The sequence below is a fragment of the Paraburkholderia oxyphila NBRC 105797 genome (assembly GCF_000685075.1).
In the GTDB taxonomy this organism is placed as follows: Bacteria; Pseudomonadota; Gammaproteobacteria; order Burkholderiales; family Burkholderiaceae; genus Paraburkholderia; species Paraburkholderia oxyphila.
The window spans coordinates 1-115,343 of the sequence record NZ_BAYD01000020.1 but is presented as its reverse complement, the minus strand read 5'-3'; the positions used below and the strand labels follow the sequence as shown (position 1 = coordinate 115,343).

Genomic DNA, 115,343 nt, shown 5'->3' with positions numbered 1-115,343 from the left:
TTTGATTTGCAACCGCAAAACACTGTGCTAACGTAGCAGCTGTTGTCGCGTCTCTGACGCATCGATCGAACGCCTCGGGCACGGCTCCCGTAGTCCGTCTGGCGAAAACATCTCCTTGGCTGCCACCCGCAGCACACACCACGAACAACACGCGGCTTAATCTGCGCGTTCCCCTGCTTGCGCTCGCAGCGAGCGCGGATCCGACGCCAACGTGCTATTTACCCGCACTTTGTCGTTCTTACGTCGGCACCGACAAGCTACACGCGGGCGGCGCTGAAAATCCATCGAAATGGCTCTTGTCGCAAGACGCGGGCAACGGATTTGGGCCACCTGGAAGAAGGCTTTCCAGGCTTCGGGCTGGACTACAGGTTCAGCAGCCCTGTGTTGATGGGCAACTAACCAGTCGCCGATCGCTTTTTGCTCTCTGGAAAGCCAAGCTCTCCCCGAAAGGTCGCGCGTCATTTCGCGCGCAATGCACTTCTTCGCGCGAGTACCGCACGCGCTACCCTTCCAAATGCAAAGGGCATTTCCCGAGGCGTGAGTTGCTTCCCGGCGTAGCCGAGATCCTCCGCATGCCTCGGTTGCCCGCCTGCGGACGGTAGCAGGCTTCCTTTGCGTCTTGAAACGGTCGAGCTCATCGATCGTTTCGGTCTGCGACACGCCGCTCTGGCGCACATCAATCCTTTCACCCTCCATCAAGCGCGATCTCGGTGTGACGTGTTCCCCGAGAATCCGCCCACCTCGTGCTCGCCCTCACGCGAGCCGCCACTGCCCACGTGCTGCATGCACGCGAATGCGGTTGAACATCGAATGCGCCGCCACACGACGCGCCGTGTTCAACCCGCCCCGGGCTCCCTCTTCCAAACGCGCAGACCTTTCCACCGGTGCCAACCGGGGACCCTCAGCTAAACCGCCTCTGCCCGTCTCTTTGTAGTCCCGCATGCCAGCAGATCAACGTCGCACCCGCGTTGAAACCTGCTCGTTCCAACCACGTGTCCTCATCGGACACGTCGCCATCGCAACCGATGGCAACAGGGTGCCCTCATTCGCGCTTCCGCCCGCGCATGAGGTCAGGTACAGGCGGAATAACCAGCCACAGGAAAGGAGTTCCATGGGTCGAAGATCAAAAGGTGTCAACCACGCCGCACAGATAAGCCGCGAAGCAGGCGGAAGCAAGGACTCGCAGAAACACCGTCGCTTGCACTGGAGCGAGTTCTCGCGTTTCGCAGCCCGGATCGGTCACACGCTGGAAGCAGTCGACGAAGCGGAAGACTGGATGCTCGAGTTTTTTGTCTGGTTCCTGGTCGCCGGGGCGATGAAGCCTGGCACGCTCGCAAATTATCGAGCGTCGCTCTCGGTGATCCAGGGCACGGCTGGCCAGGACATGTCCTGCTCAACCCGCAGTCGGCCCCTCCAGCTCGAGCGCCGGGAGCGGCATGGCAAGCACCGTGCTCGTACGCCGCAGGAGTTCAGTGACCTACTTGCCGCGGCAGAAAAGCTCGGTGATGACGGCGTCGTGCACGTTATTCGCTTGATGCGTTGGTTGGGACTTCGCATGCGCGAAGCACTCATGTGCGGCAAGTCGCTGGAAATCTGGCGAGACCTGATCCTGCAGGGAAATCGACGGCTGCCCATCGAACGCGGCGCGAAAAACGGGCGTCCGCGTCGTACCGAAGTGCTTGCGGATCACGTAGAGGAAACGCTCGACGCGATCAACGCAGCGCTGGCGTTCTGCCGCGACCGCGACTTTGAACTGATCACCGGCTGCCACGATGACCTCAAAAGCGCAAAGGCCCGCCTGAAGTCTCGCTTTGACCAACTGCCGATGCGCAGAGAGCTCGGAAGTCACAGCCTGAGGTTTACCTATGCCGTCGATTTTGGCAACGCCGCACTCGATCGCGGCGTGCCGCCGGTTGAGGTACTGACCCAACTATCGGACCGCCTCGGGCACGGTCCGTCACGCGTGAAGATGATTCTCGACGTTTACTGCTGGCAGATCCGCCACCGGTTTCCCGAGAAGATCCACTTACCCAGTGACTTCGTACCTTTAGAGAAAACAGTCGCGAGGAACCGCGAAATGCCCGTAATGGCCAGCGTTAACGATCGACCGCAGCATGGCAACCGCGCCAAACACAGGCGTCGACGACCGGCGCGCGGACGCCGCACCCAGGTGAATCACACGGGGTTTCAGCATGATCGCAAGAACAACTAATCAGCATGACGAATCACACGACCAACCACACGATTTGTCTAAATAAAGGAGGTAAAAAAGAAATGTCCGAATCCCAACTCTCAGAGGAAGCGCGCATTTCTCTATCCCGGTACAGCAGCGACAAAGCGGCCCGGATGCTCCTACCCTTATGGCTCGAGTTCGAGGGCTTTTTGCAATCGCGCGGCGTGTTGCCCTCTGCCATCCCGGACATTCCGGAGGAGTCACTACGCGCGTACGCGACATTTCTCGACTACCGGGATTGCCACATCGATGACGCCCTGGTTGCCCTGAGCGCCGTCCTTCTCGTGTGCCTGCACGCGGGCTACAACGCCAGGATTTTGCGGTCCATCGTCATCCCGCGCATCCGTCGCCCTATCCAGAATCGGCAATGGGATGCATTCCGCTTGCGAACGTACCGACCGCTCGAAGCCTCGCAGCTCGCGAGAAATCGCAAGCGCCGGGCCGAACAAGAAGCGTGTACCAGCGATCAAGCTCGCAACGAAGACCCCATTACTTAAGCAATCACGCTGTTCACGCAACCATCTCTCCATTAACAACCATAGCAGGAACGACAATGACTCATCTGATTGTGGCTCACTTCCAAAGCTCGAACACCGCAGCGCAAGCATCGGCAGCGCAAATCCTTCACGCACAGACGGGTGGAATGCTTCTGAAGCCAGGTCTGCTCGATGTGCGCGGTGACGACGTGAGCAGCACACGTCTGGCGGAAAGCGAAGACACGCTGCAGGATCACTACTGCACCATGATGACTTCGCCGCGCGGAGGCATCATCGACGTCTCGCCTGAGGATCAGAACGTCATGATCGCGTTTATCCAGGCCAGACGGCACGTTCTGACCGAACTGAAAACGATCATCGTGTCGGTGTCCCCGGATACTACGTCACAGCTGGCCGCCGTAGAAACGCTTACCGCGATTTGCGCGGCGGGTGTGAATCCTGCCAGCATCGGGATTCTGGGGACCGACCTGCCGGCAGACGCCCGGTTCGACGACGTCTACCCGGCAGTTGTTGAGTACGCCCGTGAAGCCCAAATCACGGTATCGCCTGAGGCTGTGCTCCCGGTGTCAACATCTCTCGCGAAGGCTCAGCAATTCAAGATGCCGATCGCCGCTGTCTTGAACCGCGCTGTCGATTTCGAAACGGAATTGACTGCGGCGCGACTCAATAGTGCACCAGAGAAAATCGTGCATGCGCTCGCTCACAAGGTGATTGCCCAGCGCGATCTGCTGGGCACTGCTGATACGTTCAAGCGCGTCGTCGACGCACTCGGACTACCGTGCATTTCGCAGGATGAGTGGCGTGCCGAATGCGCACCAACTACGAACCGTAAGCGCGCGCGGACCGTGGCGCTCGATTAAGGGCTTCGAATCGCGACCGGGTAACGAAGCCACTGCACGGGAGATCAACGGTCCACCTCCACTTGAGGTCCGTTGATCCACGCGCTCAATCGGCTTTCGGTCACCGAAAGCTCGGTATCCACGCCAATCGAGCGCGCCCGCGAGCACCAGCACCGCATCCCGTATCGCCATTGCGGCGTCGCAATGGCGTCCGTGTAACTGAATGAGCCGGGCTCCCTTACCGTTCCTCCAAATTATAGGAATATCGCAATGAATGAGTTCCACCAGATGACATCAGAGATTGATCGGAACGCCCTTGTAGATGCTGTCGCTCGCGCGCTCAGTCTTCGCAGCGAGCCGTTATCACCGCTCCTCACCGACGCGATCGCTCTGAACAGCACTCTGGCGCGCGTAGCACGGCGCATTAACTACGAAACGCATATGTATCGGTGGGCGACCACGGCCGACTCCCTGCGCACGTCGTCTGCATACATGCAGCGACACGCGAAGTTCAAAAGTTCCGCCGTCTGGCACCGGGATGCCTCGTGGGGAAGTTTGACCTTGAAGTTGCTGCAGCCTCTCGACCCTGACGAAGTTGACGACGAGAACTGCGACGGAATCGCGCTCGAGTTCTTGCTCAATGCCATCGCTGAGGATCCCCTTATCCTGAGCTATCGCCGCGGTCACGCACACCGATACCAGCCAATTGATATGCTGCTGACGGAGCTAATCGATGAACACTTTGACGAATACAGCGGCCCGGGCGTGGCGCATCCGTTTGAGGGCCACCACTTCGTCCAGGGATGCGTCGTCAATATATACTGCGACGCAAGCAATGCAGCGGTGCGCGCAGGCGTTGCCGCCGCGCTCTCACGAATTTTGAGCGCGGACCTCGATGCGGAAATCGTATCGGTGGTACAGGCGGCGCGCCGCACTCATGAAGAGACGCGGCCCCATTGACCCTTCATCGGGGAGCTCCGACGGCGCATCTGGTACCTAATACTCGTCGTCGAGGCCAGTCGCAAACCGGACGCAAATCGTCGCCAGGGTTCGGCCTTGATTCACCGGGCCACTTCTGGTGGCGGGCGTTCTCCAAGCGCGAAAGTTTTGTCCTTCCAAAATCAATAGATTAGATATTTTGGCGCGACAAGGTCGGACAAACGCCTGTCGTTGCTGACGCAACAATGGATTCTCCAAACTGCCAAAGCAGGAGGTGTCTGCCAGACAAATGGGGGGCAACAGACAAACCGAACAAACCCGTCCGCGGTGCTGTTTGTATTAACGCGTTTGAGTTGATCGCGCGACGCCGCATCAACGATGGGCAATTGCATCACATGTTCACCCAAGAACCTCTTCTCCGCGCGGATCTCGCCACAGGGTTCGCCGTCTCACCTCAAGTAGCACGGGATACTACCCCTCATTCTGCGCGCGACGTCACATTGGCAAAAAGCCGGATCAACTTTCGGTGCTCTAGTCGGGGCAAATTCGGAGAGCCGCAAGGCTTCCGAATAGCTTTCCATTCCTGCAGCGCTATCCAATGTCCAGCCTCGCCGGCCATGAAAACTCTGCCCGCCACCAGACATGGTGTGGGCCGCGGACGCATCCTTGCGGGGCCGCGGTCTCTCGCGGCGGCACCTATCAAAATAGCTGCGCAATCATCGCGATCGGCAGAAATAGGCTGCAGTCCTAATCGGGAAAAACGAGGAAATCGAAAGCTTGATAAAATGCGCGTGCGCGTTCGTCGATTGCGTCAACGATCACCGCCATCGACGCGATTTGTTGCAAAGCTTGCCAACTGCGATACGGAGCATCCATGAGCAGCCGCTTGCCGCGCCCGGCGCCTTGATGATTCGCATCGACGGCCAAGCGGCCGAGCTGTGTAACGGGCATTTGCGGATAGCGCGGCAGCCGTCTGGCGAGCGCAGGCGGCCATGCGTCATGATCGACACTGGTCAGCAGGTCCACCCCATTGGCGCGGACCTGCATGGTTCAACCGTCAGTCTGAATGGCGTCTACGCAGAAGCCCGCAACCTGTTGTATCGGCTGATGTCGACGATCTGGGTCTGTGTCGGTTCCGGTATACCAAGCAGTTGCGCAGCAACAGCAATTACGCGGCTTGCCGGCAGGCCGGTCAGGCAATCGCTCGTGCTTTCCTTATGCCGGTGGCACCCTTCCTGCCGGCACGGAACGCACTCTGTCTCCCCTTGCAGTTGGTACACGTTGCCGCGCAGGCCTGAGCCGCGTCGAGCCCATGGGTTTTCACCCGCCGGCCAGCTGCACGGCCACGGCCCCCAGCGAACCGGGTCGGATGGACCGAACAGCGCGATCGTCGACGTGCCGCATGCGGCAGCAATATGGGCGGTACCCGTATCGGGACCAATAAAGAGATTCGCATGCCGGATCATTTCCGCCGTTTCGCCCAGCGTCAGCTCACCGACAAGATTCAGGACCGACTCCCCAGCCGCGGCGACCACCTGTGCGGCATACTCGCGCTCGGCCTGCGCGGCTCCCCCGCTCAGCGCCACGGCAAAGCCCTGTGCGCGCAGCCAGCGAAGCGTTGTAGCCCAATTATCGACGGTCCATTGTTTGTATGTGTACATGGGGCACAGATGCAGCACGACTATTCGCTGCCCCGGCATCGAGGCGGGCGGCGCATTGAACCGAGCCTCGAACCGGGCTCTGCGCTCGGGATCGGGACCGATGCCCGGTGCGACCACCTCCCCACGCGGCGTCACGCCCACCAACCGCGCCAGTTCGAGTGTGCTCGACACCACGTGTTTGTGCAGTTGCCGGTCGAGCGCGATACGGTGAAGCATGACGGTGGCGAACCACTTCACTCGATCGGCATTGACGAGCCCGATTCGCTTGCGCCCGGCAAGGCACGTATAGATCAGTGCGCGATCTGAGTCGATGGCTGCGCAGGCAAGATCGTAACGCCGCCAGAGCCGCACGGCATCCGCCACTCGTTCACGGATCGGTGCCCGCTGAGTGACCGTAATAACGCGGCGCAAGTCCGGGTTGTTCTCAAGTACCCCCTCTGTGCCCTGAAACACGATCATGTCGATTTTAGCTTCGGGCCACTGCGTCTTCATCGATCGGACAAGCGGCGTCACCAGCAACACATCGCCTATGCGGCGGGTGCAGGCCACCAGAATTGTTCGCGGAGGCGGCTCCAGCTTCAGCGCAGACGGGCTTGTTCGCGGAGGCAGTTCCGGCTTCAGCGCAGACGGGCGTGCCATTTCGTCGATTTCCCGCTTTCGCGCCTCGATCCACGCGAGCAGTGTTGCTACATTCAGCGCGAAAAAGCATGCGCTCATCACGAGCGTCAATGCGTCGATGGTCAACCCGAAGATGATCGTGCTGCCAACTACGGCGAGTCCCAAATATGATGCGGTAGCGATTTCGCCGTCCGTGCTGAGCCGGTTTCGCCAGAACGGTGCGAAGGTTCCGACGTAGAGAAGCAGCAGTGCCACCACGCCGACAGTGCCCATTTGCGATAGCGTTGAAAAGAAATCGCTATGTGCGCCCGGGTTGACGATCGCTCGCGGCGCCTCGGCACGTTGGGCAAGCCCGTTAAGCGCATCCTCCAGACGGCCGCGCCCCACGCCAAACACCGGATAGCGCGAGTATAGAAGCGCGGATGCGCGCCACAATTCGAGGCGCAAGCCGACCGAAGTATCGATGTTGCCTTGGTGCAGTTCCTGTACGTCCGAGATGATCGCGTTGAACCGTTGGCCGACAAGGCTGCCGGAAGCGAATACCACGAAGGACGCCACGATCGTGCATCCCAATACCATGCGTGCCCGTCTGCCGGCCAGCCAGTGCCGGCCGCCGAAGGTTGTCCATAGAAGCAGCGGCACCGCGACCCATCCCCCGCGCGAGCCCGACAAATACGACGCGTATCCGCCGAGCAGAAACGCCGCGATCTTGATTGCTACCTCAGCTGAATGGGCGTGTCTGCCTCGCCTAATCGACACAATCGCAAGGAAACCGAGCAGCAATGCCGTGTCGCCGAGGGGGATCGGGTTGGTAAAAGAATTGCCGAGGCGACCAGGCTGCACCCACACGGCTGGATGATAGTGCGCGTAGACCGCCCAAACGCCAACACCTAGCGCACCCGCTACAAATCCCCATTGCACGAGGCGCAGTTGCCGGGACGCCAGCGACCCAAGATAGAAAAACCCGGGGACGACGAGCGCCAGCCGCAGGAATGGATCGAGTGCAGGGAATGTGCCGCTTCGAAGAACCGTGATCTGGAACAGGATGACAGCCGGCATGCCGATCAGACCCAGGACGAAGAGCCGGTGCTCGCGAAACAGCGCCGCCGCGCGACGGCGATGCTCTGCTTTGCCAAGGTAGGCCAGAGCTAGCGCGAAAATAACGAAAAAGCAGTAGCCAGTGCCCCCTCTTATCGACAGCATGACAGCCGGCGACAACACGACAGCCAAGGTGGCGGCACCGCTTGATAGTCGGTTGGTATGCGTCACGTTGAATCCTAAGTCTGGCGAGAAACGAGAGCCCTTGCCGATTGTGACATGCCTATGTGACAAGGCTCCTCATCCGCCAGAAATCACGGCACCAGCTAGTGTTTATTCCATAGATCGCACACGTGGCAGCAGATTATTCTCGTGATTGGCGGCAGATGTGTGAAACCCACTGCTTTGGATCTGGAGTTTCACTTATCGCCGTTATTTCCACAGCAAGTCTCCGCCGGTGAGGCATCGAAACGCGAACCGGAAGTCTGGCAGGCGGCTCAGTTCGCTCGCCTGCCGAGACAGGGGCCGACCGAACCTCGTCAAGTCAGGTTGGGCGATAGAAGCCCGTTATCCACGAGACACATGGGAACAAGAGTGATCAGCTCGGGTTGGCGATTGCCTTTGCGGTAACTATTTATCAGGTGATGGTTTCCAGATCAATGGAGAATGACCATAGGTTTCTGAATTGTCGCGAGGCTGGTCGCGCTGTAGCTATGCGGCGTTAGCATGATCAATGGATCGCAACGGCAGCAAAGCGGACCGCGAACGCCATCGGAACTCGCACGAGATTCATGCGGCACGGACGTTAGCCGGGCCACGTCAAATAAAGGGCCGCACCGCCGCGTGTAGCCCTTTATTCGTTCTGGACTCTCGCCGATCTCGAAGTGCTGGGCGTCAACCCCATGTTCACTGCATCGACGATACATCGCGCAGTCACATCGCGGAGCCCGCACCACCGAGCTTACGAGTACGACACGGCGAACGATTGAAATAGCCCACCATGTCGGCAAAAGACATGACGGTCATGTTGCGGCCGGCCATAATTATTCTTAATTTGCATATCTATTTAATTTCATTGACTGATGCCGATATAAGCCGTCGACACCCTCCCCTTCCGCCGCGGGTTCAGACTTGATCCGCTGTGCGTCGACTCGGATTCGACTGCGCCCAGTCCAGCCTCTCATGGGAGACCGGCCGGTATTTCCAGCCAGTCCCAGTCGCCGGACGACTTGTCATCGGTGCGGGTGTGCGAGCGAGCGCAAGGCAACCGCGACGTCCTCCTGCGTGACAGTACTTGAGCCGTCACGCAGATACCGAAGAGCAGCAAGTTCAAGGATCCGCTTCAATACGGTATCCGTATCCGAGAGAAAACGATCCTGCACTGCGTGTGCTGTAAAGTCAGCGGTGTGACGGGAGATAGGGAAGTCGTCGCCAGCCATCGTTCTGAGTCTTGTACGGACATAGGAAGCTATCCAGTTGTTCCGTTCGTCAACGCATCCCACCATGCAACGCCGACAATTGAAGCAACCCGCTTTCCCCTTGACCTCTTTCTCTTCGGTGGATTCCGCAGTCGTGTGTTTGAGGATGCATCGTTCTTCGAATGGTCCACGCGCAAGCATCTCGAAACTGCATTCGCATTCTGCGCACACGAGATCTTGGTCGCACTGGCATCGAGGCGTTTCATCAAACGTCATTTCAACTCTCCTGATTAGCGGGGTTAGCGATCGCCTCGTTCCGGAGGACGTTCGCCAACCCAGTATTTCCCCAAATTTGCAAAGTCAAGTTTTTGGCAAGAGAACATCATCAGGATATCTACAGGAATCAATCCAGAAGACTGCGAGCGGTGGTAACGCCAGTCAAGACGGCCCAGGCTCGACGAAGGACGGCGGCCCCCAAGTGTCGAATGGACTGGCAAAGGCGTATATCGAGGACCGGTTTCGCCTTGAAGCTCGACGCTTTTCATACTCCCCCATAGCCGCGATGGCACAACAAGCGCACGTCTGCGGGTGAAGTGCCAAGGCAGGCAACCTTCCTTCGCGCACCATCTACGCACGTCGCGCCCCCGTATCGTGCCGGTGACGCCGATCGGTGCGGCACCCGCCATGCCGGCCGCAGGAATCCATGCGTCCAGCGCATAAAAAGCAACGAGAAATAGGCAAAGCCGCACCCGAAGGCGCGGCCGTAATTGAAATAGACAGTTGAAGCTGGCGTGGCGGTCGTTGACTCGGTGCGAGCGTGAGGGCAGACCAGAGCGATGGGTGACGATAGTCCCTTCTGTTGCGTGCCACTTCTTTGTAGCTATCCGAATCGTCGGGAGCTACATAAACATGCGTCGGCACCGAAGAAGCAGGGAAAATGCCCCTCCTATGACATACCAGAATCCGATTGCCCAGCTAAATCCTATGCTGCCAACGGTAAAAAGGAACTTGCCGCTCTGTTGCATGCCTTCGGCGTAGAGCCACAAACCGAGCAATGCGAGCAGATAGCAGGCGATGGAAATCGCTGCACGGCGCGCGAGCCAGTGCCAGCTCATGAAACTTCTCATTGCTTTCTCGAACCTTTTCATCACTCGTCCCCCGAGCGATGGCGTGCGTCGAATAAAATGCCGCCGAGTTTCCAGCCGGCGATCGCTACTGCGGCCAAGGCCGCGAGATAGACCCAAGAGAGAGGCTCGTCGAGACGTTGTCCGTGGAGGATGGCGTAAAGGCGTTCATATTCCATGTCAGCTTTCCCTTTGACGGTGATGCCCCGCTGCACAGCGCGGCGCGCTGTGTCAATGAGGTCTCAGTTGATCCTTGCACGTCGTGCGGGAAGTCAAGTGTGCGTGGCTAGTCGAGGTAGCCCGCTAGTTGCCGGACTTGAGGAGGGCTGCCCGTGTGATCCAGTTCTTCGACCGCGGCGCATCAAAGAGGACGTCGTCGTAACTGGAGATATCGACGTGCGGGCCTTTCTGCGCACGGTCGCTGCGCAGAAACTTCGCGAACGTCATATCGGTGTTCTTCATTTCGAGCGTCTCATACGTCGTCTCGACACGGGCCAGGGTGAGGTCTGGCCGACCTCCCGTTTAGGCGCCTAAACGCCTAAACCCGGAATGATGCATTTTCTGTTGAGCTTTCGGCGATTGGTCGGTCGATAGAGGGGCAAAATCAGTGGGCTTTCTCGCTATCTGAGCCACTTCCCGCTCTTCACGCTCCAGAGAACAGCATGACGGCGCAAACCAGCCTTCGGATTTGCTGAGGTTGAGAAAGCGGGGCCAACGGTAGCGCACGTTGGCGCCGCGACAAACGTTGCCCTTACGGGCCTTGTGACGCTTCCCTCGACGATGTTGCGCAGCAGGTGTCAGCGATGAAGCGGAGGGGGACGATCCGTTTCGTGCTTGCCCGGTCGCTTGTCTGCAACCGCCCCTTCCAGAGCGGCGGACTGGGTGAAGCATCCGGCGGTGAGTCTGCCGTCTTCTGCGCAACGTAGCGCCTTGCGGCACGGGGTCGGGTCAGCCCGAGCTTGATTTCGGGCGTCAAGCTCTACGCTACAGGGTGTGGTAGTTGCCGGTTCGCCTTTTGTCTTCCTGGTTCATCTGGGACGTGCCGTCCCTGCACGTCGACGCGCTCTCCGCGCGCGTATCTTGAAGCGGCCTTTGCTCGCAGCCACGATCCCCATGTGGAACTTGCCGACGACGTCTGCGAGCGCGTCGAAGATAGCCTGGTATCGCTCGGGATTGCCTTCGGCGGTACACAGCAACTGCGCGCTGTGATATCGCTGCGCAAATTCACCGAAATCGACCCACAGCGCGTTCATTTGCGCGTCGACGCGGCTACGGGTTTCGAGCGCCGCTTTGCCCTCCCGCAGCTTCACCCCAATCGCGGCTTCTTCGGCCTTCAGCGCTTCGATCCTGTCGTCAAGTTGCTGCAACTCGGCCAACTTCCTGCCGAACTGCTCATTGATGCGGCGCAGCTGCGCCCTCGCCTCAGCGTCGTCCAACTTTGGCGGCCGCTTACGCATTTGCGCGACTTCCCAGCGGGCGGCGTCGCGCTCCTTCTCGGTCTTGCTGATCTCCAGATGAAGTGCACTGCATGAGCCTCTGACGAGCGCGAGTTCGTTGCTCAGGCACCCGTTCGCTTCCTGGGTCTTCAACTGCTCGACCTGCGTCTGTTCCATTTCACGCTGGAGGCGCAGCTCTTCCGCCTTGCTTACGTCGTACAGCGCGTTCAGCCTTGCCATCTCGTTGTTGACTGACTCGACCCGCTCCTTTGTTGCCGCGAGCTCATTCCGCATCTGTCGGTACGCCGCAATCAGCAACTTCGCCTCCCGCGTGGACATTTCGTGGTGTGCCTTGCGATTCTCGATGACGGCATTCAGGATGTCGTCGCTGAGGTCCTTGGCGAGGAGGGACTGCATGTCCGTTTCCGCCAGGAATTCAACGACCTCCTCGGGCACGGTCGGATCGAAATTCGGGTCAATCGGCGGCTTTTTCTTGTTGCTCATACTGGCTTCTCTATGTGGACTGTGCGACTCAGGAGCCTCTTAGCGGCAATGCGACGCGTGATCTTCTGACACTTACTGGCCGAGCGTATTCGCTCGGGTGGTTGTCAGCGCTTGGAAAGACGACGAAATTCGCCACGCTCTACAAGCGAGGGGACGGTGACCGCAAAAGATGGCATTGGTCAATTGGTATTCCATGTTTGTTTCGCAGTTGAGGTTCCTGCACCGGTGCATGGCGCAGGGCGCTGCGTCACCGCAGCGTGATTTAAGCATCGCATGCCCATTGCAAAGTCAAGGCACCTGTGTTCATTCAAAGCCGTCTGCGGACTGACCACAGAGGACTTCTCCAAACGCGCATGCAACGTCAGTGGCGTCCTCCACACGTCCTGTCTGACTCAGACGAGCGAGAGCAAGCAAAAGCCCCCCTGTTTCCGTGAGATTTCGCCGACTTTGCGTCTCTCCACGCTCGATAGACTGGATGCAGCGAAGTCGATGTTTCGCCGTCTATTTCGATGTACTGCGAATCAACCTCAGGAAATGAGTCGGAGGTTCGTGGAAAACGAAACGGATCTCCACACCCGTCTTCGACTTCTTCTCAACGCTGCCAATACCGCTTTGAAAGGACACCGAGCATGAAAACACCCGTCTTCGCAGTCGACGTCGGCTACGGCAATACGAAGTACTCGTACCGTACCGCGAGTGGGACGGTCGCGACTGGTATGTTTCCATCGCTTGCGCCGCTGGCCCCGACCCAAATATTTTGGGGCGACACTGAGAGCGTGCTCGCCGCGCGCAAGGTCGCAACAATCAACATCGGCCGCATTGAATATCAGGTTGGCCCCGACGTGCCGATCACCGCGGCTTATGGCAGGACTGGCCGCGCGCTCGCAGTCGACTACGTGCTGACCGACAACTACGCAGCGTTGCTTTTCGGCGCGATTCACTTTTCCGGTGTCACGCGTATCGAGCGTCTCGTTCTCGGCGTATCCGTTCACAATATGGAAAAAGATTCAGCGGTTCTGAAGGAACGATTCGTCGGCGAGCACGACTTCGGCCACGGCCGCGTCGTAGTCGAGAAGGTGGTGGTCATCCCGCAGCCCATTGGTTCGCTCGTGCATGTGGCGAGTGCCCGCGGCAGCAGCTTCCGACGCGACGATGCGCACCTGGTTATCGACGTGGGCTACTTTACGACGAACTGGGTCTATGCGAACGGCTTCAAGATGGATCACAACCTCAGTAGCGGCATATCCGGCGGCGCATCGCAGATCTCCCAGCACATCGCGAAGCTCATTTCACGCGAGGAAGACGAAGAGATCAACGAGATCGAGCTCATCGACAAGGCACTGCGCGAGAAGACACCCTTCTTCATTTATGGCAAAAACATCGATCTCGCACCGTATGTCGAGCTGGCCGCGCCGATCATCGCCAGCGTTGCGATGGACATACGGAACCACATCGGCCCCCTGCCCGACGTGCGCTCAATCATTCTTTCGGGCGGCGGTACAGCGCTCTATGCCATGGCAATCCGTCGCGCATTCCCGCGCGTCGTAATCGAGAGGATCGATCCTCCCTGCCTCGCAAACGTACGTGGATTCCTGATCGCTGGCGAAGTTGGAATCGCGCGTGAGCGGTGCGCGGCATGAACGACAAATTCACGATCGAGGTGACGATTAACCCTCTCGTCTCACCACTGCTGCACGAGCGATTGGGCCGGTGCATATCGGCGCGCGAGCGCGCAGCGGTGTTGCGGTTGCTCGCCGAAGCGATGCTTCTGCGTGAAATGATGCGACAGGAGTCTATTTCGCATCCGGCGCCTGTATCGCCCGCACCAGAGAGCGCCCAAACGCCGAGGTTAACAACGAACGAAGCGAACGTGACCGAGAGTTTTGTGACCCTGAGTGTAGGCAGCGCAGCGGACATTGGGCTGGATTTCAGCTCCGATCTGGGTAGCCAGCTTGCGTACTACTTCGACTAGACACACGCACTTGACCTCCCAGCACAGCGGCAAGGATGAGCTAACACCCGATGACGCAGCGCACTGTGCTGTGCACCGGTGCGTTAGCCACGCCCATGACTGACTACCACGATGGCTGCCTATTGATGCATCGCCCGGGTCATGCTGCGGGCTCCGGTACTCCATAGACGACCGTAGCGACGACGTGTCCGATCGTCCCCCTGTGCAGCATGGATCTGCTTTTGGTCAAGCGCACCGCCTGATCGTCGGACTGGCCGGCCTAGCACCAAGGTACGCGTCGACCACGATCCGCGTTGCCGGGGATCCGGCGGGCCGTTACCGCTTACGGCGTTTTCTCCGGATCCCAGGGGAGGACGTTTCGAACGTCTTATCGCCGTCCCCGACGCCGGAAGGAAGATTCGCGAACATGTTGGCGATCTTCTGTTGATCCTGGAGGTTAATCAGACACGCCCTGATAGCACGTTCTAGCGCGTCAATATGCGAAATCAGCTTCTCGGCATCTGGGCCCTGTATGCGAAGCGTTTTCGCGCCGCGCTCGACCGAGACCCATAGTTGTGGATTTTGGGGCGCAGGAGCGGAACCGGAGTCAAGTAGCCTTAGGACATCGCTTGGGCTAACCAGCTTCAAGACTTTGGCTGCCTTTGCGCGCCGACATATCTCGTCGGTTCCAAGCCTTTGGCTCATCTCCAATAGCTTCCTGCCCAGCCGGAAGCTGACGTGGTCCGAGCCCCCAAAGGCATCTACAACTGGCTTTGGTAGGCCGCTGATTGCAATGCACCGAGAGACGTGACCTGGCGAGACAGCGAGCGCGGCTGCCAAGGCACTTTGAGATGGCCAAAACCCCAACGTAAGATGCGTGTGATAGTAGTTTCCCAGCTCCACGGGCCCTGCTTTTGAATGGGAGCGAAGACCCTCGTGGACCCTACAGCTAACGGCCCTATCGGCGTCTAGCGAGTCGTCGTGAAGCACAGTCATCGTTTAAAGCGCTTAAGGCAAGCGAAATGCAAAGAAGTTTGGAGGAGATAACGTGCTTCACGTTCGTGGTCCGCTTGCAGGCGCCTGCAAGCGATTGGTCTGTCATCGTACAATCCACGTTGCGCAAATTTCTAATCTAACGACGATTTTTCATCACATTAAAAAATTATGCACGTTCAAACCGTGCAACAGTATCACTCAATCCGACGATCGTGGCTGATCCAAAAGCTGCATGAAAAGCAGCACCATTCCAGTCTAAGCCGTTTAGGCGCCTAAACGCGATTTGGCCTTCATCGTACAACTCCACACCGTTACGATATTGAATCTACTGGTTATTTTTCGTCACGTCGACGAATTGTGCACGTTCAAAATGTGCAAAATCGTGGCGCAATCCGCCGCTCTTGGGTGGTCCCAAACGTTCAATTAAGGACCCGCGCTCGAAGGAGAGGCATGGAAACGCACAGACAGTGGGCAGACTGTCAATTGAATCAGCGCAAGGTGGCACTCGTCAGAGAAAAAGACAAGCTACTCAGCATGCAATTGCGTACCGTAGGCACCATGGAAGCATCCCCTTTTAGGCGCCTAAACAGTTAAAGGCAGAATGACGCTGTTTTTGTGAAGCTTTTGACCGAATTCGGGCTAGCCGGTGGTGCTTGCCTTCGGTTCAAAGGTTCACACTTTCGTACTCGGGTCGATCCGTGTAAAAAGATTGGACTAGCGCGCGAATGGGACATTTCCGTTTAGGCGCATAAACGGGATGCTTGCTGATCTTGGAATCGGAATCCCCTTCCAGCCCGATATCCGACCGGGTAACCGCCAGAGCTGTCCATACCAGAGGGCGCGCTAGCGGTGTCCGCATTACAAGCTCGGCTCTTCAGGGAAACGCGGCCTCGAAGCACGCAGATTGCAACTTTCGCCACACCGCGCCCGAACTCAGCATGAAGCGTCGCACCAACGCCAGCCTCGCTAACGGCATGAGGCCTTCGCGAAACTTCACGCTGCAGCGAAAGGTCGTGCTGTAGCTCGAGCGCAGTGGGCTCGATCGATTCGGCCGCACTGGGCCGGAACATTGGGAATGCAAACAGCAACAGCCTGCCGATCACGGGTCCGGGAACGGGCAGCGAAAAAACGCAGGAAACGCTCTCGCCGAGGCACTGGAAAATCAGGAGGGCTGCTAGAGAACGGAGCTTGGCCCGATGGCGCAGAGGTACCGGCCGGCGTGGGTCAGTGGCGCACCAAGAGCGCGCTTCTCGCAACTGCCTCACGCGAGTGGCATTGACGCGCCCGAAGTTTACCGGAACCGGACGCACGCCACAGCGGCCACGGCAGCCTTGGCGAGCAGCTTACCCATACCACACACTGCGGCCGTGACTCCTCCACGCACGCGTCATGCCGGACGACGCGACGCCAGCCGCATGCGCACTGACTCGAGCCGCGCCGGCAAATACCGCGAACGCGAGCGCCTGCGTGGCAGTTCGACGAATCCGAGGCGCCGATACAGCGCCATCGCCCGGGTGTTGCTCACGAGGACATCGAGCACGATTTCGCGTTCAGCGGCTTCGAGGCCGCGCTGGACCGCTTGTTCCGCGCGAAGCCCATGCTCGAAGAGTGCCGTGAACACGCCCGCTCCGCGCGCGCCGGCACGTGTCGCGCAATGCGCGACGAGCGTTTGCGCTCGCTTCGGCTTGGGCAGCTCCGTTTCGAGCACGAGGCCGCGCAGCAGCATGGGGACGGTGCGCAAAATGCCAAAGTAACGCAGCAGTGTCCAGACAATGTGCGGATCGTCGGCGAAGATGCGGCGGCCGTCGTGAGCCGCGAGTACCGCCACAATGTCCCCCTGTGCGTCGATAGCGACTTCATGGCGGCGCCACGAAAAGCGCCCCGCCGAAAGCGCAAACGCGTACCGCAGAAATGCGATGCATTCCTCGCGTGGCGCGCCGAGAAAGAATTCGAACTCGTGCTCACCTGAAGCGAAGACGAGCGGCGCACACGCCGTCGCGTCGCTCACGCGCGCGGGACGGAACGTGAACGCGCGTGTCAGCGTTGGCGCACGCCGGGATATCGGCGATTCGGCGTGCGCGTCCGTCGCGTCCTCAAACGAGGTGTGCGATACGGGAGCCTCGATTGTCATTGTTCTTCCTTTAGCGTTTCGCTATGCGTGCGAGCGTCGCAACGGTATGGGTGATCTGCTCTGGTTGGTGCGTTGAGCAGATGAAAAAACGCAACCGCGCAGCGCGCTCTTCCACCGCCGGGTAGAAGATCGGCTGCACATTGATACCTTCATCGAAGAGCGCATTCGCCCACTGTGCGGCCTTGAGCGAGCTGCGCGTGATGACCGGCACGACGGCATAGCCCGCACTGGTTCCGGTATCGAGCCCTGCGGCGCGCGCCTCGCGCACAAACTGATGGCCGCGCGCTTTGAGTGCCTGCACACGCTCGGGCTCTGCTCGCAGACGCTCGAGGGCGGCAAGCGAAGCCGCTGCAAGCGCGGGCGCGAGCCCGACGCTGTACAGAAAACCTGGCGCGAGATGGCGCAGCATGTCGATGAGCGGCTGGCAGCCCGCGATGAAACCACCGCAGCCTGCGAGCGTCTTGCTCATCGTGCCCATCCACAGATCGACTTCGGATGCTGGCACACCGCAGTGCTCGCGGATGCCTCGTCCCGTCTCGCCCAGCACGCCAAGCGAGTGCGCCTCGTCCACCATCAGGAACACGCCGTGACGGCGACGGATTTCGACGAAGCGTTCGAGCTCTGGATAATCGCCGTCCATGCTGTACAGCCCTTCGAGCACGACCAGCACGTTGCGGTATTCATGGCGCACGCGCGCAAGCAGGCTGTCGAGTTCGCGCCAGTCGTTGTGCGCGAACGAGAGCCGTTTCGCGCCGCTCAGCTGCGCGCCCTGCACGATGCTATTGTGCGCGAGCGAGTCATGCACGATCAGGTCGCCGTGACCGAACAAGGCGCCAATCACCGTTACGTTGGTGGCGTGACCGCTCACGAACGCCACGCAGTCTTCGGTCTCGTAGAATGCCGCGAGCTCGCGTTCAAGCTCGCGCTGCACTGGCCGCTCTCCCGCCACCATGCGGCTCGCCGAAACCGACGTGCCATAGCGACCGATCGCGGCCTGCGCAGCGGCCATCACCGAAGGTTCCGAAGCGAGGCCGAGGTAGTTGTAATTCGCGTAATTGACGTACTCGCGCCCGCCGATTGTCGTCGTCGCACCGGCCATGCCTTCATGCACGCGAAAAAACGGCGACTCGACGCGCAACGTCTCGCCCATCTGCTTCATGAGCTTGACTTGCTGATACAGCGGCATGGCCTCGAAACGCGCACGCGCGTCCCAGGACGCATCCGCCACCACGCCCGTGCGTGCGCCAACTTGCGGCGCCGCGCCGTCCAGTTGCGCCTGCGCCTCGCCTGAGACGCGCTCGAGTTGACGTTTGAGCGCCGCCGCCGCAAGTTGCTTGCGAATCTGGTCTCCCATTCCCATCTGCTGCCTTTACCCCGGTTGTTATTTAGGACACCACTACGCCGCGCACTCTTCCCACTCCCACGCATCGTCGTCAGCAAGCAGCGCGGACAACAGCCTGTAGTTCATTTCATGGCTCGGCCGCAGCGCGCTTACGCGTCCGAGCAAAGGCGCGCCGGCAAGCGCGAGATCGCCGACGAGGTCGAGCACGCGGTGCCGGACGAATTCGTCCGGCATGCGCATGCCGCCGATCACGCGATTGCCGACGATCGACGCCGTGCACGATATCCGCGCACCGCGCAGGATCGGCGTGCGCTTCACGTAGCCGGCGACGATGGCCGGCAGCGCCCATTTCAGGCGCCCATACGAGCGTGACGGCGCAATCTCGCGTGCGAACACTTCGGGCGTGAGATCGCCCTCCCACAGCATGTCGCCGAAACCCTTGAGGTCGTTACGGACGCTGATCGCATAGCGATCACACGGTTCGATGCGCATCTCGCGGCGCTGCGCGCCCGTACCGCCTGCGACCACGATGGCCTTTTTCACGCGGAGAAAACGCTTGGGGCGCGCCAGCGCGGTGCGCCCGCACGCACGCATTGCATCGATCCAGGGCGCGGCGCTGCCGTCGAGAATCGGCACTTCTTCTGCGTCGAGTTCGACCAACGCGTGATCGATGCCGCACACGAGCAGCGAGGCAAGCAGATGTTCGACCGTGCGCACGCCGGGACCTGCGTTCGCGCCCCCGCTCGCTCCTTCACGCGCGCGGAGCATCGTGCACAGCGGCTGCGCCTCGCGCAACGCCGGATCGGCGCGCAGTGTTGCAACTTCGCGACCCGCATGCAGGCGCCGGAACACGATACCGTGTCCCGCTTCGGCCACTGGCCGGATGCGCACCTGAACGCGTCGGCCCGTGTGCAGCCCGTGCCCGGCCATGACGAGTTCGCGTGCGAGCGTGCCCTCGGTGCTCCCCCAACCCGCCGGCGTCCTCATTGGGTCAGCTCTGCCACGGGCGCGCCGGGTTGGGCGAGCAACGCCGGCATTTCGGCATCGAGCGCGTGCTTGCCGGCGAGAAGCGCAAGCGCAGCCGATGCGCTTTGCGCTTGCTGCGCGGAAGCGGCGACCGGCGCGGCCGGGTCGCCGGCTTCGACCTCCTCGGCGGAAGCAATCGAATCGACAATGCGCACGGCAAGCGAATGCACCGTCGCGCCCTCCGCGATCGCCATCACGGAGAGCTTGACCTCGAAGGCTTCCTCGACCGCCATGCCGAGCTCCATGCCCATCAGCGAATCCATGCCCATGTCGAGCACCGAGGTGTCGAGCGCCACACGCTCCGGCGCGAGGTGCAGGATGCGGGCGATCTGCGAACGCAACGTCTCTTCGACGAGCGCGAGCGCCTCGTCACGCGGCAACGCGCACACACGCTCGCGCAGCGGGTCACCGCGCTCGAGGGCGGGCTCGTTGTCGCCGTGCGCGTGCAGCGCGGCGTAGCGGCGAGCCTTTGCTGCCGGCATGCCGCGCGAAAGCGCCTGCCAGTCGAGCCTCACAACAGCCTCGCCCGCGCCGCCCGTGAGCAGCACGCGCTCGAGCGCCGCGAGCGCCTCGTCCGATGTAATCGACACACCGCCGATACGCGACTGCAGCGCCTCGCGTGTCTTCTCGTTGCGTGCAAGGAAGCCCACGTTAGCGAGCGGCCCCCAGCCCATGCACGTGCCAGGCAGACCCGAGGCGCGACGAGCTTCGACCAGCGCTTCGAGGAAGGTGTTGGCGGCCACGTAGTTCGACTGGCCCGGATTGCCGAGCGCGGTCGTCGCCGACGAATACACGACGAAGAAGTCGAGCAGGCAGCCCTGCGTCGCGCGATGCAGATTCCACGCGCCCGCCAGCTTCGGTGCGAGCACGGCTTCGAAGCGTGCGTCGTCGAGATTGCGCACGAGGCCGTCGTCGATGTGCATCGCCGAATGCAGCACGCCCTTGAGCGGCGTGCCGCGCGCAGCGATCTGAGCGACCAGCGACGCAACCTCCGCTGCGTCCGTCACGTCGCAGGAGGCCAGATGAACCTGCACACCGTGCGCCTCGCGCCAGCGCGCGATCTCCTCGCGCGCCTCCTCATTGAGCGCGCCGCTGCGGCTCGCTAGCGTCAGGTGACGCGCCCCCCGCTCGACCATCCAGCGCGCGCTTGCGAAACCAAGGCCGCCCGTGCCGCCGATCACCAGATAAGCGCCGTTCGCATCGAGGCGCAGCGCATCGGCGTGGGTTGCGCCGCGTGTCGGTGCAGGCGTACCCGCCGGATAGCCGACGAGCACCTTGCCGATCTGGCGCGCCTGCTGCATGTAGCGGAACGCCTCTTCGACATGCGCGGCCGGGAACACGCGATACGGCAGCGGATGCAGCACGCCATCGCCAAAACACTGCATGACTTCGCCAAACAGGCGCGTCGTCAGCTCGGGCAGCACGCCCATGAGCTGATCGGCATCGATACCGAAGTAGCTGATGTTGTTGCGGAACGGCCGCAGACCGATGTGGCTGTTCTCGTAGAAGTCACGCTTGCCCAGTTCGAGGAAGCGGCCGAACGGGCGCAGCGTGTCGATGCTGCGCACCATCGCCTCGCCCGCGAGCGAGTTGAGCACGACGTCGACGCCCGCGCCGCCCGTGGCTTCGCGAACCTGGTCGGCAAACGCAAGACTGCGCGAGTCGAACACGCGGTCCGCGCCCAGCAGGCGGACGAACTCGCGCTTCTCGCGGCTGCCCGCGGTAGCAAAGACTTCGGCGCCCAGATGGCGCGCGAGCTGGATTGCGGCGATGCCCACGCCACCCGCCGCACCGTGCACGAGTACGCGCTCGCCGCGGCGCAATCGAGCGAGCTCGACGAGCGCGTACCACGCGGTAAAGAACGTGGTCGGGACAGTCGCCGCTTCTTCGAAGGTCATTGCGGCTGGCTTGCGCGTGATCGCACCCGCGCGCGTGACGACGCGCGTGGCGAACGACGCCGGTGCGAAACCGAGCACCGCGTCGCCGGCGCTGAACGACGTCACGTCGGCGCCGACGCGCGTCACGCGCCCGGACAGCTCCATGCCCACCGTCGCACCCGCGAAGCCGGTTTCCACGGCCTCGTCGGAGAGCAGACCCATCGCATACATGACGTCGCGGAAATTCAGGCCTGTCGCGACGGGCTCGATTTCGACCTCGTCGGCTTCTAGCGCGCGCTCGGGCAACGCAAACCATTCGAGATTGCGCAGCGAGCCGGGCGTGTCGAAGGCCAGCATGGCGGGCTGTTCGCCACGGGAGCCGGATGGCGCGTCGCGCCGTTGCGCCTCGGCGGCATCCAGCATGCGCGGCACGAAGCGGCCGTGGGCAGTAAGCAGCACTTCCTCTTCGGCGTCTGCGGAGAGCAATTCGTCCGCGAGCGCGACGAACGGGTCTGCGCACGCCGACGAAACGTCGATCAAACGGCAACCGAGTTCGGGATGTTCATTGGCCAACACACGTCCCAAGCCCCAGAGCGTCGCCTGCTCGGGGCGGCGCGGCGTGCTGTCAGGCGTAGAGCTCGTGCCGGACGCGAAAGGTGCGCCGTCCTGAGTCACCACGCTCAACTGCACCGGCAAGCCACCCGCGCCCAGCTCGCGCACGAGCCGCGCGAGCGCAATCGACGTCGCGCGTTGCGCCTGCATGACGGCAGCGCCGTCCACATCGACAGACAAGACGACATCGGGCGCGATGAACACGAGATGCAGCGGCGCACCGCCGCGCGCAGCACTCGCCGCGTGCAGCGTCTGTGCCACCGTGGACTGCGCAATGATCTCAACGTCACCGCCGCGTGCACGCAGTGCGAACGCGAGTCCATCGACCCGCGCATCGGCTGCGTCGCCCGCATGGACGAGTAACCAGGGCGCGTTGAGAGTCTCCTGCGCGTCCGATGCATTCAGCAACGCAAGCCGCGCTTCGTCTGCCGTTGCACGCGAAGGAGCGCGGGCCACGACCAGCGCGGGCGCGCCCTCGATCTCCATGCCCTGCTCCGCGTACGACACGACATCGGTGAAACCCGCCGCGTCGAACAAGCTCACGATTTGGGCTGCACCAGGCGGCGCCGGCGTTGAAGCGCGAGACGGACCGAACACGAGATCGGCGAAACGGCCGCGACGCGGTTCCGCAAACACGACGAACGCGCCCGGAGCGAGCCAGCCGCGCAGCGCGGTCAATGCCGCGAGCGGGTCGCGCTGGCCAGCCAGCAGCTGGTTCGCGATCACGACGTCGTAGGGTGCGTCGTCATCGGCTTTGAGCGTCAGGCGCTCACCCGTGCCGAGCGCCACGAACCGTGCGGCGTGTCCACCCTCGGCCGCCAGCGCAGCCTGCTGTGGCGCCGTGCAAGCAATCGCGTAGTCGCAGCGCCCGACCGGCAGCGCAACCTCGAGCGGACGCGGCACTTCCACGTCCAGGCGGACGATCTCGAGTACGCGCAGACGTCGTGGAGCCTGCCATGCCGTCACCGCGCACGCCGTGAACGCGCTAATCAGCGCACGGACGTGCGACCACGTCGGCGACGCTTCGAAAAAGTGCTCGACGAGACTGTTGCTCGTCGGCGACATCAACTGCTCCGGCTTCATCTCCCCCGCGAGGAGTGCCGGAAGCGCCGCGCCGCAATGCGCGAGCAGCGTCAGCTCGGCGACGTGCGCGGGAGACTGTTCGAGCAGGCTGCGCCACAGATCGTCGACGGGCGGCAACGCCTCGCACGCTTCGGTGTCGCGCACGAGACGATCGCCGTCCCAGCGCGCGAGGCCGTCCTCGACGAGCATTCCCGCAAGGCGCGCCGTGAGCGCCGGAAGTGGAGTCGCTGGCAGCGCCGGGGCAACGAACGCGCCGATCGCATCCAGCGCGCGCAGTGCGTAGCCACTCGCGAGCACGTCGATGAGCGGCAGCACTTCAGTCAGATGCATCTCGCGACGCCCTTGCGCGTCGCGCGTGGCGAGCGCGCTTTGCGCCTCGCCGAGCAACGCGGCCGACGCGGGCAGCGCCGAAGCGTCGAAGCCGCCTGCAAGCGGCCGAGCTTCGAGGCGATAGGCATAGTGCGAAGGCGCGGCATGGCGGCGCGCGTGCAGATCGACGCGGCGAAAACGGCACTGCGCGAGGCGCGCGACCACGCGCGCTGCGGCGTCGAGGAAATGGAACGAGACGACGACCGAATGCGGATTGCGCCGCTCGACCACGGCCAGCACCTGCCGGATCGTGTCGCCGCGCAAATAGTCGATGCGGCCGAACTGCACCGGCAGCCAGGCCGCGCGATCGCCACCGTGGGCACTCGTCAGCGCGAAAAGCGGGTGGAAGCCGCTGTCGAGCAAGGCCGGATGCAGACGGTAGAGAGCGGCATCGTCGGCGACCTGCGGCGCCGCCAGGTCGGCCAGCACCGCCTCGCCCGCGGCGCGCACGGAAAGGACGCGGCGAAACGCGGGGCCGTAGGTCAATCCGATTGATTCGGTCGCGGCGTAGAGCGTGTGTGCGTCGATGGCGGGCTGCGCCGCAAGCGTCTGCAGCATGTGCGCGTCGACAGCGCTTGCGGCATCGAGCGTATTGCCGCTCGCGAGCAGGCGGCCGACAACGTTCGTCGACCACGCGTCGCCGCTCATGCGATCGCACGTTTCGATCGTGAAGGCCGCGGTACGCGCATCGATGCTCAGGCGTAAGCGCTTCGCGTGCTGCGCCTGGAAGACCACCGGCTGGCGAATCTCGATGTTTTCGAGCGCGCAAGAGTCGGTCGCGAAAAACACGCGCGCGGCGGCCAGCGCCATCTCCACGAAACCGGCGGCAGGGAACGTCACGCCGCCGTCGACCACGTGAACGGCGAGATACGGCAGGCGCACCGGATCGATCTGGTTTTCCCACGCGAAGGCATGCTCGTGCAGCCGGTAGCCGAGCAGCGGATGCTCGCGGCGACGGTTCACGAGGCCGTAGCCCTCGACGGTGGGCATCAGCCAGTAACGCTCGTGCTGCCATGGGTAGCGCGGTAGCGTGGCGGCAGTGGCTGCGGCAGCGTCAGCCGGCGGCACGAGACGTGTGAGGTCGACACGCGCACCGTGCGCAAGCGCCGAAAACAGCGCACGCTGCAGCGTAGCCTCGCTGTCGTGCTGGCGCTTGAGCGTCGCGAGCGTGGCGCCCGCGATCTTGAGCGCATCAAGCGACTGCTTCACGTACGTGCGCAGGATCGAATGCGGACCGACTTCGACGAAAAGGCGTGCGCCCGCCTGTGCGAGTTGCGCGACAGCGTCGCCGAAGCGCACCGGCTCGCGGATGTTGCGCCACCAGTACGCGGCGTCGAGCGCCGAGCCTTCGAGCGGCGCGCCCGTCACCGTGGAGACGAAGCGGTGCGTGCCTTCGACGGGATGAAGATCCGCTAGCCCCTCGCGCACCATCGCTTCGATGCCATCCATGTGGTGGCTGTGGAACGCGTAGTCGAGATCGAGGAGCTGGAAGAAGGCCTTTTCCGGCTGCAGCGCGGCCTGTATCGCCTCTAGCCCCGCGAGCGAGCCCGCGAGCGTGACCGACTGCGGACTGTTCATGCCCGCGAGTTCGACGTCGGCGGCAAGGCCAAGCTGATCGATCAGCTCGCGCGCCCTCGCCTCGCCGATGCCCGCGGCGGCCATGCGGCCGGTGCCACGCGTGAGCGCCTGGGCACGGCTGCGCACCTTGACGACGCGCACGGCGTCTTCGAGCGTGAGCGCACCCGCAGCCCACGCCGCCGCGACCTCGCCCACGCTGTGGCCCGCGCACGCGCCCCATGCGAAGCCGCGCGCTTGCATCACTCGCACGATGCCCACCTGGATTGCGAAGAGAAGCGGCTGGCCGTATTCGGTTGCGGAGAGCACGGTGGAGTCGGCACCCGCTTCGAGCAAGGCGAGCAGCGAATCGCTGCCGTCGGCACGCCAGATCGCATCCACTTCGGCGACGGCGGCGCGGAACTCGCGGTCTTCCGCGAGCAACTGCTTGCCCATCAGCGGCCATTGCGAGCCGTTGCCCGAGAACAGCAAAGTGACGGGCGCATCGTCTTGCACAGCCTGTGCCTCGACCACGGCGCCGGGCAGTACTTCTTCCGTGCGCGCCGCGAGCGCGGCCAGCGATGCGCGCGCTTCCTCCATGGTTGCGGGTGCAACGACGGCACGCGTCTCGAGCCATTGACGGCGGTGCGCAGCGGCCGCCGCGAGCGTGCGCCAGGGCACGCCCGCGTCCAGACGCTGCAGATAACGCGTTGCCAGCGCGGAGATCGCCTTCGGCGAACGCGCGGTAAGCACCAGCGGCGCGAACGGTTTATCGTCCGCGTGCGCTTTCAGCGCATCGGACTGCGCGGTCTGTGTGACCAGGGCGGCAGGCGCCTCGGTCAGCACGACGTGCGCATTGGTGCCGCCAAAGCCGAACGAATTGACGCCGACCACGAGTGGCCGGCTCTGCTCGTCGAGCGACGTGTAGCGGTCGACTACGCGCAGACGGCCGCCCCCGAAGTCGATATTCGGATTGGGTGCTTCGAAATGCAGGGAACGCGGTACGGCGCGATGCTTCAGACACAGCACTGCCTTCAGGAGACCCGCCATGCCCGAGGCCGTCTCAAGGTGGCCAATGTTGGTCTTCACGGAACCGACGAGCAGCGGACGCTCGGCCGGGCGCCCAGCGCCCGCGACCTCGATCAGCGCGCGGGCCTCGATCGGATCGCCAACGGCCGTACCCGTGCCGTGCGCTTCCAGATAGTCAACCGAATGGGGATCAATGCCCGCGCGCCCGTAGACCTCGCGCAGCAGCGCGGCCTGCGTGGGCGCGCCCGGCACGCTGATGCCGCCCTGTGAGTAGCCATCCGAGTTGACACCCGAAGCTGCGATGACGGCGTGGATCGTGTCGCCGTCCGCAAGCGCGCGCTCGAGCGTCTTGAGGATGACGATCGCGCCGCCTTCCGAGCGCACGTAGCCGTCGCCGGTCGCGTCGAACGCACGGCAGCGGCCGCGCGGCGAGAGCATCGACGCCTTCGAGAAACCCACGAAACCGTAGGGATGCAGGAGCAGATTCACGCCGCCCGCGAGCGCCATCTCGGCGTCGCCGGTCTGCAGCGCCTTGACCGCTTGATGGAGCGCGACGAGCGACGACGAGCATGCCGTGTCGATCGACATGCTCGGGCCGCGAAGATCGAAAAGATAGGAAATGCGGTTGGACGCGATGCTTAGCGTGTTGCCCGTGGCCGAGTACGGGTCCAACGAGCTCAGGTCGTCCATGCTGCGATTGCCGTAGTCGGAGCTCGCCACGCCGACAAACACCGCGCACGCGCGGCCTCGCATTTCGCTCGGCCGCACACCCGCGTCCTCGAACGCCTCCCAGCTCAGCTCGAGCAAGAGGCGCTGCTGCGGGTCCATCTGCGTCGCTTCGCGCGGCGAGATGCCGAAGAACGCAGCGTCGAAGCCCGCGACGTCGTCGAGCACACCCGCGGCGAACGTGTAGCTCTTGCCAGGCTCGCGCTTTGACGGATGCTGATAGAACTCGGTGCCGAAGCGGTCTGCGGGAATCTGCGTGATGGCGTCTTTTTCGCCCTCCAGCAAATTCCAAAACTCCTCCGGCCCCTGAACACCCCCAGGAAACCGGCATGACATGCCGACGATTGCGATCTTGCTGTTCATATCTTTTCTGTTCTCTCCGACATGCCGGCCGACACGTCGCGCGCTTTCGCGGCCCCCATGGCCTGGAGCACAGCGGCGCCGAGATTCTCGATGGGCAAGTCCTGCTTCGCGGCGGAATGATCTCCGAAATTCCGCCAGATGAAGTAGTTGCTTTGGCTTGGTACTTTGCCGAGCCGATCGAATATGTGAGGCAGCGCGGGCACGTGGTCGCCGTAGAAGCAGAGCACGGTGTCGCGGCGGCGGGCGCGCAAATACGCCAGCAAGCGCCCGATCATGGCGTCGGCGTTCGCTACATGGCGCAGATACGCGGTGAGGTCACGCCACGCTGGGTCGTCGCCGAGCGAGTGGTAGTTCGCGGCCTCGCCTGCTTCGACACGCTCCAGGTGCAGCGGGCCGTGGTTTTCCATCGTCATCGCGAAGATGAACACGGGCTGTGTACGCGACGAATCCAGCTCCTGCACGATACGATCCGCGACCGCCGAATCAGCGACGTACGGACCTGCGCGCGGAGCCTTGGCGAATGCGCGAATGTCGAGAAAACGTTCGAACCCCAAAAGCGGAAAAACGCGCTCGCGGCCAAAAAAATCGGCGTAGTACGGATGAACCGCAAGCGTTGCGTAGCCAATGCACCGAAACCAGCGCGCAAGAGAAGCGCTGGCTCGCCGCACGAACGCATACGGATAAAAGCGCGCGTAGCCGAGCGCTGCGGACGGCACGCCGCTGAGCAGCGCAAATTCAGAGCGCATGGTGTTGGCACCCCAAGCGGGCACATCGAGGGCGCCGTGTGCAACCGAATCGCGACGTGCCGCGTCGAAATTCGCGAGGACCGATAGATCGATGGCCGTGTTCAGCGTGCGTACGTCGAAGAAAGATTCACTCTGGATCACGATGACGTCCGGACGGCTCGCGGGTCCGCGCGCGCGCGTGAACGGGCTTGAGGCAAGCACGCGCGCCAGATGCGCGAACGTCGCGCGCCGCAGACCGTTGAGCAGATAGGCTGCGAACACGGCAAAGAAACCGTGACGACGCTGGTCGTCGAGCGGCTCGAGCCCGAGTGGCAGTCGCGCGGCGAGCGTGTAACCCAGCGCGAGGCACAGCGCGGCAGCGCCTGCCGAGTTCAGAACCACATTGGCAGGCACCGCAAAATCGAGGAAAAAGCTGCCCACGACGACGAAGACGCCTACAACGATGGCAAAAACCGTACGCGCGCTCAGGAACGGCAGATACAGACGCGGATGCGCAAAAAGCTGACTGAAAAGGCTCAGATCGGTGAAGACGAACGGCTCGCGCAGCGACGCGTATTTGGCATTGCTCACGGCACTCGCGAGCGCAACGAGCGCGAGCGTAAGGCCAGCCGCGAAATAAGGACGGCGCGCAAGCGCAAGTAGCAGGCACGCGAGAAAAACTGCGCTCACGACATGCAGCGCCAGCGCGCACGGTGCGCGTCGCCAAGTGGCGCGCGGCACAGCGAGTGCGTCGGCACCGAAAGAAAGCGCTGCGGCGACGATGAACGTGAGCGCAATTGGCAAGCTCACGCTAGCGCTCCTTGTGCGGAAGATAGGAAAGCCGCCCAAGAATGGCGTCTGCAAGCGCGGCGGGCAGCAGCGCAAGCAGCCGCATGCCAAACACGAGCAGGCCTGGAAACGCGATCTCCGCGCGCCGTGCATCGAGCTTGCGATGGATGTGAGCGGCCGCTTTCTCGGCGGTCCAGAGGAACCGCTTTTCACCAGGGAACACGTCGCTCATCGCCGTTTTGACGAAGCCAGGCAGCACGATCGACACGCGAATGCCGTCTCGCGCGAGCACCGGGCGCACCGAATCGCCCCATGCCTTGAGTGCAGCTTTGCTCGCACAGTACGCGGGGGAAATGGCCATGCCACGCAACGCGGCGATCGAACTGACAAGCGCGATATGGCCATTGCGGCGTGCGCGCATACGTTCAATGACAGGCAGCGCCGAATGCATCGCGCCGTAAAAATTGGTGTCGACGATCGCGGCCGCCCGTTCGAGCGCCTCCCAATCGTCGGCGTGCACCAGCGTGCTAGCTACGCCGGCGTTGGCGATCAACAGATCGATGGGATATGCGGCGTCGAATGTTTCGAGCCAGTGTCGCATTGCGGCAGCATCGCGGACGTCGAGCACCGCCGATAGCACCTTCGTACCCAACGCGCGACACTGTGTCACGCATGCTTCGAGGCGCTGCCGGTCGCGGCCTAGCAGCCCAAGCACGAGCCCTTCGCGCCCCCCTCGGGCATACGCGAGCGCCAGCGCGCGACCAATGCCCGCACTTGCGCCGGTAATAACGATATGGCGATGCGCAGCGCTACACATCGGCAGCCTCCAGGCGCGCGACGATGGCCGGCAAGGCCATCGAGATACCACTCTTCGTGTAAAAATCACCGTTGATCTGCGTGTGATGCACGACGTAGTCGAGAAATGCTTGATACAGAGCCTTGTCGGGTGCGGTACCGCCATGCCAGAACGCATCGAGCCCTCCTTGCCAGGTGAGGCCCGTCATGTCGTAAATCGCAGTGCCCAATGCGATCAAGGGGCAACCGTGATGCAGCGCGGATAGTCCCACCGTACTGTTCACGACGACGACGCCTTGCGCGCGCTCAAGCAAGGTCGGTAGATGCCCTGCGTCGATGAAATACACGCGATGCGCAATATCGAGTTCCTTGCAAAGGCGCGCAGTGAACATCCGATAATCGATCACGCCGGTATCGAGGGGATGATTTTTGACGACCAACAATGCGCCTGAAGGTGCGTGCCCGGCAAACGACCGTAGCACCTGCTCAATGGCAGCACGCATACCGTCGAACGGCGAGTGCACGACGACTTGCGCGTCCGAATTCAACTGCAGTGGGAACAGGTAATACGGGAACCCTGTCGCGAACACCGCGCGCGTGATTGTTTCCGCTTCGCGGTCGTGCCCTTTCTGCCGCATCGCACGCTGGGCGAGTCCCATATACTCGATCAACCCATTGTGTGGCCGATGACTTCGATAGTGAGGAAAACGCGCGAAGAATAATGAATTTGCTGCGCGATAACGGATATCGTGCCAAGCACGATCGCGCAGGTTATAACCGGTGGCCACTCCGAGGGGGCTCGAAGGTGTCGCAGCACGGCGCTCGATATACCAGTTGGGCTCGCGCGGCAACTTCGAGCGCCCATTGACACCGTAGCGCTCAAGCGTCAACCAGTGTGGCCGCACATAGCCTTCCTCGAATACATGTATACGGACTCCGGCGGCTTCGGCAAGAGCGTGGATCGGCCGATGGATCTCACGGCAGTCGCCGAACATCAGGACATCCGTGAAATCATGGCGCTCTATGATTTCACGGTACCAATTGCCCACTTCACTTGCTGCTCCGCTGTAATTCCAGGCTTGCTCGCGTCCGGCGTAAATCAGATCGCCACCGCAAAAGTTCACCCTGCGCACCGAATGCCTGCGAAGGTGCAGCGCATCAGCGATATGGCCAAAGAAGGGAGAAGCCGCGCCTTGCAACGCAAGGAAGGAACGACACATGTGAATGAAATTACGGCATAGGCGCCCCACCCCGAGCGCCGACAAGCACCCGACCGATGAACTCGTAGAGGTGAAACTACTTGTTATAGAAGATTTCGCTGGTCCAGCGATGGGGAAAGAGAATACCGCATAGCAGAAAAAATCAACATAGGCGACCCCAAAAAAAGAATCATGTGTTGGGAGATGGCTACATTGCTATTCGCTCGCTATAATCAGGCGATCACAGACTCATAATTCGCCGAGTGCGAATCGACACCAAGGGTTCGCACATATGCGCTGGTACAGCGCCTTTGACCTTCTCGCCACACTGCAAGTAATCGCGCCTTAGGTGCATGCAGCGCGGCCACATCAGCCTGGAATAGAGTTGGATAACGTATCTGGCAGTCTGGCGACCACGCCAACGGGAAATAATAATAAGCGCGGGATTGTTGCGAAACTGAAAGGCATCAATCGACTTTTCGCACTCACGGTGATTCTGCCAACAACACTCGCGGTGGCCTATTACGGCACCATCGCATCGGACGTCTACGTTTCCGAGTCGCGATTCGTGGTGCGCAGTGCGGAACGGCAAACGGAAACCAGCGTCGTCGGCGCGCTGCTTCAGGGCAGCGGGCTCACACGCTCACAGGACGATACATATCCCGTCATCGACTATATTGAATCGCGTGACGCACTCCGCGAGCTCAACCAGCACAACTATCTACTCAACGCATTCGCGAGACGCGGCGACATAGTGAGCCGCTTTCATACCAGTTTCGACAACAATTTCGAGTCGCTGTGGAAATATTACAACCGGCGCATCGTCGACGTCGAACTGGATACGACCTCCGGCATCACGACGCTTCAGGTCCGCGCCTATTCAGCGAATGACGCCACGCATATCAACGAAATGCTGCTGCAACTGGGCGAGCGCCTCGTAAACCGCATGAACGTGCGCGCCGCGACCGACACCGTGCAATTCGCCCAGCGTCAGGTGGATATCGCCGCTACCAAGGCGCAAGACGCGGCCGCAGCACTCGCCGCCTATCGCAACTCATATGCCGTATTCGATCCTGACAGGCAATCGGCACTCCAACTCCAGCAGGTCACCGGACTGCAGACGCAACTGCTCGCGGCCCAGACACAACTCGCACAGTTGCAATCGATTTCACCGCAAAATCCGCAGATTCCGGTACTCAAGATAGATATCGCGGCGCTACAGAAACAGATCGACGCAGCGACGGGGAATGTTGCAGGCAGTCACGACTCGCTTTCGGAGAAGGCGGCCAAGTACGCGCGCCTGCAACTCGACGCGCAATTTGCCGAAAAGCAGCTTGCAACCGCCATGGCATCGCTCGACAACGCACGCGCAGAAGCGGAACGAAAGCAGCTTTATCTCGAACGGCTCGTACAGCCGAATTTGCCGGATGTCGCTATCGAACCCAAACGGCTGAAGAACATTTTCGTGGTGTTCGCGCTGGGGATAATTGCATGGGGGGTGCTAAGCCTGCTCATCGCCGGCGTCCGCGAACACCACGACTAGTCTCTCAGACCCCGTCCATCGCTCGGCAGGGCACTCGCTACCTATCTGATTAATCGCAATGCAGCACTCGACACCTTTGACGCGCTCGTTGAGCATCCAGATCCGCGTCGTCAAGGCGCTACTGATGCGCGAAGTACTCACTCGGTACGGGCGGCACAACGTCGGCTTTCTGTGGATTTTCTTCGAGCCGATGATGTTCACGCTCGGTGTCACGGGACTCTGGACCATTCTCAAAGCGACGCACGGCTCGACCCTTTCCATTACCGCCTTCGCCGTCACTGGCTATTCGAGCGTACTGGTCTGGCGTAACACCGTGGGCCGCTGCGCGCTGGCGATCGTGCCAAATCAAAGCCTGCTCTATCATCGCAACGTTCGCGTAATCGATCTGTTTATTGCGCGAGCCTTGCTCGAATTGACGGGTGCCAGCCTCTCCTTCGTTTTCCTGACGCTCTTCTTCATGATGTTCGGACTGATGGAGCCACCGCACGACGTGGCAATGATGATCGCTGGATGGATCTATCTATGCTTTTGGGGCATGGGTCTGGGTCTCGCGGTGGGTGCGCTCAGCGAACGCAGCGAAACCGCGGACCGCATCTGGCACACAGTTTCCTATCTCATGTTTCCACTTTCGGGTGCGGTATTCATGGTGCAATGGCTACCGCCTGCGTTCCAGAAGGTGGTGCTCTTCATTCCTATGGTTCACGGCACCGAAATGCTACGCGGCGGCTATTTCGGAAATGCGGTGAAGCCACATTACAACCCGTTCTACATGGTCGTATGCGATCTGCTGGTCTGGCTCGTGGCCCTCATGCTCGTACGTGACGCGAGCAAACGCGTCGAGCCAGAATAGGCGGAGATTCAAAGGCTACAGGCTGGAGTCCGTTTGTGCCCAGCCTGTCCTTTCTTCGACAAAATCATCCACGCCTCTTGGCAAAGCGTATCTAACAGCAGATCACACGCCCGTCATTCGAAATGGCCGAGCATCGATCCCACCATCTTTGTGAGGCGTTCTGCGCCGCTCATAACGCCTTCAAGCTCGCCACGAATGCGCCCGCGCGAAATCGACTTGATGTCGGTCGTCGAAATGCCGATGGTACGCGGCAGGTAAACGACGCGGCAGACGTCCTGAAGATCGTCGAACTTGCCCGCCCAGTCGTCACCCATTGCCAACACAGATACATTCCAGCGACGAATGTCGTCGCGCTTCTGCTCCCACGAAGATTCCGCGAACACCTCATCCACGTAGCGCATTCCGGCGACGATCGCTGCGCGGTCTGCGAACGGCACAAATGTGTCTTTACCTTTCTGCGCATTGAATTCGTCGTCAGACACGCCGACGACCAGGCGTGAACCCAGTGCACGTGCGCCCTTGAGCAAGTTCAGATGACCTATGTGAAACATGTCGAACGTGCCATAGGTCAAAACGATCTTTTCAGTTTCAGACTCTGTCATTGCTGGTCCCCTTGCGCGGAAAACTCGCCTCCCGCTTTTGTTTAAAGAATTGTTCGATTGCTTTGACGCTCTTCTCAACGGAAGCCTCTTCGGCGCAGTCGACCCATTGTTTAACTCGTTCGCTACGTCTCTTCAGTTCCTGGCCGTCGAGACTGCCGGCCTTCACGCGCTCCAGCACGTACCCGAGTTCCTCAGGCTTGGCCCACTCACAGAAGTCCCAATCGAATTCGCTATGCGGTACCCGCAAGCGTCCTGCTCCGTCCATATAGCTCATGTCGAAATCCGGCACGAAATCAAGGGCGAGGCAAATCACTGGCTTGCCAAGCGAAGCAAATTCAATTGCCGTAGACGAAATGTCTGAAACGAGAACATCCGCGAGATGGTAATAATCGCTGATCGATTCCCCGGTCGCCGGCCGCAATATTCGATATCCAATTTCACGCAAGGTGTGTGCGAAATTCATATCGCCGTCATGTGGAATCGTGAAGACATTTTCATTCTTGTCAAACGAACGCAAATTAAAAATGCCACAGCGCTCGTCACCGTCGCTCCAACTAGGTGCGAAGAGAATAATTTGGCGCCCGGGATCGAGACCGAGTTTTTCGCACCACGCAGCTCGTGCCTGTGGTTCTATCTTGCGCGGATTTTGCAGCTTCGCGTAGCCCACCACTTCGCATCGGCCATCGAGCTCAGGGTACAGGCGCACAATCCGGTCACGCCAAAGTGCCCCAGGCATGAGCAGCAAATCATAGCGCTGGTAATGAGCTGCGTAGGTATACCGTTTGAGCGGCGAAACACCGTGCTCGAGATAAATAAAACTGCCGCGACAACCGGCGTTGACGAGTTTGATATAGGTCGCGGCCGAGGAAATGACATAGCCCGCAATCGAAGGATAGTCGAGAGCCGTGCGATGAATGGCGTCCGCACAATTCACAAATAGCACATTGAAATGCTCTGCCAGCATCCGTTTGTAGATCGGCTGGATACTATCTATTTCCTTGCGATCGTCAGCTACGAACAGCAAGATCGAACCGGCAGTAGAGGAATCGTGATGCACGAATTTTTCAGCCGGCTCTCGCCGATAAAGCTGAAAAGAAAGTTGACGATCGTCGTCGCCCTGTCCGTCCGCTTGCGGACACCAAGCACCATCGGAATTGAAGGTGACTTGTCGCGCGATGTGGCCAGTAAAGCGGATTTCGTGACAGCCGTATGCGTTGTCGATTACAAGTGTTTGCGTAACGTGTCCGTCGAAAACCGAAATGACACGCTGCTGCCCTGCCTGAAGATAGTTACATGCGAGATAAATAGTCACGTCGCCACAAACTACGATCTCGCTCGAACTCGACGACCAGCAAAAGTCGTCCTCGAGCGAATAGAAGCCGGTGCCGAAGCGCAGGCTTTCTCCAGATTCAAGAGGCCCATCGCCGATCACACCGCTGACCGCGTCGGCCGGGTGCACCAGACGGCTGACCGCAGGGCCGAGTTGTGTTGTCGTTTGCGCGGCGATCAGCGCGACAACGGCAACGCCCAGATCTTCAGGGCCGCGCAACAAGCCGCGAAAGTGGTCGAGCTCTTCTAGCATCGGCGCCCGGAACAACAGGCCACGAAACAATTGATGAATGCACTGGTCGACAATCCGTGAGAACACCGCGCGCTGGAGCGGCATGCTCTCAGCGAGCATGTCGAGTATGCCGGAAAGGTTTCCTTCCGACACAAAAGCTTCGATGAGTAAATTGCGGGTTGCAAGATCCACCGATTGCGTGCTCTTACTGATTGCGACTTCGGATATCTCGGTGTCGTGAAGCAACGACATCTGCTTCCGGAGCGCTCCGGAAGCCATGAACTGCAGGAGGAATGCAATCAAATCGCCATTCGTGGCACGTTCGATCAGGATGTCACGATGGCGACCGAAAAAAGCTTCAAAAGCCGCAGGGGATTCGGCGACTTGCGTCACGGCCTGCGCGAGTCCATCGCCTTTCGACTGCTCTACGAGCTCTTCAAGATGCTCGGCGTCGGGCGTCTGACCAGTCATCCCGCGATATACGTCTGCAATGACATCTCGAACAAAGTACCGGGAGACGAGCCGAGATAACATAGAAGACATTTGTGACATCGATGTTAATGAGAAATATTTCATTAACATAACAAATTTCTTGATTTTTGTCGCGACTTGTCAGCTATTCGCAACTCTTTGGAGCCGGAAACAGGGCAGTTTTTCAACCACTCGCCATCGTTCCTCTCGTGTCCCCCTGTCGTCACCGCAAAAGAATACCGCCCGATGCGAGCCGGTTGTCGAGCACGATGCTTTATCTCTGAGCGCATGATGCAGTCAGGCGGCCTGTGCGTCGTAGAACGCCATCGCCGAATCCACGTCATCGAACTGATGCAGGCGTCCGCTGACCAGCACGGCCGCACGCTGGCAATGCTCGCGAATATAATTTGAATCGTGGCTGACAATAATGAAAGCACGATCCTTGCGCTTGACGAAGAGTTCGTCATAACACTTCTCGTGGAAGCGTTTGTCTCCAACTGCCACCACCTCATCGATCAGATAACAATCGAAATCGATCGCCATTGAGATAGCGAAAGCGAGGCGCGCGCGCATGCCGGACGAGTACGTCTTGACCGGCTCGCGCAGGTAATAGCCCAACTCCGAGAATTCCTGAACAAAGGGCTCGACGGCCTTTGCGTTGCCCCCGTAAATGCGGCAGATAAAGCGCAAATTATCCATGCCCGTCAGGCTGCCCTGAAAACCACCCGAAAAAGCGATCGGCCATGAAACGCGCATGCGGCGGTCAATGCGACCCGAAGTCGGCAGTTCCGCGCCACTGATCATACGAATCAGCGTCGACTTCCCCGCGCCGTTGCGGCCCAGAATGCCGATCTTTTCCGAGCGCCCCACTTGCAGGTTGATGCCGTTCAAAACGGCACGGTGTCCTTGGCGCGTCGAGTAGGATTTGCGGACATCGCACAGTTCAAGCATGACTCGCCAACCGTTGCCACAATGTGGTCAAATGTGTTCGCGCACTTTTCGCCCCGTTCATCTGGCGGCCCCGGACTGGAAGAGCGGCAGTTGCGGAAAGCCATGCGAGAACACACCCATCAACCCCGGGGTACGCTTTTGTTTGTATTCCTCCGATTGCATCAGCTCGCGGATGATGGTCATCGGCTGGTACTTTGCAAACTTACGATAGTGCGCAATCCCAACGAGGTCGGGGCGGCGCTCGAGCACGAATTGATACGCGAACGCAACGAACTCATCCTCATTTAATCGTTGAGCGAAGCGCTCGATCAGCGGCTCGAACGGCGTGCAGTCGGTATAACGCTGATCGATCTGCGCAGCAATGATGGCCTCTGGAGTCGTGTGCGCAAGCTTCGGCGCCGCATCGAATTCCAGATCAGAAAAACCAATGCGTGTAAGTTCGTTCGCACTTACGGCGCATCGCACGCTAAGCGTATCCGCTAGCACGAAATGTTTCTGCGACAGCGTGATGTCGAATTTGCACCATCCATCGCGCACTTTTACCCTCGCTGCTTCCGCATCGAAACGGTCCGCTCGCGCGGCGGCCACGAGTGTCTCAGCCGCATAAAACATCAGGCAAGCACAGCGCGCACCTTCGGCGGGCACCGCCCAACCCTGGATATTCGAGCCCTTGATCGCCTTAACCTTGATAGTCTCAACTGCTGAATACATGACTTATCCTTCGTGAATCCAATTCGCTACGCACTCGTACGTGCGACCCCACGAACGCGTCTCGTAATCGCTCCAGATCTCTGAAAAATCGAGCCGGTCGAGAAATGTAATATTTGCCGCGAGTTCCGCTGCGTCGATAGCCGCGGCAAACGAATGCACGTCGGCGGGATCGAAGAAGAAGCTGCGCTCAGGATAGACTTCGGGCAGGCTTGATGTATTCGAGCAGACGACATATTTGCCCAGCACACCCGCTTCGGCCACGGGAATACCATAACCTTCGAAGAACGACGGATAGACGACGAATTTCGCCATCGAGAGCAAGGAAAGCTTTTGCGATTCCGAAAGGAAGCCCGAAAATTTCACGCGTGACACCGCATTTCGGTCAATCGCTTCCAGCCGCTTCATCAGACGATTCTTTTCGTCTAGCCATCCGTCGCGCCCCACAAAAATAATCTTGTACCGCGATAGGAAGTCAGGATATTTTTCGAGGAATTCGAAAATGATACGGCCATTTTTGCGTGGCTCGACCGTTCCGAGCACGCAGATATATGGCTCGACGTCACTCATATCGCGCATCGAGAGGACACTCGACAGCATTGCGGGATCGAGATCCACTCCGAGTGGCAAGACGCGCACATCCCGTTCATCGACGCCAAAATAATTAATCAAATCATGTGCCGTCGATTGCGACACACAGAAGTGCATCTGGCTACTTGTCACATCTCCCGCAAAGCGATTGGCGTGGTGATTGATGGTGTCGCGATTATGGAATTGCGGCGTAAGCAGTGTCGAGAAATCGTGGTAGATGACCGCTTCCCTACCGAACACGTTTCGCAGCGCTTTCATGTTCGGGAACAGCGCGTGCGAGCGAGCCGCTTCCGTGCGATTGAGTACACACCCGTCCAGCACACGGCGCTCAAGATAGCCGAGATGACCATCACCACGGCGCAGAGTCAGCAATTCGTCGACGATCTCGTTTTCAATCAAGATCGATTCGAAGACGAACTTCCACTCGATCCTTCTGTCCAGCCGCGCGCGGCTCGCTAGCGATGCGGAAACCACTGGAATGCCAGTCCAATGTTCTTCGAACATCGGTGCGATATCCATATAGGCGATGGGTTTCAAGGCGCGTACTCCATTTCTTTTTCTGCCGCAATACGTCCGCGCAGAGCTTCCTCTCCGTACTCGGCGCGCACGGTCTCGATCGCGTTGCGCGACAAGCGAAGATATGCTTCCCTATCGAGCTTGAACGCTACGTCAAGCGCGTCGCCAACGGCCTGCGCAGTAACGTGATTGATGCGAAAATTGTCGAACATCCCGTACTCCTGCCGCATATTGGCGGGAGACTCGGCGAGTTCGCTGTCGATTGTAATTGCGTTGTCCGATGTAATGTAATCGGCCATCGCGGTATGCGTGACTGATAGCGGCACACAACCGTGCGCCATTGCTTCCAGCAGCGGCAGATTCTGCCCCTCAGCTGACGACGTACATACATAGAACGAAGCGATGCCGTAAAGCGCGCTGAGTTGTGCCGAGGTAAGCGCACCGTTGTAGATCCATATCTGATTGCTCACATACGGAGGCACGAGTTCCGTTTCGTCTGCGATCTGGTGAGACAGCAGGCGCTGATTAATCGTCTCGTTCGTGTCGTCGGGCGAACTCGTCTTGATCAGCAAGATCGCGTCCCTGTCGCGCTCGGCGAGTCCGCAGAACGCCTGCAGCAACGGCTTCAGCTGCTTGCGCCTGTCGTGCGGATTGAGAATCGTAAGGAAGATGCGCGATACACGCCCTGAACCGACGCGGCGCACGAGATCCATTGTCGAGCGCGCGCGCGCCATTGCGTGCGCCGCGAAATTGGCCTGCAGGCGCGGAAAAATGCTCAGCGGCACCCAGCGCAGCGACTCCAGTGGTCGCGCGAGCGCGAGCGCGTAACCCTCCCGGTCGCGCGCAGGCTGGCGCTTCGGCAAGGCAACGGGCGAAGGCACGTAGCGCACGGGCTTTGAAACGAGCGGCGCCACGACCGAAACGGCAAATCGCGACGGCAACCAGATTTCGTCAAATGCGTTAAGCATACGCAGCCAGTCCTGGAACGGATGCGCTGAGACGTTTTCTGCCTGACTCGGAATGCGCGCGAATTCCCACGCGAAATGGATGATGTTGTAGCCGCCTTTGATGACGCGCGCGAGATGTGGCGGGGCGAAGCTAATATGTCTGACGCGCTTGCCGTCATTCGACTTAGGGACAGGGAAATACTCTGGATGCGCAACCGGTGAAACGTAATAGCCGAGATTTTCGAACGCTTCGACGAATCCATTCGCCGCGAACGCATAGGAATAGTTGGCCTTGCCGAGTTGCTCGCTGGCCGGTGCAGCCAGCGACGCGAGCAGGCCAGACGCGGCCGACGAGACGTAGTAATCGACACCCTGGTGATGCGTCGGATTACAATCGAGTACGCGACGCACGGGCTCGAGAAATTGCTTGATCTGCGAGGTCTGGACGAGATCACCATTCGCGCGCGCGATGCCGAGTGCTTTCGTGTAGTAGTCCGCCGCCTCCGCGAAGCGGCCCCGCACTTTCGCAAGATGCGCCATCTGCAAGCGATACTCGAGATCGCCATCGGCATTGTCGGAGGCACCGTAATAGTACGCCTCAACGCGCGACAGAAATCCAGCTTCCTTGAGCGCGTGTCCAAATTGCATCGATACGCCGGGATTGATCGGCGTACGCGATTCCTCAGATCTGAAATGCCGGGCCGCCATGGCCCACGCGCGCTTGTGCATCGAGTCCATCGCGAGCTCGACACTACCCCTCTCGTCGCTTTTTATTTTTCTGAATTTCCGCACAAATTTCCCCATAGCTTGGCCAAGACGGCGTGCAAATTCGCGATGCCCTTTACAGCAAGCGTCGCTGCTGTGAACTGCGCGATTGGCTCGTCGGACGACACACGTCATCGCTCACCGCGCACGCCGACTCGCGGTCGAAAGACACTGCTCGTATACGCGCTCAAGACGCTCCGCGTATATCTGTGGACTGAATAACATTGCCTGCTTCGCGCCTTTTTCTGCTTGCTCGACTCGCAAATTTTCGTTGGTGTCGATTGCCTTCAGGGCAGCTACGATCGAGCGACTGTTATAAGGATCGACCAGCAAACAGGCATCGCCCGCGACTTCGCGGAGACTGCCGACATCCGACGTGATCACTGGCGTGCGCAACATCATCGATTCGAGCACCGGCAGCCCGAACCCCTCGTAAAGCGAAGGAAACACGGTGGCCTTGGCGCCACGAATCACTGTCATCAACATCTCGAGCGGCAGATATTCAAGCCGGATAACGCGCTGACAAATGGCGGCCGGCAACTGCTTGAGCGTATTCAACAACGCGAGCTCTTCCTCCGATTTCCAGCCGGGCGCACCCACGATCACCAGCGGGGTCGTCAGGCGACTCGCAAGATAGGCCTCGAGGATGCGCCCTATGTTTTTTTTAGGCTCAATCGCGCCAAAGAAGAGAAAATAGCCCTTGTATTGCAGATTGAAGATACCCTCGAGCTCATCCTTCACGTCCACATCGCTTTTGCGCGCCACGACTTCGGGCAGTTCGACTGCCTGATACGTATTCGTGACCTTCCCGGGATCGGCGCCGAGAATCTCGATGATATCCCGCTTTGACGTCTCCGAAACAGTCACGATGTGATCCGCGGAATCCACAATCCGCTTGCATAGTGAATAATAGAGACGCTTGTTATCGAGCGTCGTCTGCGGCAGACGCAGGGGAACGAGATCGTGCAGTGTGTAGATATTCGCGACACGCTTCGCTCGAATCGGCAAAGGGTAAGTCCAATGCGCGATCAATGCATCTGGAAGATCGACGCTTGCGAACGAGCCAAACCAGCGGAATGCGCGCTGCGACCGCTTGTAGAGATCCGTACTGTTCCAAAGCGTATCAAAGCGTGGCAGCTTTGCGCGCTTCGCGTCGTACAACACGCTGCCACTCACCGGTATACGATCGACGCGACACCCTCCCGGCGCTGAAACTGCACCCGCGAGCATCTTTGGCACACTGGCCCAGCCTTGGCGCTTGCGCTTCGCGCCGTCGAAGAACGCCACTTCGCTCAAAAACTCGCTTTTCGAGCGCGTGCTTCGACCGCCATAGAGCAAGCCGACCTGATATCCGAGCCCCTTGATCGCGCCACATAGGTTGCGTCCATACGTGGCCACCCCCGTGCTCCTTTCGAGGCCCAAGTTATATCCATCGACAAAAATCGTACGCATCAGATCAGTTTTGAAATCCAGCTATGGGCACACTCCGCAACCTCCCAGTGACGCCCCAGAAACACCAGGAACGAGTTGCTTGGACGGCAGACGGCATGCACCCCATTGCACCACGCCAGGAGAGCCAGTCTCGATGTTGAACGCAACTGCATCAGGCGAAGTGCCCCCCCCAGCCGCGCAACCATTACTTGAAAGTTTGCACGCCGGTAATGATCGGATAGGCAACCGAGAACACGACATTCAGGAACTTTTGGACTTCGGCAATCGGCGCGTTGGATACGTACAACAGATCCCTGTTATCCATCATGAAGTTCTGGGCGACGAAGAACGAGGCCGGATCGCGCAAATCGACGCGATAGACAACTGGCACTTTGCCGTCGGCAGTGGTACGCACTGGCGCCGTCGGCCAATGGAGCGCGCTCGCATCCTCGAGACGGAAAATGAATACGCCTTGCGCATCCGAGCGGCTGTCTTCAAGGCCGCCGGCACGTGCCAACGCCTGGGCGAGCGTGATGCCTTGTGCCTCGAAATTGATTTCCTGATTCTTGCCTGCAGCGCCCAGCACCGTGAAGCTATATGGCTGAAACAGCGCCGTGACTACGTCGCCGGCATGCAGCGGAATGTTCTGCCGCGGATCACGAATGACCGTTTCGAGTGGTAGAGAAACAACCTGCTCACCTCGCGTCACCTGCAACGTGATCTTGTCGACTGGCTGCTTGACACCACCCGCTGTCGCAAGCGCATCAAGCAGGCGCTCGCCACGCGCCGACAACGGCATGCGTGTGCTACTCGCAACATCGCCCACAACGGTGACATAAGAAGTTTCGTTGCGCTCGAGCTTCACGAGCACTTGCGGGTCGTGCGCAATGCCTTTCAAGCGCGCGACGATCGCCCCCTGCAACTGAGTCGGCGTCAGCCCCGCCGCCCGAATCTCACCCACGAAAGGAATGGAAATCTGCCCATCGCCGTTGATTGTCTGGCCGGGCAGTTCCGTGACACGCGAATTGCTCGCACCGTAGCGGCTCGAATCTGACTGCGCAGCACCAAACAAGGTTGCGGGCGGAGCCTCCCAAATCGACACGTCAATAGTGTCGCCCACGCCGAGCTGTTGCCGGAAAGCCATGCTGTTGCCCAGCGCAGAGGCAAAATCAGCGCTACTACGCTCCGAAAAAAGTTTGCGCGCAACGTCATCGGTGACATCAACGATTTGTATGCCTTCAGGATTCGCAGCCGCACCGCTTCTCTCGACAGCAGCCCGACTCGGCCCGGAAGTCGGAATGGCCGAGCAACCCGACAGCGAAATTACGCTTTCCGATACCACAATCAAAATGGCCCTGCACAACAACTGACGCAACATTTTCTTTCTGATCGGTCATATTTTAGGTCTGGCAGAATTGTCTCATGTAATAACTTGGAATAGAATGAGATACGCAAAAAAACCACGCCGTATCCATGCAACATCTCTGTGCAGATCTACGCTGAACGTCGATGAGACCTTGAACCTGCTGTGCCGAAAATCCTCCTTGACGTCACACGCCTTTTGACGCGCCTCTATGACGGATTGTTGCCCACTGGCGTCGACCGCGTGAGTCTCGCCTATGTCGAGCGCTACGCCGTCAATGCGAACGCGGTCCTGAGTCAACGTGGTTATTCTTCAATCCTGTCGGAAACGGTGTCACGGCAAACGTTTGACATGCTTCTTTCTGCGCGCCGTGATCGGGCACGGATTATCGAGCTTTTCATTCGTGGGTATTTAGGTCGCTGCAGTCGCAATCAATTTACGAATGCATTTCTGCTCCATACCAGCCACAATGGCATGGAGAGCAAAAAGCTCTACCGGAGCATGACACGACGCAGCGTGCGGTCTGTCTTCATGATTCACGACCTGATACCGCTCACGCACGCCGAGTATTGCCGCACGGGTGTCGACGCAACCCACCGCAAGCGGATTCATACTGCGCTCAGACACGCGGACGGACTGATCGCCAACTCGCAGGACACGGCTGATGCGCTGGCGCGCGAGGCGCGCACGGTCGGACTCCCGCTGCCGCCAAGCGTCGTCGCACGGCTCGCGCCCGGCATCTCGTCGCACGCCGCCTTTCAGCGCCCTCTCGACGCGCCGTACTTCGTCATGCTCGGCACCATCGAGCCGCGCAAGAATCATTGGTTCATGCTTCACGTCTGGCGCCGCATGGTCGAGATGTATGGTGAGCGCACGCCCAAGCTCGTCATCGTGGGCCGCCGCGGCTGGGAATGCGAAAACGTCATCGACATGCTCGAACGTTGTGCGCCGCTGCGCGGCCACGTAATCGAACAAGCACATTGCAGCGACGCCGATCTGCATATGTGGATGCAGCACGCCCGCGCGCTGCTCTTCCCTTCCTTCGTGGAGGGCTATGGCATGCCACTCGTCGAGGCATTCGCCATGCGGCTGCCCGTGCTCGCGAGCGACCTCGGCGTCTTTCAAGAAATCGCTGGCGACATTCCCGACTATCTCGACCCGCTCGACGGGCCAGGATGGATTTCACGCATCCTCGCGTATTGCGACAAACAATCGCCAGAACGCGACGCGCAGCTCGTACGCATGCGCAACTTCCAGGAGCCAACCTGGAACGGCCACTTCGCGCGCGTTGATCAATTTCTGGAATCACTCGCCGCCGGATGAGCGATCCGTCTTTCGAAAACGTACGGTTCAGGCACGACACCCGGCACGAACAGCGCGCCCGGTCCGAGTCGGGTTTGCCAGCACTATGGCTGCATCGGCGCATGCATCGGCTTGCGGCGGCGCTCGCGCGCGCAGCAGGATCGGGGGCGCGCGTGGCTTGGGGCTCACCGTTCCCTCACCGACCTAACATCGATACGCCTCGTCTCGCTTGGTTTTCCGTGCCGCTCGGGCAAGCCTCCATGCGCGCGTTCGGCGCCGCGCTCAACGACGCGCTGCTCGCTCTATCTACTTCTCCCCCTGCGGCCGGGCGCGACGCCGCGCTCCAGCACCTCATGCGCCGCACTGTGGAACTCGCAGCCCTCGATCCCGCACACCACGTTCCCACCTGCCCGGCAGCGTTGTGCACACACGACGCTTCGGCGATGCACGTGCTGCTCGTTGATGAACGCGCGGTGGTCGCGGAGGGTGGCGGCACGCGTACCCGACGCAAAACCGACTTTCAGGCGATGGTCGCTGCTGCTCGCTGCGTCCACCCTGATGCGATCTTCTGGCTTGGGCGTTCGAATGGCGACGGCCACGGCCGCTGGCTGTCTGAGTTGACAATGAGCAGCGCTACGTTGCCATTGCGCGTGCTTGACCCACGCGATTCGCTGTGCGCCGCCATCGGACAGGTCGATCATGTCTATACACTGTCCTCGCCCGAAGGCATGCACGCGCTCCTCGCTGGCGTGCCGTTGCATGTTTTCGGTACGCCGTGGTACGCCGGGTGGGGCCTCACGCACGACGTATACGACTTCGTCGAACGTACGGCGCGCCCATCGCTTGGCGATCTTTTCGAAGTGGGGTTCCAGCGTTTCGCATGCTACCTCGACCCAACGACATATACTCGCGGCACGCTCGAATCGTTTCTCGACAACGTCGAGTTGCAGCGTGCGATTGCGCGACGCTATCGCGACCTTGATCATGTGGTCGGACTACGCTTTCAATGGTGGAAACGCCCCTTCGCCACACCTTTCCTCACCGCGGGCGGCGGCACGCTGCGCTGGCATGCCGAACCAGCGTCAGTGCGGCCCGGAGAACGCGCCGCGCTTTGGGGTGCGCGTTGCGACCGAGGCTTGCCCGACGGTAGCGCACCGTTTCGCATCGAGGACGGCTTTCTGCATTCGTGCGGACTCGGCTCCGATATGAGCCGACCGCACAGCCAGGTCATCGATCTCCGCGGCCTCTACTTCGACGCTAGCAGCCCGAACGATCTCAGCACGCTGCTCAACGAGGCCGTGTTCAGCGAACGCGAGCTGGCACGTGCGGCGGCACTGCGCGCCCAGATCGTGGCCTGCGGGCTAACCAAATACAACCTCGGCAGGCGACGTCCCACATGGCGAGCCCCGGCCGGCAAGCAGGTGATCCTCGTCCCGGGCCAAGTAGCCGACGATGCGTCGATTCGTCTCGGGACCCGCCGCATCGCGGCAGTGGACGCCTTACTGAGAGAAGTTCGCGCGGCACGTCCGGACGCCTTTGTCATTTACAAGCCACACCCGGACGTGCTGTCCGGCAATCGCCAAGGTCTCGTCGAGATCGAGCATCTAGCCGACGTAGTCGACACGCAAGCGGACTTGATTTCGCTGATCGATGTCTCGCACGAAGTGCACACTATTTCTTCTCTATCGGGATTCGAGGCGCTCCTGCGCGGCAAGGCGGTATTCACTTACGGCCTGCCCTTCTATGCTGGTTGGGGCTTGACGCACGACGACCTCGCACCGCTACCGTGGCGCCAGCGCACGCTCTCACTCGACATGCTGACCGCTGGAGTGCTGCTTCGCTATCCGCTCTACTGGGACTGGCGACTGCGCCGCTTCACGACTCCCGAGCGCATCGTGCGCGAACTCGCGCCGCATGCCGCCCGGCCGCTTGCGCGCGTACGCAGCGATCCGCTGCGAGGCGCGCGCAAAATTTTTCGCTGGAGCCGAAACGCAATAGAACATATTTGGTGGCATACGCGACAACGCGCGCTAAATCACAACGAGGGCAACTCTCGTATTGTCAACGCACAATCGACGTCCTGAATAATTAATTTCTGAGAACAGACACACTGAACGGGGTTACAAGTATGAATATTTTTCCCATAGTACTTTGCGGCGGTAGCGGCACCCGGCTCTGGCCGATGTCTCGCGGCGGTTATCCTAAGCAATATCTGAAACTGAACGGCAACCATACGCTCGTCCAGCAAACCGCCTTGCGATTACGTGGCATCGAAAAAGTGTCCGCTCCAATCGTCATCACGAACAACGAACAACGCTTTCTCGTCGCTGAACAACTAAGGGAAGTGGGCGTCACGCCCTCGTCCATCATGCTCGAACCCGTGGGCCGCAACACCGCACCAGCCATCGCTGCGGCAGCATTCGTTGCCATACAACACGCCCCCGACGCGCTGCTACTCGTACTGCCCTCCGACCATGCGATCCGTAACGATGCAGCGTTCGCTGCTGCGGTACACGCCGCCGCCAGCATTGCCGCTGATCAATACCTCGTCACATTCGGCATCGCGCCGACCGAGGCGCACACGGGCTACGGCTATATCCGCCGCGGCACGCCGCTCGGCTACAACGCGAGCGCGTTCGCAGTCGATGCATTCGTCGAGAAGCCCGACGCCAAAACAGCTGCGCATTTCCTGTCGGAAGGCAGCTACGACTGGAACAGCGGAATGTTCATGTTGAAGGCATCCACCTTTCTCGACGAACTGCGTGTTCATCATCCGGAAATCGCAAAGCAGGCCGAGGTCGCGGTCGAGCGCGCGCAGAAGGACAAGGACTTTCTGCGTCTCGACGCCGAAGCGTTCACGGCATCGCCTAACGTCTCGGTCGACTACGCCGTAATGGAAAAGACAACGCGGGCAGCCGTCGTGGTTGCCGCCGACGATCTCGGCTGGAACGATATCGGCTCGTGGAGTGCACTCGCGGAGTTGTCCGACGCCGACGCCGAAGGCAACACTCTGCTCGGCGACGTGCTTCAGGAATCGGTTACGAATTCATACGTCCGCGCCGAGCACCGCATGGTCGCCGCCATCGGCGTGCAAAACCTCATCGTAGTGGAAACCGCCGACGCCGTGCTCGTGGCGCATCGCGACCGCGCCCAGGACGTGAAGAAGATCGTCGAGCGACTGAGTGAGTCCGGCCGTCACGAGTCGGTTACCCACCGTCGCGTCGTGCGTCCGTGGGGCTCGTATGAAGGCATCGACCAAGGTGAGCGCTTCCAGGTCAAGCGCATCATTGTGAATCCGGGCGCGCAGTTGAGCCTGCAAATGCACCACCATCGGGCGGAACACTGGATCGTCGTGAAGGGCACTGCGCTCGTCACGAACGGCGACAACGAGATTCTGCTTAGCGAGAACCAATCGACCTATATTCCGCTGGGCGTCACCCACCGCCTGTTCAACCCCGGCAAGATTCCACTCGAGCTGATCGAAGTGCAATCAGGCGCCTATCTCGGTGAAGACGACATTATTCGTTTCGAGGACACCTACGGACGCACATCGAGGGCCTAAACACTGCCTGCAAGTCGCCTGCGCCGCGCGCAGGCGCACGAGTCGTTTCCGCAGGTTCCCGGTAAACTGCTAATTTTACTTGCTCGCTCGGCCGTCCAACATCCTGATTGGCGATACCGCTGCCCCCTCGTGAAACCGAACGACAACCCAGCCGCCGCGCCTCGCGACGCCCGTCTCTCGCACCCGCTCCATGTCACCCTCGTCTGCAACACCGCCTGGGCGATCTACACGTATCGCCGGGGGCTATTGCGCGCGCTCACCCAGCGCGGTGCGCGTGTCAGCATCATCGCCCCACGCGACCGTACCTTCGATCCGCTTGAGCAAATGGGCTGCGAGTGCATCGACTTGCCGGTCGCCTCGAAAGGCACCAATCCGCTAGACGATCTGCGCACACTGCTCGCCCTCCTCAAGCACTATCGCGCGCTCAAGCCCGACGTCGTGTTCCATTACACGATCAAGCCGAATATCTACGGCTCGGTCGCGGCGGCACTTGCGCGCGTCCCCTCGGTCGCAGTCACGACGGGGCTCGGCTACGTATTCATCCAGAAGAGCCGCGCGGCACAGATTGCCAAGCGCCTCTATCGCTTCGCCTTCCGCTTTCCACGCGAAGTCTGGTTCCTCAATCACGACGATGAGACCGCCTTCCGCGAACAGAACCTGCTCGCGCATCCCGAGCGCGCGCGCCTGCTGCACGGCGAAGGCGTCGATCTGGACGAGTACGCATTCACGCCGCTGCCCGAGCGCAACGAGTTCGCGTTCGTGCTGATCGGCCGGCTGCTATGGGACAAGGGGGTGGGCGAGTACGTCGAGGCCGCGCGCCAGTTGCGCGCGCGCTATCCGCATGCGCGGTTTCGCCTGCTCGGTCCGGCGGGTGTCGACAACCCAAGCGCAATCACGCGTGAGGAAGTGGCCGCGTGGGAGCGCGAAGGCGTAATCGAGTATCTGGGCGAGACCGCCGACGTGCGCCCTTATATCGACGATGCAGACTGCGTCGTACTGCCGTCATATCGCGAAGGCGTGCCGCGCACGCTGATGGAAGCGAGTGCGATGGGCCGGCCGATCGTCGCAACCGACGTGCCTGGCTGCCGCGAAGTGGTTGCAGATAGCGAAAACGGCCTGCTCTGCGCGGCACGCGATGCGGGCTCGCTCGCGGCCGCCCTCTCACGCATGCTTGATATGGCCCCAACTGCGCGAGCAGCCATGGCTGAGCGAGGCCGGAAAAAAATTGCGAAAGAATTCGACGAACGGGTTGTGGTACAACGCTACCGGGAGCTGATCCGGGAGTTGACCGGATTGACGTTTTGAACGATTTCAGGGAACTCGGGAAAACAACATGGCAGTGACGAACTCCAAAGGCACGATCCTCGTCACAGGCGGCGCGGGCTACATTGGCTCGCACACCTGCGTCGAGCTTCTCAACGACGGGTATGACGTGGTCGCGGTCGACAATCTCGTCAACAGCCGCCGGGAATCGCTTGCGCGCGTCACGCAGATCACGGGCAAGCCGGTCGCCTTTTACGAAGCCGACGTGCGCGACGCGCAAGCGCTCTCGCGGATTTTCGAAGCGCACAAGATCACGGGCGTGATCCACTTCGCGGCGCTCAAGGCCGTGGGCGAATCGGTCGCCAAGCCGATCGAGTACTACCGCAATAACATCGACGGCCTGCTAGTCGTGCTCGACGTGATGCGCCAGCACGGCGTCAAGCAGTTCGTGTTTAGTTCGTCGGCGACGGTGTACGGCGTGCCCGAGCGCTCGCCCATCGACGAGACTTTCCCGCTTTCGGCGACGAACCCATACGGCCAATCGAAACTGATCGCCGAGCAGATCCTGCGCGACGTGGAGATCTCGGACCCGTCGTGGCGCATTGCGGTGCTGCGCTATTTCAACCCGGTGGGTGCGCATGAGAGCGGCTTGATTGGCGAAGATCCGGCAGGCGTTCCGAACAACCTCATGCCGTATGTCGCGCAGGTGGCGGTGGGCAAACTCGAGAAGCTGCGCGTGTTCGGCGGCGATTACCCGACCCCGGACGGGACCGGCGTGCGCGACTACATTCACGTGGTCGACCTCGCGCTGGGGCATCTCAAGGCGCTCGATGCGCTGGTCTCGCTCGACAAGGGCTTTGTCGTGAATCTCGGCACCGGGCAAGGCTATAGCGTGATCGAAGTCGTGAAGGCATTCGAGAAGGCGTCGGGCCGCCCTGTTCCCTATGAAATCGTCGCGCGGCGCCCCGGAGATATCGCGGAGTGCTATGCGAATCCTGCAACGGCGGAAAAGCTAATCGGCTGGAAGGCAAAGTTCGGAATCGAACGCATGTGCGTCGATCACTGGCGCTGGCAGGAGAAGAATCCGCGAGGGTTTGAGTAAAGCAAGAAGGAGCAGCGCGAGGCGCCGTTCAGCATGCGAGGACTAACTAGCATCGCAGACAACCTCAGCCGGCCGCTCGTGCCGGCGCTCCACCTACGCTCTGCAGCTTCGGCGCGCTCGAAGGCTGATACTCGGGCACCCAGCGGCGCAAATCACGACGCACTTCATCATCGCTGGGCACGCGATGCTGCATCAGCCAAGGCAGCAGTTCGTCGAGCAAGTTCTCAGGCACTTCCCGCGCACGTGCAATACGCAACTTCGGATGCGGCGTGCGGGTGGTGGCCTCATCGTCGGCAAGCAGTTCTTCGTACAGCTTCTCACCTGGCCGCAAACCCGTGAATGCAATGCGGATATGCTCTTCCGTGAAGCCATACAGGCGTATCAAATCGCGCGCGAGATCGACGATTTTGACCGGCTTACCCATGTCGAGAATAAAGATCTCGCCGCCGTGTCCCATGCTGGACGCCTGCAGCACGAGCTGTGATGCCTCGGGAATCGTCATGAAGAAGCGCGTGATCTCCGGATGCGTGACCGTCACCGGCCCGCCTTTCGCGATCTGCTGCTGGAACTTCGGGATCACACTGCCCGCACTGCCCAGCACATTACCGAAACGCACAGTCTCGAACTGGGTGCGCTCGCTCGTCTGCTGCAACGCCTGACACGTCATCTCCGCGAGACGCTTGCTCGCTCCCATCACGTTCGTCGGATTAACGGCCTTGTCCGTCGAGATGAGCACGAAATGCCGGACCTGGTGCTTGATCGCCGCCCGTGCCACGCGATAGGTACCCAGCACGTTGTTGCGGATCGCCTGCCACGCATTGAGCTCTTCCATCAACGGGACGTGCTTGTAGGCAGCCGCGTGGAACACGATGTGTGGCGTGTAGCGTGCCATCACCTGATCGAGCAGCAGCGCGTCCTTGGCGTCGCCGATGATCGGCACCACAGAAAGCTCAGGGAAGCGCTCGCGAATTTCCTCCGTGAGCCGGTACATCGCGTATTCGGACAGATCGAGGGCGACGAGCTGCGCAGGAACGAAGCGCAGGATCTGGCGGCACAATTCCGAGCCGATCGAGCCGCCTGCTCCCGTCACCATGACCACTCGCCCGCTCAGAAGAGCCTCGACGTGCGGTGTATCGATGTTGACCGCGTCGCGGCCGAGCAGGTCTTCCAGGTCGATGTTGCGGACCTGCGAAAGGAAACCCTGGCCAGGCGCGAGCTCCGTCAACGCCGGCAGCATCAACGCCTTCACGCCCGCGCGCAAACATTGCGAAGCGACATGCCGCTGGACATCCGCCGATGCGGAAGGAATGGCAATGATGGCGAACTCACAGCGCAACGCGCCAGCCCAGTGCTCGATGTCGGCGATGGGCCCCAGCACCTTGTAGCCATAGATCTCGCGCCCTTGCTTGGCCGGGTCGTCGTCGAGCAGGCCCACGAGGCGCCACTCCGCCGAACGCGACAGCTCACGCGCGAGACTCGCGCCGGCCCCGCCCGCCCCCACGACGATGACGGGCTTGCCCTGCGCAACAAGGCCGCCGTACAAATAGAACTCCTTGGTCGCGCGATAAACCGCGCGCGCGCCGCCCATGACGAAGAACAAGAGCAGCGGAGAGACGATCAGCACGGAACGCGGGATGATCGGCGACGGCTGCAGCATCACCGCGGCCACCATCGCGATGAGCGCGGCCGAGACGATCGCCTTCGATATGCGCATCAGATCAGGCAGGCTCGCGAAAACCCACATGCCGCGATACAGCCCGAAAATGCGGAACATGACGGCGTAGACCGGCAACACCCAGGCCAAGTTGTCGACGGCACCGTGCCAGAACTCAGTCGGAACGGACGCGTTGAAACGCAGGAGATAAGCCGTCAGCCATGCGGCGGCCACCGCGCCGATATCGAATAGAAAAGCGCTGAACGAGAGCCAGGTGGCTTTATTGCGGAGCATCAGCGTTCGACCTCAGGATTTTCTGGTGAGGGACTGGAAACGGCGCCAGCGCATATCAATCGCCGCGCCCATCAGAACGAGAACGACAGCCCAACCTGCAACGATCCCCCACTGCAGAGCCGTGGATAATGCCAAGGCCCAAAGAGCAAGTATTATGCCGGCAAACATCACCAGATACCACGTCAGTGCCGTTGCCGCATGACCGGTCCCGAGACGAACCATGCGTTGATAGTAGTGTTCGCGGTGCGCTTGCCAAAATTTCTCTCCACGCAGGAGCCGACGGATCAAGGTCACCGAGGCGTCGCCAATAAAGGGCGAGAACACGAGTGCCGGGAACCAGATAGGCCAGGCGCCGCTGTGCCAGCCCCAGTAGCCAAGTGCGCCGGCAAGAAAGCCCGTGGGGATCGACCCGGCATCGCCAAGAAAAATCTTCGCGGGGTGAAAATTGAAGAGCAAAAATCCCCCCGCTGCTCCCGCGACCGCGGCGCAAGCCCAACTCAACTCACGCGTCGGCACCGGCCCGAGCAGGGCAGCAACCGCGTACGCGCCGAAGCCGAACAGCGCCATGCCGCCAGCCAGGCCATCCGAGCCGTCCATGAAATTGTAGAGATTGACCAGCCATAACATCAAGAATGCCAGGCCGGCAAGGCACCACCAGGGAACCGGGGCCGGATACACAACGATTAGAGCCAGAACGGCGACGAAATGCGCCGCAAAGCGCACGCGCGCAGGCAAGCCGCGCCGGTCGTCGATCTGCGAGACCGCCGCCAGGAAAGCAACGGCAACGGCGATCAGCCACAGCGATGGAGCCAGAAGCAGTATCGCCAGCACGATCACAGGCATCATGCCCCAACCGCCAACGCGCGGCGTCGGACGCACATGAAGCGAACGCTCGTTCGGAATATCGGTGGCAAGACGCCAGGCAAGGCCGGTCCTCAGCAGCACGCCTAACACCGCAGCGCACAATGCGGCGCAAATGACTGCGATCGCCGCGGCGCACAGGGATATCGACATGGGTGCCTGCAACATCAGCTTCAGCGCTCTCCGTTAGTTCAATGCGTGGAACGATACCAGCGCGCCGTCGCGGCCAGTCCTTCGTCCAGGGTATAGGGGCCGTTCCATTCGAGCGTCTTACGAATGCGCGAGTCATCGACTCTCAAACTCTGGGTCAAACGGTCCATTTGCGCGGCACGCCCCGTCACCATGCCTGCCGTACGCAGCAGCGACACGGGTATCGGAAGGAGCCGCGCCGGACGGCCCAGATGCTGCCCCAGCGCACGCAGCAACCCCGCCACCGACGGATCCTGATCGTCGCGAACGTAAAAGCAGGCGTTCGCAGCACGTGGGTCGGTGGCGCAGCGCATGAGGGCATCGGCAAGGTTTTCAACGTAGACGAGACTGCGGCGCGCATCAACCGCTCCGAGCGGTAGCGGCAAACGTCGCCACAGCGCATTCATCATCTGGAGAAAATTCGCGCCAACGCCCGGACCATACACGAGCGGCGGCCTCACGATCACGATTTCAAGCCCGCTCTGTTCGCCATATTGCCAGAGTGCCTCCTCCGCCTGCAGTTTCGAGAGGCCATACGCGTCATCAGGGGCCGCCGGCATCGATTCGGCAAGCGGCACGCCAGCATCGAACTCTGCCGCAGCCTTCACGCTGCTCACGAACACCATGCGCTGCGCACCGTGTTCGCGGGCGGCGCGCGCCACGCGCAACGCGCCTTCGACGTTGGTTGCACGAAAGGCCGCGAGCGGGTCCACCGCCGTGTCGTTCATTACGTGCACGCGCGCGGCGAGGTGCACGACACAATCGGGTACGAGTTCGCGCGGCCAGGCCTCAGCAAGGCCTGCGAAGTCCGTCCCGCCATGGGCCCATTCGCGCGCGGCGCCCGCGTCCGCTGACGTGCCGACGCGCCGTACGAGCGCCGTCACGTCGTGACCGTTGGCCGCCAACGTGCGGCACACGGAGCGGCCGACGAACCCATTCGCACCAGTGACCAGGATGCTGCTCACAGCCACTTCCACCCGAAGCGGTTGAAGAACTTGAAAGCTGATGCCACGAACATGCGGATATGCGCCCAACCCTTGCGCGATGCGCCACCGCCGTGGTGAAGGACGCGCGCAGCTGGCAAATAGACCACGCGCGCGACGTCGTGCGTGCGCAGACTTAAGTCGTAGTCTTCAAAATAGAGAAAATATCGCGGATCGAAGCCTGCGAGCCGCTTGAGTACAGTCGTGCGAAACAACATCAAACAGCCACTCACGATCGGCGGATCCCAGAGCGTCTCCGACTCGTTAATTTCAGCACGCATTTCATAGCGCGCCAGTCGGGTAGCGAAGAGGCGACGCACGACACCCGGCATGAAGCCGCGCACAAAGAGATCGAGAAGTGTCGGATATTGGCGGCACAAGTACTGAAGTTGCCCCCTGTCATCGACAATGGCCGGCGTCACCAGCCCCACCTCAGAACGCGCCTCCATGAACGCAACCGCCGTTGCCAGCGCGAAAGGATCCATCTCGACATCGGGATTGAGGATCAAATGATAGCGACTCGCCGCCGCTTCGATCGCGAGATTGTGGCCCTGACCGTATCCCACGTTGCCATGGCCGCTCATCACCGTGTAATCAATGCCCGCCCGAGTAAGTTCGACGAACACATCTCCCAGATCTGGCAGACCGCCATTGTCCACCAAGTACAAATGCACGGCCATGTCTGGCTCATCCCTCGCCAGGGACAAAGCGGAGGCTGTAAAACTCGCGAGCGTCCGCTGAAGAAGGGGTAGATTGGGCTGGAAGACGACCACAGACGCGGATAAACCGCGACAGTCGTTGCTGATTGGCACACGCATCGTCATTCGAAATCGCGGCCGTCGTGCGTGACTCGCATAGGCGCTTAAAAGGGCCGGAAAAACAAGTAGTTTCCTAAAAATGTGCAGGGCCGGCAACTGGCTTTTCCTTTTGTTACGGGGGATGCGCCCCAACGATCCAAGCAGTCGCCGTGCTTTCCGAAAGTATCGTTGTATTTTTGCAACACAACAGCAGTGGTGGCAGATCGGCTCCATCGCCGATCCTGCCACAGCAAACGCTTATAGATACCAGACAGCTCGACGTGAACTAAATACACATTCCTGCAGCGCTTGCTAAGCCCGGCTCCGCCGCGCCCCCCCGCCCGCCGGGAAGCGGATAGGTACCGCTCCTGGTCGCATTCGCGCGCGACGAACGTGCTTTCAACCTTCGATTGCGACAATTGGCGGCCTCATCGAAAACGCTTCTCTACAAACAATGGACGAAACTACGGCCTCGCTTTGTAGCAAGGCTTACTGGTCCAAGCGATATCGGGCTGGAGGCGGTTCGGGAGCCTGGCCTTACGGCAGGCTGGCAGAGTTCAAGGGCAAAGCGGCCAACAACTTCGTTAGTGAATAATAGATCAATTCAGTCGTCGAATTCGGCTGCGGCGAAGGACAACAACTCAAGCACGCGAATTATCCTGCATGTCTCGGCTACGCTGCGACAGACGGAAGTGTAGCTGTGTACCGCTTCCTGTGGAGCAACGACTCAAAACAAGCATTTCGAAATATCGCGCAATACAAACACGAACATGCCGACCTGCCCCTGTCACTCGATGTCATCTTCCATTTAATTGAAGATGACGCTTTCCGTTACTAGGTGAGTTGGCCTTTTTCTCGGCAAACCGCTACATCATCATCTATTCGTCGAACCAGGGCAGCAGTTGGCCTGATTCTCACGGAAAGCATCGGAAATCCACGAATTGGGTCGAAGAATATCACGCCGATCTCGAGATGGTCCTCATTTCCCGAATCGGTACCCGATTCGCGAAAACAAGATACGCCGAGGATACGCATGCGCTTCTCATTTCTCGTTGCCGCGCACCGCGACAACCTGATTGCCAGTGGAAATTGCTCAATATGCAACACGCACCATTTCCCATTGTGCAAGGAAAATCCGACAGCGTAGGGCTGGCCGCACCAGTTTGCCTTGATCACGTGGCGTTGAAATTGGGGCCACCGAATGCCCGGTCGATTCTGCAAGTGCTGACGCCGATAAGGTAAGCTATCGGCATAGTTGAATGGACATCACCGTCAGAAATGGTGACAATTCGGTACTAGCTTAATACAGCGTAGCCCATTAGAACGTCAACATTGGGCCGCCAGCGCGGACAACGCTACTCGAAGACAACCGAATCACCCTATCGCGGTCTAGCCAAGAATATTCTGTTATTCACTTTTGCCCAGCTCCATGCCCTCGTCGCCTCGCCCGGAAAGTTCCAACAACGCGCAAGCTGCAAGCAACACACCTTCTTCCCCGAATCTATTGCGACGTCTACGCAATCGCCTGATTGCCCCTGTTACTCTCGCTCTCGAGGCGGAAATCGCAGCGCGTAGTGCCGAAGCGCAAGAGCTGAGACGAGCGCTTGCGGCACAGGCCAGTGACCACACCAATCGCTTGGCCGAAGTCCGCATTCGCGCGTTAGAGGAAGAGGTCAAAGCGTTGACTACAACGTTTGCCACAAGAACTGCTGCGTATCAGGAGGAAATCGCACGGATTACGGCGGCATGGTCACAAGAAAGAGAGAGGACACAAAGCAAGCTGCTTGAGCTAACAGAGGCGATGGCTCCACAGGCGGCGCTACGGCAAGAGGAACGAGACATCATCGTAGCCAACATCCGGGAGTTGTCAGGAGCACTCGCTTCGGAGGCCACCGAGCGGCAGGAAGAAAACGCCAGTCACGTTCGGGCCATCAACGAACTGCGCGAACATGCAACACAGGATGCCAGCGTTGCGGACGCGCTTCTGGCGAGCGCATTGGACGCGCTTCTAGCGCTCGAAGTGCAGCATACGGCCGCGATTGCCGCAACCACTACTCCGCGCGTTAGCGTAATCGTTCCTGTCCGTAACCGGCCAAGTCTAATCAGAGAGGCGCTCACCAGTCTTCAGGCGCAGAGTATGCCTCACTGGGAAGCGATTGTGATCTCGGATGGCTCGACCGACGCAACTGACGACGTTGTTCGTGAGTTAGCTGCGGCTGATTCGCGAATCCAATTATTCAGCATCCCCGCTTCGGGAGTCTGCGCTGCGCGAAATGAAGGGCTAGCCCGCGCGCGCGGGGACATCATTGCATATCTCGACTCGGATAATCGGGCACTTCCGAATTACCTCATGCACGTGGTGAGTGCGCTCGACGCCTCACAAGCGACACAGTCCGTCTATGCAGCAGTTGTTGGCGACACCCCGAACTTCGGCGGCAGGCATGTGCTTTGGCGCCCGTGGAGCCGGGAAGCGCTCATCCACGGGAACTACATCGACCTGAATGTATTCGCCCACCGGCGTTCGCTTTACGAGCAATACGGTGGATTCGACAATGAGTTGACCCGTCTTGTGGACTGGGATCTGATCCTGCGCTACACGGGACATCACACGCCCCTTCGCTTGCCTATAGCGGGCGTTCTCTATCGGACGGGCGGTACTGATCGCATTACGCGTAGTACTGATATGCGGCGTAACCATCTCCTGATTTATCGCAAATGGTTACCAAAGGTCACCACCGAACTGCGTGTGCTCGTTGCTGTACAAGACGGTTCACAACTGCCCCGCGCAGATATCGAGGCAGAGATACGTGCTCTGCAACGGGCGGGCGCAACGATTGAAGTTTGGTCCCACAAAGTGACGCCGGTAGATACCTGCCGTTTCGCCCGCGTGCACAACGAATCGCTCATGAGCACAGTTGAGTCATTCAAGCCCTTCGTTTTGCACGCAATCGGACTTGAGGTACTTTCCGCCGCAATGGAAGTCGCTCGCACACAAGAACTTTCGTTGACACTGCGAGCCGAGAGCACAGAACGCAACCCAGAAGCGCTGGCGGCACTGGCTCAACACGAATGCATCGCACGCGCCGACATCCTTCCTAACCAGGTAGCGGCCATTGCGCCGCGTCCGTGGATCCATGTCACGCCGGTTGTCTTCGATAGCACTCAAATTATTCCTCCGCGAGACATCGCCTCTAGCAAAACTCCGACACTTGTCATTCAGGTCGTCACATCCGCTTCGGCGCGCGAACTGCGTACGCTCCTAGGCGTTTCAAAGCGACTGCCCGCATTTCGATTTGCAATCCTGATGGATTCAGCGCCCGACGATGTCTCAAATGTCGAGATATTGAAAGCTGAAGTTGCGAAATATGATTCGAACGTTGAGCTTCACGTCGACTTGCCAATTGAGCAATGCAATGGGCTTATGTCTCAGGCCAGCCTCTATCTCGAAGGCTCCTCGTACTACGACGATGATCCTGGTTTGATACCCGTGGGCCCCACGAGGGCGGTGATCAACGCATTGGCTTACGGCACGCTACCGCTGATGCGCAGGTCAGCAGGTTTTGCCGAAACGATTAGTGAAATTGGGATGCTCTACGACGATATCGAAGATCTCGCAACGCGCATCGCCGAAACTACGGCGTGGGACGGTACAACATGGCTGCAACGCAGGATTGCAGCGATAGATTTCGCGTTCGACCGTCATGCCGACGACATGATGCTACGGCCATTATTCGACACTTGGTGCCAACTCGCTGGCATATCAGTTGAAACACCATGTAATGCACCATGATCAGCGTATAGCCCTTCGACACTACCCTCGCTACAGTCTTGAGAAATTGTTGGCGGCACTACACGTCGAACCGCCTAGCCACCAGCCGCCTTGGCCTCGAAGTCCGGATCGGCGGAAACCATGCGGAGTTCCAGCTGTAGAAGTTTGATGGCGTGCTTGCGCCAGATGCGTTGCACGCTCGAGACCGGCACGTCGCCGAGTTCTGCCGCGGGCTTGTAGCTGCTCCAATACGCCGCGCAGTGGCGTGGGATTGCGCTTGAGAGCGCGGTTGAGCACCCATGCTTCCAATCTGGCGAGCGACTGACTGGGGCGCATGATACTGTCGCGTAACTCTACATCATCCAGTAGTGGGATCAACTTCGCGCGTCGCACGTCCGCCGCACGTGTCGTTCGGCTGGGCGCCGCCGACGGCAGTTGCGCCCGATCGGCATCCACCAAATTCATCTTTCCCACGGCCAGTAGATGAGATGAACACAGCTGGGGCACCCCTTCAATGACACAATGGGCCAATCACTCCCCAAAACCCATCGGCTTATACACGGTAGCCGAGATCTTGTTGCAGCCAAAGCGCCAGCCGCTAGCGCACATCACCGGCGTTTGGCCCATCGGACCAAAGCTCTTTCCGCTCACATCGTCACTGCGCAATCCCAAATTGTTCAGGGGGCAACTCAGTACTCTGCCCACCACAACTCCAAACTGTTATCCTGATACCCCGTTGGAAAGGCCTGAAGCAGGATGATCGCCGTTGCTTTCGGGTCCTCTCGACATCAAACGACTGACCTCAACTCTAATTGGCAAAGAATATGGATTTTTCTCGGATAAGCGGAGCCAGTGACCGCCTTATCGCAGGTCCTTTTCTCGGCGAATTCGGCTGGGAATTGATGCAATGGCAAGGCTTTGTACGCCATCTGTCGCGCTTCTACAAGACAACCGTTGTCTATGGTCGAAAATCCTCCGAATACTTTTATCGGGATTTTGCATCGGAATTTCATGCAGTCGAAATCGATTCATGGGATACAGATTTTTATGAAGTATATCGCTTTGACTATCAAAAGTGGGCAGAGCCATTCCAGTCGTGCGATCTTTTGCTAGCGAACAACGATTGTCACGCGTTACGTGACACATTTAACCAAGAATTTATCAAATTCGGGCGCCCCTCACTTGGCCGCTCATATGACGTAGTCATACATGCCAGGGCAATCCCAAATCTGGAGGGGAATAAAGCCAAATCCTCACGGAATTGGCCTACCGGACATTGGGATGAACTCTGCCGCTCACTAAAGGGTTTTAAGATAGCGGCCGTTGGAATCCCGGAACTATCATATCTGCCCGAGGGAGTCGTCGATCTTCGGGGCATCGATACAGAATCGCTTTGCTCTGTTTTGGCCAGTTCTCGTGCGTGTGTAGGGCCATCTTCAGGCGTAATGCACTTGGCAACGCTTTGTGGCACACCTCATGTTGTGTGGACTTCGCGGGACTTTACGTGGGGATTTGGAGGTACCGCATACAGATATACAAGAAGCTGGAATCCTTTTGCCACCCCAGCGGTCGTCCTGACCGAAATGGGAATTATGCCGTCTGCCGAATACGTGAGAGAAAATATTATAAAGATACTTGAGATAACACGATGGTCTCCCCGACGACGCCCACTCAGATTACCCCACTCCCTTATTCCGAAATATCGGGCTTAGAATGCTTTAGGAGTCTTCGGTAAAACCTGGTACCTGGCAGGATGAAAGAACGCAAACTATACCCGATTGATATATCGGATGGCGGATGGAGAGGTGGCCTCGCTCTTACGGGCAGTCCTCTGAGATTTTTAGGTGAAACATCTGGGGTAGTCATGCTGCCAATTTATCGCGGACAGCGTACGAAGTATGCCTCGTCCAGCGCCTGATCGCCCAGGTTCGAACGGGGCCGTCGGTTCTACAGCTCGATATTCGCCTATGTCGACCAGCCTCACAGCGAGGGCACAGGAGGCTGGCTCAGCATGACATTTATTCAGTGGTCCGATAAACCTGCGCGGACGATTTAACATCAGAACGCAATTTGATCACACGCTCAACTTCAGCATCACCGATTTGATCGACTCGTGGCGCGAACAGAGCGCGCCCCCGCGGGTCGACATCACCGACAGGCTCGCACATATAATAGACGGCAAAGCTCTTTCTATAAATTCCATCCGGTTGAACAAGTGGTCGACTCATTCCGTGCCATGAATTTTGCGTCGTATCAAACAGAATAGCACGATTGAATTTCGGCTCGACTTCCTTGATCAATTTTCCCGGCTTTTCGCCCTCATTGTCGTGCGCCCACAGGCCGAGATATCCACCGTGCTCAGGACGGAGATCTTCAGACAGGTAAATAATGATATTCAGCCGACGCTGGAGCGCCATTTTCGGATGTATTGAGTAATCGAGGTGCGGATTCAAGTTTCCGCCACTCGCATGCATGTGCCAGCCACCACCGTGTAGACCATTGTCTGCATGGAGTGGTACACCCACATACGATTCGAGCTTTTCAATAAATTCACGAGAATTCAGGTAGGAAAATACCCGGTATGTGAGCGCGGGAAAGGCGTTCCAGTCATTCAACGCCTTCTTGTTCTCGATCTGATTGTTGTAAAAATACCACTTTTCGCTATCGTAGCCAAGAAATTCACGGTCGAGTGCCCGCGCGGTATCGACAGAAAAAAAATCATCGATCACGCAGTGATCGAAAGGTTCCGCACTTTTGAAGGTGCGGAGAGCATTTATAAGAGCTTCGCTATTAATCACTTGTTCACCCAATGGTCCCCATACGCCCTGAACAGGCCCATCTAAAATAGAATCGCCGTCCGTAAACTGGAGATTGTTCCACATTTCAAATTACGCCACACTCGGTCAGAACGATAAGTGTGGCTGCCGCATCAGCCAAAGGACTTCTCTCGCACTTTCCCCTTCGGGTCAGTGCTGAAAAAACGGGGCTCGAGTCCTTCGAGCCCGGTCCCTCACTTTCGCCAACTGCCCAACATCGTTGCTCGCGCTGCGGGATCGAGTAGCGCAAACCATCCGGCTGGCCACATAGCGCGTTGAAACTCATCCCACAGGGACTCTGCCCCGGCCCCAGGATCCGGCAAACTGACTAGCGTCGTGTTTGCAGCATGACCGCTCGCGTCAACGCGATGCGGAAATGCGCCAAGATAGGCAGCCTCGCTACTTTCCGGACTAGACAGCAAGCGTTGCCATCCCTGCGCGATCAACGGCTTTAGATCCCAAAGTTCCGCGTTTCGTGGCAGGAACGGCAACGCATCGTCCACGAAGCGCAGGCATGCCTCGTGTGCGGTCTCCAAGAATCTACGTTGGGCCGGGCTATAGGAATCTTCGGCGTAAGTCACAGAAAACCCCTTTCCATTCGAAGATGTGCTCAGATCCACAACCGTCGTATTGTTTGCACTCACAAGCACTTCCAGCAGCGAAAGTGATGCGCCGACCACATCCTGCGGCCGAGCCATGTTCGGCAGTACAAGAGGCGATTGTGGTTGTGCACAATCTTTGCGATCGAAGAAATAACTACTCGCGTTTATCGAACCCGGGATCACCGAATTCGAACGTGTGTTAAGGCCAAAAAAATAGGCACTGACCTGCAACGCAGGATCAATCTCTTTCAGAATAGCCTCTAGCGGCTCCAACAGACTGCCCGCCCACCCAAAGTCAACTAAACCAACCTTTCCCGTACCACGCAAACCCGCGACACCTTCGTAGTAGTCGCGCAGAGCAGCCCTGCGCTCACCCGCTCTCTCAAGAACGATCGGAGCCATGGCCTTGATCAGATCAGCCAGCTTTGCCTGAACTTCTCTATAGTTCAGATCTGCACCAAAACTGCGTTCAATTGGTGCATGGACGTCGCTGATGCCGATCGAAGCACCGCACCTTTGCGCCTCATCCGCCGTAACATGAAAAATATCGAGATATTCGGCAAGCGTCGTTCCTTTCGAATAACCAATGCTGCGTATGGCATTAGCAACGTCCCTCCCTGGACGCAGATTATTGCTATAGAGTAGGCGTCTTGACGCCAAAACATAGTGCCCTTCGGCGGACAATCCGGCGTGACTTTGTATACGTTCGTAAGTTTTTGCCGGTAACCAACCATCCCGTGCGAGAAATAGAATTTTACTTAGACCAGCCCGCTTCGCCCGCGCACCCAGCCAGCCTGTAAAACCAAGTATGGTCGGTCCGAGAATTTCATAGCCGATATGCTTCGCCAGTTTCTCCGACGCACCGTCGTTAGAAGCCTCTACACCGAGTCGGTGAGCATGCGACAAACCGAGCCCAATAGAGACCGATGGATTTCCGATATTAATACCGGTGGTATCAATCAGTTGCTGCGCGTAAGGCTGAACGTTCGCAGCTTCGACGAAATGAATCGCACGCCAACCCATCGCTTCGGCAGATACCTTGTCCGAATGAAAATTGTCGCCGGTGTGCAGAAATTTTTGTGCCGGTATGCCCCATGCAAGGCGTACCTTTTCGAATAGCTGCCGTTGCCCCTTGCCGACACCGTATTCGCAAGAAACATAAACTTGTGCACCTTCGAAACCCTGGTTCACGAGCACGCTTGCCAAAAACTCCGACGGCAAGTACATGTCGCTTACGAAGATGACACGCTTGCCCGCCCTCTTCGCTTCACTATACCAACCCAACACTTTTGGATTGGCAACGAGAACGCTGCGTTCAATATCGAGCTCAGCGTCCCTCAAAGCATTCAACTCAGCGCCTTTGATCGAAAGAGCTTCGCCAAGAACGGCATAGATATCGTCGATACCAATTTCAACAGTGCCTTGCAAACGCTGCGCCCGCTCTCGCGCCTCTCGCTCCGCCCAGAACCGCACGTCGGCGACCCCAAAATTCTCACTCGTGCGAAGATGAGGGAAACGGAATTGAAGGAGGTCGAACACCGAAGTCGGATGGGCGACCTTTCTCACCAATGCGGTGTCAAAAATGTCGAACGATACAACATCAACGTCATCCAACTGGCTAAGAAAGACTTCATCAGGGATTCCATGCGCGACGATTCGACCAACAGGTCCGTAGTGCGCAGGGAACTGCTCTGGGACTTGGCCAAATCTGTCCGCTGAAAGGGGCCAGCCTCGCAACGAATTTCCGGTGCAAGGTGCAACGGCCCCTGCCGCCACTGAAAGGAAATGCCCGAGCGGCTCGATACATTGCTCCCGTAGTGACGGATTGCTCTCTAGATACCATCGCACATCGAACAGTGGATTCGGATTCTTTCCCTCCCTCCACCCGTGGGCCAAGTAGTGCTGCAACGGGTCCATACCCGACGCCACAACCTCAGGATATTCAGCGATATACCACTTGCCATCGAAGTGCGACTCGAGCCCTGCTGGACTGACGTTTTGCGACTGTCGTGGCAAGATATTGTCAACCGCGCTAACGCGTGCCAAGCTCTCCGCGATGCCTTTTCGTCGGGCAGCAATGAAACGCAATCGTGCAGGTATCCGATGGGGTGTAATGGTCCACCAGATCAGCTTGGCCGTACGCCGAAGCGCAAAAACAACATTGGGTGACATACGGCTCGCGGTCCGCCGCAGCGGACCGGTCATGCGCCAGAAGGTGCTCGATTCGAGCATATGAATTCGAACTGCCAATTCACCACGCTCAGCTTCCAACTGCCGAATCGTCTGAAGTTGTGAATCAGAGACCCTTCGCAAATCCGATACCAGTTCTTCCATCTCAGACACTTTTCGGTCCATTTTCGTAAAATCCCAACCAACAGCAAGGTTGCCCGAGAGAATTACCCTCCGTGCTGCCACTGATACTTACCCACGAGTCGTAATATCTTGACGATATGCCGCCGAAAGGCGGCCATCGGGCACAAAACATGCTCAATAGATTCACGAACTGCGTTGACCACGCAACGCAAGATCACTCAAGACATTGCAAAGATGCGACATATTTCCTGCTGCGAGTTCTGTTGTGAAAATAGACCTCTTGAAAAAAGGAAAATTCTTTTCAAGCATGACGTCCCAAAATTCCACGGTTGGATTCGTAATCCCACCATTCTTTACAATTTCTTTTCGCCACTCCGACGCTGAATCTGGATCCGCCGCCTCAAGGATATCTTTATATTCCCAGATGGCTTTCATCTTCACTCCATGACGAACCATCCAGCGCGAAAACCCAAATTCCTGACTGTTAATCACGCACCATTTGTCGAAATGTGGCCGATAAGCATCCCAGAACCCACTCCACACATCGGAATTCACCAGATTAATGCCACAGTGGAGGTAGAAAGACTGAAGGTGCCAATCGTGCAGCAGGCAATCGACGGCCCCAACAATGTCGTACTGCCCAGAACGCGCTGCTTCAAATAGTGGATCGAGACTGTTCAACGTACCAACAACACTGTCGTTAGCAAGAATAACGGCATTTTCCGTGAATTCTTTCCCGAGCAGTCGCACTCCAGCATAGTACAGTCCGAAATCGCGCGCATGATTAACGCTGTTCACGACGCGCCACACTCGTCCGCGCAAGCTCTCCTGAGCGGCTGGACGCAGCCTCGAACTATTGGTCAAAAAAACAACGCTGACATTTCGTTGTTTGAATTCGTCGAGATAATCGAGCACGTATTGCTGGACGGCATCATCCTTATCATAATGAACGAACAGACAAATATCCTGCCCAGGGACTGGCCGCTTACCTAACTCCTCGTCGCCGACAACAACCTGTCCTTCAACATGACGAGCCATCTCTCTCCGAGAAAATACGGCCTCCTTTCCAAGCGTCCGAAAAAGAGCGGCCTTCCAATCTTTTGGGTTATCGAGGCTCCAACTTATGGTCTCATGCCACTGCTTCGTTGAAAAAAGCGCATTAGGGTTACGAGGAGCGTCTTGCGATTGCCGACAAAAATGCTCAAGGCACGTCATCCCGCTGGGAATTTCGTCCCCATAGGTCCGTCGATAGAACTTCGTGTCGAAAAGGATATTCGGCCCGACGGATTCTTGAGCTGCCATGCATTCCGCAACACTCATATCCGGCTGACCGCATTGCATCCGAATCCACTCCAGATCAACCATAGGATGCGGGCTCTGAATATCCAACATTGTCAATTCCTCAATTCAACTCAACTCACGCAATCTTCAACAAGAAGATCTGCGCCCAGAAAAGGCGGGGCTCAAGGCACACATCGAGCCCTGATAAGCAGGATGTTTGACTACTTCGTGCAGATCATCCAGCTGACATAGCGCCCCAGCCCAACTCTGTGACATTATATGCTGCGTTCTGTTACAGCCAACCATCGCAATCTCGTGGTTACGCTACACATCGCAATGACCGGGCGGCGCTGAACCGCGCCAAAGTGGCCGTAGCAAAAGCGATGCGCTCCCATCGTCACTTCATTTACGAATAGGCACAGCAGTCTTCGGGGGTTGTCACTTTGCCACAAGTACGCATCCATCCGGGTGACCTCTCTCCATGACTGCGATGGCATTCGAGGCCCGACGCCATCGCGATTTGGCGAACGCGCAATGGACTATGCATATTGAATGGACTACATCCACCACTCCCACCCTGAATTTCAGCGTCGCACCTCTCAGACGCGCTAGTGGGGATACGGGCAAATGTTGCAGGAAAGCTGATCGATCCCGATACTCCCTACCGTGCATCGGTGAAGAACTATCACCAAAGGTGCCGAGTCGACCCTGAGAATCTTGATAAAACCATCAGGGCCCAAAAACTCGAGATTCACAATGTGAAAATGGCGCTCGTCAAAATAAGCGCCACTCTCAGAATAAAGCGTTGATATTATCGCTCGCAGCGATTTGAAGCACAGCATCGTGCGAGTTTAGCCGCCGAAGTGGCACTCCTGAAGATGAAGCGTGACATCCTAAAAGAGGCTTGCGCATACTTCGCGAAGGAGTCGACGTGAAGTACGCCTTCATCGAACTGCGCTTTTCACCGACTACTTACGGGAGACCAGTGGAACCGCCCCCCCGAGCTTCCGGGATGCGCTCAGCCACCCGTGCGTTCCGCGTATGGCCTGCACAACGAGCACCGCATGGCCCTCTCCAGACTCATCTTCTTTACCGGACATTTACTACAGGGAGGCCGCACGCTATCAGTACGCACTCAACGCATGGACACCGATTATGTCTCTTGCTTTGCGGGATCCAAGATCCACGGTATGCGCGCCCGAGGCGGGAAGTTCGGGCGAAAATCGCCGCCGCTCACGGTCAGATTCGGATTGTAAAACGGATCGTTCCTTATGACGTCGGCCCAGATCCGGCGAAAGTTGTCACACTCCTCGATGAACTGCCGACGGCGATTCTCGTTGGTCGGCAGTCCGAGGCTCGCCGATTCGTGATGGTAAAGGATCGCCTTCGGCGTCCATACGTTCGCATAGCGCGCCTTTCCGAGCCGAAGCCCCAAGTCGACATCGTTGAATGCAACCGCAAAGTTTACTTCATCGAAACCCGACACTTCGAGAAACACTTCTCGCCGCATGACCATGCACGCCGCAGTGACAGCCGAGTAGCGCTGAGTACAGGCAGCCCGGCCAAAATACCCGAAGGTGTCACCGCGCTCACCGACATGCGGATGACCGGCGAGGCCACCGATGCCGACGACCACGCCCGCATGCTGAATCGTCCCGTTCGGATAAAGCAGCTTCGCGCCGACAGAACCCACTTCCGGCCGCAACGCATGCCCGACCATTTCACCCAGCCAATCCGGCTCGATGACCTCGATGTCGTTGTTCACGAATGCGAGCAACGGCGCATCGGTTTGCGTCACTGCCCAGTTGTTCAGTGCCGCGAAGCTATATGGCTTGTCATAGTCGATCACGCGTACGTTCGGCTCACGCGCGACGCGTTCGAAATACGCCATCGTGTCCGGCTCAACACTATTGTTGTTGACGATCACGATTTCGTAATTCTTGTACCGCGTCTTCTCGAGAATGGAACTCACCGCGACGCGCAGCAGATCGACCTTGTCCTTCGTTGGGATGATGATCGCCACCTGCGGCTCCGGCTGAACGACAGGCCACGACACCCGGTAGTAGCCCAGATGCTGTTGCCGCTCGACGACCGCGTTGCGGCCCGTACGCGCGAGGTGCTCGCGAATTGCACGCTCGGCCGCCTCGTATGGATAGAGCTTCTCCGTCGTCGCCAATGCGACCGAACCACTGATCGCGCGCCAGTGGTACAGAATGAATGGAATATGCCGGATGCGTTCTGGTGTAGTCCGCTCGCTGAAACGCAAGGTGACGTCGTAATCCTGGCTACCGTTGAATGCGCTGCGAAAACCGCCGATGTCCCTCAGTATCGAGGTGCGATACACGGCGAGATGCACCACGGCATTCTGCGAGAGCATCAAGTCGTAGTTCCAGTCCGACTTGAACCACGGTTCGTAACGATTGCCTTCCTCGTCGATCTTGTCTTCATCGGAGAAGAGGAAATCGAGTTCCGGCTGGGCGTTCAGCTCTGCCGCCACCATGTACAGCGCGTGCGGCGCGAGTTCATCGTCGTGATCGAGCAGCGCCGAGAAGTCGCCTGTCGCCAGTTCGAGCGCCGAATTGGTGGCCTCTGCAATGTGGCCGTTTCTATCGCGCCGGACGTAGCGGATGCGCGAATCTTGCCGCGCATACTGCTCACAAACTTGACGCACGTGCGGCTGCGGCGAAGCGTCGTCGGCGAGACAGAGTTCCCAATTGTCGTAAAGTTGCTCGCGCACTGATTCGATGCAGTGGCGCAGAAAGGCTTCCGGCGTGTTGTACAGCGGCACCAGCACGGAAATCAGTGGACGCTGCGAAAATCCGGCGATGTGCGTGGCGATCTTCGCGTTGTCCTCCGCGCTCAGCGTATCGAATCGTGCGACCCAGTCCTTGTATTCGCTCGCCGGCGTGGCCCGCTGGCCAAGCTCGCCGCCGCGATCGCGAAGCGCATAACGCAAAGCGCCCGTCAGACCATGATGCTTGACGAGGCGAGCCGCCTGGACGGCATAAGGCCAAAACAGGTCAGGATTCCTGCGCAGCGTTCCGAGCAACGGCCTGCTGCGCCGCCAGGCAAGCGCCAGGCGCGAAACCGGCTGGAACGAAAGGTTCTTGATCTTGAAGCGTCCAGTGCCACTCATCGGGTCCAGCCGGATCGCGCGCGTATTGGCCGGCACCGCGAGCAACACCCCTTCGGTGTCGGCCGGGCCAGGCGGCAGCGCGTGGATGAGTTCCTGCGAGAAGCCACCGCCCACGTCAAAATAGAACGTAGGCGCGAAACTTCCGCTTTCGACCTCGACTTCGAGGCGAACCCGGTTCCAACCCGTCGGAACGCTCGACGCGCCGAATTCAAGCAGAAAGAATGGGTCCGATCCCGTGGAGACCCACCACTCGTCTTCGCGAGCCAAGTCGTTAGCCGGTTTAAGAGTCGGCTCGATCATGAAAATCCGTCCCGAAGTAAAGGGTTGTTAATCAGCCGTGCGGGGAATCTGGGCAACCAGTTCGCGTACCGTTCGAACGAATTTCAGCGGCGAACAGTCGGTGGCGACCCTCGCAAGCGCGTTGGCTCGCACGAGCTCCCACAACCCCGTGTCGGTGTAGAGGCGTACGCAGGCATGCGCGAACGCATCGGCTTCATCCTCCGCGAGCAAATGCACTTCAGACTCCCAACCGAGTTGCTCGGCGATCAGCCGGGTGGTGACCATCGGTACGCCGTGAGCCGCCGCACTGTGCGCCTTTGACGGAATGCCAGCCGCGATGCGGGTTGGCGCGATCACCACGCGGGCACCATCGTAATACGGCTCCAGGTCGTCCACGCGACCCACAATGTGGACCGTCTGGCTCTTGAGCGCAAGAACCGACGGCGCACGATTGTGCCCGACGATGTGAAGCCTGATATCCGGACCGAGTTGTTCGACCACACGCGGCCAGACCTCTCCCACGAACCAGCGCAGCGAATCGGCGTTGGGGGATTTGTCCTCGTGGATCGCGCCGACGAACAGGAAATCGGCACGCTCCGCGAACGGCCTTGGTGTAGGCACGGCTTCGGCCGAGTGTCCCAGCACAAAAACCGAGCGAACGCCGTGCGCCTCGAATTGGCGCTTTTCCGCCTCGGAGACGGAAATGATGGCCTTCGCAGATTTGGTCAGTTCGATTTCGTCGGCGACCAGCTTGCGTGCCTCCGCTTCGGGCACCGCTTCACCTAGCAATTTCCGTTCGAGCAGTGTGCGAGACGCAAAGAGCGATTCCGCATCGTAGACAACTGCGGCGTCGCCCAGCCATTTCGTGTTCGATCCACGGGTCGCCGCAAGGAAGGCTTCCATATTGTGGGGACGACAAACGACAATTGCGTCGTAGTAACCCGCTCGCTCCTTGAGAAACTGCGCGAGGTTCGTCGACGAACAGCCTCGCATCACCTCGATCGAAGCAGGAATGTTGCGCCGGATCTCGGGCCACGTTTGCTCGTGATGGAACATCGGGAACAGCGTGATCTGCAGACCTTCACGCTCCAGCGAGCAGAGGAGTTCATGCGAACGGGGATATCCGGAACCCAGATTCTCGGCAGGCACGCGGTCTTCGATATACAGCACGCGGCGCTTGTCACTGCGCGCTGCGCGCGCCCACGTCATTTTGTCGAGAGCGACTTCGCGCTGATTCGAGAGCCAATCAGCATGGCGCTCGCAGAAGATCGAGTGATTGCGCTGCTGCAACTTGAGCGCGTGCTCCGAACTCGACGAACTGCCGAACTCGTAATGCAGGATGACGACATCCGGGTCGTATACGATTCGATGCCCCCCTTCCCACAGGCGCAGACAGTAGTCGGTCTCCTCGTAGTACGCGGGCGCGTAACGCTCGTCGAACCTATTCAGTTCTTCGAACAATGCGCGCGGTGTCAGCAGGAAGGCGCCGGAACAGTAGTCGACGTCCCGGCGGAACATGAATTCGGGGGCGTCCGGCGCGGCGCCCCGGCCGTAACCCGTACACGCGCCATTGCGCCAGACGACTGAACCGGCCTCCTGAAGCGTTCCATCCGGCAGGATGATGCGACCGCCCACCGCGCCAATGTCGCTGTTCGCCTCGCAAAGCGTTACCGCGGCTTCGAGTGAGCCGGGCAACAACAGTGCGTCGTTGTTCAGGAAAAGCAGGTATTTGCCGCTCGCTTCCTGCGCGGCGCGGTTCGCGCCCTTCAGAAAGTGCAGATTCTCCCGGCTACGGATGATCTTGGCGCCTTCGATCCGGTCGAGCAGCTGCGGGGTCGCGTCGGTCGAACCGTTGTCGAGAATGATCACTTCGGCACGAATCTCGCCGTCGTGCAGGACTTCAGCGATGGAAGCTAGACACGCATAGCTCAATTCGGCGCTGTTGTAGAGCACGATCAGGATGCTGACGTCGGGAGACGTTTCGCGCTTGAAACGCAGCATGCCGCTGGCCGTCAGAAAAGCGTCGAGACGCACTTTGAACCCGGAGCGCATCGCCGCCTTGGCTTCCGATGCAAGCGGATCTGGCGCAACTACGCCAGACGACTTCGCGGCGCTCTGCGTCACGGGAGCCGCGTGTGCCCCCGGTTTCGCCGATGGCACGCCTCGCAACCGGGAAACGACCGCGCGCATCGGCGCGGTAACGCGCCACGACATTGAACTCCGAAAGGCCTGGGCTATTTGATCGCGCTCGCGCAACCCGCTTTCGAGCAGGCTGTGCATTTGCACCTCGTGCTCATTGCGTTCCGCCGCAAGTTGCGCTTCGTACGCCTTGCGCTGAGAAGCCATTTTTGCCTCGAGGTCCTTCGCGGTGGATGCCAGCTTTTCGTACTCGGCAACTGTTGATGCTTGCGCCACTTGTTCGTCGCGCACTCGTGCCAGTTCCTCCGTCAGCGCCTCGATGCGCTGATTGAAAGCCTCAACCTCCTGCCCGCCATGGGTGCGCTCGGCGAGCGCCGCCTGCGCGGATTGCAGCTCGTGTGCGAGGCGCGCGATCTCGCCGGTCAGGTTCGTCGCATGCCTGTCGAGGTCAATCGCCTGAACCTGCCGCCTGAATGCCTCGCCGCGCGCCGCGAACAATGTGCGGATCTTCGCCGCAGTCTCCGGGTGCGCGCCGAGCTCCAGGAGCCGGGCTACGTGCGGCGCGGCGTCCTTGCCGACGCAAAGCACGCCGAGACCCTCGGAGTTGTCGAATTCGAAAGCCGGATATCGCGACGACAGTTCCTGCCAAAGCTTCCATACTCCAAAGCCTCGCTCCCGAACGTTGATGTCGTGAAAAAGCACGACTGCTTTATCGGAAAGCGCATCGACCCACGTGTCGAAATCATGCTTGACTGCTTCGTAGGTATGCAGCCCATCGATATGCAGAAGGTCGATCTCGCCGTGTGGCTTGCTCGGGAAGTATGCACGCGCCTCATCGAACGTCATGCGCAGCAGCTTGGAAAAACCCGCGTAGTGAAGCTCGTTAAACTTCGAAATATCGCGAAAGACCTCTTCGCCGTACTCTCCGGCGTGCTCGTCGCCCTGCCACGTGTCAACGGCGAAACAGCGCGTCGACAAACCCAGTTGGGAAACCGCCTGGCAAAACGCGGAGTAGGAGTTCCCGCTATGCGTGCCGAGTTCGACCACGATACGCGGCCGGATGGCTTTTACGAGCCAAAAGGCGGTAGCGATATGTCCTGCCCACGCTCCGGGGGAAACAAGCCTGCGCGGAGCCCATAGCAGTTCATCCTCAATCCCCAATTCGGCGATGATCTCGGAAAGCGAGTGTTGATCAACTGAAGTTTTCACTGAATTCCTTTCTGGTCAGCCCCAGCTGCCGTAAATTTCTCAACTCCGGCAAGCGCTTTTGAGGCGTGGCCTGGCAAGTCCTATTCAACATCACGAAATGTATGACAGCGAATGAGCTTAGGAACCCATTCATGCTTTCGATCACTCCGGCCATTAGTCGCCGAACGCGATCACGGCACATTCACATCGCCGCTACATCGCGACCATAGTTGTCCTCAAAGCGAACAATGTCGTCCTCATTGAGGTACGAGCCCGATTGCACCTCGATCAATTCGAGGGGGATTTTTCCTGGATTCTGCAAACGGTGTTTCGCGCCGAGCGGAATGTAAGTCGACTGATTCTCAGTAAGCAGCTGTTCCTGCCCGTCGTTGAGCACAAGCGCAGTGCCACGCACAACGATCCAATGCTCGGCGCGATGATGGTGCATCTGCAGGCTAAGCGAAGAGCCTGGATTGACAATGATGCGCTTGACCTGAAACCGCTCGCCCTGATCGATGCTTTCGTACATGCCCCAAGGACGTACGACGCGCCGGTGCGTGACCGATTCATGGCGGCCCGATGCGTTGAGCCGCTCGACGATCTTCTTGACGCGCTCGGTCTCATCGCGGTGCGCAACGAGCACCGCATCCGCGGTTTCCACGACCACGAGATCCTGCACGCCGATCGCGGCCACCATCCGGTGCTCCGCGCGGATATAGCTGCGCTCGACGTCGTCCGTCATCACGTCGCCCACGACGGTGTTGCCTCGCTCGTCCTTGTCGCAGGTGTCGGCCAGAGAAGACCAGGAGCCGATGTCGCTCCACCCCAGTCCCGCTGCCGCGATCACCACTGCGCGATCGGTTTGCTCCATCACGGCGTAGTCGATGGAAATGCTCGGGCTAGCTTCAAAAGCTTCCGCGTTGAGCCGGATGAAGTCGTCATCGCGTCGCGCGGTAGTCACAGACATTTTGACGTGCTTAAGGACCTCAGGCTCGAATCGCCCCAACTCCTCCAGATACGTCGAAACTTTCATCATGAACATGCCGCTGTTCCAGTAGTAACCGCCCTCGTCCAGAAAACGGGTCGCGGTTTCGAAATCCGGCTTTTCAATGAAAGCGCCAACAGCGTACGCGTCGGCATGCGACGGCAGTACTTCTGCGCCACGAATGTAGCCGTAGCCGGTGTGCGGCATGGTCGGCTCGATGCCAAACGTCACGAGCCGACCGCTCTGCGCGATTTCCGCCGCTCGCTCGGTCAACCTCACGAAGACCACGTTATCGGCAATGATGTGGTCCGAGGGCAGCACGTGCATTAGCGCGTCCGGGTCCCTTTCGGCAAGCAGCAGCGCCGCGGCCGCAACGGCGGGCGCAGTGTTGCGGCCCGCCGGCTCCAGCACGATCGCAGAGGGCGTCACGCCAGCACTGTGCAATTGATCCGCGACAAGAAAGCGTTGATTCTGGTTCGTAATCACGATCGGCGCCCCAACATCGGGCGCGCTGGCGAGACGCAGCGCCGTCTGCTGCACGAGTGTACGATCGCCCGCCAGCTTCAAATACTGTTTAGGATAGCCTCCGCGCGACATCGGCCACAGGCGGGTACCGCTCCCTCCGCACAGGATAACGGGATAGACGTTCACTTTGACTCCGTAATCATGGTGTTCCTTCGGTCGCCTTTAGCCGCCGTGGGGCTCAACGCCCCCGACCGGAGCATTCCGGGCCAGGCTTTCCAACGGCGCGACGCGCGGCGGCCAGGCAAGACTGAAATCCTCATGCTGCAGTGTCAGATTCGGGCTGTATGCCGGATCGCTCTTCAGCCAACTAGACCACTGACGCCGCATGTAATCGCTTTCGGCCCTAAAACGTGCGCGCTTTTCCGGATTGTCTTCGTAGCCTCGCGTCGCCGATTCATGGTGGTAAAGCTCCGCGTACGGTGTAAGTACATTGCGATAGCCCGCTGCCTTCAGCTTCAGGCAGAAGTCCACGTCGTTGAACGCAACCGTCAAGTCCGTTTCGTTCAAGCCGCCCACGCCCTGGAAGACCTCGCGCCGCACCACCATACACGCGGCGGTTATGGCGGACCATGAGCCGATCAAACCCGTCCGGCCAAAATAGCCGCGATGAGGCGGCCGGCCATGCTTGTTGGCGTGGCCGGCCACGCCGCCGATACCGAGCACGATACCGGCGTGCTGTAAGGTATTGTCAGGATAAAGCAATTTCGCGCCAACGGCGCCTACGCCCGGTTGCATGGCAATCGACACCATTTCCGAGAGCCAATCAGGTGAGCGCACTTCGATATCGTTGTTGATCAATGCGACAAGGCTGCCCCGCGCTTGTTCAACCGCCCGGTTGTTCAACGCCGAATAATTGAACGGGCGGTCGTCGCGCAACACGCTCACACCGTCGCCGGCCGCCAGAGAGGCGAAGTATTCCAGGGCCTCGGCATCGTCCGACCCGTTATCGACGATGATGATTTCGTAATTGGGATAGGTGGTGCGCGTCCGGATACTCTCTACACACATGCGCATGAGTTCGAGCGCATTACGCGTAGGAATGATCAAACTGACGAGCGGTGCCGGTGAAGGCAACGCGTAACGTACGCGATACCCGTAGCCCACCCACTCAGCTGCGGCCGCCACATTGGTGCGCACAAAATGTGCCTGGAGCGCCCGTTCGCCGGCAGCGGCCGCATACGATTTGGCATCGGCTCCGGCCGCGGTGCTGCCCGCATGGACCCGCCAGTGATAAAGCACGCGCGGGATATGAGCGATCGGCGCATCTCCCGTCTGTTCGATGCAGCGTAAGACGAGATCATGATCTTGCGCCCCCTCAACACCCTCGCGAAAGCCGCCAATCGAATTCAGCAGCGATCTGCGGTAGATGCCGAGGTGACAAAACATGTTCTGCGAATAGAACAGGTCACGATTCCAGTCACACTTGAAATAGGGATCGTGACGTTGCCCCTGGTCGTCGATCTTGTCCTCATCGGAATAGATCAACTGAAGTGTCGGGTCACGCTCAATGGCATCGGCCACCCAAACCAGCGCGTGTTCTGCGAGACGATCGTCCTGATCGAGCAGCGCGACCCACTCGCCCCCGGCAAGCGCCAATGCGCTATTCGAAGCCGCGGAAATGTGTCCGTTGCGCTCGCGCAACGTGACCTTGATCCGGCGATCGTCGCGAGCGTAGGCTTCCAGAACCGGGCGCACCTGTGGGTCGGTCGATGCATCGTCAGCAATGCAAAGCTCCCAGTTCGGATAGATCTGGTCGCGCACCGACTCGATTGCTTCACGCAACCATTGCAGATTCGGATTGTAGGTCGGCATCAGCACCGAAATGAGCGGCGCGTCGCGCATTCGGGCGAAGCGCGCGCGCAGCGCCGCGCGCTTCGCATCGTCGAGTGTGTCGTACAGACGAATCCACTCGCCATAGTTGTTTCGTCTCGCGGCTTCCGTTCCACCACCGAAGCGGTCGGCAAGCCGCGAGCGAATGCCCTCGATCCCTTCGTTGCGCCGAATCTCCATCAAACGATGCAAGACCGCCAGCAGGCCGCCTCCCTGGCGAACGCGACGCGCGACGGAGCCTGCCATCTGCCGCGCGCCGAGCCAGCGCGCCTTCAGACCGGCTGCGCGCTCGTGCGGCGTCTCGCCCTCCAACGGCCTAGCCCCGGGGGCTTCCGCCCCTTGGGGCTCGCGATCTCGCGGATCGCTTTGACCTTCGCCGTTCTTCTGTTCGACTCTATCCATGATCCAGGGCATTCATGCTGACAGTCCTTGTTACCGTGTGCCGCGGGACGCGGGCACGCGGATTGTCAGGCCATCGCCAACTCGTAAGCCGAAACGACGTCCTCCACCGGACCGAAGGCACGAACATGCCCGCGCTCCATCCACAACGCCTTGTTGCAGACCTTGCGGATCTCGGCATTCGCATGCATGGCGAGAACGACGATTTCCGCACGGCTGTGCAGGTCAGCCAGTCGGTCCTTGGCCTTGTGCATGAACGAGGCGTCGCCCACACCCATCACTTCGTCGAGCAGCAGGATCTCCGCGTCGACAGCCGTGGAAACGGCAAACGCGAGACGCACGCGCATCCCGCTCGAGTAGGTGCGCAGCGGCAGATCGAGATAGTCGCCAAGCTCGCAAAAGTCGGCGATCGATTGCTGCTTCGCACGGATTTCCGCATCCGACATGCCTAGCAGCAGGCCACGCAGGCGGATGTTCTGCATGCCGGTGGAGTTCTCGTCCATGCCGAGACTGATGTCGAGCAACGGCACGATCTTGCCTTCGCTGCGCACCTCACCAGACGTGGGCGCGTAGATGCCGGCCATCGTGCGCAGCAGCGTGGACTTGCCCGCGCCGTTGTGGCCGATCAGGCCAATACGGTCGCCGGTATCGAAGCGCAGATCCACGTTGTTGAGCGCGCGTACGACGATCACACCGTCGTTGCCCTCGGCGATGGTATTGCGCCGGCCCATGCGCATAACCTGTTTTTTCAGCGAGCGGCCCTGTACGTCGTAGATCGGCAGATCGAGCGTTGCGCCTTTGAGTTCGATAAACGCCATGATTTCTCCTCAAACCCAGTACGAAATGCGCTTCAGGAAACGGCCAGTCAGCAGCAGCGCGAAAATCCAGCCAACGATAGCCATGCCGATGGTCACGCCCCACGTCAGCGCACTCGGCACCTGACCGATCAACGGCTCGCGCACCACGCCGAGCAGATAAGCGAGCGGGTTGTAATCGACGATGAACGAAAAACGCTTGAGCGAATCCGGCCGGTAAATAATGGGCGTGATGTAGAACGCGACCTGCATCAGCGCCTGGATGATCTGCGGCAAATCGCGGAAGCGCGCCGAAAGCAGCCCGGCGACCATTACAACCCAGAGCGCATTGGCAAAATAGAGCAGCAGTGCCGGTATGAAAAGCGGCAGCGTGGCCCAGCTTTTAACGCCATAAATGCAGAACAGCACAATCACGATGACAAAGTTGTGCGCGAGGACCACCAGATTGCGCCAGGCCACCTGCAAAACGTAGATGAGCTTGGGCGTGGAAGCCTGGCGGATGTACTGGCCGCTATTGATATAAGCGACGGCACCGTCAACCACGGTCTGCGAGAACGCCGTCCACATGACCAGGCTGATCGCGAGAAACGGCAAGTATTCGGCCATTTTCATGCCGAACAAGGTGCCGTAAACGACGCCAATCGACGCAATCATCACGCCCATACTGATCGTCAGCCAGAACGGGCCGACGCGCGAGCGCGCATAGCGCTGCCGCACTTCGAGCCATCCGAGCAGCGTCCAGAGGCGCCACGACGCAATACTATTTTTTAGATCGAGCAATGCGAGGGATAACATGCTGTCGGTCTGATATCTCAGAAAAATAGGTTAGAAGCGACATTGTCACGCACGGGCTACTAGCCGCGCGACAACGCCCCCAGACGGCCCTTCAAGCCATGCCAGATGCCGAGCAGCGCCATCTTCAGATGTTCGCTGCGTGGTGACATGAACAGGCCATAAATCACGAGCCGCCCCGGCAACTTCACGAGCTCGGTTGACTTCCAGCTCCAGGGCATGTAGCCGCGTTTCATCAGTGCAATGGCGTTTCGAAACTGATAATAGTGACGCAGCGCGCCATGACCCGGATAAGCTCGGCCGAACACCCGTACGGGCTCGCCGCCCAGCGAATGCGCCAGCCTCAGCGCAGGCGCACCGAGCACCGAAAACCCTCGCCCTCTCGCCCGCACGCACCATTCGAGATCGACGAAGTCGATGAAAAGCGCATCGTCCATCGGACCAATCACCGGCCATGCGGCAAGATTGATGCACGACCCAGACGTGATCAGGAAATCGACCTCGAGCGGACGAGTCCCGACAGGGGCGACCCTCTGGAGCCGCCACATTCCGAATCGCACGAACGGGGCGATCCCGCCCAACCTGGCGTCTTCGTAGGCCGGGCCGACGAGCGCCACCTTCGTGCCACGCGCAAGCTCGCTCTCCATGGCACGCGGCAGCGCCCGCAACAACTCGTCCGAAGGCTCACTGTCCTGATCGAACAGGATCGCGCTCGTGCAACCGCGCGCGATCAACACCTCGACGCCCTGGTTAATCGCCGTGGCAATACCCAGATTGGCCCCGTTGGCCAGAAAATGAATGCGAGGGTCGAGCCCGAGCGCGGCGGCGTCACACACTTTTTCGGTGTTGTCGACCACCACACAAGGGCCGAAATTGACTAACCGGTTCGCCCGCGCGACGCAGCCCGCGTCGGGACGGTAGAACACGACGACCGTTCCGGTCGCGGCATCGCCCACCACACTTGCATCCATCAATCTTCGAGGCAAAGGCGCAGCGCCTCGTCCCACATCGGCAGTCGCAGTCCGAAGGCTTGTGCGAGCTTGTCGCCCGCGAGCCGCGAATTTGCCGGCCGCTTTGCTGGCACCGGATACTCCGACGCCGGAATCGGCAGCACGTTCGGCGCCTTGTCGCCCATCGCGATGCCGAGGATGGCCTGCGTGAAGCCGTGCCACGACGTCGCGCCGCCGGCCGTCAGGTTGTAGACGCCCGAGCACTCATGCCACCACTGCGCATTGCCGCCGCGCTGGGCAGCTAGGCCCTGCGCGACGATGTGCGCAGTCGTCGTCGCGATTGTGCGCGACCACGTCGGTGCGCCGACCTGGTCAGCCACCACGCGCAACTCGGGACGCTCAGCGCCAAGCTTGAGCATCGTCAGCAGGAAGTTCTTGCCGCGGCGGCCATAGACCCAGCTTGTGCGCAGCACGAGGTACGCACAGCCGCTCGCCGCAATTCCCTGCTCGCCTTCTAGCTTGGTGCGGCCATAAACATTCTGCGGGTTGGTAGCGTCGTCTTCCGCGTACGGCGCGTCTTTCGTGCCGTCGAACACATAGTCGGTCGAATAGTGGATCAGCGTTGCACCGCACTTCGCAGCCTCTTCGGCGAGCACGCGTGGCGTTTCGGCATTGAGCCGTCGCGCCATGACCTCATCCGACTCGGCCTTGTCCACGGCGGTATACGCCGCAGGATTCACGATGATCGACGGCTTCGTTGCGCGCACAACTTCACGCACGCGATCGAGATCCGTGAGATCGAGCGCCGCGCGATCCAGACCGATCACTCGCCCGAGCCCCTGCAAACTGCGCAGCAACTCAAACCCGACCTGACCGTTCACACCCGTGACGAGAATCGCCGGCTGCTTGTCCATCGAGTCCTCACGCATAGACTTCTGCTTCCGCCAGCCGTTTGCCCGCTGCATCCTTCGCCGCCAGCAACGGCTCGAAGTCGATCGGCCATTCGATACCGATTGCGGGATCGTTCCACACGATGCTGCGCTCGTGCTCGGGGAACCAGTAATCGGTCGTCTTGTACAGGAACTGCGCCGATTCCGAAATCACGACGAAGCCGTGCGCGAAACCCGGCGGCACCCACAGCTGCCGATGATTCTCTGCCGAGAGGTGCACACCGACCCACTTGCCGAAATTCGGCGAGCTACGGCGGATATCGACGGCAACGTCGAACACTTCACCTTCCACCACGCGCACGAGCTTGCCCTGAGCATGCTGGACTTGATAGTGCAGCCCGCGCAGGACGCCCTTTGCCGAGCGCGAGTGATTGTCCTGCACGAACTCGACGCCGGCCTCAACCAGTTCCTCGAATTCGCGTCCGTTGAAGCTCTCATAGAAGAAGCCGCGCGCGTCGCCGAACACCTTCGGCTCGATGATCTTGACTTCGGGGAGCGCCGTAGCAGTTACCGTGATGGCCATGCAACTTGATCCGTGAGAATGTTCAACAAATATTTACCGTACTCGTTCTTCGAGAGCGGCTTGGCGAGCTTCTGCACCTGCTCTGCATCAATCCACCGCCGGCGGTAGGCAATTTCCTCCGGGCACGCAACCACGAGACCCTGGCGCTTTTGCAGCGTCGCAATAAACGTTGCCGCCTCGATCAGGGAGTCATGCGTGCCGGTATCGAGCCACGCGTAGCCACGCCCCATGATCTCGACGTTCAGCGCGCCGTCGCTCAGATAGCGCGAATTCACGTCGGTAATCTCGAGTTCGCCGCGCGGCGACGGCTTGATATCCGCCGCGATATCGCACACGCGGTTGTCGTAGAAATACAGGCCCGTGACGGCATAGTTCGACCGCGGCTGCGCAGGCTTTTCTTCGATCGACAGGGCACGAAAGCCCTTGTCGAACTCGACCACGCCATAACGCTCAGGGTCATGCACGTGATAGGCAAACACGGTCGCCCCCGTGTCCTGCGCGTCCGCACGCTCGAGCTGTTTCGCCAGATCGTGGCCGTAGAAGATGTTGTCGCCAAGAATGAGCGCCGACGGATCGTTGCCTACAAATTCCTTGCCGATGATGAAGGCCTGCGCGAGCCCGTCCGGCGACGGCTGCACCGCGTACTGGATGTTCATACCCCACTGGCTGCCGTCGCTGAGCATCGCCTCGAAGCGCGGCGTGTCCTGCGGCGTCGAAATCACCAGCACGTCGCGGATGCCCGCGACCATCAGCGTCGAGAGCGGGTAATAGATCATCGGCTTGTCGTACACCGGCAGCAGCTGCTTCGAGACCGCATGGGTGATCGGATAGAGCCGCGTGCCGGAACCGCCGGCGAGAATGATGCCTTTGCGCGCCATGTCGGGAGCCCTTACGCGCGCTGCGCGTAGTTCGTTTCGACCCACTTGCGATAGTCGCCCGAGGCAACTTCGTCGGCCCATGCCTGGTTGTCCAGGTACCAGCGCACCGTCTTGGCCAGACCGGTTTCGAAGGTCTCGGCCGGCTTCCAGCCCAGTTCGCGCTCGAGCTTGCGCGCGTCGATCGCATAACGGCGATCATGGCCGGGACGATCCGTTACATAGGTGATCTGGTCGCGATACGAGCCCGCGGCTTTCGGTCGCAGCTCGTCGAGCAGGTCGCACAGCGTGTGCACGACCTCGAGATTCTTCTTCTCGTTCCAGCCGCCGACGTTATAGGTCTCGCCGGACTGGCCGCGCGCGAGCACTTCGCGGATCGCGCTGCAGTGGTCACCCACGTAGAGCCAGTCGCGCACGTTCTGACCGTCGCCGTACACAGGCAGCGGCTTGCCGGCGAGCGCATTGGCAATCATCAGCGGAATGAGCTTCTCGGGGAACTGGTACGGACCGTAGTTGTTCGAGCAGTTCGTGGTGAGCGTCGGCAGCCCATACGTATGGTGATACGCGCGCACGAGGTGATCCGAGCCGGCCTTGGTGGCCGAGTACGGGCTGTTCGGTGCGTACGGCGTGGTTTCAGAGAATTGCGGGTCGGTCGCCGAAAGCGAGCCGAACACTTCGTCCGTGGAAACGTGCAGGAAGCGGAATGCGGCCTTGTCGACTTCGGGCAGAGCGCTCCAGTACTGGCGCGTGGCTTCGAGCAGCGTAAAGGTGCCGACCACATTGGTCTGAACAAAGTCTGCCGGGCCGTGAATCGAGCGGTCGACGTGGCTTTCCGCCGCGAAATGCAGGACCGCGCGCGGCTTGTGTTCGGCAAACAGCGCGTCGAGCGCAGCACGATCGCAGATGTCCACACGGGCGAACACATGCTTCGGATTGCCCTGCAGCGATTGCAACGTTCCAAGATTGCCCGCGTAGGTCAGCTTGTCTACGTTCAGAACGGCTTCGTCGGATTGACGGAACCAGTCAAGCACAAAGTTGGCGCCGATAAAGCCGGCACCGCCCGTTACCAGGATCATGGAATTCCCTTTTTGGCGCGAGATTGGAGGCTGGTCTGGCATGCCCCCCTTAGACAGACGCTCGAAAGAATGCTGTAAAACTGGACTTTAGGCGAGATAACGCCTGTTTTTATCCGCACAGCATACTTTGACTCTGATTTTGTAACGGCAATTATACGGGCAGCCTGAGCGAAAGCCATACCCCTAACATCTTGAAACAGCTTGACAATTTCTGTCCTTTTCGTTCCAGCACACAAATATGCGACTGCACGGTCGCAGCAATTTGCGCGCGAACAAACAAGACAATTCAGTGCCTCTCATACCGCAATCGTCTTCCTGTGATACCGTCATCCTCCTGCCCTGACAACCTGTCACGCTGATCCACAACTGATTCGCACCTGTTTTCGTTTCGATGACCCAGCACGCGTCGCTCCCGCCGCCCCTCGCTTTCGGCGATCTTCAAGGCTGTCTGACCCCATTTCGTCAGCTGCTGGCCAAAGCCGGCCCCTCCTCCGACACGCCGCTGTGGTTCGCGGGCGACCTCATCAATCGTGGCCCCGATTCGCTCGAGACGCTGCGCGAGGTGATTGGACTCGGCGATCGCGCGGTCGCCGTGCTCGGCAATCACGACCTGCATCTGCTGTCCGTGTCCGCCGGCATCCGCAAGTCGAAGAAAGGCGACACCATCGACGACATCCTCAGCGCCCCCGACGCGAAGGATCTCTTGCACTGGGTGCGCCATCGTCCGATCGCGCACTACGACCAGGGCATGCTGATGGTCCACGCCGGCGTGCTGCCGCAGTGGGACGTCGATCTCACGCTAGAGCTAGCCAACGATCTGGAAAAGGCGCTGCGCGGAAATAACTGGAAGGAAGCGCTCGCTGGCCTCTACGGCAACGAGCCAAACCGCTGGTCGAAGAATCTGAAAGGGATCGAGCGGTTGCGCATCACCTGCAGCGCCCTCACGCGCATGCGCTTTTGCAATGCCGACGGCGCCATGGACTTCTCCACAAGCGGCGGGCTCGATTCCGCGCCGCCGGACTTCATGCCGTGGTTCGACGTGCCGGGACGCAAGACCGATGACGTCACGGTGGTCTTCGGCCATTGGGCGGCGCTAGGCCTGACGTTGCGTGAAAACCTGATCGGCCTCGACTCGGGCTGCGTGTGGGGCGCGCGTCTTTCGGCGGTCAGCCTGCAAGCCGATCCGCGCGAGCGCGTGCTCACCCAGGTGCCCTGCTCGACCTGCCGCGCGGTCTCGTGCTGAGCGAGCGCCGCGGCGTGTCAGGGTAAGTTCAACGCTTCTTGTTGTACACGTACGTCGTGGTCTTCACGCCCTTCGGGAAAACCCGTCGAATTGCCGATCGTGCCGCCGCGTCGGCCTGCAGCAACACGTCGCGCACAGGTTCCTCGGGCCGGCCGCGGAACGAAGTGGGGTGAAAGTACTCGTCGTCGCCCACCGGATGGTCCGAGAAGTAATAGTTCGACACGCAGCAGCGCTGCTCGGCGCTTTCGTTCTTCGACACCGAGTGCCATGAGTGCTGGTTGGTCACCATCACGGCCAGGCGATTGAAGCGGCTCACGATCGTCACCGGCTCCGCCTTCGTGCCGTTCGGCCACACCTCCAGGTTGCCGCCCTTCTCGAGCGACCACTCCGGCGACACGTAATAAAGCAGATTCAGCACGCGATAGTGCTCGCGGTCCTTGTCGTGCGAATTGTCGAGATGCGGGTTGAGAAAGTGCCCCGGCGCCATCATTGAAATGCCGCCGGCGTAGAGATGCTCGTCGGGATACAGCGAGCGCAGGCCCGTGATCTCCTTCACGAGCTCGACCACGCGCGGCATCTGGAACGCGAAGATGAGCTCTTCGAGCAGCGGCGCGTGCGCGTCCATCTGCGCCGAAACATACTTGAGCTCGCGCAGGCTCTTGCGCAGCATCATTTTCGACGTATCGGGAAAGGCCGCGCGAATCTGCCGGGCGACGTCCGCCGGCAGCACGTCGTCGATATGGAAATGGTTGATCGGCGCCGTCTGCGTCCACTGCTCGCGCAACCGTGCGCCTTCCGCCTCGAGACGCGCCGCAATGTGCTCGCCCAGTTGCGTACGATCCATGATGGCTGTCCTGCCTTCGATTTTCTGCATTCAATGATGATGTGCGCGCTGCGCAATCCTGCCGCCACGCGGCGTCGCGATGACCTCGATGGCCGCAAGGCTCACGACGGCCGCAAGCGTCAAACCCGCTGCACGACCCCACCGCCTTCCACCCGCGGCGCCCCGCGCATCGCCTCAAGCGCCGCGCCCACCGCATCCTGCGCGCGCGCCGCGAGCTTGCGCCGATCCTCACCGGGCTCGATCGCCTCGCCCACGTACACATGCGCCGTGATCGGCCCTGCCTTGAGCAGCGCGTCGAGCGACTCCTTGAGCGAAACGTCGTCGATATACGCCGGCGCCGCCGACTGCCGCCCCTGCGCGTCCTCGTACAGGATGCAGATGGGCTGCACCGGCTTGCCCGCCGACACCGGCGCCTGGAACATGTTCGAGTGGAACGGCTTGATGGCGAAGCCGTCGGTGGTCGTGCCCTCGGGGAACACGCACATCAGCTCGCCGCGCTCGAGGCGCGCCGCCAGCTCGTGCATGATGCGGCGTGCGTCGCTGCGCTTCTCGCGCTCGACAAACACCGTGTCCAGATTCTGCGCGAACCACCCAATCAGCGGCCAATGGCGGATCTCTGCCTTCGAGACGAACGGCGTCGGGCGCCACGCGTTGATCACGTAAATGTCGATCCACGAGATGTGATTGCTGACGACGAGCGCACCCGCGTCCAGGCGCGCCGCGTCGTTATGGACGACGAGCTTCATGCCGCACAGCTCGAGCATCCTGAGCGACCAGGCGCGGTTCATGGCATGGCGCGCCTCGGGCGTGGCACGCGGGAAGCGCACGCCAACGGTCCAGGCGCCGCGCAGCAGGTGCCCGAGCAGTCGGGCTTTGCGTATAAAGAGGCTCATGGCAGTTCGGGTGTCGAAGTCGGTCGCGAGTGCGCTCGTTGAACCTCAATGAGGTTCCGCGTGGCGCTCGAAGCCGATGCGCCCCGCCACCAGCGTCGCGCGCACTACGGCGGGCAACTCGTAGCCGAGGAACGGCGTGTTGTGTCCCTGGCTCTTGAGTGCGCGCGGCTCGACGCGCCAGTGCGCGTTCGCATCGAACACGCAGAGGTCAGCCTGCGCCCCCACGTCGATACGCCCCACGGCGTGCTGCATCACCGAGGCCGGCACCGAGGTGACACGCGAAAGCGCCTTCGCGAGCGGCACGCCGGCTTCCTGCGCCCACTTCACCGTCAGCGAGAGCAGCAGCTCGAGCCCGCTCGCCCCCGGCGTCGCTTCGGCGAACGGCAGGAGCTTTTCGTCGTCGTCCACGGGCGTGTGCTGCGAGCAAATCGCGTCGATCGTGCCGTCGGCGAGGCCCGCGCGAATCGCCTCGCGGTCGCGTTGCTGGCGCAGCGGCGGATCGAGCCGGAACTGGGCGTCGAAGTAGCCGATGTCCATGTCGATCAGGTGCATGTGATTGGCGGTGACGTCGCACGTCACCGGCAGTCCCTCCGCCTTCGCCGCGCGCACGAGCGCGACACCCGCCGCCGACGAAAGATGCTGCACGTGCACGCGCGCGCCGGTCACGCGTATCAACTCGAAGAGCGTGTGCAGCGCGATGGTCTCCGCGCTCACCGGCACGCCCGAGAGCCCCAGCCGCGACGCCAGCGCACCGCTCGCCGCCACGCCGCCCTTCGCGAGATACGCGTCCTGCGGGCGCAGCCACACGGCGTAGCCATAGGTGCTCGCGTACTGAAGCGCACGCAGCAGGACCTGGGTGTCGGCGATCGGCCGGTCCGCCTGGGTGAAGCCGACGCAGCCGGCCTCGGTCAGCGACACCATCTCCGTGATCACTTCGCCTTTCAAGCCGACCGTGAGCGCGCCGAGCGGATGCACGTGCGCACGCTCGAGCTTGCCCGCGCGGAACTTGAGCATCTCGATCAAGCCGGCCTCGTCGAGCACAGGATCGGTGTCAGGCGGGCACACGAGGCTCGTCACGCCGCCCGCGAGCGCGGCATTCATTTCCGAGTCGAGCGTGGCCTTGTGCTCGTAGCCCGGCTCGCGCAGCCGCGCGCTCAGGTCGACGAGTCCCGGCGCGACGACAAGGCCGGTCGCGTCGAGCGTTCTATCGGCGTGAAAGCCGGCCGGCGCGTCGCCGAGCGCGACGATCTTGCCGTCTGCGATGTACACGCCTTGCCGTGCTTCTGTGCCGCTCGCCGGATCGATCAGCGTGCCGCCTTGAATGTGAATCTTCATGCGCTGCCCTTTTTGTTCTCGCCCGTTCAATCGTGGTTACCGGCGACGATGCCCATCACCGCCATGCGCACCGCAATGCCGAAGCTCACCTGGTTGAGGATCACCGACTGCGGGCCGTCCGCGACCTGCGAGTCGATCTCCACGCCGCGGTTCATCGGCCCCGGGTGCATCACGATCGCATCGGGCGCGGCGAGCGCGAGGCGCTCGGGCGTCAAGCCCCAGCTCTTGAAGTACTCCTGCGCCGACGGCAGCAGCGCGCCGCTCATGCGCTCGTTCTGCAGGCGCAGCATGATGACGACGTCGACGTCCTTCAGCCCCTCGTCGAGGTTGTGGAACACGCGCACGCCCATCTGCTCTAGTCCGCCCGGCAGCAGCGTGCGCGGGCCGATCGCGCGCACTTCGGGCACGCCGAGCGTCGTGAGCGCGTGGATGTCCGAGCGCGCGACGCGCGAGTGCAGGATGTCGCCGACGATCGCCACGCGCAGGTTCGTGAAGTCGCGCTTGTAGTGGCGGATCGTGTACATGTCGAGCAGGCCTTGCGTCGGGTGCGCATGGCGGCCGTCGCCGGCGTTGATCACGTGCACGTGCGGCGCGCAATGCTCGGCGATCAGGTACGGCGCGCCGCTCGAGGCGTGGCGCACGACGAACATGTCGGCGTGCATCGCCGAAAGATTGCCGATAGTGTCCAGCAGCGACTCGCCCTTGCTCGTCGAAGACGCGTTGATGTTCAGGTTCAGCACGTCCGCCGAGAGGCGCTTGGCAGCGATCTCGAAGGTCGTGCGCGTGCGCGTGGAGTTCTCGAAGAACAGGTTGAACACCGACTTGCCGCGCAAGAGCGGCACCTTCTTCACGTCGCGGTCGGTCACGCTCACGAACTGCGTAGCGGTGTCGAGGATGTGCGTGACGATCGCGCGCGGCAGGCCTTCGATGCTGAGCAAATGCTTGAGCTCGCCGCTCTTCGTGAGCTGAGGATTGCCCTTCAGGAAGCCGTAGTGAAAGCGCTTGTCGTCCGGTACGGTCGGTGCCGGCGTGGGCTGTGTGTTCATCGCATTAATCCTGCGCTGGTGTCTGGCTCGATCTTGTTCGATCTAGCCGGGTCTGGCCGGGGTTGGGTTTGAGTCGGGTTCGGTCGCCGCTTTGGGCGCCGTATGCGCCTCGATGGCGCTCCGTGCGTGCGCCAGGCGCGCTCAGTGCGCGTCGCGAGGCTCGATGCGCAATTCGAAGTGGCCATCGTCGGCGCGCTCGAGCACTAGCGTCGAGTCTGGATCCAGCTGCACCTCGCCGCCCACGAAGCTTGCCGTCACTGGCAGCTCGCGCCCGCCGCGCTCGACGAGCACGGCCAGCTCGACACAAGCGGGCCGGCCGTAGTCGTAGAGCTCGTTGAGCGCCGCGCGCACGGTGCGCCCGGTGTGCAGTACATCGTCGACGAGCAGAATGCGGCGGTTCTCCACCTCGAACGGCAGCGCGGTCGGGCTCGCCTGGCTGTGCAGGCCCTTCTTCGCGTAGTCGTCGCGATGCAGCGCGACGTTCACCACGCCCCAGTTTGCCGCGCCAAGATCGCGTGCGAGGCGCTCGGCAAGCCAGGCGCCGCCGCTGTGGATGCCGGCGATCGCCACGCCGTCGGGCGCGCTGAACGCGCCGGCCGGGTAAGCCGCGCGGATCTGCTCGAGAACGGCGCGGTATAGCGCCTCGGCGTCGGGTGTGTTCATCAGGTGAATTGAGGCGGGTTTTCGTCGAAGTACTGCTGGAGGATCACGCAGGCCGCTTCGGCGTCCACGTGCTCCGCGCGCTCGCCGCGCTCGCGCAGGCGGGATTCGGCGTCGACCGAGGAATAGCGCTCATCCACCCATACCACGGGCAGATTGAAGCGGCCATTGAGTTGATTGCCGAAGCGCTTGGCCAGCTGCGTCATGACGTGAGGCGTGCCGTCGGGATGGCTCGGCAAGCCGACCACGAGCAGGTCGGGCTGCCACTCGCGCAGCAATTCGCCCACGGCTTCAAATCGATAGCCCTGGCTGCGGTTCTGGATCACGGTGAGCGCGCGGGCACTGCGCGTGAGCGCGTTGCCGAGCGCCACGCCAATGCGCTTTTCGCCATAGTCGAACGCCAGCAAGGTCGCCTCGGCGGCGCCTCGCCCCGCGGCCATGCTCATGCGTGGCCTGCTTCGCCCGACAGCATCGACGACGAAATGCCGAGCAGCGCGAGCGCCGCTTCGAAGCGCTCTTCGGCGGGCACGTCGAACACGATCTTCGGATCGGCTTCAACCGTGAGCCAGCCGTTCTTCGAGATTTCGTCTTCGAGCTGGCCCGCGCCCCAGCCCGCATGGCCGAGCGTGAGCAGGAACTGCTCGGGGCCGGTGCCGCTCGCGACGGCTTCGAGCACATCCTTCGACGTGGTCATCTCGAGGCCGCCGGGTACCGACATCGACGAGGTGTAGTTGGTGCCGGACTTGGGTGCGTGCAGGACGAAGCCGCGCTCGGTCTGCACCGGGCCGCCGAAATAGACGGGCACGTGCAGCAGCGGTTCGATTTCGAGTTTGAGGTCGATGCGCGAGAACAGCGCTTCGAGATCGATGTCGGTAGGACGATTGATGACGAGGCCGAGCGCGCCGCGCTCGGAATGATCGCAAAGGTAGACCACCGTTCCTGAAAACGTGGGATCCGCCATATTGGGCATGGCGATCAGGAACTGGTTGGTCAGATTGATGCGATCGTTACTCTTGGACATGGTTTGAATTCTAGCAAAGACGATACGGAATGGCGGTGACCTTCAACGCCTTCCGGGTGCCCTTCGGGCCGTGCTGCGTGGCACGGAGAATGGCTCACTCTACCATGCGCGGGCGACACGGCTGAATGGTAGCCGGGGCTTGCAAAATATGGCGGGCCAGCCGATGCGCCTCAACGCGGCACGAGCGGCGCTGCTGCGCCCGCTGCACCCGCGGCGATTGCGCCGCCTGCGCCTGCTGCAATCGCTGCGCCGAGCGAGCGCACCGCTGCGCTCGCGTCCGGTTGCGCGACGCCCGCCGCCACCTTGTGCAGTATCGCGCGCAGCGCCTCGTTCGCGTGCCCGATCGCCTCCGTGCCGGGCGGCGTCGCGGCCACGCCACGCCCTGCCGCAGCCGAGTGCGCTTGCACGCCGGCATCGGCCGCCGCACCGGCTGCCGCCGCGTGCGCGGTACACCGCCAGGCAAGGCCGAGCGCGTCGGCGAGCAAGCCCACGTGGCCAAGCCCGAGCGCCCACGCCGCCGCGCCGGTGCGGTACGCCGCATCGGCCGCGACGAGCGCCGCCGCCGGATCGGCCGGCGCGCCGGCAGGCCGCAGCGACAACACGCGGGCGGCGGTGCCGAGCTCGAGCATTGCGGCGTCGGCAGTCTGCAGGAAATCTTCGTAGGCGTTGCCGTTCACGACGAGCGCACCCAGCTCGCGTGTCGGCGCGACGCGCGTCGCCAGCGCGTCGGCTTGCGCGGCGCCGGCCTCCCAAAGCGCCTCGGACGCCTGCGTGCCCGCAACGTGCCAGTCCACGGTCAGGCCGTAGTCGAGCAGCAGATCGACGTCGGCGGTGTCTTCCGCGGCGGCGCCGAAGAGCGCGTAATCGCGCCACAAGAGCGCAAGCGCCATGCGCACGAACGACTGGGGCGCGACGCGCAGGCCACGCGCATGCTCGCCAATCAGCAAATTGCAGCGCGCGTAGAAACGACGCACTTCCTCGTCGCCCCAGGTCGTCATGCCGCGCCGCAGCACCCGGCCGCAAGCCGATGCGAGACGCCAGAAGTCGTAGGGATCGGCGCTGGCGAGATCCGCGAAACACGCGTCCATCTCGCCGAACGCGGCCTGCGCGAGCGCTTGCGCCGCTCGGCTGCCATTGCCGTTGCGCGCCTTGAGCGCGGGCAACAGCGCCGCCTCGTAGCGCGCACGGGCCTGTGCGAGCCGATGTGCGGGCTGTGTGCTCAGCGTGGCGACCGCGATGGGCCGGCCATGCAGCGCGACATCCTCATAGGCGAGCGCGACGCCCGGCGCGTGCTCCGCCAGCGCTTCGACGAGGACGCGCTGACGCGCATAGAGCGCCGGCGAACAGGCCAGCTCGCGCAGGTTGTGACGCTCGAGCGCGTCGGCCAGATCGGCCAGCGCGACGCGAAACGCTGCGCGAACGGCTCGGTCGTCTGGCGCGTCGTGATCGTGCGCGGGCCGCGGCGGCATGCCCGGCGGCGGTGACGTGGAAACGGATGCCGCCAGCGCGAGCGGCGAGGCAAGCAGCAGCGTGTCGGCAAAACGCGCCGCCGCGAGCCAGCCCGCGTCGCGCAGCGTGCGCGCCGCCTGGCGCAGCGGCCGGGCGACGTCGCGCTGCTCGTCGAGCGCGGCAAGCGCCTGGGCCAGCGCTCCGTGAGCGAACGGCACATGCCCGCCACGCGGATTGGGCAGCGCTTCGAAATGGGGGGCCGACATCGTATGAAGACTCATGAGACAGCGCCAGGAGCAATTGCGATGCGGATGCGATAGCGGCGAGCCGGCCGGCTGGCCGACTGCCCCGCGCGGAAACCGGCGAAATCAGCCGGAAGGCGCCAGCGATCAATGCCGGCGAGAAGCGCAGCAATTTGCGCGCCGCGAGGGCCGCGCGGCATTCTGTGCCAGAGCTTCTGCACAGCGTGCCGCTACCACCAGCCGGCACGACGTTCGAAAACGATACTTAAATGGCAGACGATTCGGCTGGAGACCCGCCAGCATACCCTCATAACATCGTGCCACCCGGCGCCGCCACATGCACATAAACAGCCAGGAAAAGCAGGTACGAAATCAGCCGGCGATCAAGGCAATCGAAGGACCGGCCGAAGCGCCAATCGGGCTGCCTGCAAGCAATGCCACCTGCAGGCCGACGGACCGGCGGTGAGGCGCCGCTTCGGCAGCGGGCAAGATGCCTCAGATCTGGACCATCTCGAAGTCTTCCTTGCGTGCGCCGCACTCGGGGCAGGTCCAGTTGATGGGAACATCCTCCCAGCGCGTGCCGGGCGCGATGCCTTCGTCTGGCAAACCGGCTTCTTCGTCGTAAATCCAGCCGCAGATCAGGCACATCCAGCTTCTATATTCCATTCTTATGCCGCGTCGAAAAGTCCAAAAAACCGCCCGCGCGCACAGGCCGCGACCGGTCGGGAAACTGCCAGGAAAACAAGAGCCATGATGGTACCGTGTTGCCGTTTCCATGCCTAGCAACTGTGTCGGCACTCGAGTGCTGTGCCTGGCGCACTGTCAACGCGCGAAAATCCCTCGCAGAGATCGCGTCATCCGTCCCCCGCAAGCGCCGCGAGGCTGCATAATTGACTTGTCGGCGCCTGAATAGATAGCGGCGCCTGCATCTGCACCGCGTCTGCACTGCATTTGCACCCACAGCGAGCCAACCCAACTCTCCCCGTCAACGTTCATGTCCGGCGACACCCCTCCCATCGTCCTTACCTTCGGCCTTTCCGATCCGACCGGCGGCGGCGGCCTGCAAGCCGACCTGCTCACGCTCGCCAGCATGGGCTGCCACGGCGTGAGCGTGCTCACCGGCTATACCGTGCGCGACTCCGCCGGCTGCGACGAAGTCACCGGTCTCGACCCCGAAACCGTCGCGAGCCAGGCACGCATGCTGCTGGAAGACATGCCCGTCGCGGCATTCAAGGTGGGCGCGGGCACGCGCGCCGAGGTGGTGAGCGCGATTGCCGAAGTGGTCGCCGACTACGACGAGGTTCCGCTGATCGTCGCGCCCGACTTCACGCTCGACGACGAGCACGTGCTGGCCGCCGATGAGCTGCGCGAAGTCGTGACCGATCTGCTCGTGCCGCAGACCACCGTGCTCGTCGCCGACGTCTCGGTGCTGCTGGCGCTCGCGCAGCCCGACGGCGACGCCGATACGCCCAGCATCGACACCGCCATCTCGCATCTGCTTTCCACCGGTTGCGAATACATCCTCTCGATGGAGACGGGCTCGCACCGCGTGGTGAACACGCTCTATAGCGAAGAAGGCCAGTTGCGCCAGGACTTCTGGGACCGCGCGAACCAGCCGATGATGGGCCTCGCCGACACGCTGGGCTCGGCCATCGCCGCGCTGCTCGCGAACGGCCAGGAGCCGCCCGAAGCGGTGCGCGAGGCGCAGGAGTATCTCTATCAGGCCGTGCAGAGCGCGTTCCGGCCAGGGATGGGTGCGTGGATGCCGGACCGGTTCTTTTGGGCGCGGAGCAACGACGCCGAGGGCGGCGAAGCAGCGCCGGGCGGCGCCGACGATCCCGACGATCCGCCGCCGGGCGAGGCGCGGCACTGATGTAGCGCTGAAGGGGCGGCGCGTGAGATCACAAGCATGCTGCTTGCCCCATCAGCTCCAGACCGTATAGACAAAAAAAAAACCCGCATCGCTGCGGGTTTTTTCTTTTCGGGCTGGGGAACGCACCTCACGGTACGCCCCCTGCACTTCGATGTAATTTCGGCGTAAGCCGCTATTACATGTCCATGCCCATGCCGCCCATGCCGCCGGGCATGCCGCCAGGCATCGGAGCATCTTCCTTCGGCAGTTCAGCAACAGCTGCGTCCGTCGTCAGCAGCAGGCCAGCAACCGAAGCTGCGTTTTGCAGCGCGGTGCGCGTGACCTTCGTCGGGTCGACCACGCCGGCTTCCACCAGGTCGCCGTACTCGCCGGTCGCTGCGTTGTAGCCGTAGTTGCCCTGGCCAGCGGCAACCGCTGCCACGACCACCGAAGCTTCTTCGCCGCCGTTCGTGACGATCTGGCGCAGCGGCTCTTCCATGGCGCGCAGGACGATCTTGATACCTGCGTCCTGGTCAGCGTTCGCACCCTTGACGCCGGCGATTGCCGTACGTGCACGGATCAGCGCAACGCCGCCGCCCGGGACGATGCCTTCTTCAACGGCAGCGCGGGTTGCGTGCAGCGCGTCTTCCACGCGTGCCTTCTTTTCCTTCATTTCGACTTCGGTCGCAGCGCCGACCTTGATCACTGCCACGCCGCCTGCCAGCTTGGCAACGCGCTCTTGCAGCTTTTCACGGTCGTAGTCCGAGGTCGCTTCTTCGATTTGCGTGCGGATTTGCTTCACGCGCGCTTCGATGTTCACGGCTTCGCCAGCGCCGTCGATGATCGTCGTGTTTTCCTTGCCCACTTCGATGCGCTTCGCCTGACCCAGTTCAGCCAGCGTTGCCTTTTCGAGCGTGAGGCCGGTTTCTTCCGCGATGACTTGACCGCCGGTCAGGATCGCGATGTCTTCCAGCATGGCCTTGCGACGGTCGCCGAAGCCCGGAGCCTTGACAGCAACAGTCTTCAGGATGCCGCGGATGTTGTTGACGACCAGCGTGGCCAGAGCTTCGCCTTCGACGTCTTCAGCGATGATCAGCAGCGGACGGCCAGCCTTCGCGACTTGTTCCAGAACCGGCAGCAGATCGCGGATGTTCGAGATCTTCTTGTCGAACAGCAGGACGAACGGGCTTTCCAGCACCGCGACTTGCTTGTCCGGGTTGTTGATGAAGTACGGCGAGAGGTAGCCGCGGTCGAATTGCATGCCTTCGACGACTTCCAGCTCGTCTTGCAGCGACTTGCCGTCTTCGACGGTGATGACGCCTTCCTTGCCGACCTTGTCCATCGCTTCAGCGATGCGGTCGCCGATCGACGTGTCGCTGTTCGCCGAGATCGAGCCGACTTGAGCGATTTCCTTGTTGGTCGTGCAGGGCTTGCTGACCTTGCGCAGCTCTTCGATGGCTGCTGCGACGGCCTTGTCGATGCCGCGCTTCAGGTCCATCGGGTTCATGCCCGATGCGACGTACTTCATGCCTTCGCGGACGATCGACTGGGCCAGAACCGTCGCCGTCGTCGTGCCGTCACCGGCGTTGTCGCTGGTCTTGGAAGCCACTTCCTTGACCATTTGCGCGCCCATGTTCTGGAGCTTGTCCTTCAGCTCGATTTCCTTTGCGACCGAGACACCGTCCTTGGTGACCGTCGGGCCGCCGAACGAGCGCTCGAGGACCACGTTGCGGCCCTTCGGACCCAGCGTGACCTTCACTGCGTTGGCGAGAATGTTCACGCCTTCAACCATCTTGGAACGGGCGGAATCGCCGAACACGACGTCTTTAGCTGCCATCTTCTAACTCCTTGAATTCTTGATGAATAAGCGGTGGTCTGAACTTACTTGTTCACCACGGCCATGATGTCTTCTTCGCGCATCACGAGCAGTTCGTTGCCATCGACCTTGACGGTCTGGCCTGCGTACTTGCCGAACAGGACGCGGTCGCCGACCTTGACGTCGAGCGCGATCAGGGCGCCCTTGTCATCGCGCTTGCCCGGGCCCGTGGCCAGGACTTCACCTTGATCCGGCTTTTCTGCCGCTGCGTCCGGGATCACGATGCCCGAAGCGGTCTTGGTTTCTTGATCCAGGCGCTTGACGATCACGCGATCATGCAAAGGACGAAGGTTCATGGATAGATCCTCTATCTTGATTGGGACTTGAAAGACTCAAGAAAACCTGGCTGCCGGCAACCGCCAGCCAGAGATGTTTTAGCACCAGAGTTGTTAGCACTCTCATGCGGTGAGTGCTAATTATATGGACGGGGAATGACAAATTCAAGAACGGGCCAGATGGCTTTTTTTGAGGGGGGAGAGAGGCCGAAAATGGACGGTCGCGGCTCGGATCACGACCGCGAGAGAGGGGAGTTTGCGTTGCACAAACTCTTTACAAATCAATGAATTATGAGAATATCCAGCGATATCCGGGCCGCCAGATGAGGTGCGAATCCCGGCAGTGCGCATGCCCATCCTGCGCGTTCTTGCGTCAATTTGCGCGTCCCAGGGAATTCCCCACTCCGTCGCAATCCGTCGCAATCCGCCGCTTTCGCATGCCCTCCAGGCAGGGTGCCCGGTAACCCGACCCCTATTATTGCGGCTTCATTTGCGGCTGGAGCATCGCCGCAAATGAAGCCGGTGATCGTCAAGTTCCGCCTTTCGTCTTGAGGTCTTGCACGAGCCACTTGCCGATGTAGCGCGACCCATCTGACGAGAGATGGTCCCGGTCGGCATAAAAGAACTCGGCGCCCTGCCGTGCGTAGCAACTCTGCGCGTCGCACAGGAGCGGGACCGGGTTGAACACCTTGACGGCGGGAAACTTGTCCAGCACCGCGAGGATGCGTGCTTGAGTGCCCGTCAGCCGATGATCGACCTTCGCGCGCGGCACGGCACACGGCGAGCGCACGGAGATCTGCACGGGCCGGCGCACGCAGGTGTTCGGATCGAAATCCAGCTCGGGCGTGTCGAGCACGAAGACAACGGTCTTGTCGGCGGCGGTGAGCTTGCTCAGCGTCCGCTCGAGGCCGGCCAGGTAGACGTCCAGGTTGCTCCCCTCGCCTGACCGCCCCGCCAGTTCACCCGCCGCGGCCACGAGCCGGATATAGCCGCCCGTGTCGTAGTCGAAGCCGCCCGTGATCGACGAAATGGCATAGCTCGAGAGGATCACCGAATGGATATCGGGAGACTTGATCACGTAATCGAGCACGCCGTCGAACAGCGCCGCGCAGTGTTTGACGTAGCCGCCGAGGTGGATGTCGATGCCATAGAACGGCGGGCAATTGCCGCTGCCCACCGCGAAGAGCCCGGCGCCACCGGCGGAGAGCGCCGGCTCGAGCCCCGCGTAATACTGGTTGGCGTGGCTGTCGCCGAGCAGCGCCACTTCGGGGCGGCCGTTGGGCGCGGGCGTCATGCAGAAGTCGGAGCCTGGAAAAGCCTTCTTGCACTCGTCCGTGAATGTCCAGCCCTCTTTTTGCGCGCCGAAGCTCGCGTCCGGGAAGCGGCCGGGCAAGCCATCCTCGCGCGAAATCGCGTAGCTGGACAAGCCGATGCCCATCATCACCGCGAACAGGCCGCTCGCGACGCGCACCGGATAGCGCCGCGCCGGGCGGCTGAAGCGCGCAGGCGCCTCGATGAAGTAGAACGTGAGCGCGGATAGCACGAATGCCAGGGCGACCGCCGCGAGCAGCATCGAAGTCGTCGGGGCGCCGCTGCTCAAGAGGCGCACGAAGACGAGTATCGGCCAATGCCAGAGATAGAGCGGATAGCTGATCAGCCCGATATACACGAACGGCTTGAGCGAGAGCACGCGGCGGTTCAGCCATGCCTGCGGACCGGCCGCGATGATGAGCGTGGCGCCGCCCGTCGGCAAGGCCGCGCGCCAGCTCGGGAACACCGTCTTCGGGTCGAACAGCACGAGGCTCGCGACGATGAGCGCAAGCCCCGCGAACGCCGCGAAATCGCGCAGCGGCGGCCGCAGCCCCACCATCGCGCACCCCGGCTGCGTGTCCTGAGACGCGCTCGCGGCAAGCTTGCGCGCGCGGTGGAACTCCGCCCACGCGAGCGTGGAGCCGAACAGCAGCTCCCAGAAGCGCGTGACAGGCAAATAGAACGCGGCGGTGGCGTGTGTACCGCTCAGATAGATGCTGCTGGCGAGCGACAGCAAGATGGTCGCCACGATGGCGAGCGTCGCAACACGCCGGCTCGCGAAACGCCAGAGCACATAGAGCGCGACCGGCCAGACAATGTAGTACTGCTCCTCCACACCGAGCGACCACAAATGCAGGAGCGCGCTCGCCGAGGCGCCTTGCGAGAAGTAGTCCTGCGTCATGTAGAAGTAGATGTTCGCGACGAACGCCACGCTCGCGAGCGCATCGCTCGCGAGCCGCGCGAGCTCGCCGGAGGCCATCAGCACGAGGCCCGCCGAGAGGCTCGCGATCAGCACGACGATGAGCGCGGGATAGATGCGCTTGATCCGCCGTGCGTAGAAGTCGACGAGGCTGAAGCGCCCCTGATCGAGCGTCTCGATGATGTGCTGCGAAATCAGGTAGCCGGAGATCGCGAAGAAGATGTCCACGCCGACGAAGCCGCCCGCCAGCGTGCTCGGGAAAGCATGGAAGACGACCACGGACGCGACCGCGACGGCACGCAATCCGTCGACATCGGGTCGATAGCTCTGTGCGTTTTTGCGCGATGAGGCGCTCATTGTGGTGTCACCCTGAATATCCACGTGGCTGCGGGTTGCGCTAACGCGCGGGCCCGCAAGAAGGTGTACGAATGCGCGCGATGGCGCTGCGCGGCAGAGCGCGCTGCGTAGCATTGCCCCGCAAATGGTATCGGCACGGAGCGGGCGCACTGTTGGCTACCTCACACAAACTTGTGCAATGCGAAAGACTGTGCGTGCGTTGTATGTGCTACGGCACGTGTCCAACACGACGCGCGCATGGCGCAGGCGCAACAGAGCATGCGCACGGCGCGAGAAGACACACCGAACGGCGCGCCACCGTGGTTCAACGCACAGTCGGATCGCTTATCGCGCACACAGAATGCGTCATACGTGTCGTGACTCTCATAAGCGGCGGGGCCGGTTGCCTCGCCCTTCGCTCGTGCGCTCCATGGGCGCGCCCGCGCCGTCCGGAGCCCTTGCTATGCCCCTGCTGTCGAATGCGCTCGAGCGCGAACACAATAATTTCGATCTGGTCCGCCTGATCGCCGCGATGGCCGTGGTCTACGGCCATTCGTTCGTGCTCCAGCAACCCGACGGGCACACCGACCTCGCCACGGCGTTCCTCGGCTTCGATTATTCCGGCAGCCTGGGCGTGTTCGCGTTCTTCCTGCTAAGCGGCATGCTCGTGACCGCGAGCTTCGACCGTCAGCGCTCCGCCGCACGCTTTCTCGCGCTGCGCACCTCGCGGATCTGGCCGGCCGTTTTCGGCGGCGCGCTCGTCGTGATGTTCGTGCTGGGCCCGCTCTTCACGACGCTGCCCCTGCACCAGTACTTCGCATCGGGCACGACATGGGGGAACCTCGATAGCTTTTCCATCATCGTGCTTGGCAAGCGCATTCAGGTGCCCGGTGTGTTCGAGCACAACCGCTTCACCTCGATCTGCGAGCCGCTCTGGACGCTGCCCATCGAGGTGCGCTACTACTTCGTCGTGCTGATCACTGGCATGATGGGCCTGCTCAAAACGCGGCGCGGCATGATGCTGGCCGTGCTCATCGGCACGATTCCGTTTCTCGTGCATCCGCATCTGTCGCCGCATTTCTCGGTCACGCTGCGCAATCTCGCGAACAAGCCCGGTGGTTACGCGTTCTTCCCCGAACCGGTCTTCATGGCTGGCATGCTGCTTTACGCGTTTCGCGAGCGCGTGCCGGTCAGCGGCTGGGCAGCGGCGGCGCTGGGTGCCGTCTATCTCGCCCTGCGCGGCACGCCGCTCGCGCAACCCGTTTTCTACGTGGCGTTCGCGTATGGCGTGCTGTGGGTCGGCACCACGCCGCTCCTGCACCGCTTCGCGCCGCGCAACGACTATTCGTTCGGGATTTATATTTACGGGTTTCCGGTCCAGCAAAGCGTCGCTCACCTCTGGCCGAATATGGATCACCTCACGTCGCTGCTGATTGCCGGGCCCTTCATCTTCGCTTGCGCGTACGTGTCGTGGCACTGCGTCGAGCGGCCTGCGATCCGCTGGACGCGCAGGCGTCTCGCGAAATCGCGCCAGGCAGTGCAAGACGGCGCGCGCATGCCGGAAGTGGCGGCGCGGTAGGCGAAGTCTGCCTTACCTGCTACACCTGCCTCACCTTCGCCGCCCGCCTTACCTGCGCCCACCCCACCCCGGCGCCCGGCGCACCCCAAGCTGAACCGGTGCGAACACGCGTTGCGCTTGCCCGTCCTGCGCCGACGCGTCGCTCACGACCACCGGGGCATCGTCCACGACGACCGCGTGCCGACGCACCGGCATCGGCGCGCGGCGCCGCGCCCGCACCTGCAGGCCGCCCGCCGCGGCGGCCAGCACGTAGAAGCACACACCCAGATCGAAGGTCGAAGCCGTTGCCGACGCCACGATGAGCGCCGCGAACATCGCATGGCGCGAGGCATAGCACACCGCGCGCTCGGCGAACGGATAGTCGGGCGAAATCGGCGAGAGCGTGATCCTGGCAAGAAAGGTCGTGTAGCAGATCGCGCCGACCACGCCCAGACAGGCGAGCACCACCATCACGAAGCTCGACACGCGCACGCTGCCGAGCCCGACACCGATGCCATAGGTGTCGATAAAGTTCGTAAACGCCTGGGTATTGAAGCTCGAGCGCTCGACGCCCGAGTCGCTGTCCGCCTTGTTCAGCACCGTCGCCTGGACGAAGTCGCCGAGCGCTCGCGCCACGCCCGGCATGAACAGCATGATGTACAGCGCGCCCAGCACGCCCAGGCACGCCATGATCACCCACATGCGCGTCTTGCGCGCGCCGCTCGCACGCGAAATGCGGGTTGGGCGGCTCATGAGCAGCACCACCAGATAGCCGCCGAGGCCCACATACGCGCTGCCCGAAGTCGAAATCAGCAACAGCACGCCGGTTGCCGCAGCGAGCGCGCCCGCCATCTTCGGCCGATAGCCCAAGAGCCAGAGATTCATGCAGAACGCGAACAATTGCAGCGTGAAATACGCAAACGACGACGCCTCGCTGAACGTGCCGCTGATGCGCAGCAGGCCGCCGAGCTCGTCGCCGTTGAAGTAGGCAAAATCGGCGGTCTTCAGGAACGAGAGCGCATCGATGCCCACGACGTGCGAACCGAGGTCCACCACGGCCGCAAGCACGTCGAGCGCCGTGAGCCAGAGCACCGCCTTCGCAAGCACGTCATACGCGCCGCGGCACTTGAGCATCACGTACATGCAGCAGAACACCGCGAGATCGCCCACGCAATAGACCGCCTGCGAGATATTTCCCGAAACCGGCCCGAGCGACTGCAGCAGCCCCGCCGTGTTCGGATCGGCATTGCGGTCGATCGTGAACACGAGCGTCGAGCCGGCGAGCGCGCGCGGCAGCACCATGGCGCCGAACACGCCCCACGCACAGGTGCAGAGCAGCCAGAAGCCGGGCTTGCCGATGGACACCGACTCGCACAACGTCTTGCCGCCGCCGAGGTTGAACGCGCGGATCATGAAGAACGCGAGGAACAGATTGGCCGGCATGATGCCAATGCCGCCCGGCAGCACGAGCGCAACCGCGCACGCGAGCAGGCTGAAGATCACCAGTCCATAGATCGACCAGCGGTACGACGCGTTCAGCGCCAGCAGCCCGGCGAGGAACACGATGATGCCGTATGCGGAAAGTCCCACTTCAGCCCCCAACCCCGGATGCCTGGCGCGCATCGGGCGCGCGCCGTTGTCTGTCTTTATCTGTCACCGCACGCCGCGCGCTCAGAGTTCGAGGATGCGCTGCGGATGAAGGATGCCCTTCAGGATGTCCACGAACGCGAGCGCATTGCCCTTGAGCCGTCCGCGATAGTCGAACAGCGGATTGCCGCGCATGCTGTGATAGAGGTTCGAGCACAGGTGCCGCGAAATGAAACTGCATGCGCGCCGCGGCGCCATGGTGTGCTTGCGCGCGAGATAGATCGGATTGGCGATCTGCGAATAGCCCAGACGCACGCCCGAGGTCCGGCCGCTCTTCACGCCCATGTGCACGCCCAGACACGACGGCTCGTACACCGCCGTTCCGTGCGCGAGCGCGCGCGCCGTGAAGTCGTAGTCCTCTTGCCAGCCGTAGAGCGGCAGCGCTTCGTCGAAGCGGCATTGCAGGATCACACGGTCGACGAACGCCATGTTGCAGCCATACGCACAGCCAATCTCGCGTCGCTGCGCGCCCGTGGCCCAGTGCTCCTGCGGGGCGCGCTCGCCCGAGAGCCACGCGAGCGCGTCAGCTTCCGTGAGGCCGCCGCCCTTGACGCCATCGGCGAGGATCTGCCCCGTCATGCCGATCACGTGCGCGTTCTCCTCGAACAGCGTCTCGCATCCGCGCAACCATCCACGATGCGGCCTGAAATCGTCGTCGAAGAAGCTCACGAACCAGCGCGCCTCATCGGACACATTCGCGGACACATTCGCGGACCCATTCGATTGCGCGCCGCGCACATCCGCGAGCAGTGCCTCGATACCGGCATTGCGCTGGGTCGTCAGACCCGATCCCTTCGCGATCAGCAGCTTGACAGCCGCCGTGGCGCAGAGTGGATGCCCTTCGATACGCGGCAGATCGGCCGCGCTCGCCCCGACGATATAGACCGCGTGCGGCGGCGCCTCCTGTTCGTTCAGGAAGTCGAGCAGCGTGGCCGTTTCGACCGGCCGCCCTTTAGTCGCCACGATGACGTACCTCTTCATGCGTTTCCCCGATGTTCTCGAATGGTTAGTCGGTCTTGAGTCAGTCTCTGGTGGGTCGCTCGCCACGGCTCACGCGGAGCGCCAGCGCCGGGCCCGGGTGAGAGCGGGCTCGTCGTCGACGTCCTGGCTCGCTCGCACCGTGCGCTCGACGACGCTCAAGAATTCGCGCCGGAACCGCTCGGCCGTGAAGCGCTGCGCGTTGCGCCGGCACACTTCCGGGCGAAACGGTACATGCGCCTCGAAGCGCGCGAGCGCATCGACGATGGCGGCCACGCTCTGCTCCTCGAAGAAGAGTCCCGTGGCGAGCTCGGGATCGTGCGAGTCGATCACGGTCTCGCGCGCGCCGCCGCGGCCAAACGCAATCACCGGTGTGCCGCACGCCTGCGCCTCGACGACCGAAATGCCGAAGTCTTCCTCGGCGGCGAACACAAACGCCCGCGCACGCTGCATATGGTCGACCAGCACGCTGTCCGGCTGGTAGCCAAGCACCGTGACGTTGGGCGTGGCAAGCGCTTGCGCGCGCTCGAAGTCCGGCCCGTCGCCGATCACCACGAGACGCTTTTCGGGCATGGCCGCGAAGGCCTCGACGATGAGTGGAATGCGCTTGTACGGCACCATGCGCGACGCAATCAGATAGAAGTCCTCGTGCTGCGTGCCGAGCTCGAAGCGCTCGACGTCGACGGGCGGATAGACCACGGTGGCGTCGCTGCCGTACACCTTGCGGATGCGCCGCCCCACGAACGCCGAGTTCGCCACGAACGCATCGACGCCATGCGCCGTGCGTTGATCCCAGATCCGCATGTAGTGCAGCACGCTGCGCGCGAGCCAGCTCTTGAAGCCGCGCTTGATGCCGGCTTCCGCGAGATATTGATGCTGCAGGTCCCAGGCGTAGCGAATCGGCGAATGCACGTAGCTCACGTGCACCTGGTGGGGGCCCGTGAGCACGCCCTTGGCCACCGCGTGGCTCGAGGTGAGCACGAGGTCGTAGCCCGACAGGTCGAACTGCTCGACGGCGAGCGGCATGAGCGGCAGATAGCTGCGAAACGACGACTTCGAGCGCGGCAGGTGCTGGATGAACGAGGTGCTCGCGTGCTTGCCGCCCAGTGCGCCGCGATGCTGCTCGGGAAAGAAGTCGACGATGCTGAAGAGGTCGGCATCGGGCCACATCTGGATGATCTGCTCGAGCACCTTCTCCGAGCCCGCATACGCGACCAGCCAGTCGTGCACGATCGCCACCCGGCCGAAGCGCCGTATATCGTTCGCGGCAAGATTGGCGTGGACTACATGAGCCATGGCGAAATCTCCTCGATCAGCTTGACGGCGGTGGCGCGCCAGGTGAGTGCGGCGGTGCGCTCGCGGCCGCGCTCGCGCAGCGTCTCGCGCAGCGCGGCGTCGGCGGTGACGCGCTCGAGCAGCACCGCGAGTTGTGCGGGATCGTCGGGCGAGGTGTAGAGCACGGCGTCGCCGCAGGCCTCCATGACCGAAGGCAGGCGCGAGGCGATCACGGGGCAGCCGAGCGCGAGCGCCTCGACGGGCGGCAAGCCGAAGCCCTCGTAACGCGACGGATAGACGAAGCACGCGGCGCGCCGATAGAGCCCAACGAGATCTTCGTCGCTCACGTAGCCCAGATGCTTCACGAAACCGGGGAGCGAGCCGCCCGAAGCGCCGTACACGCGCGGGTCGCCGCCGCCGACCACCACGATGTCGAAGCGCGCGTCGCGAATGAGCCGTGCCGCGTCGGCCACGAGCTGGAAGTTCTTGTGACGGTTCAGACTGCCGACGGCAAGCACGAATGGACGCCCCGCTGCGCCGGTGCTGGCCGCGGTGTCGGCCAACCCGGACTGCTTATCGCGTGCGTCCTGTGCCCCGCGCATGCGCAGCATGTGCTCGCCGCTCTCCAGCACCACACCGATCTTGGCGAACGGAATGCGGTACGCCTCGCACAGCTCGCGCCGCGAGAATTCGGAGACGGTGATCACGCGGCGCGCGATGCGCCCGATGCTCGGCGCCATCAGCCGGTACCACGCGACGAACGAGCGGCTATAGCTGTCGGGCACGCGCGCGGGTGCCGCGTCGTGCAGCACCGTCACCTGGCTGCGGTACAGGAGCGGCCCCGAATTGCACAGGTTCAGCAGCAGGCCGCCGCCGGCCGCTTGCGGCAGCGCGAATTGCTCCCAGCGCAGGCCGCCGCCCTTGCCGCTCGCGCGCAGGCGCACGTGCGTGAACGGGTTCGGCATGTCGGCAAGCGCGGCCGGCACGACGATCTGCGCCTGCAGGCCCGCCACGAGCGGATCGCCCGCCTCGATCAGCTCGTCGATGGCGCGCACGGTCTCGAAGGCGAAGCGGTCGACGCCGGTGGCGCGCCGGCCGAGAAAGCGGCCGTTGATCACCAGTGGGCGGGCTTGCGGAGTCTTCATCGGCATGGTCCGGACGGGTTCCCTTGATCGGTCTTCAGCCGCGCGCCGCGGCGGAGCCGTGCGTGGCAAAACGTGCAGCCGGATTCGATATGTATCGCAGTGCAAAATTATTGGCCTGGCGACCCGGAATCAGGCAGATCAGCGTGAGTCCGAGCACACCCAGCTTCTTGCCGATGCTCCAGTACGGGTTGTGCACGAGCGAGGCGAAGTAGCGGCGCGACTCGAACACCAGCCAGTGCCAGCGCTCGACGGTCGGCGCATCGTAGAGCCGCACGCACAGCCGGTTCTTCTCGAACGAAAAGTCGATGAAATCCTCCGGCAAGTCCTCGCCCAGACGCGTACGGATCATGTGGCGCAGCGTCTGCCAGCGCCACGGGAACGAGCGCTCCACTTCGCTCACGTCCTCGCAGTTGCCAAGCGAGAGGCCCGCATGGCCGATCGAGTGGCCGCGCTTGTCCGCAGCCTTGCGGTGCACGCGGTAGCCGCCCAGCGCATTGTCGAGCGCGCAAATCGCGCCGGTGAGCGCGATGCCGTAGATCGCGAAGAAGTCGGCGGCCTTGCGGTGACGCATCGACATCGGAATCGGAAAGACCGAGCGCAACGCGCTCACGCGGTAGGCGTTGCCCGAGGCCGGCGGAGAGGGATAGAGCCAGCCGCGCCGCAACAGCGCCGCACAGTCGCTCGGCGGCGTGGAATTGGGCACGCGCACGCCGGTGCGCATGCCGTCCTCACCGATCACGTCCAGCCGGAACTGCACCTTGGCGTAGTCGCCCGACTCGAACGCGCGCAGCACTTCGCCGATGGCCTCCGGATACAGAATGTCGTCCGAGTCCAGAAACAGCACGTACTCCGTCTGCACGAGCGAGAGGCCGAGGTTGTAGACGGAGGACTGACCCTGGTTCTCCTTGAAGACGGGCGTCACACGATCGCCGTAGCTCTCGATGATCGCGCGCGAGTCGTCCGTGGAGCCGTCGTCGATCACCAGCACGCGTACGCGTTCTCCCCAGCCCGGGCGCGCGCTTGCCTGCACGTTCGCCAGCGCCGAGTCGATCGCTTCGCGCAGGAAGCGCGCGTAGTTGTAGTTGCCGATGACAACGGTGATGTCCTTCATGGAGTCAGCTCCAGGTGGCGCCGCCTTGCGGCTCGCCGTAACTCGAATAGCCATAGGCGGCGTATTCGCTGCCGTACTTGCCGGGCCGCGAGGTCATGTCGTTGAAGATCACGCCGCGGATCGGCACCCCGATCTGCTCGAAGCGGCGCACCGATTCGCGCAGCTCCGAGACGCTCGTCACGCCGTAGCGCGCGATCAGGAACACCGTGCCGGCGAGATTGCCCACGATGCCCGAGTCGGCCACCGGCAGGATCGGCGGCGCGTCGATCAGCACGACGTCATAGATGCCGTCCGCCCACTGCGTGAAGCGCTGGAAGCTGTGGCTCCTGAGCAGCTCGCTCGCGTTCGTCACATAGCCGCCGTTGGCGACGAAATCGACGCCCGGCATGACCTGCGGATGCACCACCTGGTCGTAACCGCCGTCCTGCTCGACGATGTCAGTGATGCCGGGGCTCGAGGGCACGCCAACGTGCCGGTTGAGCGAGCCTCGCCGCAAGTCGGCGTCCACCAGCAGCACGCGCTTGCCCGAAGAGCCGAGCAGCGCCGCGAGGTTTACCGAGACGAACGACTTGCCCACCACGGGCGTGGGGCCGGCCAGCAGCACGATGTGATTGGTGGCCTCCTCCAGCGCGAACTCGAGCGCGCTGCGAAAACTGCGCAGGCTCTCGACGGCCGCGTCGAACGACGCCGTGCGCGCGAGCACCGTAGTCGTGCCCGGCGTGCTCGACGGCAGGCGCCGCGTGAGCACGTGCTGCACGCGGCTGCGCGGCACGGCGGCGTAGACTGTGAGGCCGGTGCCCACTTCGATGTCGTCGACGACCGCGATGCCGCTGTTGAGCTTGCGCTTGAGGAGCGCAAACGCCACGCTCGCGAACAGTCCCGTGAGCAGCGCCGCCACGACGATGAACGCGCGCTTGGGCCGGACCGGGCTTTCTGGCGTCACGGCGGTGTCGATCAGGCGCACGTTGGAGACCTTGCCGGCCTTGAGCAGGCGCAGTTGCTCCTTGTTGTTCAGCAGGTTCGTATAGATATTGGTGTCCACCGTCACCTCGCGCTGCAGCCGCAGCACGCCCTGCTCAAGCGGCGGCAGCGCGCGCGTTTGCGTGGCGAGCAGCGCGAGCGACTTCTGCGCTTCGTCGAGCTGGCCGTCGATGGCGATCACCGCCGGGTTATCCGACGTGAAGCGCGCGAGCAGTTGCGCGCGCTGCTGGCGCAGATCGGCGATGCGCGACTGCGCCTGTGCGGAGCTTTGCAGCAGCGCCGTGGCCTCGGCGCTCAGATCCACCGCGCCGTGCGCGGAACGAAACGCGTTGAACTCGCTTTCCGCCTTTTCGAGCTGCGCCTTGAGCTCGGGCAGCTGCTTGTCGAGGAAGGCAATCTGCTTCTCGGCCTCTTCCTGCGTGCGCTGCACGTTCTGGCGCACGTATTCGCTGCCGATAGCATTGAGGATCGCGGCCGTCTTGACCGGGTCCCCGCCTTCGAGCGCGACGCCGATCACGTCGGACTCCTTGCCTTTCTCGGAGATCAGCAACCCGGCCTGCAGCGCCTGAATCGCGGCGAGCTCGGAGTTGCGCACGAGCTCGAAGGTCACGCCGGGACGCGCATCGATCGAATTCACGAGCAGGTCGATGGCGCCGCCCGGCACGTTCGTGTGCAGCGGCTCGCCCACCTTGCCAGTGAGCTGCACGCCGTCGTGGCTGAGCGTGTAGGCGCCGTTCGGCTTCGTGGTCAGGATGAAGCGCGCGCCGTGCAGCCGGTCGGGCACGTCGAAGCGTGCCACGTCGATCGCCTCCTTGCCCCACGCGTAACCGCCCCAGCCGGCCCAGGCCGGCACGTGGATATGCTGCGCGATCCATTGGCCCACCACCGGGAAAAAGCGCGGCGTGACGGCGAGATAGAGTTGCGTCGCGTCCACGGCGCGCGAGACGATCATGCGCGAGCGCAGCACCTCGATCTCGGCCGAGGCCGCGGTCTTCACCGCGAACATCGACGAGACATCGGCCAGCGCACTCTTCGCGGAATTCTGGTTCTCCTCGACCTGAACGAGGATGTCGGCCTGATAGACGGGCCGCGCAAGCAGCGCATACGCGCCGCCGACGAGCGTAAAGAGCGCGGTGACGATGACAATCATCTTGCGGCTCTGGTAAAGCGTGTCGAGCACGCCGCCTATGTGTCCGCCCTCGGGCGGAGCGGGCAGCCCTTGTTCGGGGGGCCCCTGGATCAGGTAATCACGCTGGCTCATCTGTTCTCTCCATCGCCGCGCCCGCTGCCTCATGAGGCGCGGGCGGCGCGCTATGTTTGTCTGGTTCAGTAGCCCACGGCGCGGCCCGCCGCGGCCGCCTGGGTGGCCGGCAGGATCAGGCCGATGACGCGGCTCCACTTGACCAGCGGTGAGGCGTCGACGAAGACGACATCGTTGGGCTTCAGCTCGAATGCATCGGCCGTGGCCATCGCGGCGGCCGACGAGGCATCGAGGTGGTAAACCTGCGGTTTGGAGGCGTCGCGCCCGCGCACGACGTACACCTGGGAGGCGTCGCCCGAGACCTGGCTGACGCCGCCCGCATCGCCCAGCGCCTGATTCAGCGACATGCGTCCGTTGTTGAACTCCACGCCGCCAGGACGCTGCACCTCGCCGATCACGAAGACCTTGCTGTCGGCCGCCGCATACACGCGCACGAGGTCGCCGTCACGCAGGATGATGCGGTCGGGGTTCGCGCCCTTGCGGATCATGTCGGGCATATCCACGACCACGGTCGAGTCGCCGCGCGTGACCGCCACGCGCGAGCGGTCCGACTTGTCGGTGAAGCCGCCCGCGCGGTTGATCGCCTCGGGCAGGGTCATCGGCATATCGTTGAGCACCTGCACCCCCGGGGTCTTCACTTCGCCGTCAAGGTAGACACGCTTGCTTCGATAGGTCTGGATGCGCACGGTGACCTGCGGCTGGCGCACGTATTTCGCGAGCTTGTCGGCGAGCGCGTCGCGCACGCCCATCTCCGTGAGCCCCGCGACCTTGAGCGGGCCAATGTAGGCATACTGAATAAATCCGTTCGTGTCGACGGTATAGCCCTGCGTGACCGAGCTGGCACCGGACGAATCGGGGCCGCCGCCCGCGCCCGGCATGTTGAGCTCGGGGTGATCCCACACCACGATGCTCAGGATGTCGCCCGGCCCGACTTCGTATGGCGTGGGCGTGGCGAACAGTGCCTTGACGTCGGTGGGCACGCCCACGGGACGCTCGGCGCGCTCCTTCTCAACGAGCTCACGCGTGATTTCGATCAGCGAGCCCGCGGGCGCACCGTCCGCGCCCGCCTTCGCGAGCGAGGTGGCAGCGACGTTCGTGCCGCCCGGCATGGCAGAGCCGGTCGTGGCAAGCGAGCCGCCGCCCGAATCGGCGGGTATGCCGCTGTAGGACATGCCCGGAGAAAACGCGCAACCCGCCAGCGCCGCGACCGCAGCCGCCGACGCCAGCCCCTTCGTGATCCTGGCCGGCTGCGCGAGCGCGTGCGCACTCCCGTGCCCGCTTGACAGCCACGTCCGTCCAGCTCGATTCAGGCGGCCCACCTGACGCAACGAGCGTATGCCCGCGCTGCGCGCATACGTCAGCCATGTCCTGCAAAGCTTGCTGAGTAACATCGTCCTACCCCCAATCTTGCGTTTGGCCGTCCCATGGCGTCGTTTGCGCCACGGATCCCGGCTACGAACTTCAGGGCCTGTTCCCGCTCATAACAGGCCCTGTTACTCGCAGTTGTCCCCCTCCCTGCGTACCTGCATGCTTCAACTACTTGCTTCTTGCTGCCACCGCCAACCACTTCCTCCCTGATTGCCCTGCTGCCGCTTGTTTTTGTGTTTTCCTTGCGTCGTGCGCCCATGCCAGCAGCGCCCGCAGCCCTGCCTTCCGTCAATACGCCCCGGTCCCTCGAATCACGACGAAGAAGGTCTTGAACAGAATCTCGATGTCCCGATGCAGCGACCAGTTCTGCACGTAGTTCACGTCGAGCGACACGCGCGTTGCATAGTCGGTTTCGCAGCGTCCGCTCACCTGCCAGAGCCCCGTGATGCCGGGCGTCGCCATCAGGTAGTACTTGCTGTCGGTGCCGTAGCGCTCCAGTTCCTGGTCGATGATGGGACGGGGCCCGACCAGGCTCATCTCGCCGCGCACCACGTTCCAGAGCTGCGGCAGCTCGTCGAGGCTCGTGCGCCGCAGGAAGCGGCCGATGCGCGTGACGCGCACGTCGTGCTTGAGCTTGAACTCGCGCTCCCACTCGGCGCGCGCCTCGGGGTCGGTGGCGAGCAACTGCTCGAGCACCTCCTTCGAATTCACCACCATCGAGCGAAACTTCAGGCACCGAAACTTGCGGCCATTGCGCCCGACCCGCGTATGGCCGTACAGCGCGGGACCGCCATCGCTCTTCACGATCAGCGCCAGCAAGACCAGCACCGGCAGCAGCATGACAATCAGCGTGAGACCGACGACGATGTCGAAGACGCGCTTGACCGCGTGCTTCATCACGACCGTGCGCGAGCGCGTCTCGAGCGGCTCGCGCGCGGCATTGCCGCGCCGCAGCCACGCACCCGCATGGCGCGCCGCGCTGAATCCGCCGACGAAAAGGGTGTGCGAGGCGAGCAGCGAGATGCCCGAGGTGAACGTCCAGTAAATGAACCACGGCATGGAAATCAGATGATCGCGATGCAGGCCGTAGAGCAACGCGAGCGCGCACAGCTGCACCGCGAGCCACGCGAACGCGGTGCGGCTCGCCACGCTCATGACCGAGCGGCTGCCGCGCGAAGGATAGGTGCCGCACGCGGGAAACACAGACAAGGCCAGCGCCGCCACGAAGGCGACCAGCGTCGGATCCAGACGATGCGCCGGGCCCACATCGGGGAGATTCAGATTCAGGTGCAAAGCGCCAAAAGCACCCAGCACGATAAGCGCGATATCGATCGCGCGATGAAATAGCGCAGACATATCCCTACCCCAAAACGTGGCGTGTACGGTGAACGTGTTCGCCCCCCATGCAGTGCGTTGCTGTCGCGTCACCTGCAACGGTCATCTGGCGTCGGCGCCGAACGATGTGAGCTTTCCCCGTTCACCGCCACGCGAGATGACGCTCGCAGGTCGTCCTGTCCACGCAGCACGCTTGAGTTGCAGATCCCGGCACCGCTCAGGCGACGTCCGGGTCCACATCGACACGGTACGGGCAGCGCAACATCGATTCCGTGCGCAACCCCACCAATGGTTCGCGATCGTCACGACCGCGGTGGTCGCGCGAAGTGCTGGCGCGCGCAACGCTTGCGGTTGCGTGCGCAACCGCACCGATTGGGGCGAGATCTACTGATCTGAAGAATGTGTGTGGCGCCAGGAATTCGCGCTGTGCGGCTGCCGTGCACGGGTGAGCGCATTCATCGGCTTGTTCATCGGCCTCGTCATCGGCCCATTGATCTGATTGAAGAGAAAGTTCGTTTCGAAGCCGGGCGTGAGCGGCACAAGCGAGGCGAGCGTTTCATCAGACCCATGCGCCCAGGGCGCGCGCCAACAGTAAACAACCGCACCCCTGGCGGCTTTGCACGCGTCGCCCGGTGCTGCGGCGTTCATGCATGCCGCGCGCCCGCACGCATGAACGCCGCATGCGCGCCCGCGACCCTCTTTATCTGTGGTCTGGGCAACGGTCCGCGCGGCGACGCTCTGCCACGATGCACGGCATTCGACTCGGCATCGCCATCCATGAGCGCCTCAAAGCTGCAATCGTGGGGACGCTATCCCTATGCGCCCCAATCGAGTGAACCGCTGGCCTGGCGCGACACGATCCGGGCGCGGCTCGCCGACGCCTGCACGCGGCTCGGCACGACGCTCGCATTCGGCAATGGGCGCAGCTATGGCGACAGTTGCCTCGCGGCCACCGACCACGTGCTGCCGATGCGCGGCCTCGCACGCTTCATGAGCGCGGACTGGACGAGCGGCGTGGTGCGCGCCGAGGCGGGCATGACGCTCGGCGAGCTGCTTGCCGTCTGCCTGCCGCGCGGCTGGATGCTGCCGGTCACGCCCGGCACGCAGTTCGCGACGCTCGGCGGCGCCGTGGCCAATGACGTGCACGGCAAGAACCACCATGTGCGCGGCACCTTCGGGCGCCACGTGCGCCGCTTTTCGCTGCTGCGCTCGGACCGCCCGGCGCTCGAGTGCGCGCCCGACGAGGAAACCGCGCTCTTTCACGCGACGATTGGCGGCCTCGGGCTCACCGGCGTGATCGAATGGGTCGAGATTCAGCTGATGCCGGTGCGCTCGAGCCATATCGCGGTCTCGCGCATGCGCTATGCGAACCTGAACGAATTCCTCGCGCTCTCGCGCGGCCACGAGGCGACGCATGAATATGGCGTGGCCTGGGTGGACTGCCTCGCGCGCGGCCAATCGCTCGGGCGCGGCATCTACACCTGCGGCGACCACGCCCTGGACGGTGACCTCTCGCTGCCCGCGAAGCGCGCGCGCGCCGTGCCGTTCGTCTTGCCGCTCTCGCCCGTGAACCGCACGACAGTGCAGGCATTCAACGCGCTCTACTACCGGCGCCAGCGGCCCGGCATCGAACTCGCGCGCATGGATCCGGCGAGCTTCTTCTATCCGCTCGACAACATCCGCCACTGGAACCGCCTCTACGGACGGCGTGGCTTCCAGCAGCATCAATGCGTGATCCCCGATGCGAGCGCGCCCGACGCGCTGCGCGCGATCCTGCACACGATCGCCACGAGCGGCAGCGGCTCGTTTCTCGCGGTGCTCAAGCGCTGCGGCTCGCTCGTCTCGCCGGGCCTGCTTTCGTTTCCGATGGCGGGGGTCTCGCTCGCGCTCGATTTCCCGCAGGACGAGCGGCGCAACACGGCCCTCTTCGCGCGCCTGGACGCCATCGTGGCCGAATCGGGCGGGCGCCAATATCCGGCGAAAGATGCGCATATGAGCGGTGAACATTTCCGCGCGGCCTACCCCGCGTGGCAGGAACTCGAGCGGCATCGCGATCCCGCATTGATGTCGCGCTTCTGGAAGAGAACCACACAATCATGAAAAACATTCTGATCATTGGCGGCTCCTCCGCCATCGCCGGCGCGTGCGCGCGGCGCTGGGCAGCCAGCGGCGCGCGCCTCGTCCTCGCCGGCCGCCACCCGTTGCGGCTCGAAGCCGTCGCCCAGGACCTGCGCGTGCGCGGCGCCTTGGAAGTGCATACGCACGTGCTCGACATGAACGACCACGCGCAGCATCCGGCCCTGCTCGAGGCCTGCCGCGCGGCGCTCGGCACCATCGACGTCGTGCTGATCGCGCACGGCACGCTGTCCGACCAGGCCCTGTGCGAGCGCGACGTGGACGCCGCGCTGCACGAATTCTCGACCAATGCGCTCTCCACGATCGCGCTGCTCACGCTGCTCGCCGGCGTGTTCGAGGCGCAGCAAAGCGGCACCCTCGCCGTGATCTCGTCGGTGGCGGGCGACCGCGGGCGCGCCTCGAACTATGTCTATGGCGCCGCCAAGGCCGCCGTCACGACATTCTGCGAGGGCTTGCGGGCGCGGCTCTTCAAGGCGGGCGTGCGGGTGCTGACGATCAAGCCCGGCTTCGTCGATACGCCGATGACGGCGGGCCTCGCCCTGCCCGGCCCCCTCGTGGCCTCGCCCGAGCGCGTGGGCGCCGACATCGTGCGCGCCATCGCCCAGGGCAAGGACACGCTCTACACGCCGTGGTTCTGGAGCGCGATCATGCTCGTGATCCGCTCGCTGCCGCGCTTCGTGTTCAAGCGGGTGTCGCTATGAACGCGGTCGCCACTGGCCGCGTTTCGCTCGTGGCGTGGTATGCGCTGTTTGCGCTCATCTCGATGGCCGCGAACCTTGGTAGCCAGAAGATGACGTGGCTCGTCTATGACGGGCCGCTCTCGATCCCGCTTGCGGTGTGCATCGGCACGGGCGTGGGGCTGGTCGTCAAATACGCGCTCGACAAGGTGTGGATCTTCCGCTACGAGCACCGCAGCATCGCGCATGGCGTAGAGACGTTCACGCGCTACGTCGCCATGGGGCTCGCCACCACCGCGATTTTCTGGGCGATGGAGTTCGGCGCGCAGGCCCTGTTCCATTCCGAGCAAGCCCGCCTTGCCGGCGGCGCGCTCGGCCTTGTGCTCGGCTACCTCGCGAAATATCAGCTCGACAAGCGCTTCGTGTTCGCCTGAAGACGTGCCCAACGGCCAGGGCCTGTTCACGCTAATAACAGGCCCTAAGGTGCGCACGCATTCATCGGGAGAAACGTGCGCGCGCAAGCGGCGTGCGTTGGCGAACAGAACCGCGCGGGATGCCGCCCTACGATTGTTCCCTGATGTTCAAGGATCGTGCGCCGTTCGTGTATCCGCACTTGCCGCGCGCACTGCAATGCAGTCACGAGGCACGCCATGTCAAATCCGACTATTCCGCTATGCGTGGACCTGGACGGCACGCTCGCCCGGACCGACTTCCTGCTCGAGAGCTTCTTCGTGCTGCTCAAACAGAGCCCGCTGTCGATATTCCTCTGCTTTTACTGGCTGCTGCGCGGCAAGGCCTATTTGAAGGATCAGATCGCGCTGCGCGTCACGCTCGACGTTGGCGTGCTGCCCTATAACCGGCAGCTCGTCGATTATCTGCGCGACGCGCGCTCGGCGGGCCGCCCGCTTTATCTGTGCACGGCCTCCAACCAGCGCTTCGCCAGCCAGGTGGCGGCGCACTTCGGCCTGTTCAGCGGCGTGCTCGCGAGCAACGCATGCATGAACCTGCGCGGCAAGCACAAGGCCGACGCGCTCGTCGAACAGTTCGGCGATCACGGCTTCGACTACTGCGGTGACGCGCGCGCCGACGTGCCCGTGTGGAGTCGCGCGCGCCAGGCGATCGTGGTCGGCGATCGCCAGGTGGCCGAGGCCGCGCGCAAGGTCAACGCCGAAATCGTCTTCTTCGAGGAAAAGCGCCGGATGCTGCCGCTCGTGCTCAAGGAAATGCGGGTGCACCAGTGGGTCAAGAACGTGCTGATTTTCGTGCCGCTGCTGACCGCGCACCGCTTCAACGACCTGCAGGCGGTGATCTCGGCCTGCATTGCGTTCGCGTCGTTCAGCGTGAGCGCTTCGTCGGTTTACCTGCTCAACGACATGCTCGATCTTGACGCCGACCGCCGTCATGCACGCAAGTGCAGCCGGCCGTTCGCTTCGGGCAAGCTGCCGCTGTCGCTCGGCATCGTGTTGACGATCGCCTTGCTTGGCGCGGGGCTCGCGCTTGCCACGCTGCTGCCCTGGGAATTTGGTGCGGTGCTTGTTGCCTATATGGCTGCGACCGTCGCCTATTCGTTCGTGCTCAAGCGGCTCACGCTCATTGACGTCTTTACGCTTGCCTGTCTCTATACGGTGCGTGTGATCGCGGGGGGCGAGTGCGCGAATATCGAGCTTTCGTACTGGTTGATACTCTTTAGTGTGCCGATCTTTCTTAGCCTCGCGATGCTCAAGCGCTATGTCGAGCTCGATGCGATGCTCCAGCAGGGCAAGACCGAAGCGGCAGGACGCGGGTATATCACGCAGGATATGTCGATACTGCGCTCGTTTGGCACCGCGGCCGCCTACCTCTCGGTGCTCGTGCTCGCGCTTTATCTGAATTCGCCGGAGCTTGAGTTGCTGTATCGGCATCCGAAGATGCTTTGGGCTGTGTTTGCGCTTACGCTCTATTGGGTGAGCCGGATGTGGATGCTGGCGTTCCGGGGGCAGATGCATGACGATCCGATCGTCTTTACGTTCAAGGATCGCGCTAGCTGCGCGGTTATCGGGTTGTGTGGTGTGTTTATGGTGCTGGCGATTTGATCAGGCTTTACCTGCGGCGGGGCGTTTTTTATGCCGCAGGTCCTGGGGCGTTGGCCTTAACTTGTATTCGCGGC

82 protein-coding genes and 1 pseudogene are annotated in these 115,343 nt (G+C 61.5%); 21 read left to right on the top strand and 62 right to left on the bottom strand.

Annotation, left to right across the window (positions count from 1 at the left end; genetic code table 11):
* Nucleotides 1–1,111: 1,111 nt before the first annotated feature.
* The 4 genes from BO1_RS15805 (at nucleotide 1,112) to BO1_RS15785 (ending at nucleotide 4,529) form a co-directional block, all read left to right on the top strand.
* Nucleotides 1,112–2,212 carry an integrase domain-containing protein gene (locus BO1_RS15805; RefSeq protein ID WP_028218375.1) on the top strand — a complete coding sequence of 367 codons (1,101 nt, stop codon included), beginning with the start codon at nucleotides 1,112–1,114 and terminating at the stop codon, nucleotides 2,210–2,212.
* A gap of 62 nt (nucleotides 2,213–2,274) precedes the next feature.
* Complete coding sequence (locus BO1_RS15800) at nucleotides 2,275–2,730, top strand: hypothetical protein (RefSeq protein WP_028218374.1); 456 nt, start codon at nucleotides 2,275–2,277, stop codon at nucleotides 2,728–2,730.
* A 56-nt stretch (nucleotides 2,731–2,786) separates the two neighbouring features.
* Complete coding sequence (locus BO1_RS15795) at nucleotides 2,787–3,590, top strand: hypothetical protein (protein ID WP_028218373.1); 804 nt, start codon at nucleotides 2,787–2,789, stop codon at nucleotides 3,588–3,590.
* A gap of 249 nt (nucleotides 3,591–3,839) precedes the next feature.
* Nucleotides 3,840–4,529: a hypothetical protein gene (locus BO1_RS15785; RefSeq protein WP_028218372.1), complete on the top strand. Its 690-nt coding sequence runs from the start codon at nucleotides 3,840–3,842 to the stop codon at nucleotides 4,527–4,529.
* 726 nt (nucleotides 4,530–5,255) lie between these two features.
* On the opposite strand, the gene BO1_RS51305 is transcribed toward BO1_RS15785, so the two are convergent.
* The 9 genes and pseudogenes from BO1_RS51305 to BO1_RS15750 all read right to left on the bottom strand — a co-directional run bounded on the left by BO1_RS51305 (nucleotide 5,256) and on the right by BO1_RS15750 (nucleotide 12,307).
* Nucleotides 5,256–5,555, bottom strand: a complete 300-nt coding sequence (locus BO1_RS51305; protein ID WP_052409479.1) for a GNAT family N-acetyltransferase — start codon at nucleotides 5,553–5,555, stop codon at nucleotides 5,256–5,258.
* A gap of 26 nt (nucleotides 5,556–5,581) precedes the next feature.
* Nucleotides 5,582–6,751 carry a glycosyltransferase family 9 protein gene (locus BO1_RS61160; RefSeq protein WP_028218371.1) on the bottom strand — a complete coding sequence of 390 codons (1,170 nt, stop codon included), beginning with the start codon at nucleotides 6,749–6,751 and terminating at the stop codon, nucleotides 5,582–5,584.
* Between the two features lie 291 nt (nucleotides 6,752–7,042).
* A pseudogene (locus BO1_RS61155) lies at nucleotides 7,043–7,846 on the bottom strand (O-antigen ligase family protein); the annotation flags it as partial.
* Between the two features lie 1,211 nt (nucleotides 7,847–9,057).
* A complete protein-coding gene (locus tag BO1_RS59170; protein ID WP_156992277.1) occupies nucleotides 9,058–9,519 on the bottom strand; it encodes a hypothetical protein in 462 nt (153 codons plus the stop codon).
* A 623-nt stretch (nucleotides 9,520–10,142) separates the two neighbouring features.
* Nucleotides 10,143–10,358 (bottom strand): hypothetical protein, encoded by a 216-nt coding sequence (locus BO1_RS15765; protein WP_156992276.1) that lies wholly within the window; start codon nucleotides 10,356–10,358, stop codon nucleotides 10,143–10,145.
* A gap of 32 nt (nucleotides 10,359–10,390) precedes the next feature.
* Entirely contained in the window at nucleotides 10,391–10,546 is a 156-nt protein-coding gene (locus BO1_RS51300; protein WP_156992275.1) for a hypothetical protein, read from the bottom strand.
* Between the two features lie 124 nt (nucleotides 10,547–10,670).
* Nucleotides 10,671–10,829, bottom strand: a complete 159-nt coding sequence (locus tag BO1_RS59165) for a hypothetical protein (RefSeq protein ID WP_156992274.1) — start codon at nucleotides 10,827–10,829, stop codon at nucleotides 10,671–10,673.
* Between the two features lie 60 nt (nucleotides 10,830–10,889).
* Nucleotides 10,890–11,258, bottom strand: a complete 369-nt coding sequence (locus BO1_RS62025) for an RRXRR domain-containing protein (RefSeq protein WP_156992273.1) — start codon at nucleotides 11,256–11,258, stop codon at nucleotides 10,890–10,892.
* Between the two features lie 137 nt (nucleotides 11,259–11,395).
* Nucleotides 11,396–12,307, bottom strand: a complete 912-nt coding sequence (locus BO1_RS15750; RefSeq protein ID WP_028218369.1) for a hypothetical protein — start codon at nucleotides 12,305–12,307, stop codon at nucleotides 11,396–11,398.
* A 629-nt stretch (nucleotides 12,308–12,936) separates the two neighbouring features.
* On the opposite strand from BO1_RS15750, the gene BO1_RS15745 reads away from it, so the two are divergent.
* Together BO1_RS15745 and BO1_RS51295 are read left to right on the top strand one after the other, a co-directional pair.
* Nucleotides 12,937–13,947, top strand: coding sequence for a PRTRC system protein D (locus BO1_RS15745; protein WP_028218368.1), 1,011 nt, complete (start codon nucleotides 12,937–12,939; stop codon nucleotides 13,945–13,947).
* The gene (locus BO1_RS51295; RefSeq protein WP_043285013.1) at nucleotides 13,944–14,279 is read left to right on the top strand and encodes a hypothetical protein; all 336 of its coding nucleotides are present in this window, start codon (nucleotides 13,944–13,946) and stop codon (nucleotides 14,277–14,279) included. The genes BO1_RS15745 and BO1_RS51295 overlap by 4 nt, the downstream gene beginning before the upstream one ends.
* 2,362 nt (nucleotides 14,280–16,641) lie before the next feature.
* Here BO1_RS51295 and BO1_RS15730 read toward each other — a convergent pair.
* From BO1_RS15730 to BO1_RS15700, 7 genes are read right to left on the bottom strand one after another with little or no spacing between them, the layout of a single operon-like run.
* Complete coding sequence (locus tag BO1_RS15730; RefSeq protein WP_156992272.1) at nucleotides 16,642–17,385, bottom strand: GNAT family N-acetyltransferase; 744 nt, start codon at nucleotides 17,383–17,385, stop codon at nucleotides 16,642–16,644.
* Between the two features lie 10 nt (nucleotides 17,386–17,395).
* Nucleotides 17,396–18,745 (bottom strand): aminotransferase class I/II-fold pyridoxal phosphate-dependent enzyme, encoded by a 1,350-nt coding sequence (locus BO1_RS15725; protein ID WP_028218365.1) that lies wholly within the window; start codon nucleotides 18,743–18,745, stop codon nucleotides 17,396–17,398.
* Between the two features lie 36 nt (nucleotides 18,746–18,781).
* Complete coding sequence (locus tag BO1_RS15720; protein ID WP_028218364.1) at nucleotides 18,782–19,714, bottom strand: UDP-3-O-acyl N-acetylglycosamine deacetylase; 933 nt, start codon at nucleotides 19,712–19,714, stop codon at nucleotides 18,782–18,784.
* Nucleotides 19,711–27,366 carry a type I polyketide synthase gene (locus BO1_RS15715; RefSeq protein WP_028218363.1) on the bottom strand — a complete coding sequence of 2,552 codons (7,656 nt, stop codon included), beginning with the start codon at nucleotides 27,364–27,366 and terminating at the stop codon, nucleotides 19,711–19,713. Before BO1_RS15715 ends, BO1_RS15720 begins: the two co-directional genes overlap by 4 nt.
* On the bottom strand, nucleotides 27,363–28,901 hold the full coding sequence (locus BO1_RS15710; RefSeq protein ID WP_028218362.1) for an LTA synthase family protein: 1,539 nt from the start codon (nucleotides 28,899–28,901) through the stop codon (nucleotides 27,363–27,365). Before BO1_RS15710 ends, BO1_RS15715 begins: the two co-directional genes overlap by 4 nt.
* Before the next feature lies 1 nt (nucleotide 28,902).
* A complete protein-coding gene (locus tag BO1_RS15705; RefSeq protein ID WP_028218361.1) occupies nucleotides 28,903–29,697 on the bottom strand; it encodes an SDR family NAD(P)-dependent oxidoreductase in 795 nt (264 codons plus the stop codon).
* Nucleotides 29,690–30,895, bottom strand: coding sequence for a capsule biosynthesis protein (locus BO1_RS15700; protein ID WP_028218360.1), 1,206 nt, complete (start codon nucleotides 30,893–30,895; stop codon nucleotides 29,690–29,692). The genes BO1_RS15705 and BO1_RS15700 overlap by 8 nt, the downstream gene beginning before the upstream one ends.
* A 385-nt stretch (nucleotides 30,896–31,280) precedes the next feature.
* On the opposite strand from BO1_RS15700, the gene BO1_RS15695 reads away from it, so the two are divergent.
* Nucleotides 31,281–32,417: a hypothetical protein gene (locus BO1_RS15695; RefSeq protein WP_407669953.1), complete on the top strand. Its 1,137-nt coding sequence runs from the start codon at nucleotides 31,281–31,283 to the stop codon at nucleotides 32,415–32,417.
* A gap of 58 nt (nucleotides 32,418–32,475) precedes the next feature.
* Entirely contained in the window at nucleotides 32,476–33,267 is a 792-nt protein-coding gene (locus BO1_RS15690) for an ABC transporter permease (protein ID WP_028218358.1), read from the top strand.
* Between the two features lie 113 nt (nucleotides 33,268–33,380).
* On the opposite strand, the gene BO1_RS51290 is transcribed toward BO1_RS15690, so the two are convergent.
* The 8 genes from BO1_RS51290 to BO1_RS15650 form a co-directional block, all read right to left on the bottom strand.
* A complete protein-coding gene (locus BO1_RS51290) occupies nucleotides 33,381–33,869 on the bottom strand; it encodes an adenylyltransferase/cytidyltransferase family protein (protein ID WP_043285010.1) in 489 nt (162 codons plus the stop codon).
* Nucleotides 33,856–35,901: a CDP-glycerol glycerophosphotransferase family protein gene (locus BO1_RS15680; RefSeq protein WP_167338352.1), complete on the bottom strand. Its 2,046-nt coding sequence runs from the start codon at nucleotides 35,899–35,901 to the stop codon at nucleotides 33,856–33,858. Before BO1_RS15680 ends, BO1_RS51290 begins: the two co-directional genes overlap by 14 nt.
* A 297-nt stretch (nucleotides 35,902–36,198) precedes the next feature.
* Nucleotides 36,199–36,852, bottom strand: coding sequence for an ABC transporter ATP-binding protein (locus tag BO1_RS15675; protein WP_028218356.1), 654 nt, complete (start codon nucleotides 36,850–36,852; stop codon nucleotides 36,199–36,201).
* Between the two features lie 57 nt (nucleotides 36,853–36,909).
* The gene (locus tag BO1_RS15670; protein WP_028218355.1) at nucleotides 36,910–37,563 is read right to left on the bottom strand and encodes a DUF4214 domain-containing protein; all 654 of its coding nucleotides are present in this window, start codon (nucleotides 37,561–37,563) and stop codon (nucleotides 36,910–36,912) included.
* A 3-nt stretch (nucleotides 37,564–37,566) separates the two neighbouring features.
* Nucleotides 37,567–38,688 carry a glycosyltransferase gene (locus tag BO1_RS15665; RefSeq protein WP_043285008.1) on the bottom strand — a complete coding sequence of 374 codons (1,122 nt, stop codon included), beginning with the start codon at nucleotides 38,686–38,688 and terminating at the stop codon, nucleotides 37,567–37,569.
* Nucleotides 38,685–40,262, bottom strand: coding sequence for a glycosyltransferase (locus BO1_RS15660; protein WP_167338351.1), 1,578 nt, complete (start codon nucleotides 40,260–40,262; stop codon nucleotides 38,685–38,687). Before BO1_RS15660 ends, BO1_RS15665 begins: the two co-directional genes overlap by 4 nt.
* A gap of 255 nt (nucleotides 40,263–40,517) precedes the next feature.
* Nucleotides 40,518–41,777, bottom strand: a complete 1,260-nt coding sequence (locus BO1_RS15655) for a glycosyltransferase family 4 protein (RefSeq protein ID WP_245643810.1) — start codon at nucleotides 41,775–41,777, stop codon at nucleotides 40,518–40,520.
* Between the two features lie 238 nt (nucleotides 41,778–42,015).
* Complete coding sequence (locus BO1_RS15650) at nucleotides 42,016–43,188, bottom strand: polysaccharide biosynthesis/export family protein (protein WP_043285006.1); 1,173 nt, start codon at nucleotides 43,186–43,188, stop codon at nucleotides 42,016–42,018.
* 150 nt (nucleotides 43,189–43,338) lie between these two features.
* On the opposite strand from BO1_RS15650, the gene BO1_RS15645 reads away from it, so the two are divergent.
* The 5 genes from BO1_RS15645 (at nucleotide 43,339) to galE (ending at nucleotide 50,402) form a co-directional block, all read left to right on the top strand.
* Nucleotides 43,339–44,496 (top strand): glycosyltransferase family 4 protein, encoded by a 1,158-nt coding sequence (locus tag BO1_RS15645; protein ID WP_028218350.1) that lies wholly within the window; start codon nucleotides 43,339–43,341, stop codon nucleotides 44,494–44,496.
* Nucleotides 44,497–44,735: 239 nt separating this feature from the next.
* Nucleotides 44,736–46,559 carry a capsular polysaccharide export protein, LipB/KpsS family gene (locus tag BO1_RS51285; protein ID WP_245643809.1) on the top strand — a complete coding sequence of 608 codons (1,824 nt, stop codon included), beginning with the start codon at nucleotides 44,736–44,738 and terminating at the stop codon, nucleotides 46,557–46,559.
* A 44-nt stretch (nucleotides 46,560–46,603) separates the two neighbouring features.
* Nucleotides 46,604–48,037 (top strand): mannose-1-phosphate guanylyltransferase/mannose-6-phosphate isomerase, encoded by a 1,434-nt coding sequence (locus BO1_RS15635; RefSeq protein ID WP_028218349.1) that lies wholly within the window; start codon nucleotides 46,604–46,606, stop codon nucleotides 48,035–48,037.
* A 129-nt stretch (nucleotides 48,038–48,166) separates the two neighbouring features.
* Nucleotides 48,167–49,342 (top strand): glycosyltransferase family 4 protein, encoded by a 1,176-nt coding sequence (locus tag BO1_RS15630; protein WP_028218348.1) that lies wholly within the window; start codon nucleotides 48,167–48,169, stop codon nucleotides 49,340–49,342.
* 28 nt (nucleotides 49,343–49,370) lie between these two features.
* The gene (gene galE / locus BO1_RS15625) at nucleotides 49,371–50,402 is read left to right on the top strand and encodes a UDP-glucose 4-epimerase GalE (RefSeq protein WP_028218347.1); all 1,032 of its coding nucleotides are present in this window, start codon (nucleotides 49,371–49,373) and stop codon (nucleotides 50,400–50,402) included.
* Between the two features lie 64 nt (nucleotides 50,403–50,466).
* Here galE and BO1_RS15620 read toward each other — a convergent pair whose 3' ends face one another.
* The 4 genes from BO1_RS15620 to BO1_RS15605 are packed head-to-tail and all read right to left on the bottom strand — an operon-like array spanning nucleotide 50,467 to nucleotide 55,207.
* Entirely contained in the window at nucleotides 50,467–52,350 is a 1,884-nt protein-coding gene (locus BO1_RS15620) for a polysaccharide biosynthesis protein (protein ID WP_028218346.1), read from the bottom strand.
* A gap of 12 nt (nucleotides 52,351–52,362) precedes the next feature.
* Complete coding sequence (locus BO1_RS15615; protein WP_245643808.1) at nucleotides 52,363–53,364, bottom strand: MraY family glycosyltransferase; 1,002 nt, start codon at nucleotides 53,362–53,364, stop codon at nucleotides 52,363–52,365.
* Nucleotides 53,365–53,402: 38 nt separating this feature from the next.
* On the bottom strand, nucleotides 53,403–54,365 hold the full coding sequence (locus tag BO1_RS15610; protein WP_028218344.1) for an NAD-dependent epimerase/dehydratase family protein: 963 nt from the start codon (nucleotides 54,363–54,365) through the stop codon (nucleotides 53,403–53,405).
* Nucleotides 54,362–55,207 (bottom strand): glycosyltransferase, encoded by an 846-nt coding sequence (locus tag BO1_RS15605; protein ID WP_028218343.1) that lies wholly within the window; start codon nucleotides 55,205–55,207, stop codon nucleotides 54,362–54,364. The genes BO1_RS15610 and BO1_RS15605 overlap by 4 nt, the downstream gene beginning before the upstream one ends.
* Before the next feature lie 1,402 nt (nucleotides 55,208–56,609).
* Here BO1_RS15605 and BO1_RS56385 point away from each other — a divergent pair.
* Nucleotides 56,610–58,970, top strand: coding sequence for a glycosyltransferase (locus BO1_RS56385; protein WP_156992270.1), 2,361 nt, complete (start codon nucleotides 56,610–56,612; stop codon nucleotides 58,968–58,970).
* A 1,997-nt stretch (nucleotides 58,971–60,967) separates the two neighbouring features.
* On the opposite strand, the gene BO1_RS57545 is transcribed toward BO1_RS56385, so the two are convergent.
* From BO1_RS57545 to rfbB, 14 genes are all read right to left on the bottom strand, one after another.
* Nucleotides 60,968–61,831: a 2OG-Fe(II) oxygenase gene (locus tag BO1_RS57545; protein ID WP_245643807.1), complete on the bottom strand. Its 864-nt coding sequence runs from the start codon at nucleotides 61,829–61,831 to the stop codon at nucleotides 60,968–60,970.
* A gap of 128 nt (nucleotides 61,832–61,959) precedes the next feature.
* Nucleotides 61,960–64,701 carry an HAD family hydrolase gene (locus BO1_RS59150; protein WP_156992269.1) on the bottom strand — a complete coding sequence of 914 codons (2,742 nt, stop codon included), beginning with the start codon at nucleotides 64,699–64,701 and terminating at the stop codon, nucleotides 61,960–61,962.
* Between the two features lie 162 nt (nucleotides 64,702–64,863).
* Nucleotides 64,864–66,072, bottom strand: coding sequence for a rhamnan synthesis F family protein (locus tag BO1_RS59145; RefSeq protein ID WP_156992268.1), 1,209 nt, complete (start codon nucleotides 66,070–66,072; stop codon nucleotides 64,864–64,866).
* 1,042 nt (nucleotides 66,073–67,114) lie between these two features.
* Nucleotides 67,115–68,755, bottom strand: coding sequence for a glycosyltransferase family 2 protein (locus BO1_RS51270; RefSeq protein WP_245643806.1), 1,641 nt, complete (start codon nucleotides 68,753–68,755; stop codon nucleotides 67,115–67,117).
* 669 nt (nucleotides 68,756–69,424) lie between these two features.
* Complete coding sequence (locus tag BO1_RS56380; protein ID WP_218002806.1) at nucleotides 69,425–72,562, bottom strand: class I SAM-dependent methyltransferase; 3,138 nt, start codon at nucleotides 72,560–72,562, stop codon at nucleotides 69,425–69,427.
* 343 nt (nucleotides 72,563–72,905) lie between these two features.
* Entirely contained in the window at nucleotides 72,906–74,339 is a 1,434-nt protein-coding gene (locus BO1_RS15555) for a mannose-1-phosphate guanylyltransferase/mannose-6-phosphate isomerase (protein ID WP_028218337.1), read from the bottom strand.
* Nucleotides 74,340–74,375: 36 nt separating this feature from the next.
* Entirely contained in the window at nucleotides 74,376–76,289 is a 1,914-nt protein-coding gene (locus BO1_RS51260) for a glycosyltransferase family 2 protein (protein ID WP_043285026.1), read from the bottom strand.
* A 221-nt stretch (nucleotides 76,290–76,510) separates the two neighbouring features.
* Nucleotides 76,511–77,260, bottom strand: coding sequence for an ABC transporter ATP-binding protein (locus tag BO1_RS15545; RefSeq protein WP_028218336.1), 750 nt, complete (start codon nucleotides 77,258–77,260; stop codon nucleotides 76,511–76,513).
* Nucleotides 77,261–77,269: 9 nt separating this feature from the next.
* Nucleotides 77,270–78,052, bottom strand: a complete 783-nt coding sequence (locus BO1_RS15540; RefSeq protein ID WP_028218335.1) for an ABC transporter permease — start codon at nucleotides 78,050–78,052, stop codon at nucleotides 77,270–77,272.
* 59 nt (nucleotides 78,053–78,111) lie between these two features.
* A complete protein-coding gene (locus tag BO1_RS15535; RefSeq protein ID WP_028218334.1) occupies nucleotides 78,112–79,020 on the bottom strand; it encodes a glycosyltransferase family 2 protein in 909 nt (302 codons plus the stop codon).
* Entirely contained in the window at nucleotides 79,020–79,928 is a 909-nt protein-coding gene (gene rfbD / locus BO1_RS15530) for a dTDP-4-dehydrorhamnose reductase (protein ID WP_028218333.1), read from the bottom strand. Before rfbD ends, BO1_RS15535 begins: the two co-directional genes overlap by 1 nt.
* The gene (rfbC, locus tag BO1_RS15525; protein WP_028218332.1) at nucleotides 79,921–80,472 is read right to left on the bottom strand and encodes a dTDP-4-dehydrorhamnose 3,5-epimerase; all 552 of its coding nucleotides are present in this window, start codon (nucleotides 80,470–80,472) and stop codon (nucleotides 79,921–79,923) included. The genes rfbD and rfbC overlap by 8 nt, the downstream gene beginning before the upstream one ends.
* On the bottom strand, nucleotides 80,457–81,350 hold the full coding sequence (gene rfbA, locus BO1_RS15520) for a glucose-1-phosphate thymidylyltransferase RfbA (protein ID WP_028218331.1): 894 nt from the start codon (nucleotides 81,348–81,350) through the stop codon (nucleotides 80,457–80,459). The genes rfbC and rfbA overlap by 16 nt, the downstream gene beginning before the upstream one ends.
* 11 nt (nucleotides 81,351–81,361) lie before the next feature.
* Nucleotides 81,362–82,423, bottom strand: a complete 1,062-nt coding sequence (gene rfbB / locus BO1_RS15515; RefSeq protein ID WP_028218330.1) for a dTDP-glucose 4,6-dehydratase — start codon at nucleotides 82,421–82,423, stop codon at nucleotides 81,362–81,364.
* Between the two features lie 391 nt (nucleotides 82,424–82,814).
* Here rfbB and BO1_RS15510 point away from each other — a divergent pair, with 391 nt between their 5' ends.
* Nucleotides 82,815–83,666, top strand: a complete 852-nt coding sequence (locus BO1_RS15510; protein ID WP_028218329.1) for a symmetrical bis(5'-nucleosyl)-tetraphosphatase — start codon at nucleotides 82,815–82,817, stop codon at nucleotides 83,664–83,666.
* A gap of 28 nt (nucleotides 83,667–83,694) precedes the next feature.
* Here BO1_RS15510 and BO1_RS15505 read toward each other — a convergent pair whose 3' ends face one another.
* From BO1_RS15505 to BO1_RS15460, 9 genes are all read right to left on the bottom strand, one after another.
* Nucleotides 83,695–84,510: a 2OG-Fe(II) oxygenase gene (locus BO1_RS15505; protein ID WP_028218328.1), complete on the bottom strand. Its 816-nt coding sequence runs from the start codon at nucleotides 84,508–84,510 to the stop codon at nucleotides 83,695–83,697.
* A gap of 119 nt (nucleotides 84,511–84,629) precedes the next feature.
* Complete coding sequence (locus BO1_RS51255; protein WP_084687985.1) at nucleotides 84,630–85,403, bottom strand: lysophospholipid acyltransferase family protein; 774 nt, start codon at nucleotides 85,401–85,403, stop codon at nucleotides 84,630–84,632.
* A gap of 45 nt (nucleotides 85,404–85,448) precedes the next feature.
* The gene (locus tag BO1_RS15490) at nucleotides 85,449–86,738 is read right to left on the bottom strand and encodes a dihydroorotase (protein WP_028218327.1); all 1,290 of its coding nucleotides are present in this window, start codon (nucleotides 86,736–86,738) and stop codon (nucleotides 85,449–85,451) included.
* Between the two features lie 26 nt (nucleotides 86,739–86,764).
* Entirely contained in the window at nucleotides 86,765–87,784 is a 1,020-nt protein-coding gene (locus BO1_RS15485) for an aspartate carbamoyltransferase catalytic subunit (protein WP_028218326.1), read from the bottom strand.
* Nucleotides 87,785–87,925: 141 nt separating this feature from the next.
* Nucleotides 87,926–88,447: a bifunctional pyr operon transcriptional regulator/uracil phosphoribosyltransferase PyrR gene (gene pyrR, locus BO1_RS15480; RefSeq protein ID WP_028218325.1), complete on the bottom strand. Its 522-nt coding sequence runs from the start codon at nucleotides 88,445–88,447 to the stop codon at nucleotides 87,926–87,928.
* Nucleotides 88,447–88,890, bottom strand: a complete 444-nt coding sequence (ruvX, locus tag BO1_RS15475; protein ID WP_028218324.1) for a Holliday junction resolvase RuvX — start codon at nucleotides 88,888–88,890, stop codon at nucleotides 88,447–88,449. Before ruvX ends, pyrR begins: the two co-directional genes overlap by 1 nt.
* The gene (locus BO1_RS15470; RefSeq protein WP_028218323.1) at nucleotides 88,887–89,465 is read right to left on the bottom strand and encodes a YqgE/AlgH family protein; all 579 of its coding nucleotides are present in this window, start codon (nucleotides 89,463–89,465) and stop codon (nucleotides 88,887–88,889) included. The genes ruvX and BO1_RS15470 overlap by 4 nt, the downstream gene beginning before the upstream one ends.
* Before the next feature lie 170 nt (nucleotides 89,466–89,635).
* A complete protein-coding gene (locus tag BO1_RS51250) occupies nucleotides 89,636–91,195 on the bottom strand; it encodes a hypothetical protein (protein ID WP_043285002.1) in 1,560 nt (519 codons plus the stop codon).
* Nucleotides 91,196–91,651: 456 nt separating this feature from the next.
* Nucleotides 91,652–91,822 carry a rubredoxin gene (locus tag BO1_RS15460; protein WP_008342674.1) on the bottom strand — a complete coding sequence of 57 codons (171 nt, stop codon included), beginning with the start codon at nucleotides 91,820–91,822 and terminating at the stop codon, nucleotides 91,652–91,654.
* A 328-nt stretch (nucleotides 91,823–92,150) separates the two neighbouring features.
* On the opposite strand from BO1_RS15460, the gene BO1_RS15455 reads away from it, so the two are divergent.
* Nucleotides 92,151–93,029: a hydroxymethylpyrimidine/phosphomethylpyrimidine kinase gene (locus BO1_RS15455; RefSeq protein WP_028218322.1), complete on the top strand. Its 879-nt coding sequence runs from the start codon at nucleotides 92,151–92,153 to the stop codon at nucleotides 93,027–93,029.
* Between the two features lie 175 nt (nucleotides 93,030–93,204).
* Here the strand turns inward: BO1_RS15455 and groL are convergent, their stop codons facing one another.
* From groL to BO1_RS15440, 3 genes are all read right to left on the bottom strand, one after another.
* Complete coding sequence (gene groL, locus BO1_RS15450) at nucleotides 93,205–94,845, bottom strand: chaperonin GroEL (RefSeq protein ID WP_028218321.1); 1,641 nt, start codon at nucleotides 94,843–94,845, stop codon at nucleotides 93,205–93,207.
* A gap of 44 nt (nucleotides 94,846–94,889) precedes the next feature.
* A complete protein-coding gene (locus BO1_RS15445) occupies nucleotides 94,890–95,180 on the bottom strand; it encodes a co-chaperone GroES (protein WP_028218320.1) in 291 nt (96 codons plus the stop codon).
* Nucleotides 95,181–95,688: 508 nt separating this feature from the next.
* On the bottom strand, nucleotides 95,689–97,746 hold the full coding sequence (locus BO1_RS15440) for an acyltransferase family protein (protein ID WP_028218319.1): 2,058 nt from the start codon (nucleotides 97,744–97,746) through the stop codon (nucleotides 95,689–95,691).
* A gap of 442 nt (nucleotides 97,747–98,188) precedes the next feature.
* On the opposite strand from BO1_RS15440, the gene BO1_RS15435 reads away from it, so the two are divergent.
* Nucleotides 98,189–99,304 carry an acyltransferase family protein gene (locus tag BO1_RS15435; RefSeq protein WP_028218318.1) on the top strand — a complete coding sequence of 372 codons (1,116 nt, stop codon included), beginning with the start codon at nucleotides 98,189–98,191 and terminating at the stop codon, nucleotides 99,302–99,304.
* Nucleotides 99,305–99,352: 48 nt separating this feature from the next.
* Here BO1_RS15435 and BO1_RS51245 read toward each other — a convergent pair whose 3' ends face one another.
* The 8 genes from BO1_RS51245 to BO1_RS15395 all read right to left on the bottom strand — a co-directional run bounded on the left by BO1_RS51245 (nucleotide 99,353) and on the right by BO1_RS15395 (nucleotide 110,405).
* Entirely contained in the window at nucleotides 99,353–100,873 is a 1,521-nt protein-coding gene (locus tag BO1_RS51245) for an O-antigen ligase family protein (protein ID WP_063744683.1), read from the bottom strand.
* Between the two features lie 81 nt (nucleotides 100,874–100,954).
* Nucleotides 100,955–101,911, bottom strand: a complete 957-nt coding sequence (locus tag BO1_RS15425; protein WP_028218317.1) for a glycosyltransferase family 2 protein — start codon at nucleotides 101,909–101,911, stop codon at nucleotides 100,955–100,957.
* 69 nt (nucleotides 101,912–101,980) lie between these two features.
* Nucleotides 101,981–103,204 (bottom strand): glycosyltransferase family 4 protein, encoded by a 1,224-nt coding sequence (locus BO1_RS15420; RefSeq protein ID WP_028218316.1) that lies wholly within the window; start codon nucleotides 103,202–103,204, stop codon nucleotides 101,981–101,983.
* The gene (locus BO1_RS15415; RefSeq protein WP_043285020.1) at nucleotides 103,192–104,328 is read right to left on the bottom strand and encodes a glycosyltransferase family 4 protein; all 1,137 of its coding nucleotides are present in this window, start codon (nucleotides 104,326–104,328) and stop codon (nucleotides 103,192–103,194) included. Before BO1_RS15415 ends, BO1_RS15420 begins: the two co-directional genes overlap by 13 nt.
* A gap of 34 nt (nucleotides 104,329–104,362) precedes the next feature.
* A complete protein-coding gene (locus tag BO1_RS51240; protein ID WP_043284998.1) occupies nucleotides 104,363–105,439 on the bottom strand; it encodes a glycosyltransferase family 2 protein in 1,077 nt (358 codons plus the stop codon).
* A gap of 4 nt (nucleotides 105,440–105,443) precedes the next feature.
* Nucleotides 105,444–107,681: a GNVR domain-containing protein gene (locus BO1_RS15405; protein ID WP_028218314.1), complete on the bottom strand. Its 2,238-nt coding sequence runs from the start codon at nucleotides 107,679–107,681 to the stop codon at nucleotides 105,444–105,446.
* 65 nt (nucleotides 107,682–107,746) lie between these two features.
* Complete coding sequence (locus tag BO1_RS15400) at nucleotides 107,747–109,072, bottom strand: polysaccharide biosynthesis/export family protein (protein WP_028218313.1); 1,326 nt, start codon at nucleotides 109,070–109,072, stop codon at nucleotides 107,747–107,749.
* 265 nt (nucleotides 109,073–109,337) lie between these two features.
* Nucleotides 109,338–110,405, bottom strand: a complete 1,068-nt coding sequence (locus tag BO1_RS15395; RefSeq protein WP_028218312.1) for a sugar transferase — start codon at nucleotides 110,403–110,405, stop codon at nucleotides 109,338–109,340.
* A 756-nt stretch (nucleotides 110,406–111,161) separates the two neighbouring features.
* Between BO1_RS15395 and BO1_RS15385 the strand changes: the two genes are divergently transcribed.
* The 4 genes from BO1_RS15385 (at nucleotide 111,162) to BO1_RS15370 (ending at nucleotide 115,269) form a co-directional block, all read left to right on the top strand.
* The gene (locus tag BO1_RS15385; RefSeq protein ID WP_028218311.1) at nucleotides 111,162–112,484 is read left to right on the top strand and encodes an FAD-binding oxidoreductase; all 1,323 of its coding nucleotides are present in this window, start codon (nucleotides 111,162–111,164) and stop codon (nucleotides 112,482–112,484) included.
* Nucleotides 112,481–113,221 (top strand): SDR family oxidoreductase, encoded by a 741-nt coding sequence (locus tag BO1_RS15380; protein WP_028218310.1) that lies wholly within the window; start codon nucleotides 112,481–112,483, stop codon nucleotides 113,219–113,221. The genes BO1_RS15385 and BO1_RS15380 overlap by 4 nt, the downstream gene beginning before the upstream one ends.
* The gene (locus tag BO1_RS15375) at nucleotides 113,218–113,631 is read left to right on the top strand and encodes a GtrA family protein (protein ID WP_028218309.1); all 414 of its coding nucleotides are present in this window, start codon (nucleotides 113,218–113,220) and stop codon (nucleotides 113,629–113,631) included. The genes BO1_RS15380 and BO1_RS15375 overlap by 4 nt, the downstream gene beginning before the upstream one ends.
* Nucleotides 113,632–113,847: 216 nt before the next feature.
* Nucleotides 113,848–115,269 (top strand): UbiA family prenyltransferase, encoded by a 1,422-nt coding sequence (locus tag BO1_RS15370; protein WP_028218308.1) that lies wholly within the window; start codon nucleotides 113,848–113,850, stop codon nucleotides 115,267–115,269.
* The last annotated feature ends 74 nt before the right edge of the window (nucleotides 115,270–115,343 follow it).

Excerpts from the sequence above, each read along its gene's own strand:
- BO1_RS15370 (WP_028218308.1), top strand. The coding sequence starts at position 113,848 with ATGTCAAATCCGACTATTCCGCTATGCGTGGACCTGGACGGCACGCTC.
- BO1_RS15380 (WP_028218310.1), top strand. The coding sequence starts at position 112,481 with ATGAAAAACATTCTGATCATTGGCGGCTCCTCCGCCATCGCCGGCGCG.
- BO1_RS15420 (WP_028218316.1), bottom strand. The coding sequence starts at position 103,204 with ATGGCTCATGTAGTCCACGCCAATCTTGCCGCGAACGATATACGGCGC.
- BO1_RS15535 (WP_028218334.1), bottom strand. The coding sequence starts at position 79,020 with ATGGATGCAAGTGTGGTGGGCGATGCCGCGACCGGAACGGTCGTCGTG.
- BO1_RS15680 (WP_167338352.1), bottom strand. The coding sequence starts at position 35,901 with ATGACTGGTCAGACGCCCGACGCCGAGCATCTTGAAGAGCTCGTAGAG.
- BO1_RS62025 (WP_156992273.1), bottom strand. The coding sequence starts at position 11,258 with ATGCTTCACCCAGTCCGCCGCTCTGGAAGGGGCGGTTGCAGACAAGCG.
- BO1_RS51240 (WP_043284998.1), bottom strand. The coding sequence starts at position 105,439 with ATGAAGGACATCACCGTTGTCATCGGCAACTACAACTACGCGCGCTTC.
- BO1_RS15730 (WP_156992272.1), bottom strand. The coding sequence starts at position 17,385 with ATGACAATCGAGGCTCCCGTATCGCACACCTCGTTTGAGGACGCGACG.
- BO1_RS51300 (WP_156992275.1), bottom strand. The coding sequence starts at position 10,546 with ATGGAATATGAACGCCTTTACGCCATCCTCCACGGACAACGTCTCGAC.
- BO1_RS15505 (WP_028218328.1), bottom strand. The coding sequence starts at position 84,510 with ATGGATCGTACGCAACTGGGCGAGCACATTGCGGCGCGTCTCGAGGCG.
- BO1_RS59165 (WP_156992274.1), bottom strand. The coding sequence starts at position 10,829 with ATGAAGAACACCGATATGACGTTCGCGAAGTTTCTGCGCAGCGACCGT.
- BO1_RS15540 (WP_028218335.1), bottom strand. The coding sequence starts at position 78,052 with ATGTTATCCCTCGCATTGCTCGATCTAAAAAATAGTATTGCGTCGTGG.
- pyrR (WP_028218325.1), bottom strand. The coding sequence starts at position 88,447 with ATGAACACACCCGACGCCGAGGCGCTATACCGCGCCGTTCTCGAGCAG.
- BO1_RS15660 (WP_167338351.1), bottom strand. The coding sequence starts at position 40,262 with ATGCAATTTGGACACGCGCTCAAGGAAGCTGGATTTCTGTCGCGCGTT.
- BO1_RS15445 (WP_028218320.1), bottom strand. The coding sequence starts at position 95,180 with ATGAACCTTCGTCCTTTGCATGATCGCGTGATCGTCAAGCGCCTGGAT.
- BO1_RS15615 (WP_245643808.1), bottom strand. The coding sequence starts at position 53,364 with ATGTCGATATCCCTGTGCGCCGCGGCGATCGCAGTCATTTGCGCCGCA.
- BO1_RS15675 (WP_028218356.1), bottom strand. The coding sequence starts at position 36,852 with ATGCTTGAACTGTGCGATGTCCGCAAATCCTACTCGACGCGCCAAGGA.
- BO1_RS15425 (WP_028218317.1), bottom strand. The coding sequence starts at position 101,911 with ATGAAGAGGTACGTCATCGTGGCGACTAAAGGGCGGCCGGTCGAAACG.
- BO1_RS15725 (WP_028218365.1), bottom strand. The coding sequence starts at position 18,745 with ATGGGAATGGGAGACCAGATTCGCAAGCAACTTGCGGCGGCGGCGCTC.
- BO1_RS15715 (WP_028218363.1), bottom strand. The coding sequence starts at position 27,366 with ATGAACAGCAAGATCGCAATCGTCGGCATGTCATGCCGGTTTCCTGGG.
- BO1_RS15440 (WP_028218319.1), bottom strand. The coding sequence starts at position 97,746 with ATGAGCGCCTCATCGCGCAAAAACGCACAGAGCTATCGACCCGATGTC.
- BO1_RS15750 (WP_028218369.1), bottom strand. The coding sequence starts at position 12,307 with ATGAGCAACAAGAAAAAGCCGCCGATTGACCCGAATTTCGATCCGACC.
- BO1_RS15510 (WP_028218329.1), top strand. The coding sequence starts at position 82,815 with ATGACCCAGCACGCGTCGCTCCCGCCGCCCCTCGCTTTCGGCGATCTT.
- BO1_RS15745 (WP_028218368.1), top strand. The coding sequence starts at position 12,937 with ATGAAAACACCCGTCTTCGCAGTCGACGTCGGCTACGGCAATACGAAG.
- rfbB (WP_028218330.1), bottom strand. The coding sequence starts at position 82,423 with ATGATCCTGGTAACGGGCGGTGCCGGCTTTATCGGCGCCAACTTTGTG.
- BO1_RS15635 (WP_028218349.1), top strand. The coding sequence starts at position 46,604 with ATGAATATTTTTCCCATAGTACTTTGCGGCGGTAGCGGCACCCGGCTC.
- BO1_RS15620 (WP_028218346.1), bottom strand. The coding sequence starts at position 52,350 with ATGCTCCGCAATAAAGCCACCTGGCTCTCGTTCAGCGCTTTTCTATTC.
- BO1_RS15795 (WP_028218373.1), top strand. The coding sequence starts at position 2,787 with ATGACTCATCTGATTGTGGCTCACTTCCAAAGCTCGAACACCGCAGCG.
- BO1_RS15765 (WP_156992276.1), bottom strand. The coding sequence starts at position 10,358 with ATGAGCTGGCACTGGCTCGCGCGCCGTGCAGCGATTTCCATCGCCTGC.
- rfbA (WP_028218331.1), bottom strand. The coding sequence starts at position 81,350 with ATGGCGCGCAAAGGCATCATTCTCGCCGGCGGTTCCGGCACGCGGCTC.
- BO1_RS15485 (WP_028218326.1), bottom strand. The coding sequence starts at position 87,784 with ATGAACACACAGCCCACGCCGGCACCGACCGTACCGGACGACAAGCGC.
- BO1_RS15670 (WP_028218355.1), bottom strand. The coding sequence starts at position 37,563 with ATGTATTCAGCAGTTGAGACTATCAAGGTTAAGGCGATCAAGGGCTCG.
- BO1_RS15460 (WP_008342674.1), bottom strand. The coding sequence starts at position 91,822 with ATGGAATATAGAAGCTGGATGTGCCTGATCTGCGGCTGGATTTACGAC.
- BO1_RS15435 (WP_028218318.1), top strand. The coding sequence starts at position 98,189 with ATGCCCCTGCTGTCGAATGCGCTCGAGCGCGAACACAATAATTTCGAT.
- BO1_RS57545 (WP_245643807.1), bottom strand. The coding sequence starts at position 61,831 with ATGTGGAACAATCTCCAGTTTACGGACGGCGATTCTATTTTAGATGGG.
- BO1_RS15650 (WP_043285006.1), bottom strand. The coding sequence starts at position 43,188 with ATGTTGCGTCAGTTGTTGTGCAGGGCCATTTTGATTGTGGTATCGGAA.
- BO1_RS51255 (WP_084687985.1), bottom strand. The coding sequence starts at position 85,403 with ATGAGCCTCTTTATACGCAAAGCCCGACTGCTCGGGCACCTGCTGCGC.
- BO1_RS15720 (WP_028218364.1), bottom strand. The coding sequence starts at position 19,714 with ATGAGGACGCCGGCGGGTTGGGGGAGCACCGAGGGCACGCTCGCACGC.
- BO1_RS56385 (WP_156992270.1), top strand. The coding sequence starts at position 56,610 with ATGCCCTCGTCGCCTCGCCCGGAAAGTTCCAACAACGCGCAAGCTGCA.
- BO1_RS15700 (WP_028218360.1), bottom strand. The coding sequence starts at position 30,895 with ATGTGTCGTTCCTTCCTTGCGTTGCAAGGCGCGGCTTCTCCCTTCTTT.
- BO1_RS51295 (WP_043285013.1), top strand. The coding sequence starts at position 13,944 with ATGAACGACAAATTCACGATCGAGGTGACGATTAACCCTCTCGTCTCA.
- BO1_RS15545 (WP_028218336.1), bottom strand. The coding sequence starts at position 77,260 with ATGGCGTTTATCGAACTCAAAGGCGCAACGCTCGATCTGCCGATCTAC.
- BO1_RS15395 (WP_028218312.1), bottom strand. The coding sequence starts at position 110,405 with ATGTCTGCGCTATTTCATCGCGCGATCGATATCGCGCTTATCGTGCTG.
- BO1_RS51250 (WP_043285002.1), bottom strand. The coding sequence starts at position 91,195 with ATGAGTCTTCATACGATGTCGGCCCCCCATTTCGAAGCGCTGCCCAAT.
- BO1_RS15800 (WP_028218374.1), top strand. The coding sequence starts at position 2,275 with ATGTCCGAATCCCAACTCTCAGAGGAAGCGCGCATTTCTCTATCCCGG.
- BO1_RS15375 (WP_028218309.1), top strand. The coding sequence starts at position 113,218 with ATGAACGCGGTCGCCACTGGCCGCGTTTCGCTCGTGGCGTGGTATGCG.
- BO1_RS59170 (WP_156992277.1), bottom strand. The coding sequence starts at position 9,519 with ATGACGTTTGATGAAACGCCTCGATGCCAGTGCGACCAAGATCTCGTG.
- BO1_RS59145 (WP_156992268.1), bottom strand. The coding sequence starts at position 66,072 with ATGTTGGATATTCAGAGCCCGCATCCTATGGTTGATCTGGAGTGGATT.
- BO1_RS15805 (WP_028218375.1), top strand. The coding sequence starts at position 1,112 with ATGGGTCGAAGATCAAAAGGTGTCAACCACGCCGCACAGATAAGCCGC.
- BO1_RS15705 (WP_028218361.1), bottom strand. The coding sequence starts at position 29,697 with ATGTGTAGCGCTGCGCATCGCCATATCGTTATTACCGGCGCAAGTGCG.
- BO1_RS15490 (WP_028218327.1), bottom strand. The coding sequence starts at position 86,738 with ATGAAGATTCACATTCAAGGCGGCACGCTGATCGATCCGGCGAGCGGC.
- rfbD (WP_028218333.1), bottom strand. The coding sequence starts at position 79,928 with ATGCGTGAGGACTCGATGGACAAGCAGCCGGCGATTCTCGTCACGGGT.
- BO1_RS15415 (WP_043285020.1), bottom strand. The coding sequence starts at position 104,328 with ATGAAGACTCCGCAAGCCCGCCCACTGGTGATCAACGGCCGCTTTCTC.
- BO1_RS15605 (WP_028218343.1), bottom strand. The coding sequence starts at position 55,207 with ATGACGATGCGTGTGCCAATCAGCAACGACTGTCGCGGTTTATCCGCG.
- rfbC (WP_028218332.1), bottom strand. The coding sequence starts at position 80,472 with ATGGCCATCACGGTAACTGCTACGGCGCTCCCCGAAGTCAAGATCATC.
- galE (WP_028218347.1), top strand. The coding sequence starts at position 49,371 with ATGGCAGTGACGAACTCCAAAGGCACGATCCTCGTCACAGGCGGCGCG.
- BO1_RS51285 (WP_245643809.1), top strand. The coding sequence starts at position 44,736 with ATGCGCGCGTTCGGCGCCGCGCTCAACGACGCGCTGCTCGCTCTATCT.
- BO1_RS59150 (WP_156992269.1), bottom strand. The coding sequence starts at position 64,701 with ATGGAAGAACTGGTATCGGATTTGCGAAGGGTCTCTGATTCACAACTT.
- BO1_RS51290 (WP_043285010.1), bottom strand. The coding sequence starts at position 33,869 with ATGACAGAGTCTGAAACTGAAAAGATCGTTTTGACCTATGGCACGTTC.
- BO1_RS15455 (WP_028218322.1), top strand. The coding sequence starts at position 92,151 with ATGTCCGGCGACACCCCTCCCATCGTCCTTACCTTCGGCCTTTCCGAT.
- ruvX (WP_028218324.1), bottom strand. The coding sequence starts at position 88,890 with ATGAGCATGGCCGCGGGGCGAGGCGCCGCCGAGGCGACCTTGCTGGCG.
- groL (WP_028218321.1), bottom strand. The coding sequence starts at position 94,845 with ATGGCAGCTAAAGACGTCGTGTTCGGCGATTCCGCCCGTTCCAAGATG.
- BO1_RS51260 (WP_043285026.1), bottom strand. The coding sequence starts at position 76,289 with ATGGCAGGCTCCGTCGCGCGTCGCGTTCGCCAGGGAGGCGGCCTGCTG.
- BO1_RS51305 (WP_052409479.1), bottom strand. The coding sequence starts at position 5,555 with ATGCAGGTCCGCGCCAATGGGGTGGACCTGCTGACCAGTGTCGATCAT.
- BO1_RS15385 (WP_028218311.1), top strand. The coding sequence starts at position 111,162 with ATGAGCGCCTCAAAGCTGCAATCGTGGGGACGCTATCCCTATGCGCCC.
- BO1_RS15405 (WP_028218314.1), bottom strand. The coding sequence starts at position 107,681 with ATGAGCCAGCGTGATTACCTGATCCAGGGGCCCCCCGAACAAGGGCTG.
- BO1_RS15400 (WP_028218313.1), bottom strand. The coding sequence starts at position 109,072 with ATGTTACTCAGCAAGCTTTGCAGGACATGGCTGACGTATGCGCGCAGC.
- BO1_RS15785 (WP_028218372.1), top strand. The coding sequence starts at position 3,840 with ATGAATGAGTTCCACCAGATGACATCAGAGATTGATCGGAACGCCCTT.
- BO1_RS15690 (WP_028218358.1), top strand. The coding sequence starts at position 32,476 with ATGCAGCACTCGACACCTTTGACGCGCTCGTTGAGCATCCAGATCCGC.
- BO1_RS15470 (WP_028218323.1), bottom strand. The coding sequence starts at position 89,465 with ATGTCCAAGAGTAACGATCGCATCAATCTGACCAACCAGTTCCTGATC.